The sequence below is a fragment of the Agromyces allii genome (genome assembly GCF_009749385.1).
GTDB lineage: Bacteria > Actinomycetota > Actinomycetes > Actinomycetales > Microbacteriaceae > Agromyces > Agromyces allii.
Genome location: NZ_WBIN01000011.1, coordinates 1 through 111,138, shown reverse-complemented (window position 1 = coordinate 111,138; position 111,138 = coordinate 1). Strand labels below are relative to the sequence as shown.

The following is a 111,138-nucleotide window of genomic DNA, read 5'->3' as shown; positions in this document are numbered from 1 at the left end:
GTGCCGGCGTTGTTCACGAGCACGCCGATCTCGCGTTCGCGCAGTTCGGCGCCGAGGGCGACGACGGCGTCGCGGTCGGCGAAGTCGACGGTGCGCGCCTCGAAGCGTCGACCATGAGCCTCGACGGCGGCGGCGATCGCGCTGCCCTCGGCCTCGAGCGTGGCGCTCACGCCGATGATGTCGGCGCCCGCCTCGGCGAGGGCCTCGGCCATGGCGAAGCCGATGCCGCGCTTGGCGCCCGTGACGACGGCGGTGGTTCCGGTGAGGTCGAAGGAGACGCTCATACGCCGACCCCCTGCGCGTCGACGGCGACGGATGCCGCGGCATCCGCCACCCCGTCGGTGCCGGGCTGCCCGGCCTGCACGTCGACGAGCACCTTCATCGCACGGCCCGCCTCCAGGTCGTCGAAGGCCGCGCGCGTCTCGGCGAGCGGCACGATCTTCGTGATGAGCAGGTCGCTCGGGATCGTGCCGTCGGCGACGAGCTCGACGGCGCGTTCGAAGTCGGTGCGCTGGTAGACGCGTGCGCCGAGGATGCGCAGTTCGCGCCAGAACACGCGCTGCAGGTCGATCTCTCGCGGCGTCGGGTGGATCGCGACGACGACGAGCGTGCCGCGCACCTTGGCGAGGGCTGTCGCGCCGAGCACGGCGGCCGCAGCGCCCGAGACCTCGAACACGACATCGGCACCGGCGCCGCCGGTCCACTGCTCGACCCAGGCGACCTGGTCGACCTCGCGCGGGTCGATCGTCTCGAAGCCGAGCCCCTCGATCTGCGCGCGCCGGTTGGCGTCGAGCTCGATCACGGCGACCTGGGCGCCGAACGCGCGGGCGACGGTGGCGATGAGCACGCCGATGGGGCCGCCGCCGATGACGACGGCGCGCTCGCCCCCGTGGATCTCGGCCCGGCGCACGTCGTGCACGGCGACCGCGACGGGTTCGACGAGCGCGGCAGCGTCGAGCGCCACGCCGTCGGGCAGGGCGACGAGCACATCGGCGGGCACGTTCCAGAACGCCTGCAGCGCGCCGGGGGAGTCGATGCCGATGAAGTCGAGGTTCTGGCAGATGTGCTCGTTGCCCGCGAGGCAGGCCGGGCAGGTGCCGTCCCAGGCGAGGGGCATGACCGTGACCGGCTGCCCGACGGCCCAGCCGTCGACGCCCTCGCCGATCGCGTCGATCGTGCCGCTCATCTCGTGGCCGAAGACGAGCGGCGTCTCGACCCTGGCGTCCATGCTGCCGTGGAGGATGTGCAGGTCGGTGCCGCAGAGGCCGACGTAGGCGACCCGGATGCGCACCTGCGCCGGCCCGGGCGCTTGGGGCTCGGTCTCGGCGATGGTGATGGTTCGGTCGCCCGTGTACGCGGCGGTCAGCATTGATCCTCCAGGGGGATGTCGGCGAATTGAGGAGACCAATCGCCTCGAATGCTCTCGATTATGGCAGAAGAATGGCGAAGCTCGATGGAATCATCTAACCTTTCACCAAACGCTTTCACGCCTGGAGGAACTCGATGTCGAGTCGCGCACTGCCCCGTCGCACCCTGCGATCCGGTCTGTCGATCACCGAACTCGGCTTCGGCGCCGCGCAACTCGGCAACCTCGCCCGCGCGACGACCGACGACGAGGCCGCAGCGGCCGTCGCCACGGCGTTCGACCGCGGCATCCGCTACTTCGACACCGCCCCGCACTACGGGCTCGGCCTCTCCGAGCGTCGGTTGGGCGCCGCGCTGGCGGCGTACCCGCGCGACGAGTACGTGCTCTCGACGAAGGTCGGCCGGCTCATCGTGCCGAACGACCGGTACGACGGCGTCGCCCGCGACGACCAGGGCTTCGACGTGCCCGCGACCTCGATCCGGCGGTTCGACCTCAGTCGCGACGGCATCCGGCGGTCGATCGACGAGAGCCTCGAGCGCCTCGGAGTCGATCGCATCGACGTCGCGTATCTGCACGACCCCGACGCCCACGGGCCCGAGGCGCACGCCGAGGCGATCCCGGCGCTCATCGAGCTCCGCGACGAGGGCGTGGTCTCGGCCGTCGGCACGGGCATGAACCAGTCCGCGATGCCGACCGAGTTCGTGCTGCGGCACGACATCGACGTCGTCATGCTCGCCGGGCGCTACACGCTGCTCGAGCAGGGCGCCCTCGACGACCTGCTGCCCGCCGTCGTCGAGCGAGGGGTCGCCATCGTCGCCGCGGGCGTCTACAACTCGGGCCTGCTCTCGCGCCCCCGACCCCCGGCCGACGCGCGCTACGACTACGCGCAGGCCCCCGACGCGGTCATCGCCCGGGCGAACGAGATCGCCGACGTCTGCGAGGCGTTCGGCGTGACCCTGCCCGAGGCCGCACTCGCGTTCGCGCTGCGGCATCCGGCCGTCGCCTCGGTCGTGGTCGGCATGCGCACCGCCGAGCAGGTCGAGCAGACGCTCGAGCGTGCCGCGGTGACCGTGCCCGACGAGCTCTGGTCGACCCTCGTCGAACGCGGGCTGCTGCGCGATGCCTGATCGGTCAGTCGGACTGCGTGGCGACGGATGCCGCGGCATCCGCCTCGTCGGAGGCACCCTCGAGGTGCCCCGCCGTGACCTCGGTCGCGGTGAACTCCTCGACGCCCAGCACGTGCACCTGCATGCGGATGCGCGCGCGGTCGGGATCGTGCGCGACGAGCGCCGCGAGGATCGCCCGGTGCTCCTGCTGGGTCGCGTGCACGGCGCCCTGCTGATGGATCGCGCGCCAGAGCCTCGCGCGGGCCGTTCGGCTCACGAGCGCGTCGATGATGGCGGCGAACGCCGGATTCCCGCTCGCATTGGCGATGAGCCGGTGGAACGCCGTGTCGACGTCGATGGTGGCCTCGAGGTCGATCTCGTCGCCCTCGAGCAGCGCCTCGCCGCGATCGAGGATGCGCGCCGCCTCGGCGAGGTCGTCGTCGCCGATGCGCAGCGCGGCGTGCGCGGCCGCCTCGGGTTCGAGCACGCGGCGCACGCCGAGCAGGTGCACGCTGTTCTCGGGGCTCTGCAGTTCGGCGAGCATGCCGAGCGGCTCGAACAGCCGGCCCGGTTCGAGCGAGGTCACGTAGGTGCCGTCGCCCTGCCTCGTCTCGAGGATGCCCAGGATCACGAGGGCGCGCACGCCCTCGCGCAGCGGGCCCCGCGAGACGCCGAGCCGCAGGCCGAGCTCCCGCTCGACGGGCAGCCGAGACCCGGCGACGAGCTCGCCGCTCGTGATCATCTGACGGATGCCGTCGATCACGACCTGCGCGCGCGAGCGTGCCGGGGCGTCGTCGGGGGCGGTCGGGCTCGTCATGGGCACAGCCTAGGCGACCGCGCACCCATCAGCCGTGAATTCATCAGATCTTTCACCCGAGAGGAGTTCGCATGACCGAGGTCATCGATGCCCACCAGCACGTCTGGGATCTCGAACGGGCCGAGTACGCCTGGCTCACGCCCGAGGCGGGCGTGCTCCACCGCACGATCGAGCTCGACGAGGTGCTGCCGGAGTTCGCCGTCGCGGGCGTCACGGGCACGGTGCTCGTGCAGTCGGCCGACGACGACGCCGACACCGACCACATGTTCGAGGTCGCGGCCCGTGCGCCCGTCGTGCGCGGCGTCGTCGGCTACGTGCCGCTGCACGAGCCCGGGCGTGCCGCCGAGCGTCTCGCCGAACTGCAGCGGCGACCGGGCTTCTGCGGCGTGCGCAACCTCATCCACGACCGCCCCGATCCGCACTGGCTGCGGCGACCCGACGTCGACGAGAGCCTCGGCCTGCTCGCCGCGGCGGGCGTGCCGTTCGACGTGGTCGGCGTGCTGCCCGAGCACCTCGAGGCCGTGCTGGCGATCTCTGAGCGGCATCCGGAGCTCGACCTCGTGCTCGACCACCTGAACAAGCCGCCGATCGGCGCGGGCGCGACCTCGAGCGAGGCGTGGCAGCCGTGGGCATCGCTCCTGGCCAGCGTCGCCGAGAACCCGCGCGTGCACGGCAAGGTCTCGGGCCTCTACGCCTCGACCGGCGACCCCGCCTCGTGGACGGTCGACTCGATCCGCCCCGTGTTCGACCACGCCCTCGACGTCTTCGGCGCCGACCGCCTCATGTACGGCGGCGACTGGCCCGTCTCGCTCATCGCGGGCGGCTACACGAGGGTCTGGCAGGGCATCGCCGAACTCGTCGCCGACCTGACCGACCCCGAACGCACCGACATCCTCGCGGGAACCGCCCGCAGGTTCTACTCCCTTCCCGACCTGGAGGTCCTCGATGACTGACCGTTTCACCCTCGCCCGCCTCGGAGACGAGGGCCGCGAGGTTCCCGTCGTGCGCGTCGGCGACCGCACGCTCGACGCCCGCTCGCTCACAGCCGACTTCGACGGCGCGTTCTTCGCCGCCGACGGCGTGGCCCGCATCGCGGCCGCCCTGGGCGATCTGCCCGAGCTCGACGCCGCCGAGGTCGCCGGACTGCGCGTCGGCGCGCCCGTCGCCCGCCCCGGCAAGGTCGTCTGCATTGGCCTGAACTACCGCGACCACGCCGAGGAGACGGGCGCCGCGCTGCCCGCCGAGCCGGTCATCTTCATGAAGGACCCGTCGACGGTCGTCGGCCCGTTCGACGACGTGCTCATCCCGCGCAACTCGACCAAGACCGACTGGGAGGTCGAGCTCGGCGTCGTCATCGGCACCACGGCCCGCTACCTCGACTCGCCCGACGAGGCCCTCGCGCACGTCGCCGGCTACGCGGTCTCGCACGACGTGTCGGAGCGCGAGTTCCAGCTCGAACGCGGCGGCCAGTGGGACAAGGGCAAGAGCTGCGAGACGTTCAACCCGCTCGGCCCGGTGCTCGTTCCCGCCGCCGACGTCGCCGACCCGCAGGCGCTCGGCCTGCGCCTCTGGGTCAACGGCACGCCGCGGCAGGACGGCAGCACCGCGAACATGCTCTTCTCGGTCGCGCACGTGATCTGGTACCTCAGCCAGTTCATGGTGCTGCGCCCCGGCGACCTCATCAACACGGGCACGCCGGCGGGCGTCGCGCTCGGCATCGCCGGCAACCCGTACCTGCGGGCCGGCGACACCGTCGAGCTCGAGATCGACGGCCTCGGCCGCGCGAGCCAGAAGCTGGTGCAGGCGTGAGCGGCGAGTTCGACGGACTCGTCGCGATCGTCACCGGCGGCGCATCCGGCATCGGCCTCGCCACGGCGCAGACGCTCACCGCGCGCGGCGCGACCGTGGCCGTGCTCGACCGCTCGCTCGACGGCCTGCCAGACGACCTCATCGGGTTCACGGCGGATGTCACCGACCGCCCTTCGATCGAGGCGGCCGTCGCCCAGGTCGCCGACCGGCTCGGCGGCATCGACATCGTCGTGAACAACGCCGGCATCAGCGCCGTCGGCACGGTCGCCGAGAACGACGACGCCGAATGGGCCCGCGTGCTCGACGTCAACGTCATCGGCATGGCCCGGGTGACCGCCGCGGCGCTGCCCTGGCTGCGACGCTCGGCCGCGGCATCCGTCGTCAACGTGAGCTCGATCGCGGCCCTGAACGGCCTGCCGCAGCGCGCGCTCTACTCCGCGTCGAAGGGCGCCGTGCTCGCGCTCACCTACGCGATGGCCACCGACCACGTCGCCGAGGGCATCCGCGTGAACTGCGTGTGCCCCGGCACCGTGTTCACGCCGTTCGTCGAGCGGATGCTGCAGGGCTTCGCCGATCCCGTCGCCGAACGCGCCGCGCTCGACGCCCGTCAGGCGACCGGTCGCATGGTCGACCCCGCAGAGGTCGCCGCCGCGATCGCCTACCTCGCGAGCCCGCTCTCGGTCTCGACCACCGGAACCGCGCTCGACGTCGACGGCGGCGTCTCGCACCTGCGGCCGCGCCCCGCCGGAACCCGCTCGTGAAGCGCCTCGCCTCGGTCATCGGCCTGCCCGTCGAGCACCGCGAGGAGTACGAGCGCCTGCACGCCGAGGTGTGGCCGGCGGTGCTCGCCCGCCTCACCGCGAGCAACATCCGCAACTACTCGATCTATCGGCACGGCGAGGTGCTCTTCGCCTACATGGAGTACGTCGGCGACGACCTCGAGGCCGACATGGCCGCGATCGCCGCCGACCCCGAGACCCAGCGCTGGTGGTCGGTGTGCGAGCCGCTGCAGCGGCCCTTCGCCGAGCGCGCCGCGGGCGAGTGGTGGATGGAGCTGCCCGAGATCTTCCACCTCGACTGACCGGATGCCGCGGGGCGGCGCCCGTGCGCGTCGGATGCGCCAGCCGTCGCGACGTGAACGCTGAGTCGTCGCGTCGTGCAGCGCAACCCCGGCCCGCCGTGGCATCGGGCACGGCATGATGGCGGTATGGCCCCAGACATCCCCGGCATGACCGGCATGCCGGCACCGCAGTTCGTCATGAGCACCAACGGGCGCCGCATCGCGACCTACTCGTGGGGCGACGACGAGGCGACCACGGTGCTGCTCGTGCACGGATTCGCGTCGAGTGCGCGCGACAACTGGGTCAACACGGGTTGGGTGCGCGACCTGACCCGCGCCGGCTACCGCGTGCTCGCGATCGACCAGCGAGGGCACGGCGCGAGCGACAAGCCGTACCTCGACCGCGCCTACGTCATGGACCTCTTCGTCGAAGACGTCGTGACCGTGCTCGACGACCATCTGCTCGAGAGCGTGCACTACGTCGGCTACTCGCTCGGCGCCCGCGTCGGATGGCAGGTCGCCGTCGCCCACCCCGAGCGCGTCGATCGGGCGGTGCTCGGCGGCATCCCCGACGGGCGCCCGCTCGCGCGCCTCCAGATCGACCAGGCCCGCGCCTACCTCGAGCACGGAACCCCCGTCGAAGACCAGGTCACGCGCAACTACGTCACCCTGACCGAGCGCGTGCCCGGCAACGACCTCGGAGCCCTCATCGCGCTCGCCGAGGGCATGCGCCTGGGCGACGCCGACCCCGACGTCTCGAACCCGCCGCCGCAGCGCGTGCTCTTCGCGACCGGCAGCGAAGACGCCATTCTCGAGCGCTCGCGCCTGCTCGCGGCGGCGACGCCGGGCAGTACGTTCCTCGAGCTGCCGGGGCGCCATCACTTCAACGCGCCCGTGTCTCGGGAGTTCCGTCACGGAGCGGTGGCGTTCCTCGGCGAGGACTGACCTCGGCGAGGACTTACCTCGGCGAGGACTGACCTCGCCGAGGCCGAGGTGCCGCGCGGCGATGCCCGCGTCGCCCGGGCTCAGGCCGGCTCGAGCTCGAGCTGCAGCCAGTCGGCGAGCTCGCGGACCTCGGCCTCGACGGCGGCGCGGGTCGCACGATCGAACGCCTCGTCTTCGTGGATCGCGTGCACGGTGAACGTTCCGCGCTTGCGGTCGGCCCGGGCGTCGAGCTTGCCCACGAGCCGGTCGCCATGCAGGATCGGCAGCGCGAAGTAGCCCCAGCGTCGTTTCGCCTCGGGCTTGTACATCTCGAGCGTGTACTCGAAGTCGAAGAGCTGCTGCGCGCGCACCCGGTCGTAGACCAGGCGGTCGAACGGCGAGAGCAGCGCGGTGCGCCCGGCGAAGCCAGACCGGTCGGCGTCGAGCGCCGCGGGGTCGACACGCCATTCGCCGAGAACCCCCTCGACCTCGGCCGGCTCGCCGGCCGCGCCGACGTCGACGGGCTCGAGCGGCATCTTGGTCGACTTCGCCCTCGCGATGCCGAGCGCGGCCAGCCGCCGGACGTCGCGCTCGGCGGCCGCCTGCTCGAGCGAGAGCACCGGCGGCGCGTCGAACGACGGATGGACGCGCCCGGCGATCGTGAAGAGCCGTTCGCGCCCGCGCCGGCCGGCGATGGCGATCTCGCCCTGCATGGCGAGGCACTCGAGCATCCGGCCGACGTTGCGGTTGTGGGTCCACCCGGTCGACTGCCACGGCACCACACTCGTGTCGTTGAGCTCGCGGGAGGTGAGGGGCTCGGGGGAGGCCTCGAAGCGGTTCAGGATGTCGCGTCGGAACGTCGCGTTCTGCTCGAGCCACTCCCTGGCCCGCGGCCAGGTCGGCCACTCGGCCATCTCGGCTCGGAAGAGCGGGATGTCGTCGATCGGCCGCACGAGCGCATCGAACTCGAACAGCGTGCGGTCGCGCTCGACCGCCTGCACGAGGTCGGCCGGCCGGTGCGCCGAGCCGAGGCGGCTCCACGCGACCAGGTCGGCGTTCGGCGCGACGGCGGCGGTCGGGTCGATCTGCAGCAGCGTGAGATGGCGCACCGTCGCGAGCAGCTCGGTCGGCCGGTCAGCGGTGAGGAGCTGGGCCCGCACCGCCACGCGCCTCGCGGTCGCCCGGTCGAGACGGTGCACGCCGGTCAGCCCCGGATCGCGCGGTTGCTTCGGATCAGGCCCGTCGGGTCGACCCGCTGCTTCACGGCCGTGAGCCGATCGAGCACCGCGGGCGGGTAGACCAGCGAGAGCGGACCGGCGCCGAGCATCGTCGGCACGCCGCCCTGGGCCGCGTGGCGCGCGGCGAGGTCTCGCAGCGGCTGCAGGGCCGCATCGGGGTCGAGCGCGGGGTTCATGAGCAGCACGCCCGAGCTGAGCACCAACGGCGCGTGCACCGCGCCGACGGCCGACAGCTCTGCGCCGAGCTCTTCGGCCGTCGCGCCGCCCATGGCGCGGAAGCCGGCCCGCGTGAGCCCGTGCGCCGCGCCGGCGATGAACGCCTCGACGAACTCGGCCGCGAACGCGTCGTCGTCGCTGCCGATCGACGCGCCGAAGTCGGCGGTGGGCATGGGGTCGGTCGGCTCCGCGGCGACCGCGGCGAGCTGCCCGACGGTGAACACCGTGAGCGAGTTCGCGATGGGCTCGGCGACGGCGAGCAGCCGCTCGGCGTGGGCGCGCCCGGTCGCCTCGTCGCCGAGGTGCACGATGCCGACCGAGGCGACCACGCGGCCGCGCAGGTGCGGCGGCATCACGTCGAGGTCGGGGAACTGCATCATGCCGATGTCGAGGCCGAGCTCGGGCACGTCGCGAGCAAGCGCGAACGCGGCCGAGATCACGGGCACCGCGCTCTCGGACGGGAACACCAGCCCGCCGCCGAAGATCGCGTCGGCGGGGAAGAGCTCGAGCTCGATGGCCGTGACGACCCCGAACGCGCCGCCGCCGCCGCGCAGCGCCCAGATGAGCTCGGCGTCGTCGGCATCGGACACGCGTCGCACCTCGCCCGCGGCGTCGACGAGCTCGACGGCCGCGATCGACCTGGCCGTGAGCCCGAAGCTCCGACTGAACATCGAGTGTCCGCCGTTGAGCGCGAGGCCCACGACGTTGACCTCGGGGTTCGACCCGGCGAGGCCGACGAGTCCGGTGCCGTCGAGCGCCTGCAGCGCTGCGCCCCAGTTGACGCCCGCGCCGACGCGGAGCGTTCGGCCCTCGACGTCGACCGTGAGCTCGTCGAACGCGGATGGGCGGATCAGGATCACGCCGTCGAGGTCGTCGGTGGCCCCGTGCCCGTTCGGCTGGGTCGTCACGCCGAGCCCCGCCGAGGCCGCGGCGGCGAGGATCGCCTGCACGTCGGCGACGTCGGCCGGGGTGGCGACCGCCGCGGGGCGTTGGTCGACGCTGAGGTTCCACGGCGATCTCGCCGCGTCGTACTCGGCATCGGCCGGCAGCACGAGCGTGCCGGTGAGCGTGGTGCGGAGGTCTTCGAGCGCGGTCGCGCGGGCGTCGGTCATCGGTGGAGCCCCTCTCATCCGCCGCACACGTTACTCGCGGCATCCGACATCGTCACGGGGTCCGTCGGGCGGCGGAGGTCGCGTGGCCGCGCCCCGGGCGACGGATGCCGTGGGGCGGGCGCCCGGCCGGGCCACGTACGCTTGGGGCGCCAGAACTTCGCCGCGCGGCATCCGCCCGCCGTGTGCGCGTGGCATGCCCGAGCGAGCGTGCCGTCACCGAGAGGACCCCCGTGAGCCTGATCCGCCTGAACGACGTGAGCATCGAGTTCGACGGGCGACCCGTGCTGAAGGAGGCGTTCCTGAAGCTCAAGGCGGGCGACCGCGTGGGCCTCATCGGCAAGAACGGCACGGGCAAGACGAGCCTGCTCGAGGTCGTGCTCGGGCGCCGCGACCCGACCGCCGGCACGCGCGACGTGACGCTCGGCACGACGATCGGCTACTTCTCGCAGTTCTCGGAGCTCGACGGCGAGCAGTCGATCCAGCAGACACTGAGCGGGCACTTCGCCGACGTGCACGAGACCCAGGCGCGCCTCGACGAGATCGGCATGGCGCTCGCCGAGCCCATGGGCGGCGACGAGATGACCCGCCTGCTCACCGAGCAGGGCGAGCTCTTCGAGCGCATGGACCACATCGGCGGCTGGACCTACGAGACCACCATCGACACCGTGCTCACGCGCCTCGGCTTCGACGCCGAGCGCCGCGCCCTGCCGATCGACCGGCTCTCGGGCGGATGGCGCAACCGGGCCGCGCTCGCGCAGATCCTCGTGCAGTCGCCCGACGTGCTGCTGCTCGACGAGCCGACGAACTTCCTCGACCTCGACGGCGTGAAGTGGATCGAGAACTGGCTCTCGAGCTTCGCGGGCGCCGTGCTCGTCGTCTCGCACGACCGCCAGTTCCTCGACGGCGTCGTCGACCGCATCATCGAGCTCGAGAACTACCGCCTCCAGGAGTACGAGGGCGACTACTCCGCCTACGTGCACGCGAAGCAGTCGCGCCTGAAGATGCTCGAGAAGCAGTTCGCGCACGAGGAGGAGCTGCTGGCCTACGAGCAGGCCGCGTCGGCCGCACGCCGCGAGGCCGCGCGCAACCCCTCGAACGCGGTCGCGCGCCGCCTCGCCGACATCAAGAAGCGGCAGGCGCCCCGCCCGATCGACCAGATCATCACGGGCATCTACGAGGGCCTGCGGGTCAGCAACGACCTGCTCACCGTCACCGGCCTGTCGAAGGGCTTCAACGGCACGCCCCTGTTCGAGAACGTCTCGTTCGACCTGCACCGCGGCGACCGGGTCGCGGTGCTCGGCTCGAACGGCTCGGGCAAGTCGACCCTGCTCGACGTGCTCACGGGCGAGACCGAGGCGGATGCCGGCAGCGTGCGCTGGGCGAAGGGCGCCAGGTTCGTCTCGTACAACCGGGTCTACGCAGAGCTCGACCTCGAGGACACCGTCGGTCACGCCGTGAACGCCTACCCCGACTCCCTCGCGTTCACCGCGACGAAGAAGTCCGTGAACCGGTTCCTCGCGATGCTGCAGTTCTCGGAGGCCGACCTCAAGCAGAAGATCGGCACGCTCTCGGGCGGGCAGCGCGCCCGCGTCGCGATCGCGCAGTGCCTGCTCTCGGGGGCCGCCGTGATCGTGCTCGACGAGCCCACGAACCACCTCGACATCACCTCGACCCAGGTCATGGAGCGCGCGCTCACGCACTTCCCGGGCGCCGTGGTGGTCGTGAGCCACGACCGCTTCTTCGTCGACAAGCTCGCCGACCGCCTGCTCGTCTTCGAGGGCGGCGGGCGCGTGCGCGAGACGCCGGCGACCGGCGCGCTCTAGAGCGGCCGAGCTGGGCCGGCCCTCAGAACGGCCAATCTCCGTTCATCGGAACGGCCAATCTCCGTTCATCAGGACTCGCGATCTCGAAGGCGATCGCTTGCGGTGAAATGGTGCGCAGTGCCCGATCGGGAACAAGACTGCGGAACTGTTCAGGAGCCCGACGAGGCAGGCGAACTCGGCGACTTCGTCAGGGCCTGAGCCACCTTCTCGAGCCAGGCCGCGACGGTCATGGAGGTGGAACGGTTTGAAGGTGATCCGCCAATCGAGTAGCCCTTTTCGCTGAGTACCTCCGTCAATTCGAGGATGCTGAGATCTCCAGTCGATCCGCCGTTCGCGAGGAGGAGGAGGTCCATGACGGTCATCACGTCGTGGTCAAACAGCACTTCGAGTGCCGCCCACTCGAATCCGTCGAGCGGAGCATGGTCGAACTCGACGGCAAGCCTCGCCGCTCGTTGGAGCCGGAGTGCGGTCTGCTCATCCAGTCCGAGCTCGTTCAGGAGCGCCGGAGTGACGGTCGCATCCGCGAGTCGTTCGAGACTCGCCACTCCCTCGACCTTGCTGAGACGCATCGAGGAGAACAGGAAAGGCGGCCTGGAGAAGCGCGCGTCGCGTTCACGGGGGTACAGGCTCTGGAATGCCGGCAGGCGGCGGAGCGGGGCGATCTCGGGATCGTCGTGTTCAGCCCACGTCTTGAATGCGTCGATCGTGAACGCGAGAGGAAGGAGCTGGATCGAGCGGCTGAACTGCGGCACCTCGCTTCTCGGCGGCATCTGCGCGAAATGACAGGCGAGGGAGTACGCGACCTCGGGGCTGTAGGGCTTGATCTCGCTTTCGGTTACGGCTTCGCCGCCGAGTCTTGCGACGCTGATCCGTGCGAGCTTGAGTCTGACGTCTCCGGCCAGATCCTCGATCTGGAGGTCGTCGCGCCGTGCGATCATCGCGTGGAGGAACCGGGCGTACTCGAGGGCTGACACGGGATCTGATCTGTCCACCGTTGCAGACTCGGGCATTGCCTTGAGGTTTCGCTCGACCGCGCACAATGAGGTGAGCGCTCTGACGAGGAGATCGTCACCTGCCAGTGCGGGGTCGATACCGAGTGGCACGATTGGCGGTGTCTCCTCGGCGCCGAAGAAGGACTTGGTGCGCTCCCGGACGAACCCGACCAGAAGCCGTCGATACTCGAGCAGTCCGTTCGTACTCGCTTCGTACCGGAAGCGACGATTCCAGAGGGCGACGACGGCGGAGAGATTACGGCCGTCAGCGAGTAGTGCCTTGCCGAGGAGAGCAATCGAGGCATCACGATCGGCTCGAGACGCATACCCCTTCGTGGCGATGTACTGGAGTGCAATGCTCCGCCACCTCGACGCGCCTTGGAGACCGGGGACCATGTCCGGGTAGCGTTCGACCATTTTATCGACGAGGATCGCCGCGGCGAAGGCCGCGACTCGGCGTCCGTCGGTGAATGCACCCTCGTCGGTCTTCTCACCCACCCGTGCGTCCGCCGCAATAACCTGGCCGCTGAAGATCTGGCGGCCGTTCCGCTCGACCGACACGGATGCGATGCCGGCCGACGTGAGGGAGATCGCGAGCGTCCAAGGCCGAATGTTGGTGATGAACAACCAGACCTTCTGCAGGAGGGCGATCCACTTCTGATCTGAGAGTTCGGTGAGCGCGTTGCTCAGGTCGTCCAGGTCGGGGCCGACCGGGAGCTCGATGCCGCGTGCACTGGTTCCCATCATGTCGAGCAGCGCACCGGCGACGAGCGCCTGATCGACGGTCTTCTCGCCGTCACCCGAGACCGCGATGCTGAGGTGGGGCGCTGCAGCGATCACGCGACCGAGCGCCCCCGCGCCGACGAGCCCGAAGGCGATCAGGAACAGCGAGAATGCGGCGATCTGATCCCAGACGTCCGCTGAGTACATGACCGCCATGACCCACGCGATCGGAGGAGCGAGCACCAAGAAGATGATGCCGAGGACGAGCGACTCCCTCCGGAGCGCCTTCGTGGATTCGCGCTGATCGCGCAGGTGCGGCAGGAACGCGATCAGGCGCGCGAGCACGAGGAGGGCGGCCCATCCGCCCAGGAAGAACAGGCCGATCGAGGCCAGCGGGGTCACGATCTTGACGAAGTCATCCCAAGCGGTTCCGACGGACTTCGGGGTGGGCGTCGAGGCGGGCACCGCAGCTTCGACGTCCTCGAAGACACCGGAGCATGCCTGCATCGTCTTCGATGGTGAACGCGAACCCTCGAGAACCTTCTTCGCAGCATCCGGACGCCCGAACTCGATCAGTTTCGCTGCGGCGAAACACGCCCCATCGGCGGAGAGTTCGAGAGGCAAAGAGAGCGCCGACGAAGCGAGGGCCTGCTCCAACGCGTCTTCGCACGCCTGCCGACGGGCCGGTGACGCGGCAGGCGTGTCCGTCGCACGTGCGGTTTCGATCAGCTTGATCGCCGCAGCCGGGTCGGTCTTAGCGAGCTCCTCGGCGATGGGGCAGACCACGTCGTAGTCGACCGGGCTTGGCGAAGAGGCGACCGCGGACTCCGACGGGAGCGCGATGTTGACGAACGCGACGAGCAGCAGCACGAGCACCGTGGCCGCTCGAGCGAGTGACCGGATATCTCGTCTCGACATCAGGAACCCCCGCTTCCCGGTGACGCCCGGATTGCTGCGCATCCGGCCTCTGCGCGGGACAGTACGCCCGATGGGCGTCGGCCGGTCACCCCCAATCGGAGGGACCGCCATTTACCCGACGTGACGCGGCCGTGGATCGGCCATGGCGCTGCGTGAGAGCGCTCCACTACCGTGGTCAGCATCGACACGCCACCGTCTGCGCTCCTCGGCCGTGCCGGCGAGCGCGAGCGCCTCGCCGACCTGGTCGGCTCGGCGCGCAACGGGCGAGGGGCTGCGCTGCTGATCCGCGGCGAGCCGGGCATCGGCAAGACGGCGCTCCTCGACGAAGCCGTGCGCGAGGTCGCGGGCGTTCGCGTCGTGCGGGCCGACGGCTTCGAGGCCGAGCAGGCGATGCCGTACGCGGCACTGCAGCGGCTCGGCGCCCCGTTCACCGAACTCGTCGGCGTGCTGCCTCCACGCCAGGCGGCTGCTCTTCGCATCGCGGCCGGGGTCGACGACGGCCCGCCGCCCGACCGCTACCTGGTGGGGCTCGGCATGCTGTCGCTGCTCGCGGCGGCGGCCGAGCGGCATCCGCTCGTGTACGTGATCGACGACGCGCACCTGGTCGACCCCGAGTCGCTCGAGGTGCTCGCGTTCGTGGGGCGCCGGCTCGAGGCCGAGTCGGTCGCACTGCTGCTGGGCGCGAGGCCCGATGCGCGGGTCGACGTCGCGGCCGCGGGCGTCGCGGTGCTCGAACTCGGCGGGCTCGACGGGCCCACCTCGGTGCAGCTGCTGAACCGGTCGGCGGTCGAGCCGGTCGATCCCTTCCTCGCGACGCGCTTCGCCGAGGAGACCGGCGGCAACCCGCTCGCCCTCATCGACCTCGCACGCGAGTTCACGGCGCAGCAGCTCACCGACTCGTCGCTCGCGCTCGGGCCGGTGCCGATCGGTCTGCGTCTCGAGTCCACCTACCTTCGCGCGGTCGACGCGCTGCCCGCCGACACGCGCCGCTGGCTCGGCGTCGCGGCGGCCGAGTCCACGGGCCGTCCGGCGATCATCGACGAGGCGGCGCACCGGCTCGGGGTGGCGACGGATGCCGCGGGCGCGGCGGAGCGCGCCGGCCTCGCGTCGGTGCGCGAACGCGTGCGGTTCCGGCATCCGCTCGTTCGTGCCGCGGTCTACAACGCGATGCCCGTGGGCGAGCGGCGCGAGGTGCACGCGGTGCTGCGCGAGGTCGCCGACGAGCAGGGCCGTCCCGACCTCGCGGTCTGGCATGCGGCCGCCGCGACCTCCGGCGTCGACGATGCGGTCGCCGACCGCATGGAACGGGCAGCGGATGCCGCGGGCGGCCGAGGCGGCACCGCCTCGCGTGCGCGGCTGCTCGCCGGGGCCGCCGACCTCACGACGCCGGGGCCGGCACGCGACGCCCGACTCATCGCGGCAGCCGAGGCTGCGGCGGCGGCCGGTGCCGCCCAGCTCGCGCTCGAACTGCTCGACCGCATCGATGCCGGAGCCGCCGATCCGGTGACCGAGGGGCGACTGCTGATGCTGCGCGCCATGCTCGCGCTCTTCGTGGCCGACCCCGACGGCGTGCGCGGCGGACCGGCCACGCTGCTGCACGCCGCAGAGCTCTTCCACGGCCGGGCACCCGACCTCGAACAACGTGCACTGGTGCGGGCGTTCGAGGTCGAGCTCACGGCCGAGTGGGCGGTCACCGACGCGACGCTGCCAGAGCTCGGACGACGACTCGCCGCCGGGGTCGACGTGGCCGACGGCCCCAGGTCGGTCGCGTTGCGCGGCATCGCCGCGCACATCCTGCTGCCGTACGACCAGGCGGTGCCGCCCATGCGGGCCGCGGTCGAGATGCTGCGGCGTGCCGATGACGCGCAGCTGCTCGACCTCGGCTACTTCGGCGTCGCCCTCACGATGGGCCTTTGGGACGAGCGCACCTGCATCGAACTGCTCGAGCGCACGGCGTCGGTCGCCCGCGAGGCCGGGAACCTGCGCGTGCTCGACACGACGCTGTGGCTGCTCGGCGAGGTCGAACTCGTGCGCGGCGATGCGGCTGCCGCCGGGCGGCACATCGACGGGGTGCGCGAGCTCCGCCGGGCCATCGGGTACGACGCCGAACAGGTCGTGAACGCCTCCTACCTCGCATGGGCGGGGGCGCCGACCGAGGTCGTCGAGCAGCTCGCCGTCGGCATCCTCGCGAGCGGGTTCGTCGGCGCCCACACGATCGCGATGTCGGGGCTCTGCACCCGCGACCTCGCCGACGGGCGGTATGCCGCGGCGTACGAGCGCCTCCTGCCGATGGTCGCCCGCGACTTCCTGCAGGTGACCTACCAGCAGCTGCCCGACCTCGTCGAGGCGGGCGTTCGCAGCGGCCACGGCGGCGACCCGCCCGTGCGCTCCGCGGCCGCGCGCCTCGCCGAGTTCGCCGAGGTGAGCGGCACGCCGTGGATCCGCGGCGTCTCGGCCCGCGCCGCCGCCCTGCTCGCCTCCGACGACGACGCCGAGCCGCTCTACCGGGAGGCGATCGAGCACTACGTCGAGGCCGGCGCGGCAGCCGAGCTGGGGCGCGCGCACCTGGTCTACGGCGAGTGGCTGCGACGCCTGAAGCGCCGGCGCGACGCGCGCGACCAGCTGCGGCTCGCCCTCGAGAGCTTCGAGCGGGCGGGCGCGCCCGCGTTCGCCGCCCGCGCACGCCGCGAGCTCGAGGCCACGGGCGAGCACGTCGTCGCGCACGCGCCGGGCGAGGCCGCGGTCGACACCCTGACCCCGCAGGAGGCGACCGTCGCGCGGCTCGCGTCGTCGGGCCGCACGAACGCCGAGATCGGCGCCGAGCTGTTCATCAGCGCGAACACCGTCGACTACCACCTCCGCAAGGTGTTCCGGAAGCTCGGCATCACCTCGCGGCGCCAGCTCGCCGAGCGGTACCCGCTGCGCTGACCTCGCCCGCTCCGCTCGCGACTACGCACGCCACGTGGTTCGGTGCCGGACCCGTCCGCGCCAGCATCGAGGCATCCGCGAATCGCAGCCGAGCGAATCGCCCGCTCGAGGAGGCGCCCATGCCCTTCGTCACCGCCGATGACGGCGCGCAGATCTTCTACAAGGACTGGGGCGGAGGCGGCACGCCCGTGCTGCTGAGCCACGGCTGGCCGCTGAACGCCGACGCGTGGGAGGCCGCCGCGCTGTTCCTCGCCGAGCACGGGCACCGCGCGATCGCGCACGACCGGCGCGGGCACGGCCGGTCGAGCCAGACATGGAACGGCAACGAGATGGACACCTACGCCGACGACCTCGCCTGCCTCATCGACCACCTCGACCTGACCGACCTCACGCTCGTCGGGCACTCGACCGGCGGCGGCGAGATCGCGCACTACGTCGGTCGCCACGGCTCGTCGCGCGTCGCGAAGCTCGTGCTCGTCTCGGCCGTGCCGCCGCTCATGCTCGCGACCGACGACAACCCCGGCGGACTGCCGATCGCGGTGTTCGACGGCATCCGCGCGGGCGAGGCCGCCGATCGCTCGCAGCTCTACCGCGACCTCGCCGACGGCCCCTTCTTCGGCAACAACCGCGGCGGCGACGTGTCGCAGGGGGTGCGCGACGCGTTCTGGCTGCAGAGCATGGCATGCGGTCACCGCGGCGCCTACGAGTGCATCGCGGCGTTCTCGGCCACCGACTTCCGCCCCGACCTCGCGAAGATCGACGTGCCGACGCTCGTGATCCACGGCGACGACGACCAGATCGTGCCGTTCGAGGTGGGCGGTGCACGTTCGGCCGTGCTCATCGACGGCGCGACGCTGCTCGTCTACGAGGGCGGCGCGCACGGCCTGCCCGACACCGCCCGCGACCGGCTGCACGCCGACCTGCTCGCGTTCATCGACTCCTGAACCGTCGGCGGAACCCTCCCGACACGGTGGGCGGATGCCGCGGCGCCGGCTCGCGACATCCGCTCGCGTCCACCCTCATCACCCTCGAAAGGACAGCATCATGACCGACAGCACCCCTGAGCCCACCGCCCCCGACACCGTCGTGCTCGTGCACGGCCTCTGGATGACGCCACGCAGCTGGCGGGGCTGGAAGGACCACTTCGAGGCCAAGGGCCTCACCGTGCTCACGCCCGCCTACCCGGGCTTCGAGATCGAGGTCGAGGCCCTGCGCGAGCAGCCCGACCTCATCGCGAAGCTCACGGTGCCCGAGACCGTCGACCACCTCGCCGCGCAGATCGAGGCGCTGCCGAAGCCGCCGATCATCATCGGGCACTCGTTCGGCGGCACGCTGACCCAGCTGCTGCTGGCGCGCGGACTCGGCGCGGCCGGCGTCGTCGTCGACTCGGCGCCGACCGAGGGCGTGCGCATGACGCCGCTGTCGCAGGCGAAGTCGCTGTTCCCGGCGCTGAAGAACCCGGCGAACCTCCACCGTGCGGTCGCGTTCACGCCCGAGGAGTTCCACTACGCGTTCGCGAACACGCTCTCGCGCGAGGACTCCGACGCGGTCTGGGAGGAGTTCGCGATCCCCGCCCCGGGCAACTGGATCTGGGCCTACGGCCTCATCGCGAACTTCAAGCCCGGCCACCAGGAGACCTGGGTCGACTACGCCAAGGACCGGGCCCCGCTCCTGTTCATCGGCGGCGAGAAGGACCACATCATGCCGCCCTCGGTGAACACGTCGAACGCGAAGCACTACGCCAAGTCGCCCGCGCTCACCGAGTACGTGGAGTTCCCCGGCCGCTCGCACTGGATCTGCGCCGAGCCCGGCTGGGAAGAGGTGGCCGACCACGCCCTCGAGTGGGCGCTCGCGCACGCGAAGTCGCCGGCGACCGCCGACGCGTAGGCGGTGACGGCGTGCGAGTCGCTCAGGCCTCCGGGCGGCCCGCGCCGCCGGGCGCGCTGCCGTACCGGCCGCCCGCGCTGCCGGCCTCCCGGCACGCTCGACGACAGTCCGTCTGGCTGCCGGCCTGGACCTGCGCGCCCCGAGCTCGTCCGCGTAGCGCGCGAGGCGGCGCCCGAACTGGGCATCGACGCGGTCGCACGGTGTGCCCTATCCTCGCGGCATGAGGCTGACCCGCATCGGCGGACCCACCGTGCTCGTGGAACTCGACGGTTGGCGCCTGCTCGTCGACCCGACGTTCGATCCGGCCGGACGGTACTACGCGTTCGGGTGGGGCACGGGGTCGACGAAGACGGGAGATCCCGCGATCGACGTCGAGGATCTCGGCCCGATCGACGTCGCGCTCGTCAGCCACGACCACCACGCCGACAACCTCGACGATGCAGGCCGTGCGATGCTGCCGTCCGTCGGCGCCGTCGTGACGACCGCGAGCGGAGCGGTGCGGCTCGCGTCGGCACAGTCGGCGGCCCCGGTGGCCGCCGAACGACTCCACGGGCTCGAGACCGGCGCTTCGGTGACGCTGCCCGCCCCGAGGCCCGGCCTGCCGACGCTCGTGATCTCGGCGACGCCGTGCCGGCACGGGCCGCCGCTCACGCACGCGATCGTCGGCGACGTCATCGGGTTCGCGATCCGCAGGCAGGGCGAGGAGGAGGTGGCCCTCTGGATCACGGGCGACACCGTGCTCTTCGAGCCGCTCCGCCGCACGGCCGACGAGCTGTCGATCGACGTCATGCTCGCCAACGTCGGCGGGGTGCGGTTCGGCGTCACGGGCCCGCTGCGCTTCACCATGACCGGCCGCGACGCCGTCGAGCTCGTCGGCATCGCCGCGCCGCGCGTCGCGACGTTCGCGCACTACGACGGCTGGTCGCACTTCGTCGACGGCGAGGCGGGGCTTCGCGACGCGATCGACGCGTCCGCGGCATCCGTCCACGATCGTGCCGTGTGGCTCGTCGACGGGCGCGCCGTCGAGGTGTGAGGGGTGCGGGCGGCGCCCCGTTTCGCGACCCGCGCCGAGCCGTCGTGAAACCTCGCCGACTCACGCGGGTGTGAGAATCATCCGGTGCCCGAACTCGTGATCGCCCCCGGAGACCTCACCGACCCGCGCGTGCTGCGCCTGCTCGAGGACCACCTCGCCGACATGCACGCGACCTCGCCCGCCGAGAGCGTGCACGCGCTCGACGTGTCGGGCCTCTCCGACCCGGCGGTCACCTTCTGGGCGGTCTCCGACGGCGAGGCCGTGCTCGGCTGCGTCGCGTTGAAGCAGCTTTCGCCCGAGCACGGCGAGCTGAAGTCCATGCGAGCGGATGCCGCGGCGCGCGGCCAGGGCCTCGGTCGCCGCCTGCTCGAGCACGTGCTCGACGAGGCCCGCAGCCGTGGCTACGCCCGCATCAGCCTCGAGACGGGCACCGAGGACTTCTTCGCGCCGGCCCGGGCGCTCTACGAGAAGGCCGGATTCACGGTGTGCCCGCCGTTCGGCTCGTACGAGCTCGACCCGAACAGCGCCTTCTACACGCTCGAGCTCGCGCCGGGCGCCTGAGCAGGCCGCGCGGGCCGGTGCCCGGTCAGCGCGCTGCGAGGCCCTCGACGAGCACGTCGGCCAGCGCGTCGAGGCTGCCCGGTCGTGACGGCGTTCGGGTCAGCGCGGTGAAGAGCACGGCGCCGATCATGGCGTCGGCCGCGGCATCGAGATCGGCCCCGCGGCGGATTCCGCCCTGCTCGACGCCCGCGCGCAGCAGCGCCAGCAGGTGCGCGCGAGCGGGGGCCGTGAACGTCGCGTAGAGCCGGCCGTCGTCGTCGTTCTCGGCGGCGACCGAGGCGAGGGCGCGGATCACGGCGACCTGCGAGGCGTCGGTGACCTGCCGTGCGGCGGCGTGCAGCCACGCCCGGACGGCGTCGATCGCAGGGTCGGTGCCCGCGACATCCGTCGGCGCCTCGAACCCGACCGCGAGGTTGCCCGAGAGCATCATGTCGGCGACCAGGCGCGACTTCGAGGGCCAGCGGCGGTACACGGTCTGGCGGGCGACGCCGGCCCGGTCGGCGATGGCCTGCATCGTGAGCGCGTCGTACCCGTCGGCGACGAGCAGGTCGCGCGTCGCATCGAGGATCGCGAGGTCGGCCTCGGCGTTCCGGGGTCGGCCGCGACCGCGACCCGGCGATCGGCCCTGCGATGCGCCCTGCTCCTGTACCTGCTCCACGGGAACGAGTGTATTCTCGGCGTGCACGAATAACGCTACAGAGCGTCTCGTTAATGACATGGAGGTCAGCATGCAGAAGGACGTCGCCGTCGTCATCGGTGTCGGAGGAATGGGGCTCGCGATCGCGCGACGCGTCGCCAGTGGACGCCGGGTGGTGCTCGCCGACTTCAACGAGGCGACGCTCGAGGCCGCCGCCGCGCAGCTCACGGGCGACGGTCACGACGTGCTCACGCGCCGCGTCGACGTCTCCGACCGCACCTCGGTCGCCGAGCTCGCGGATGCCGCGGCAGCCGCCGGGCGTGTGACCCACGTCGCCCACACCGCCGGGCTCTCGCCCATGCAGGCGCCGACGCAGGCGATCCTCGCCGTCGACCTGCTCGGTGTCGCGCACGTGCTCGACGAGTTCCCGCGCGTGATCGCCCCGGGCGGATCCGGCGTCGTCATCTCGAGCATGTCGGCCTACTTCGCCGCGCCGACGCTGCCCGCCGAGCTCGGAGCCGCACTCGCGACCACGCCCACCGACGACCTGCTCGCCCTGCCGTTCCTCGCGGCGCTGCCGAATCCCGGTGCCGCGTACAGCATCGCCAAGCGGGCGAACCAGCTGCGCGTGGCCGCGGCATCCGTCGCCTGGGGCGAGGCCGGCGCCCGCATCAACTCGATCAGCCCCGGCGTGATCTCCACGCCCATGGGCCAGGAGGAGCTCGCGGGCGACTCGGGCGAGCAGATGCGCGGCATGGTCGCCGCCTCGGCCGCCAAGCGCCTCGGCACGCCAGACGACATCGCGGCGGCGGCGGCGTTCCTGCTCGACCCGCAGGTCGCGAGCTTCATCAGCGGCGTCGACCTGCTCGTCGACGGCGGCACGGTCGCCGGCGTGAACGCGCGCGGCCTGCTCGGCTGAGGCCGCGCGCGGCGCACGCCGCGCTTCCTGCACGCCGCACGCCGCACCCGCACGCCGCACGCACCCGCCCGAGGATGACCGGGGCGGGTGCGTGCAGGCGAGGTGCGAGGCGCGTCAGCGGCGCGACGCGAAGAACGCCGCGATGTCGTCGGCGAGCACCTCGGGCACCTCGAGCGACGCGTAGTGGCCGCCCTCGGGGAACCGGCTCCAGTGCACGATCGCGTCGTTGTCGCGCTCGGCGAAGACCTTGATCGTCTGGAAGTCGTCGGCGAACACGGCGACGCCCGTCGGGGCGTGGTTCACGGCGGGCTCGGCCTCGACCTGCGCGTTCTCGTAGTACGCGCGGCTCATGCCGGCCGCCGCGTTCGCGAACCAGGTGATGCTGACGGCCGTGAGCACGGCGTCGAGCGGCACCTTCGACGTTCCGTTGCCGAACGACTCGAACAGCTCGCTGTAGGCCAGCAGGCCCACGGGCGAGTCGCTGAGCCCTGCCGCGATCGTCTGCGGGCGCGACGCGTTCATCGTGTTGTACCCGCCGACCTTCTGGAACCACTGCATGTGCTCGAGGCCCGCGTAGTCGGCCGGCTCGAGGCGCTCGAACTCGCTCGGGTCGCCCGAGGGGAACGAGAAGAGCTGCAGCACGTGCAGGCCGAGGAAGCCCTCCGGCTCGAGCAGGCCGAGCTCGCGGGCGACGAGCGCGCCGTTGTCGGAGCCGTGCACGCCGTAGCGCTCGTACCCGAGGCGGCGCATGAGCGCGTCGTAGGCGCGGGCGACGCGGGCGATGGTCCAGCCCGACTCCCGCACCGGGTTGGAGAACCCGAAGCCCGGGGCATCCGGGATCACCACGCTGAAGGCGTCCTCGGCGCGGCCGCCGTGCGTCACCGGGTCGACGAGCCGGTCGATCAGGTCGAGGTAGTCGGCCGATGAGCCGGGGTAGGTGTGCGCGAGCAGCAGCGGCGTCGCGTCGGCGTGCGGCGAGACGACGTGGATGAAGTGGATCGGCTGCCCGTCGACCTCGGTGACGAAGTGCGGCACGGCGTTGATGCGCGCCTCGACGGCACGCCAGTCGAACGCCTTCCACTGCTCGACGGCGTCGCGCAGGTAGTGGTTCGGGGTGCCGGTGGTCCAGTCGTCGCCGGGCGCGGGCTGGGGGAGCCGGGTGCGCGCGAGGCGACCGGCGAGGTCGTCGAGGTCGGCCTGGGGCACGGCGACGACGAAGGGGCGGATGTCGGTGGCGGACGTGGATGCGGTGGTGTCGGCTGCGCTGTTCATGTCTTCGACGGTACGGTCGATAGCGGAAAGGATCGTTCCTGATGCCGCGAACTCGTCACCTGCTCGTCCGGATGCTGCCATGACCGACACCGCGGGCCGCCTGCTGGCCCTGCTCGGCCTGCTGCAGTCGCGTCCGTCGTGGTCGGGCCCCGAGCTGGCCGAGCGGCTGGGGGTCACGACGCGCACGATCCGCAACGACGTCGAGCGCCTGCGCGCGCTCGACTATCCGGTCGAGGCGACGCGCGGCTCGATCGGCGGCTACCGGCTCGGCGCGGGCGGGCGCCTGCCGCCGCTGCTGCTCGACGACGAGGAGGCGGTCGCCGTCGCCATCGGACTGCGCGGCGCCACGGGCGTCGCCGGGGTCGCCGAGGCGAGCCGGCGTGCGCTGGCCAAGCTCGAACAGGTGCTGCCCGCGCGGCTGCGCCCCACCGTCGAGGCCGTCGCGACGGTCGTCGACCACGCGCCGGGCAACATCGACACCGACGCCCCCGACCCCGAGGTCGACCCCGAGGTGCTGCGCGCGATCGCGACGGCGATCCGCTCGGCCGAGTGGCTGCGCTTCGACTACGGCGATCAGGGCGGCGGCGATCAGGGCGACGGCGATGAGGGCGACGGCGACCGCGACGACGCGCCGAGGCTCGTCGAGCCGTACCGGCTGCTCGCCTGGCTCCGCCGCTGGTACCTCGTCGCCCGCGATCCCGGGTCGGGGGAGTGGGACGTCTTCCGCGCCGACCGCATGCGCCCCCGCATGCCGACGCGACGCCGGTTCGAGCCGCGACTCGTTCCCGGCGGCGACTACACGGCGTTCACCATGCGGCAGGTCGCCGTGAGCGGCTGGATCGTGCACGCACGCCTGCGCATCGCGGCACCGGCGTCGGCGGTGCTCGACCGCATCCACTTCGCGGTCGGCATCGTCGAGGCGGTCGGGCCCGACGAGTCGGTGCTCCTGACCGGCGCCGACAGCCTCGACACGATCGCGGCGTACATCGGCATGCTCGGCATGGACTTCACGGTCGAGTCGCCGCCCGAGCTGCGCGACCTGCTGCGCGTCTACGCCGACCGCTACCGCAGGGCGGCCGACGCGGCATCCGTCACCTGATCGAGCGGATGCCGCGGGCGCGCCTGGTGCGAACGGCCGACCTGCGGCGGTCCGTCAGGGCAGCGCGGCGATGAGGCGCTCGGCCGTCGCGCGCGCCTCGGCGGTTCCGGTCGCGGCCGAGACGATGTCGCTGAGGAACACGTTGTGCAGCGCGATCGCCACGACGCCGTACGCCGTGCTCTCGCACTCCGCGGGGGTGGCCGAGGGGTGCTCGACCGCGATCAGGCGGGCGATGAGGTCGTGCGTGCCCCGATAGGCGTCGACGATGAGCTGCGCGAGCTCGGGGTCGGTGCGCGCCGCCTCGACGAAGCCGAGCACGACCGCGTTCTCGCGACCGGGGGCGGCGAACGCGTCGCCGAAGAGGTGGTCGAGGGCGGATGCCACGGTGTCGGTGCCCGCGGGCAGGATCGACGTTCCCTCGGTGCCGTCGTAGTAGAACCGGCGTGCGCTCACGCGGAGCAGCTGCTCGCGGTTGCCGACGAAGTGGCGCACGTGTCCGCGCGACATGCCGGCCTCTTCGGCGATGCGATCGAGGCTCGCCCCGGTGATGCCGTGGATGCCGATCGCCCGGATGGTCGCCTCGACGATCTGGGTCGTGCGTTCATCGGCAACTGATGGTCGCGCCATGTGTCTCCTCCTCATCGCACGATATCGGCCGTGCGGCCGTGGTGCGGGACGCCCGTCATTTATTTTCTAGTCGGACTTGACTAATAACCCTATCCGAATCTACCGTGGCATCCACCCGAACCACGAGAGAGGCGAACGAGGAACCATGCTGCAGATCGAGCACGTCGGCCCGGGGCCCGTGAGCCCGCTCGCCCGTGAGGAGTTCGTCCGCATGCGCGACGGCATCCGACTGGCCACCGACGTCTACCTGCCCGGTGCGCCGGTCGCGCCGGACGCCGCGCCGGGCGACACCGTGCTCATCCGCCTGCCCTACGACAAGAGCGGGGCGTACACGTACATCCCGCTCATCGCCGAGTACTTCACCGCTCGCGGCTACCGCGTGGTCGCGCAGGACGTGCGCGGCAAGTTCCGTTCGGAGGGCGAGGCGCTGCTCTTCGTGAACGAGGCCGACGACGGCTACGACACGATCGACTGGATCGTGAACCAGGCCTGGTCGAACGGGCGCGTGGCCATGTGGGGCGACAGCTACTACGGCTACACCCAGTGGGCGGCGGTCTCGTCGCAGCATCCGGCGCTCAAGGCGATCGCGCCGCGCGTGACCGGCACGCAGCTCGGCGAACCCGTGCGCGCGGCCGCCGGCGCTCGCACGCGCGGCGTCGAGTGGGGCATCACCTACCTCTACCCGCTCACGTACTTCCACTCGCAGGACGCGTACTTCTGGGACCTCGACCCCGCGCACCGCCCCTACAGCGCCCAGGTCGAGGCCGTGCTGGCGCAGCTCGGCTCGCGCTCGATCTCGTACGACCAGTGGTACCCGCGGCCCGTGCACCTGCCGCGCTTCCCGAACGGCGACCCGTTCGACGCGCGGCCCGTGCCGACCCTGCACACCATCGGCTGGTGGGACAACTGCGCGCCGCTCTCGTGGGCGGATGTCGCGCGCATCGAGCAGCGGCCGGCCTGGGCGTTGAACCACTTCCTCCGCATCGAGTCGATGGACCACGAGTCGTACTACGTCGACGACGCCGTCGAGGATCGCGTCGAGGAGCGGACGCACGAGCAGCTGCTCGCGGGCCTGCCGCGCATGCTCGAGCCGGCGCTCGCATTCTTCGAGGTCTTCGTGCGCGGCAACGGCGCACCCACCGACATCCCGCGCGTCGCGTGGAACCTCGCCGGCACGCCCGGCATGCGGGCGAGCGAGACCTGGCCGCCCCCGGATGCCGCAGCCCTCGAGCTCTTCGCCCACGCGGGCGGTGCGCTCTCACCCGAGCACCCCCCGGCCGAGCCGGCGCACGCGGACTGGCTGCACGACCCCGCCGACCCGGTGCCGTCGAGCGTGGCCAACGCGTTCGCGTTCCTGCTCGACGCGCCCGACGAGTCGGCGCTCGCCGACCGCGACGACGTCATCGCGTTCACGACCGACCCCGTGGCCGAGGACCTCGACCTCACCGGGCCGGTGCGCGCCGAGGCGGTGATCTCCTCCGACGGGCCGGTCATGGACCTCTTCGTGCGCCTGCTCGACGTCGACGAGGAGGGCCGGGCGTTCCGCATCGCCCGCGGTCAGGTGCACCTGCGCGACGCCACCGACGCCGCCCGCGTCGAGGTCGACCTCGGACAGCTCGGGTACCGGCTGCGCGCCGGGCACCGGCTGCGCTTGCACCTGTCGAGCAGCGACGCGCCCGAGTTCATCCCGCAGCCCGGCACCGGCGAGGACCCGTGGGGGGCGACCGAGCTCACGACCAACCGGCAGCGGCTCGAACTCGGCGGCGACCGGCCGTTCCGCCTCACCCTCACGATCGCATCGCCCGGCGCATGGCCTGCCGCATCGACCGAACCGAAAGGACCCACCCATGTCTGAGCCCGTGCTCGAGTTCGCCTTCGAACTCCGCGTCGACTGCGACCCGCATCTGCGCATCGGCCGCAGCGCCGACGAGGAGCTCACGTTCACCCCGATCACGGGCGGCACCGTCGCGGGCCCGCTGCTCGACGGCGTCGTGCTCGCCGGCGGCGGCGACTGGGCCGTCGAGCGCAGCGGCACGTCGCAGCTCGAGGCCCGCTACCTGCTGCGGGCCGACGACGGCGCCGTCATCGACATCCTCAACCGCGGGTACTTCCGCGCGACCGAGGAGGCCATCGCGCGGCACGAGGCCGGAGAGCACGTCGACGAGTCCGAGATCTACTTCCGCACGGCTCCCGTGTTCCAGACGGATGCCCCGGCGCACCGCTGGCTCGCCGAGCACCAGTTCGTCGGCCTCGCGCGCGACGAGGACGGCCAGGTCTGCGTGCGCGTCTTCGTCGTGCGCTGACCCGCGGCCCGCGACGCCCGACCGGCGACGCCCGCCACCGGCATCCGCTCGCCGGACCACGCCCACCCTCACCACTCCACCGATCGCATCACCTGACGTTCCACCGCCGAGGCCCACCGCCGACGCACTGCACCGCCACCCCCACAGCAGCACGAGAGGACCCGTCATGAGAACCACACGCATCACCGCGACCGTCGCAGGCGCCGTCGCAGCCCTGATGTTCCTGAGCGGATGCACGGCACGCGACGACGCGTCGCCGAACACGGCCGAACCCGTCGACTCGTCGAAGCTCGTCTCGTCGCTGCCGGCGGCCACGGGCGAGGTCGACGAGGTCACGTGGGCGCTCGTCGAGGGCGAGCCGTCGACGCTCGACCCGGCCGGCGACTACAGCCTCGCCATCCCGAACCTCTGCGAGAACCTGCTGCAGATCAGCCCCGACTTCACGGTCGAGCCTGGCGTCGCGACGAGCGCCGAGTGGGTCGATCCGGTCACCTTCGTCATCGACCTGCGCGACGACGTCGCCTTCTGGGACGGCACGCCGCTCACGGCCGACGACGTCGCCTTCAGCCTCGAGCGCAACCGCGTCGAGACCTCGGCCTGGTTTCCGGCGTTCGTGCTCGTCGACACCATCGAGGTGACCGGCGACCTGCAGGTGACCGTGCACTTCACGGCACCCGACTCGACCTTCCGCGACGCCATCGCGGGCGCGGCGGGCGCCGTGCTCAGCAAGGCGTTCGTCGAGCAGGCCGGCGACACGTTCGGCACCTCGACGGGCGGCGTCATGTGCACCGGCCCCTACGTCTTCGACGAGTGGACGCCGGGCACCGAGATCGTGACGAGCGCCAACCCCGACTACTGGGGCGGCGCGCCGCTCGTCGGCACCCTGACCTACACGTTCATCACCGACGGCGCGACGCTCGCCAACGCGCTGCTCGCGGGCGAGGTCGACGGCGCCTTCAACGTGCCGCCCGCCAGCCGCGACAACTTCGCCGGTTCCGACAGCGGACGCCTCGTGCTCGGCCCGTCGACCGCGTCGTACTCGTTCGGACCGACGAACTCGACCGGCGCAGGCGCCGACCCGAAGATCCGTCAGGCGCTCAGCCTCGCGATCGACCGAGAGCAGTTCATCGCCACGGTGCTGCACGGGCTCGGCGAGCCGCAGTCCACGTTCACGCCGCCGTTCGCGTGGGCCGGCATGGAGGCCGCCGACCAGTACACGGCCGCCTACGACGAACTGGCCGCGCCCGAGCTCGACCTCGAGCAGGCGAAGCAGCTCGTCGAGGAGTCGGGCGTCGACACCGCGACGCCGCTCGTCGTCGCCATTCCGGCCGGCGCGAAGGAGCTCTCGCAGACGGCCGCCATCATCCAGGCGGCCGGCGCCCAGATCGGACTCACGATCGAGATCGACGAGCGCCAGCCCACCGACTTCTCGCAGATCTTCTTCGACCCGGCCGCGCGCGAGTCCATCGACTTCGTCGCGACCGTCGGCTACCTCGACGCACCGGGCGTGCTCGGCTACGCCCAGCAGTTCCTGCTGCCCGCCGAGCTCGGCGGCTTCTTCAACTGGAGCGGCTACTCGAACGACGAGGTGACCGCCGACCTGCAGACCGCGCGCACGACGCTCGACCCCGCGGCATCCGCCGACGCCTTCATCGCCGCGCAGCAGATCTTCGCACCCGACCAGCTGCAGGTCACGCTCGCCTCGGCGTATCAGACGACGTTCCTGCAGAACGGGCTCACGGGCGTCACCACCTCGGTCGCCGTCTACAGCAGCCCCTGGGCGCTGCACCTCGGCAGCGAATGACCATGGCGACGCTGGACGGGAACGGAGGCACCACATGAACGCGGGAGTCGTGCGCACCCTCGCCGGCAAGCTCGGCGAGCTCGCGCTCACGCTGTTCCTGGCCAGCGTCGTCATCTTCTCGGCGGTGCTGCTCACCCCGGGCGACCCGGTCGCGGCGCTCGCCGGCGGCATCCGCCCCACCCCCGAGCTCATCGAGGCGATCCGGGCGCAGCACCACCTCGACGACCCGGTCTGGCAGCAGTACCTGCACTGGGTCGGCGGCGTGCTCACGGGCGACCTCGGCACCTCGTTCGTCTACAAGACGGATGTCGCCGCGCTCATCGCGCCCCGCATCGGCGTGACCGTGCTGCTCGTGCTCTACACCGCGGTGCTCATCGCGATCTTCGGCATCGGATCGGGCGTGGTCGCCGCGACCCGCGGACCGAGGGCCGACCGCGCCGTGCTCATCGGCACGTCGATCGGCATGGCCATGCCCACGTTCGTCGTCGCGATCCTGCTGATCTGGGTGTTCGCGAGGGTGCTCGGCTGGTTCCCGGTGTACGGCGCGGGCGAGGGATTCCTCGACAGCCTCTACCACCTGACGCTGCCGGCGATCTCGCTCGCGGTGCTCTACATCGCCTTCTTCAGCCGCATCACGCGCGGCGCGGTCGTCGGTCAGCTGCACGCCGAGCACGTCGACACGGCGCGGGTGCGCGGCATCCCGCGGTCGCAGATCTTCCGGCGGCACGTGTTCCTGAACGCCTCGCCGCAGATCCTCGCGGTCTCGGGGGTGACCGTCGCCGGGCTGTTCGCCACCTCGGCGATCGCCGAGCAGGCGTTCGGCATCGGCGGCCTCGGATCGCTGCTCACCGAGGCGGCGGCCCGCAAGGACCTGCCCGTCGTGCAGGTGATCTCGCTGCTGCTCGTCGTCGTCTTCGTCGTGCTGAACGCGGTCGCCGACATCGCGATCGCCGTGATCGACCCCGACAGCGCCAAGCCCAGGAGGAACGCATGAGCGTCGCACAACTCGCGGGCGGCCGGGTCGCCGCCGTCGTGCGCAAGGCGGCCACGCGCGACCCGCTCGTCATCGCCGCGGTCGTGGTGGTGGTCGGCGTCGCCGTCATGGCCGTGTTCGGGCAGGCGCTCGCGCCCTACGACCCGGATGCGATCTACGTCGGGCCGGTCTCGGCGCCGCCGAGCCTCGCGTACCCGTTCGGCACCGACGACCTCGGCCGCGACATCCTCTCCCGCGTGCTCGCGGGCACCGCGCCCAGCGTGATCGGGCCCGTCATCGTCGTGGTCGCCTCGAGCCTGCTCGGTGCGGCGCTGGGCATCACGGCCGCCTGGTTCGGCGGTGCGGTCGACGGCATCGCCTCGCGCGTCATCGAGCTGATCTTCGCGATCCCCGGCCTCGTGCTCGCGGTGCTCGCGGTCGCGATGTTCGGCAAGGGCCTGCTTGCCCCGACCCTCGCGCTCGCCATCGCCTACGTGCCGATCGTCGCCAGGCTCATCCGGGCCGGCGCCCGTCAGGAGCTCGGCAAGCCGTACATGGCGGCCCTGCACATCCAGGGCGTCGGATCGGCGGCGATCTGCTTCCGCCACCTCGTGCCCGCGCTGCTGCCCGCGCTCTTCGCGCAGACCACGATCGGGTTCGGCTACGCCATGCTCGACCTCGCCGCGATCTCGTTCCTCGGGCTCGGCGCCCAGCCGCCGGCATCCGACTGGGGCGTCATGATCGCGGGCGGCCAGCCGGCGCTCATCGCGGGGGCGCCCGAGCAGTCGATGTTCCCGGCGCTGTTCGTCGTGCTGACCGTGCTCGCGGTCAACGTGCTCGGCGCCCGCGTCACCACCTGGGCAGAGAGGGGCGAACGATGAGCGAGGTCGTGCTCGAACTGGATCGTGTCTCGATCGCGACGCCCGCCCCCGCCGGCGGCAGCGGCCGCACGCTCGTGCACGACTGCACGCTGCAGGTGCACGCCGGCGAGGCGCTCGGCCTCGTGGGGGAGTCGGGCTCGGGCAAGACGCTCTCGACCCGGGCGGTCGCGGGGCTGCTGCCCGAGGGCTTCACGGTCGGCGGCACGATCCGCATCGACGGCGACGACGTGTCGCTCCTGCCGCCCGCGCGACTGCGCGAGGTGAGGGCGCGTCGCCTCGGCATGGTGTTCCAGACACCGCGCGCCCACCTCAACCCGTTCCGCACGATCGGCGACTTCATGACCGAGGCGCTCGTCTCGGTCGCGGGCGAGCGGGCGGATGCCGCGGCGCGGCGTGCGATCGACCTGCTCGACGAGGTCGGGGTGCCCGACCCGTCCCGGCGCATGCGGCAGCGACCCGGCGACCTGTCGGGCGGACTGCTCCAGCGCGTGATGATCGCCGCGACCCTCGCGATGGACCCCCGCATCCTGCTGGCCGACGAGATCACCACGGCCCTCGACGTCACGACGCAGGAGGAGGTCATGGCCGTCATCGCCGACCTCCGTCGCCACCGCGAGCTCGCGATGCTCTTCATCACGCACGACCTGCCGCTCGCGGGCGCGGTCTGCGATCGCGTGGTCGTGATGAACCAGGGTCGCACCGTCGAGACGCTGCCCGCGGGGAGCATGCGGGCGGAGGCCCGAGATGCGTACACGATCCGGCTGCTGTCGGCGTCGTTGCCGGCGGCCGAGGCGGGAGCAGGGACGGTCGCATCCGACGCGGTCGCCGGGGTCCTTGCCCAGGTCGCACCCGCGCCGATCCTGCGCGTCGACGGCCTGCGCAAGGTGTTCCGGGTGCCCGCTGCCACGGGCTTCGGCCACGACGAGTTCGTCGCTGTGGACGACGTGGGCTTCGAGCTCCCCCAGGGCGGGTCGCTCGGCATCGTCGGCGAGAGCGGCTCGGGCAAGTCGACGACCGCGCGCATCGTCTGCGGCCTCGAGACGGCGGATGCCGGCACGGTCACCGTGAAGGGCGAGGACTGGACGCGGCCCGCGCGCGGCGCACGCGGCCGCCGCCGGCGCGCCCGCATCGCGCAGATGGTGTTCCAGGACCCGTACCAGTCGCTGGATCCGCGCCAGACCGTGCGCGAATGCCTCACCGAGGCCGTCGCCCTGCACCGGCCGAAGGCGTCGCGCCCCGAGGTGACGGCCCGGGTCGACGAGCTGCTCGCGAACGTCGCCCTCGACGCGACGCTCGCCGACCGGCATCCGCGAGCCCTCTCGGGCGGACAGCGCCAGCGCGTGACCATCGCCCGCTCGCTCGCGGCCGACCCCGAGATCCTCGTGCTCGACGAGGCGGTCTCGGCGCTCGACGTCACGACCCAGGTCGAGGTGCTGACGCTGCTCGACGGCATCCGTCGGTCGACCGGGGTCGCGCTGCTCATGATCTCGCACGACCTGAACACCGTGCGACGCTTGTGCGACGAGGTCGTCGTCATGCGGTCGGGCGGCATCGTCGAGCACGGGCCGATCGCCGACGTGCTCGACCGGCCCGCAGCCGACTACACCAAGATGCTGCTCGACTCGATTCCCCGTGAGGGGTGGGTGCCGCGTCGTCGGCGGCCCGCCCGGACCGGTGCACTGCCCAGCGTCGCCACGTCGGCGACCCCTGTTCCCCGAGGAGGAACCCCGTGACCGAAACGCCGACCGTGCAGCCCGAGGCGCAGACGCCGCAGGACCGGCACGCCGAGCCGTGGACGCTCGGCGCCCGCGAGATCGCCCGACGCGTGCGGGCCGGCGAGCTCAGCGCCGCCGCCGTGATCGAGGCGCACCTCGCGCGCATCGACGCCGTGAACCCCGCGGTCGGCGCGGCCACGGTCGTCTTCGCCGATCGGGCTCGCGAGCTCGCCGCCGCGATCGACGCCCGGATCGCCGCGGGCGACGAGGTCGGCCCGCTCGCAGGGGTGCCGTTCAGCGTGAAGGAGAACATCGACCTCACCTGGTCGGCGTCGACGCAGGGCTGGACCTTCCTCGCCGGCGCCGTGCCCGCCGAGAACGCGACCCTCGTCGACCGCCTGCTCGCGGCCGACGCGATCCCGATCGCACGCGGCAACATGCCCGACTTCGGCCTGCGCTGGGACACCGTCAACGACCTCTTCGGCCGCACGAACAACCCGTGGAACCCGTCGCGGGTGCCGGGCGGATCGAGCGGCGGCGACGCGGTCGCGGTCGCCACGGGCATGGCTGCGTTCGGGGTGGGCAACGACTACGGCGGATCGCTGCGCCTGCCCGCCTACGCCGCGGGCGTCTGCGCCCTGCGCCCCTCGGCCGGCCGGGTGCCCGCACCCACGGTCGTCGTCGAGCCGCTGCCGCTCTCGCTGCAGATGTTCGCCGTGAACGGGCCGATCGCCCGGCACGTCGACGACCTCGACCTCGCGTTCTCGCTCATGCACGGCGCCGACGGCCGCGACCCGCTCGTGGTCACCGTGCCGCATCCGTCGACCTACGAGGGCGTGCGTCGGGTCGCCGTCGTGCGCGACCCGCTCGGCTGGGGCGTCGAGCCGCAGGTCGCCGACGCGATCGAGCGTGCGGCGTCGGCGCTCGCCGCAGCCGGCTGGGAGGTCGTCGACGCCGAGCCGCCCATGCTCGAGGACGCCGCCGTCATGTGGCGCCGGCTCTCGGTGACCGAGATGGTCGGCGCGTTCCGGCCTGGCGGCCTGCCCGCACCGCTCAGCGACGGGGCGACGACGTACTTCCTCGACAACGCGTCCGAGACCCACGTGCTCGAGTCGGGCGACGAATACGGCGGCGCGTGGGCGCAGCGCGTGGTCGTCGCCGCGGCCTGGGCGAGGTTCCAGGCCGAGCACCCGATCGTGCTCGGTCCGGTCTCGACGAGGCGGATGCCGCACATCGGCGTCGATCTCTCGGGACCCGCCGCGACGACCGAGCTCTGGCGCGACCACCGCCTGCTCGTGGCCGTGAACTTCCTCGGCCTGCCGTCGGTCGCCGTGCCCACCGGACTCGACGACGAGGGCCTGCCGACGGGCGTGCAGCTCATCGGACCGACGAACGGCGACCACATCGCCCTCGCGGCGGCGCGCGACGTCGAGGCCGCGCTCGGCGCGCTCACGCCCGTCGACCCGCACTGACGCGCGCCCGCCCGCGCTGACGCGCGCCCGCCCGAGCTGGCCCCCGACTCGCTGCCGCAGTTCCCGCATGCGCGGACGCAGAGGTGTCAGCTGGGCAGGGGAGAGCGGGGCTGCCGCGGCAGGTCAGCGCCGCGGCGGCGCGGTGCTCTGGCGCACGACGAGCTCGACGTCGACGAGCGAGTTGCCGCGGCGCTCGCCGGCCTCGACCTCGTGCAGCAGCGCCTCGACCGAGCGGCGGCCGACCTCGCCGAAGTACTGGTGCACGGTCGTCAGCGGCGGCCAGAAGCTGCTCGACTCCGACATGTCGTCGAAGCCCACGACGCTCACGTCGCCGGGAACGGCGCGGCCCGACTCGTGCATGGCGCGCAGCACTCCGAGCGCCATCTGGTCGTTCGCGGCGAACACGGCCGTGACGGCGGGGTTCGCGGCGAGCTCGAGCCCGAGTTCGTAGCCGGCCTCGGTCGACCAGTCGCCCTCGAGCACCGGGGGAGCGGATGCCCCGTGCTCGGCGAGGGTCGCGGCCCAGGCGTCGCGGCGGCGCGTGGCCGAGTAGGAGCGCTCGGGGCCGGCGACGTGCCAGACGGTCTCGTGTCCGAGGTCGAGCAGGTGCTGCACGGCGAGCCGGGCGCCGTGCGCCTGGTCGGTGTCGACGCCGGGGAACCGCTCGTCGCCCGAGGCGTCGATGATCACGGCGGGCAGCCCGTCGGGCAGTTCGACGTCGGACTCGTCGAAGAGGTGCGCCTCGACCACGAGGATGACGCCGTCGACCGCGGCATCCGCGAGCCGGTCGAAGGCGACCGAGAGCTCGCCCTTGGTCGGGTGCGGCACGGGGATGAGCGTGAGCGAGTAGCCGGCGTCGCTCGCGGCGGTCGTGATGGCGTCGAGCGTGCGCATGTTGCCGAAGCTCGAGAGCGTGAACATGATGACGCCGATGCTGCGGAAGCGGCCGGTGCGCAGGGCGCGGGCGGCGCTGTTGGGTCGATAGCCGAGCTTGGTCATGGCGGCGAGCACCCGGTCGCGGGTCGCGGCGTCGACGTTGTCGCGGCCGTTCGAGACGCGGGAGACGGTCTGCCCCGAGACGTTCGCCTCGCGGGCGACGTCCGCCATCGACGGCGCACGGCGGCGGCCGGGGGCGGTCGCCTGGCCTGGTGTCGTCGTCATGTGTCTCTCCCTCGGTGCGCCCTCTGCTGAAGACTGGCGCATGTTCACGTCAACATGCTACGGTGTCGTCACGAGATGTTGACGTAAACATCTCGGCGATCAGAAAGAATCCGATGACAACGACGTCCACACCAGCGGCGACCGGCCGGCCTGCGAGTACCGCAGCGTCGTCACCGAAGTCGCCCGCCCGCGGCATCCGTCGCCCCCGTCAGCGCAGCGAATGGAAGGGCCTCGCGTTCGTCGCCCCCTTCCTCGTGGTGTTCCTGCTCGTCTTCATCGCGCCGGTCGTCTACTCGATCTACCTCAGCCTCTACCGCGAGCAGCTCGTGGGCGGCAACGCGTTCGTCGGCTTCGAGAACTACCTCGCGCTCTTCGGCGATGCGCAGTTCTGGGAGGGCTTCGGCCGGGTCACGCTGTTCCTGCTCGTGCAGGTGCCCGTCATGCTGGGGCTCGCACTCGTCGCGGCGCTCGCCATCGACAGTGCGCGACTGCATGCGACGGGCTTCTTCCGCATCGCGATCTTCCTGCCCTACGCGGTTCCGGCGGTCGTCGCGGTGCTCATGTGGGGCTTCATCTACGGCGACAACTTCGGCCTCGCAGCGAACATCAACGACTGGCTCGGCTCGACCATCATCACGCCGTTCGCCCGCGAGTGGATCCTCGTCTCGATCGGCAACATCGTGACCTGGGAGTTCGTCGGCTACAACATGCTGATCTTCTACTCGGCGCTCAAGGTCATCCCGACCGACCTCTACGAGGCCGCCGAGCTCGACGGCGCAGGCCCGATGCGCGTCGTCACCGGCATCAAGCTGCCGGCCCTGCGCGGCGCCATCGTGATCGCGACGATCTTCTCGATCATCGGCAGCTTCCAGCTGTTCAACGAGCCGAACATCCTGCGCACGCTCGCCCCGAACATCATCACCACGTACTTCACGCCGAACATGTACGCCTACAACCTCTCGTTCGCCGGTCAGCAGTACAACGCGTCGGCCACCGTCGCGATCGTCATGGGCGTGTTCACCGCCGTGATCGCCTACGTCGTGCAGCTGCGCGGCTCGCGGAAGGAAGAGCGATGAGCACCCTCACCGAGGTCATGACCACGACGGATGCCGCGGGCGGCCGCGGTGCGTCCGGCACCCGTTCCCGTCGGCGCGGCGCCTACCGCCCGAAGTACTCCTCCCCGCTGCGCCCGCGCAAGTCGGTCGCGTTCACGCTGCTCATGGGCATCTTCGTGATCTACAGCCTCGTGCCGCTCGTGTGGTTGCTCATCAACGCGACGAAGACGCAGGCCGGCCTGTTCTCGAGCTTCGGGCTCTGGTTCGACGACGACTTCGTGCTGTTCCAGAACATCTGGGAGACGCTGACCTACAAGGACGGCATCTTCCTCCGCTGGTTCGGCAACACGCTGCTCTACGTCGTGGTCGGCGCGGGCGGCGCGACGCTGCTGGCGACGCTCGCGGGCTACGGGCTGGCGAAGTTCCGGTTCACGGGCCGCAAGGCCGTGTTCGCCGTGGTGCTCGGCGCGATCGCGGTGCCCGGCACGGCCCTCGCGGTGCCGACGTTCCTCATGTTCAGCCAGCTCGGCCTCACGAACACGCCGTGGGCGATCATCATCCCGTCGCTCATCAGCCCGTTCGGCCTCTACCTGATCTGGGTCTACGCGGTCGACTCGGTGCCGACCGAGCTGCTCGAGGCGGCGCGCATGGACGGCGCCGGCGAGTTCCGCACGTTCTTCACGATCTCGATCCGCCTGCTCGCGCCCGGCATCGTGACGGTGCTGCTGTTCACGGTCGTCGCGACGTGGAACAACTACTTCCTGCCGCTGATCATGCTGAGCGACCCCACCTGGTACCCGCTCACGGTCGGCCTCAACCAGTGGAGCGCGCAGGCCACGGGCGTTGCCGCGCAGCCCATCTACAACCTGGTGATCACGGGTTCGCTCCTGACCATCGTCCCCATCGTCGTCGCGTTCCTCGGCCTGCAGCGGTTCTGGCAGTCGGGGCTCAGCGCCGGAAGCGTCAAGCAGTGACCGAGCGGCACTGCACGGCGTGCACGACAGCACCATCCGCTCACCGGAGCGTCCTGCCCCGGAACCGCACGGCACACCATGCATCACCAAGACACACCACACGACACAACACAACGAAGTGAAGGGAATCACCATGAGCATCGCTCGCTCCGCCGTCCGGCGGACCCTCTCGGTCGTCGCAGCCGCGGCCCTCATCGGCACGCTCGCCGCCTGCTCGTCGGGCACCGGCGGCGGCGGCTCCGACGCCGGCGGCTCGGCCTCCGACCTCGACGCCGCGCTCGAGAAGGGCGGCAAGCTCACGTACTGGAGCTGGACCCCCAGCGCCGAGGCGCAGGTCGCCGCGTTCGAGGACGCGTACCCGAACGTCGACGTCGAGCTCGTCAACGCGGGCACGAACACCGAGGAGTACACGAAGCTGCAGAACGCGATCAAGGCCGGCTCGGGCGCCCCCGACGTCGTGCAGATCGAGTACTACGCGATCCCGCAGTTCGCCCTCTCCGACTCGCTCGTCGACCTCGGCGCCTACGGCCTCGGCGACCTCGAGGACCAGTACAGCGCCTCGACGTGGGGTGCCGTGAACGTCGGCGGCAAGCTCGTCGGCCTGCCGCAGGACTCGGGCCCCATGGCGCTGTTCTACAACAAGACGGTCTTCGACCAGTACGGCATCGCCGTGCCGGCCACGTGGGACGAGTACGTGCAGGCCGCGAAGGACCTGCACGCCGCCGACCCGTCGAAGTACATCACCGCCGACACCGGCGACTCGGGCTTCGCGACGAGCATGATCTGGCAGGCCGGCGGCCGCCCGTTCGAGGCCGACGGCACGAACGTGACCATCGACCTCGCCGACGAGGGCACCCAGAAGTGGACCGGCGTCTGGAACCAGCTCGTCGAGGGCGACCTGCTCTCGAGCACCCCCGGCTGGAGCGACGAGTGGTACAAGGGCCTCGGCGACGGCTCGATCGCGACCCTCGTGATCGGCGCCTGGATGCCCGGCGTGCTCGAGTCGAGCGTTCCCGACGCCGCGGGCGACTGGCGCGTGGCCCCCATGCCCACGTACGACGGCACCCCCGTCGCGGCCGAGAACGGCGGCGGCGGCCAGTCGGTCACGAAGCAGTCCGAGAACCCGGCGCTCGCGGCGGCGTTCCTGCGCTGGCTGAACTCCGACCCGGCGTCGATCGAGGTCTTCCTCTCGAGCGGCGGATTCCCGGCGACCACGGCCGACCTGAACGACCCCGACTTCGTGAACCTCGAGTCGGAGTACTTCGGCGGCCAGAAGATCAACGAGGTGCTGACGCAGGCCTCGAAGGACGTCTCCTCGGGCTGGTCGTACCTGCCCTACCAGGTGTATGCGAACAGCATCTTCGGCGACACCGTCGGCCAGGCGTACGCCAACGGCACCGACCTGAACGACGGCCTCGCGACGTGGCAGGACCAGCTCGTCGACTACGGCAACGAGCAGGGCTTCAGCGTCAACAAGTGATCGGATGCGGCGGGGTCGGCCGGCAGTCGTCGGCCGGCCCCGCTGCACACCCGCCACACCCCGCCACACCCCGCCAGCACGACCAGCACGACCAGCACGACCTCTCCACCGCCACCGGCCCAGCCGGTCAGATCCCGATCGGACGCCCCGTGACCGCCCAGCACCCGCAGAGCCGCTTCGCCATCGGCGAGACCGACTTCGAGCTCGACGGAGCCCCGTTCCGCGTGCTCTCGGGCGCGCTGCACTACTTCCGCGTGCACCCCGACCTCTGGGCCGACCGCATCCGCAAGGCGCGGCTCATGGGCCTGAACACGATCGAGACCTACGTCGCGTGGAACCGGCACGCACCGCACGAGGGGAAGTGGGAGGCGTCGGGCGGGCTCGACCTCGGCCGCTTCCTCGACCTCGTCGCAGCCGAGGGCATGCACGCGATCGTGCGCCCCGGCCCGTACATCTGCGCCGAGTGGGACAACGGCGGCCTGCCCGCGTGGCTGTTCCGCGACCGCGAGGTCGGCATCCGCCGTTCCGAGCCGCGCTACCTCGCGGCCGTGAGCGAGTACCTCCGCAACGTCTCCGAGATCGTCGTGCCCCGCCAGATCGACACCGGGGGATCGGTGATCCTCGTGCAGATCGAGAACGAGTACGGCGCCTACGGTTCCGACAAGGGCTACCTCGAGCACCTCGTCGCGGTCACGCGGGACTCGGGCATCACGGTGCCGCTAACGACCATCGACCAGCCGACGCCTCAGATGCTCGCCGACGGCAGCCTGCCGGGCCTGCACCTCACGGGGTCGTTCGGCTCCCGTACGCTCGAGCGCCTCGAGACCCTGCGCGAGTTCCAGCCGACGGGTCCGCTCGTCTGCATGGAGTTCTGGTGCGGCTGGTTCGACGACTGGGGCTCGCACCACCACACGACGGATGCCGCGGCATCCGCCCATGAACTCGACCTGCTCCTCGCCGCCGGGGGGTCGGTGAACATCTACATGTTCCACGGGGGCACGAACTTCGGGCTCACGAACGGCGCCAACGACAAGGGACGCTACGCGCCGATCACGACGAGCTACGACTACGACGCCCCGCTCGATGAGGCCGGGCATCCGACCGAGAAGTTCTGGGCGTTCCGCGAGGTCATCTCGCGCTACGCGCCGGTTCCCGACGAGGTTCCGGATGCCGCAGGGCCGGCGCCCGTGATCCAGGCACCACTCGCGATCGGGCCGTCGCTGCTCGACGCGGCTGCGGCGGGTGCGCTCGGCGACGAGGCGCCGCACGAGCACGTGCCGACGTTCGACGAGCTCGGCCACTTCCGCGGGCTCGCGCTGTTCTCGACGACGCTGGGCGCCGGCGCGGTCGACGACGACGACGCCGCCGACCGACCCGGCGTGCTGACCGTCGGCGAGGAGGTGCGCGACCGCGCCTGGGTGCTGCTCGACGGCGTGCCCGTCGGCGTCATGTCGCGCGACGCGCACGAGCGCTCGATCGTGCTGCCGCGTACGCACGGCGAGCTCGTGATCCTCGTCGAGGACCAGGGACGCGTCGACTACGGCACGCGCCTCGGCGAGCACAAGGGCCTCATCGGCGGCGTCGCGCTCGACGGCGTGCCGCTGACCGGCTGGCGCGTTCGGCCGATCGACCTCGACCGCGCGGCCGCGGCGGCTGCAGCCCCCGGCGCGGTCGGGTCGGGCGGTGCAGCGCATGCGGATGCCGCTGCCCGCCCGGGGTCCGGCGACGGCAGGGGGGCCGTCGCCGGACCCGCGTTCGCGCACGCCGTGCTCGAGCTCGAGGCACCCGCCGATCTCTTCCTCGACACGCTGCACTGGGGCAAGGGCCTCGTCTGGGTCAACGGGTTCCTGCTCGGGCGCTACTGGCGGCGCGGGCCGCAGCGCACGCTCATCGTGCCCGCTCCCGTCACGCGCGCGGGCGCGAACGAGGTCGTCGTGCTCGAGTTCGAGGGCTTCGCCGACGCCGCGGTGCGCACGCTCGCGGCGCCCGAGCTCGGCCACACCGAGATCTGACCCGGCTCGGAATGCCCGCGGCATACGCCCGGTTGTCCCCGTCATGACGATCGAACTCGACGACCACGCCACTCGCATCCTCACCGCGCCCGTCTTCGGTCACCTCGCGACCGTGCGCCCCGGCGGCGGCGTGCAGCTGAACCCGATGTGGTTCGAGCACGACGCGGCATCCGGCACCATCCGGTTCACGCACACGACGAAGCGCGCGAAGTTCCGCAACCTGCAGGCCGACCCGAACATGACGCTCGAGGCCCTCGACCCCGAGAACCCGCTGCGCTACGTCGAGGTGCGCGGACGGCTCGCCGAGGTGATCCCCGACCCCGAGGGTGCGTTCTACGTGCGCCTCGGGCAGCGGTACGGCAACCCCGAGCAGGAGGCGCCGGCCGACAAGGCCGATCGCGTGATCCTGGTGATGGCGATCGAGAAGGTCAACGGGCGCTGACCGTCGACGGGCACTGACGGTCGACTGGCACTGACGATCGACAGGCGCTGACGCCCGCCGTGAACGAGCGGTGACGGATGCCGCGGGCGGCCGCCCGCGGCATCCGTCTCACGCGTTCTCGAGCTCGGCGATGACGATCTTCTTCTGCGCCATCATCACCTGGATCTGCTCGGGCCTCCGGGTGAGGTCGCCCATGTTCGCCGGGATGATCTGCCAGCTGATGCCGAAGCGGTCCTTGCACCACCCGCACTGCTCCGACTCGGGCACGTGCGAGAGCGCGCCCCAGTAGTGGTCGATCTCGGCCTGGTCGGCGCATGAGACGACGAACGAGATCGCCTCGTCGAACATGAAGAGCGGGCCGCCGTCGAGGCACGTGAAGTCGACGCCGTTCAGCGTGAACCGCCCGTTCAGCACCTTGTCGGCCATGCCCTCGAAGTGCGCATCGAGCGACTCGTCGGGGTACGGCTCGATCGACGTGATGCGCGAGTTCGGGAACACCTGCACGTAGTACTCCATCGCCTCGCGCGCCTGGTCGTCGAACCACAGGCACGGCTGGATGGGCGAGATTCCGGTCATCGTCGACCCCCTGGCGCGCCGGCACGGTCGGTCGGTTCGCGTCGCCGATCACGCTACGCCGCCGAGGTGCGGATGTCAGCAGGGGGCCGTGGCCGGAGCAGAATGGTCTGATGACGCGAAGCGAGCGCCCGATCAGCACCGTCGACTACCACACGGCAGGCGAGCCGTTCCGGATCGTCGCCGACCCGGGAGTGCCGATCGAGGGCGCGACGGTGGCCGACCGCCGTGCGTTCGCGATCGGAGACGCCGCCGTCGACGGGCTGCGCCGGCTGCTGTGCTTCGAGCCGCGCGGCCACGCCGACATGTACGGCGGGTTCATCACGCCGCCCGACGACGCGGGCGCGCATCTCGGCGTGCTGTTCTGGCACAAGGACGGCTTCTCGACGGCCTGCGGGCACGGCACGATCGCGCTCGGCGCGTGGGCGGTCGAGACCGGGCTCGTCGCCGTCGACCCGAGCGGCGTGACCGAGGTCGTCATCGACGTGCCGTCGGGCCGGGTCACGGCACGCGTCTCGACCGACGACTCGGGCACGGTCACGAGCGTCGACTTCGTCAACGTGCCGAGCCGGCTCGTGGCCGAGGGCCTGCGCGTGTCCACCGGCAGAGGCGAGCTGACGGTCGATGTCGCCTACGGCGGGGCGAACTACGCGATGCTCGACGTCGCCCAGGTGGGGCTGTCGATCGAGCCGGCCGACGTCGCCGAGATCATCGCGCTCGGACGCGAGGTCAAGTGGCTCCTCGACGACTCGGATGCCGCGCAGCACCCGACCGACCCGCGCCTGAGCGGCATCTACGGCACGATCCTGTTCGAGCGCCTCGGCCGTGACGCCGACGGGCGCCTGCACCAGCGCAACGCGACCGTCTTCGCCGACGGCGAGCTCGACCGGTCGCCCTGCGGGTCGGGCACGGCGGCGCGCGTCGCGGCCCTCACCGCGCAGGGCGAGCTCGAGTTCGGCGAGACGCTCGTGCACGACTCGATCGTCGGGTCGAGGTTCCACGCCCGGGCGATCGAGCGGGTCGGCGAGGGCGTCGTGCCCGTCGTCACCGGCATGGCCTACCGCACGGGCACCTCGACGTTCACGGTCGATCCGCGGGATCCGCTCGTGCCCGGGTTCGTGCTGCGATGAGCGCCCGCATCGAGGTGCTGGATGCCGCGGGCACGCGTTCGCGGCTGGGCTACCGTTCGGCCGTCGACGCGCTCGAGGCCGCACTGCTCGACGGGTTCGACCCGTCGACCGACGTGCCGCGCACCGCGTCGCCCCTCGGAACCGCGGAGGCGCTGCTCATGCCCTCGGCCGTCGGCGACGCCGTCGGGGTCAAGGTGCTCACCGTCGCACCCGGCAACCCCGCGCGCGGGCTGCCGCGCATCCAGGGCGTGCACCTCGTGTTCGACGCCGACACGATGGCGCCGGTGCTCGTGCTCGACGGCTCGGTGCTCACGGGCATCCGCACCCCCGCGGTGTCGATGGTCGGTGCGCGGCGGGCGCTCGTCGAACGGGCGGCCGCACGGGCTGCGGTCCCGACGGCGGCAGGGACCGCCGAGCCGCTCGACGTGGTCGTGTTCGGCACCGGGCCGCAGGCGATCGCGCACGTCGAGGCGCTGCGCGAGGTCTGCCCCGAGCTGACGCTCGGGCGCGTGACGCACGTCGCGCGCCGGGCGCCGGGCGACCCCGCCGTGCTGGACGGCGGCGAGTTCGTCGCGGCGGCCGACGCGGCATCCGTCGCCCTCGTGCTCGGGCGGGCCGGGCTCGTCGTCTGCGCGACGACCGCGCGCGAGCCGCTGTTCGACTCGACGCTGCTCGCCGACGACGTCGTGGTCGTCGCCGTCGGATCGCACGAGCCCGACGCCCGCGAGCTGGACTCGGCGCTCATGGCGCGCGCGGACGTCGTCGTCGAAGACGTGGTCACCGCGCTCCGCGAGGCCGGCGACGTCGTGCTCGCGGTGCACGAGGGCGTGCTCGCGCCGGCCGCGCTCGTGCCGCTCGCCGACGTCGTGACGGGGCGGTGGGCGGCCGCAGGCGCGGGCGTCGACGCCGACGCCGACGCCGTTCGACCGCTCGTCGTGAAGACCACGGGCATGTCGTGGGAGGACGCGGTCGTCGGGCGCACCGCGCTCGCGCGCTGACGGAGCGTGCGGCGCCGGACCGCGGCATCCGGACACGTCCTGTCCTCGGCCCGGCGTACGCTCGGCGGCATGACCGGACCCGCGAGTGAGAAGTACGACGTCAAGCGTGAGCACCGGGCGCTGTACGCGCCCTCGGCGAGGGAGTTCGTCGTCGTCGACGTGCCGCCGCTGCGCTACCTCGCGATCGACGGATACGGCGACCCGAACACGGCCGAGACGTACACGCGAGCGGTCGAGGCGCTGTTCGGCGTCGCGTACGCGGTGAAGTTCGCGAGCAAGCGCGAGCTGGGCCGGGACTTCGCGGTCGCACCGCTCGAGGGGCTGTGGTGGGCCGACGACCGGGCTGCGTTCGTCGCGCGCGACAAGGGCGCCTGGAGCTGGACGATGCTCGTGAACCAGCCCGACTGGATCGACGAGCCGGCGGTCGCCGCCGGTGTCGAGGCGGCCAGGGCGAAGGCGGTGAAGGCCGGGGTCGAACCGAATCCGGCCCTCGACCTGCTGCGCCTCGAGCACCTCGTCGAGGGGTCATCGGTGCAGATCCTGCACGTCGGGTCGTACGACGACGAGGCGCCGACCCTCGCGCGGCTGCACGACGAGTGGATGCCGCAGCACGGGTTCGCCTTCAACGGTCCGCATCACGAGGTCTACCTCGGCGACGCCCGGCGCACGGCGCCCGAGAAGCTGCGCACGGTGCTCCGGCAGCCGGTGCGTCCGGTCTGACGTGGGCGCGGTCCGATTCGCTTGATGCGAATGAAGTGCAACTGATGGGTTGCGCATCGGTCGACAACATGCAACTCTGGGGTTGCACTGATCGACCGAGAGGAACGAGAATCATGAGCATGACCGACAATCAGGCATCCGTCGTCGACGAGGCTGCCTACGCGGTGCGCCGCACCATCCGCATCGCCGCACCCGTCGAGAAGGTCTGGCAGGCCGTGACCGAACCCGCGCACATCTCGCGCTGGTTCGGCCGCACCGAGCTCGACGGCGCGGGCCCCGGCGCACGGGGCAGCATCACGTTCGAGGGCTACGGCCGGGTGCCGCTCGCCATCGAGGCCGTCGACGCGCCCCGCAGCATCTCCTACCGCTGGGGCAACGACGACGCGCTCGGGCACCTGCGCGACGAGCTCGACGACCACGCCACCGTCTTCACCTTCACGCTCGAGGCCGTCGAGGGCGGCACCGAGCTCACGGTGGTCGAGACCGGCTTCGACCGCACCTCCGACCCGGCGAAGAACATGGCCGAGCACGCCGAGGGCTGGGTCTCCGAGCTCGACAAGCTCGTCGCCCTGCTCGAGGGCGACGCGTGACATCCGAGACGCTGGTTCCGGTGTTCGCCGCCCTCGGCGACGAGACCCGGTGGTCGATCCTGGCCGCACTCGGCGAGGGCGACGCCTCGGCGTCCGCCCTCGCCGGGCGCCTGCCCGTGACGCGTCAGGCCATCGCCAAGCACCTCGCCGTGCTGCAGGAGGTCGGCCTCGTCGAGCCCGTGCGCGTCGGCCGCGAGGTGCGCTTCCGGGTGATCGGCGCGCAGCTCACCGAGACCGCGCGCGGCCTCGAGACCGTCGGCGCCCAGTGGGACCGTCGCCTCGCCGCGATCAGGGAGATCGCCGAGGGGCTCTGACGGCGCGACCCCCGCTCGCCGGATGTCGCGGGGTCTCTCGTCGCGGTCCAGCCGTGCGACTTCACGTGCGCGACTCAGGATGCCGCCGACGACACGCCGCGCCCCGGCACCTGTTCGTCCGCATGTCGTCGTCCGTGTCCGGAGTTGCGCCGCGTTGCGCATGCGCCGCAGCGGGGAACGTGCGTCCAGGGGATCCCGCTCGCCGGATACGGTGGACGGATGGACGCCTGCGCCGCCCTCGCGGACTCGATCGAGCAGCTCGCCCGGCGCGGGCACACCGACCGGCACTTCCTGAAGGAGCTCGGGCGCGTCGGCGGCGTGCGGCGCGGCGTGTTCTGGTTCACGGATGCCGCGTCGGGAGGCAGCAACCGGTTCAGGGGGCGCGGATTCCGTGCCGAGTTCGACGACGACACCAACGGGCAGGCGCGGCACTTCGCGGGCACCGTCGCGGTCGCGGCCCGCGTCGGCGGTCGGCTGGCGCAATGGCTCACCACGTACGTGCTGCGCGACGGGCCCGACACGGCCGACGGGCGGCTCAGCGCCGAGGCGATCGAGTTCGTGCGCGTGATCCGCACGGGCGAACTCGCGCAGTCAGAAGCCGCCGGCTGGGTGCGCTCGCGACTGTGCGCGGCCGGCGCGCTCGACGCCTGACGGCTGGCGTCTGACGGGCTGACGGACGCCGCCTCACCTCTGAGGCCCGCGACGGGCCGCGGCGCACCACCTCGACACGGCGGTGCCCCCGGCGGTTCACCGTGGCGAAACCCTCCGTTCAGCGCCGAACGGTCGAGTAGGCGGCGACCCCTCACATCTCGTCAGGAGCCCCTCCATGCCCTTCTCCCCATCCATCCGTCGTGCGTCCGCGATGGTCGCGGCGCTCGCCGTGACCTCCGGCGCGGCGCTGCTCGCGACGCCCGGCGCGGCGCTCGCCGCAGACGGTGCCGCACCCGGCGTCGTCGTCAACGAGATCGTCTACGACACCGTCACGCACGGCACCGTCGACTCGATCGAACTCTTCAACGCGTCATCCGCACCGGTGGATGTCTCGGGCTGGGCCGTCATGGACGACAAGCGCGTCGAACGCGGCACGATCCCGGCGGGCACGACGCTCGCGGCGGGCGGCTTCCTCGTGCTCCAGAAGGACGCCACGCCGCTCGGATTCCCGTTCGGGCTCGGCAAGGGCGACGAGGTCGTGCTCGTCGATGCGGCGAACGCCGTCGTCGACTCCTACGCCTACCTGGCGACCGCACCGCTCGCCGACTGGTCGCGCTGCGCCGACGGCGGCGCGTGGGCGCACGCCACGGCCGTGACACTCGGCTCTGCGAACGTCTGCGCCGCCCCTGAGGAGCCCGCGAAGCCCGGTTCGGTCGTGCTGAACGAGGTCGACTCGGGCCCCGCCGACTGGATCGAGCTCATCAATCCGGGCGAGAGCGCCGTCGACCTGAGCGGCTACGAGGTGCGCGACAACAGCGACGACCACCGCTGGTACTTCGCCTCGGGCGCCTCGATCGCCGCAGGCCAGCGTCTCGTCGTCGAGGCCTCGACCATAGGTGCGGATGCCGCGGGCGCGCCCCTCGAGTTCCAGGCCGCGATCGGCATCGGCGGGTCCGACTCGATCCGCATCTTCGACAAGGCCGGAACGCTGCTCGACAGCTACACCTGGAACGGCCACCCGGCCATCGACGGCAACGAGGCCGCGGCGAGCTACGCGCGCTGCCCCGACGCGACCGGCGACTTCGCGCTCGCACGCGTGACGCCCGGCGCGGCGAACGACTGCGTGCTGCCCGCGATCGCGATCAACGAGGTCGAGTCCAACGGCGACGCGACCGACTGGGTCGAGGTCATCAACACGGGCGCGACGCCCGTGGACCTGTCGGGCTGGACCCTCATGGACAACGACCCCGTGGGTCACGCCGCCGACGTCACGCCGGTGGCATCCGGAACCCTGCTCGCACCGGGTGCGCGTTTCGTGTTCGACGGCGCGACGCACTTCTCGTTCGGACTCGGAGCGGCGGATGTCGCGACGATCCGCAATGCGGTCGGCCTCACGGTCGTCGAGTACGCGTGGACCGCGCACGCCGCCGTCACCTGGGCGCGCTGCCCCGAGGGCACCGGCGCGTTCGTCGACGCCGCGACCTCGACCAAGGGTGCTGCGAACGCGTGCGGCACCGGCCCGACGGATCCGACCGACCCGACCGACCCGACCGATCCCGTCGTCGTGGCCTGGCCCGGTGCGGCCGACGTGACGGTCGTCGACGAGGCGGCCATGTTCCTCAGCGACTCGTCGGGCCTCGACACCCAGCAGACGGCCGACGGCGTCGTGCTCTGGGCCGTCGACAACGGCACGGGCACGTTCTGGAAGCTCGACGCGAAGGCCGACGGCGGCGTCTCGTTCGCCGACGGCTGGACCGAGGGCAAGCGCGTGCGGTTCCAGCGCGACGCCGGCAGCCCGGCCAAGGCCGGCCCCGACACCGAGGGCATCACGGTCGCGAACGACGGCCGCATCTACATCGCCTCCGAGCGCGACAACGCGAACAAGGGCGTGAACCAGAACACGATCCTCGCCGTCGACCCCGAGGCCGCAGGCCCCGACGTCGTCGCCGCACAGGAGTGGGACCTCACCGCCTCGCTGCCGCAGGTCGCCGCGAACACGGGCCTCGAGGCTGTCGAGTGGGTCGCCGACAGCGACCTGAAGGGCCTCGTCGACGCCAACACGGGTGCGATCTACGACCCCGCCGACTACCCCGGTCACGGCGACGGCCTGTTCTTCGTCGCGGTCGAGGACAACGGCGTGGTCTACGCGTATGCGCTGAACACCGATGGCTCGTTCGCCCAGGTCGCCTCGATCGACCCCGGTCTCGGTGGCGTCATGGCCCTCGACTACGACACCGTGCTCGACCAGCTCTGGGCCGTGTGCGACAACGGCTGCGAGGGCGAGGCCGCGCGCATCGCGTTCACGGGCGCCGAGCCCACGATCGTGCACGTCGCACGACCGGCCGGCATGCCGAACCTCAACAACGAGGGCTTCGCGACCGCTCCGGCGTCGCTGAGCTCGGCCGACCCCGCGCCGTCGCTCGTCACGACCCGCCCGGTGTGGTGGTTCGCCGACGGCGAGCGTCCGGGCGCACTGCGCACCGGCACGCTGCCCGGCGCGGTCGTCACCGACCCGACGGACCCGACCGACCCGACGGACCCGACGGATCCGACCGACCCGACCGACCCGACCGACCCGACCGACCCGACCGACCCGGGCACCGCGCCCGCGCCGATCGACGAGGCGCTGCTCACCGACGCGAACCGCGGCGGCGTCACGGCTCCCGCGACGGCCGTGCCCGGTGCGAAGCTGCCCGTGAACGTGGGCGTCGCGCACGCCGGCGAGACGGTCTGGGGCTGGGTGTACTCGACCCCGACCTCGCTCGGCTCGGCCGCAGTCGGCCTCGACGGCATCGTCACGGTGACCCTGCCCGACTCGCTTCCGGCGGGCGAGCACAAGGTCGCGATCCTGGCCGCCGACGGCACGCTCATCGGCTGGGCGCCGTTCACCGTGGCCGCTGCGACCGGCGACCCGGGCACCGGTGGCACCGACACCACGACGGCCGGCACGACGAACGGGCTCGCCCATACGGGCGCCGACCCGTGGGCCGCGCTCGGGGTCGCGGGTGCGCTGCTCGTCCTCGGCGCAGGCGCAGGCGTGATCGCGCTGCGTCGCCGCCGAGCACAGGCCGCCGCCGAGTAGCGACCTCGCACCACCACGACGGGCGGATGCCGCGCAGCCACGTGCTGCCGCGGCATCCGCCTCGTCGTTCGGCCGTTCACCGGCGTTCCGCGCCGGGCGCGGTCGCGAGCACGGGTGCGCCCGCGGGATGCCGTGACGCCGTGATGCTCCCGGAGGCGTCGATGCTCCCGGAGGCGCCGCGGCGTGGATTCCCGTGCGCCCTCGGGTTCGCCGGGGTGCTTGCGCGCCTCGATCCCGCGGTCTACAGTCTCCCTAACTAATGATCGTTAGGCAGGCAGATGACCAGAGCTGACATCCTCTCCGAGGCACGCACCGTGTTCGCGCGAAAGGGCTACGCCGAGGCCAGCCTGCGCGAGATCGCCGGGGCCGTCGGAATCAAGACGCCCTCGCTGTACGCGCACTTCCCCAGCAAGGAGGCGCTGTACGAGGCGGTCTACGCCGAGGTGTCCGTCGAGCACACCGCGTACTTCGACGAGCTCGCTCGGTCGGGCGGCGCGATGGCCCCGCTCGAACGACTCGGACACCTGCTCGGCGGCATCGAGGCGTACTACCGTGATTGCCCCGACCTCGCCGAGTTCAGCCTGCGCGCCGCCATCGCCGAATCCGGTGCGAGCGGTGCGGGCCTCCGCGAGATCTTCCTCGACTCCGAATCGACCCTCGCGAGTGCCGTCAGGCGCGCCCACGAAGAAGGGGTCGCGGCCGGCGAGTTCGCCCTCGACGACTCCGACGGGTTCACCGCCCTCTTCCTCGTGGTGATGGACGGGCTGTTCCTCCAGCTCACGCACTACTCACCCGACGTCTACCGAGTGCGCTTCGACCTGGCCTGGCGCCACCTCGCCGCGCTGCTCGCCTCTTCCCCCGAAGGAACAGCATGAACACCACCGACTACGAACACGGCGTCGTCCCCGCCGACCAGCGCAAGGGATGGTGGTCGATCGCCGCCGTCTGGATCGCGATCGGCATCGACCTCTCGGGCGCCTTCCTCGGCATCGAACTCGCCGCCGGCATGGACTTCGGAGCGGCGCTGCTCGCGACGTTCGTCGGCTCGACGCTGCTCGGCCTCATGGCCATGGCGTGCGCCTACGTCGGCGCGGTCTCGGGCCTGTCGACGGCGATGATCTCGCGCGTCGTGTTCGGCCGCATCGGCGGCGCCGTGCTCGCGCTCGCGCTCAGCCTCAGCCTGCTCGGCTGGTTCGCGGTGCAGGCGGGCTTCTTCGGCTCGAACGCGCAGATCGCGTTCGGCGAGCTCACCGGCCTTGACGTGCCCGTCTGGGTCTTCACGCTCGTGGGCGCCATCCTCATGGCCCTCACCGCGCTCTGGGGCTACCGGTCGATCTCGAAGCTCAGCTCGCTCGCGGTGCCCGCGCTGCTCGTGTTGCTCCTGGTCGGCATCATCGTGGGCCTCGCCTCGCAGGGCACCGACGGCCTCGCGACTCCCGTCGAGAACCTCTACACGTTCGGCGGCGCCGTCTCGCTCGTCATGGCGATCTTCATCCTCGGAGTGGTCACGGCGCCCGACATGGCGCGCTGGGCGAAGACCCCGAAGCAGGCCATGGCCGCGGGCTTCGTCGGCTTCTTCTTCGGCAACTCGATCATCGTCGTGGTCGCGCTCGTGCTCGCCCGCATCGTGGGGGAGACCGAGCTCATGACGATCTTCTTCCTGCTCGGCCTGGGCGGTGCCGCCGTCATCGTGCTGATCCTCGCGCAGTGGACGACGAACACCTCGAACCTCTACTCCTCGGCGCTGAGCTTCGCGTCGATCAACGGGCGGCTCAACCGACGCGTGCTCACGGTCATCGGGGGCGTCGTCGGCATCCTCATCGCCGTGCTCGGTGCCGCCGACGGCTTCATCCCGTTCATCTCGGCGATCGGCATCGTGATCGCCCCGTTCGGCGGCGTGTACGTCGCGGCCTTCGTCGTCGACCACCGCGCTGGTCGGTTCGCCGTCGCCGAGACGGAGCGCTCGGTGCATCCGCTCGCCATCGTGGCGTGGATCGCGGGCATCCTCGTGGCCTTCGCGGCGACGCGTCCGGCCGACGGCCTCGGCCTCGGCCTGTTCGACCTCACGACGATCCCCGCGCTCGACGGCCTGCTGGTCGGCTTCGTCGTCTTCCTCGTGCTCGGGCTCATCGCGCGTCGTGCCCGAACGGATGCCGCGGCCACCGCCGAGCGCGAGCTGCAGCCCGACGAGGTCGCCTCGTGACCGGCGACCTGCGGCTCATCACCGAGGCCGACATCGACGAGATCGCGCTCGGCGCCGCGGTGCTCGGCACCGGTGGAGGCGGCGATCCGCACGTCGGCTCGCTCATCGCGAAGCGGCTCATCCGCCTGCACGGCCCGGTGCGCGTGATCTCGGTCGACGAGCTCACCGAGCACGACCTGGTCGTGCCGATCGGCGGCATCGGCGCGCCGTCCGTCGACGTCGAACGCATCATGGCCGAGTCCGAGCTCGCCCACGCGCTCGAGGTCGTCGAACGCGCGATGCGTCGCGTGCCGACGGCGCTCATGCCGATCGAGATCGGCGGCGGCAACTCGATGATCCCGATCGCGGCGGCCGCCGTGAGCGGCCTCCCGATCGTCGACGCCGACGCGATGGGCCGGGCGTTCCCCGAGGCGCAGATGGTCACCTTCCACCTCGCCGGGTACGGGCCAGGCACGACCGTGCTCGTCGACCACCACGGCAACGAGGTCGTCAGCAGGCCGGTCGACGGCGCCTGGTCGGAGCGGCTCGCGCGCGCCGCCACGATCGAGATGGGCGGCGCCGCGACCATGATCGACTACGTCTACGACGGCGGGGTCGTCCAGGAGTGCGCGATCCCGGGCACGCTCGCGATCGCGCGCCGCATCGGGCAGATCCTGCTCGGGCAGGGCGAGACGGCACTCCGCGACGACGAGCGCATCGCGGCGCTCTGCGACGAGCTCGACGCCGTGCGGCTCTTCGACGGCAAGGTCGTCGACCTGCGGCGCCAGTTCGAGGGCGGCTTCACCAAGGGAGCGGCCGAGCTCGAGGGCACCGGAGACGATCGCGGACACGCGTTCCGGCTCGACTTCCAGAACGAGATGCTGCTGGCCCGCCGCGACGGCGAGCTCGCGGCCGTCACGCCCGACCTCATCGCCGTGCTCGACCAGGCGACCGGCCACCCGATCACCACGGAGGCGCTGCGCTACGGCGCCCGAGTGAGCGTGATCGCCATGCCGTGCAACGAGAAGTGGCGCACCGACGTCGGGCTCGCGAACGCCGGACCGGCGCACTTCGGGTACGACGTCGACTGGGCGCCCGTCGAGGCGCTCGCCGCCGCACGACACGACGCGGTGCGCGATGCGCGGCGCGACCCCCAGCCCGCCTCACCCGCCGAACGAGAGGAAGCCGCCTGATGGGACACCGCATCGGCATCGACGTGGGCGGCACGAACACCGACGCCGTCATCCTCGACGAGCAGCTCAGGGTCGTCGCCTCCGTCAAGTCGCCCACGACCGAGAACACGGGCGACGGGGTCGCCGCCGCGATCGACGCCGTCATCGCGGCATCCGGCGTCGACGTCTCGACGATCACGCACGCGATGCTCGGCACGACGCACTGCACGAACGCGATCGTCGAACGTCGCGGCCTCGGGCGGGTCGGCGTGCTCCGCCTCGGCGCCCCGGCGACGACGGCCGTGCCGCCCCTCGAGGGCTGGCCGTCCGACCTGCGCGCCGCGATCGGCGAGCACGCGTACCTCGTTGCGGGCGGCTACGAGGTCGACGGCCGGGTGCTGGCCCCGATCGACGAGCACGAGATCCGTACGGTCTGCGAGCGCATGCGCGGCGAGGTCGACGCGGTCGCCGTCGTCGGCGTGTTCTCGCCCATCGACGAGCGCCAGGAGGAACGCGTCGCCGAGCTCGTCGCCGACGTGCTCGGCGTGCCGGTGTCGCGCTCGGCCCGCATCGGCTCGCTCGGCCTGCTCGAGCGCGAGAACGCCACCGTGCTGAACGCCGCGCTCATGCGCACGCTGCGCTCGATGGCCGACGGGTTCGTCGCGGCGCTCGCCGCTCGCGGCATCCCGGCCGAACCGTTCTTCGGACAGAACGACGGCACGCTCATGCGCCTCGACTACGCGCTCGAGTTCCCCGTGCTCACGATCGGCTGCGGACCCACGAACTCGATCCGCGGGGCCGCACACCTCTCGGGGGCCCGCGACGCGCTCGTCGTCGACATCGGCGGCACGACGACCGACATCGGCGTGCTCGTCGGCGGGTTCCCGCGGCAGTCGGCGCACGCGGTCGACATCGGCGGCATCCGCACGAACTTCCGCATGCCCGACGTGCTCTCGGTAGGCCTGGGCGGCGGCACGATCGTGCGAGCGGATGCCGCGGCGTCCGTCACCGGCGACGACGCACCGGTCGTGGTGCTCGGCCCCGACAGCGTGGGCTACCGCCTGCCGACCGAGGCGATCGCGTTCGGCGGAGCGACGCTCACGGCGACGGATGTCGCGCTCGCCGTCGGCGGCGCCCGCATCGAAGGCGTCGGCGCACCGTCGATCGACGGGCGCGTCGGGGCATCCGCATGGCAGGCGATGCGCGAGCTCCTCGAGGAGTCGATCGATCGCATGAAGCCCAGTGCCGCCCCGGTGCCGGTGATCCTCGTCGGCGGCGGCAGCATCATCGCGCCCGACGAGCTCGACGGCGTCGGCGAGCTGATCCGCCCCGCCCACTTCGGGGCCGCGAACGCGGTGGGTGCGGCGCTCGGCGAGATCGCCGGGCAGGTCGAGCGGGTCTACCGCACCGACGGCGACCGCAGCGAGTCCGTCGCCGACGCCGGTCGCGAGGCCGCGGACCGCGCACGGCTCGCGGGCGCCGACCCCGACACGATCGAGATCGTGGCGATCGAGGAGCTGCCCGTGTCGTACATCGACGGGCAGGCGGTGCTCATCCGGGCGCGCGCGGTCGGCCGGCTGGCGGCCTGAACCCGGGTCGGGTGCCGGGGCCGTGCGTGCGGCCGCGGCATCCGCTCGCGTAGCGTGAACGCATGGCGACCCCTGAATTCGTGCTCGAGATGCGTCGACACCTCGGGCAGGTGCCGATCCCGCTGGTGGGGGTGACGGCCGTGGTCGTGCGCGGCGACGAGGTGCTGCTCGGGCGGCGTTCCGACAACGGCGCGCTCACGCCCATCACGGGCATCGTCGACCCCGGCGAGGAGCCGGCGGATGCCGCGGCGCGCGAGGCGCTCGAGGAGGCCGGTGTGCGGGTGCGCGTCGACCGGCTCGCGTGGGTGCACCAGATGCCGCGCGTCACCCACGTGAACGGCGACCAGGCCGACTACCTCGACCTCACGTTCCGGTGCGCGTGGATCGAGGGCGAGCCGTATCCGGCCGACGGCGAGATGACCGAGGTCGGCTGGCGGGGTCTCGACGACCTGAACGGCGTGTCGGAGCATCACGTCGAACGCATCCGGGTCGCGGTCGGCGGCGAGGGGGCGACCCGCTTCGAGGGCGGTCGCTGACCCGTTCCCGGTCGTCATCCGCCACCCGTCAGCCAGCACCTCAGGCGCGGACGCGAATGGTCGCCTCGATGCCTCTGAAGCGACTGTTCGCGTCCGCGCGATGAGGGAGCGGCGCTCAGATCGGCAGCGGCCGGTCGTCGACGATCGTCTTCATGACGAGGGTCGACTCGACCCGTCGAACCCCGGGCAGCGCCGAGAGGCGCTCGTCCCAGAGGCGCTGGTACGCGGGCAGGTCGGGCACCGCGACGCGCAGCAGGTAGTCGGGGTCGCCGAAGAGGCGCAGCGCCTGGATCACCTCCGGGATCTCGGCGACCGCCGCATCGAACGCGGGGATCGTCGCCTGGTTCGCCGACTCCATGGTCACGAACACGAGCGCGCCGAACCCGAGCCCGACGACCTCGGGGTCGATGACGGCCCGGTACCCGGTGATGGCTCCGGATGTCTCGAGCGCGCGCAGCCGGCGATGGGTCGGCGACATGCTCAGCTGCACGCGCTCGGCGAGCTCGGTGAGGCTCTGCCGGCCATCGAGTTGCAGTTCGGCAAGGATTCGTCGGTCGATGGCGTCCATGGAGTGGATTCTTCCACTGATCGCACGCTCCGAGGTGAAGTTCGGAAGCCTCTTCGGGCTGATCCTGCCTAGGTTCGTCGTATCGAACGAACGGAGGCGCCGATGAACCCCGAGCTGCTGCTCGCCTGCTGGGGCATGATGACGCTCATGGTCGTGCTGCCCGGCCCCGACTGGGCGTACATCATCGCCGCAGGACTGCGCGAGCGCTCGTTCGTGCCCTCGCTCGGCGGCATCCTCGTCGGCTATCTCGTCGTGGTCGCGGCGGTCGCGGTCGGCGTGGGCGCCGCGGTGGCGGCCGTGCCGGCCCTGCTCGTCGTGCTGACGCTCGCCGCCGCCGCCTACCTCGTGTGGCTCGGCGTCGGCGTGCTGCGCAACCCGCCCGTCGCGGTCGTGCCGACCGGTGCACCGGCGGAGCCGCCGGCATCCGCTCGCCCATGGCTGCGCGTCGCGCAGGGCGCGGGTGTCAGCGGACTGAACCCGAAGGGCCTGCTCGTGCTGGTCGTGCTGCTGCCGCAGTTCACCGACGCGTCGGGCGACTGGTCGCTGCCCGTGCAGCTCGCGGTGCTCGGCCTGATCTTCGTGGCGAGCTGCGCCATCGTCTACTCGATCGTCGGCTTCGGCGCGCGCACGGTGCTGCGGGCGAGGCCCACGGCGATGCGCCTCGTCTCGCGCGTCTCGGGAGCCGCGATGGTCGTGCTCGCGGTCGTGCTCGTCGTCGAGCAGGTGTCGCACCTCGCATCGGCGTGAACCGCAGCGCAGCGGCACACCGACAGGGGGATGTCACACGCGAGCGCCGGCCGGTGTCTTCATGCCGACGGGCCATCCGGATACCGAAGCCGGACCGTCGAGCAACGCAGGAGGACATGATGACCACCCAGACCCGCATCCCGCCGACCGAGCTCACCGGAGTGTTCGGCGGGGTGGTGAAGATCGCGGCACGCCGCATGCTCGGCACGGTGCCCGACTCGATGGGCGTGCTCGCGCACCACCCGGCCCTGATGCGGGCATCGATGGGCATCGGGCGCAAGGTCGAGGGCCTGCACGAGCTCGACCGCGACCTGGCGACCTTGGCGGTCATGGCGACGGCCGCACACATCGGCTGCAGCTGGTGCCTCGACTTCAACTACTACAAGTCGCGCAATGAGGGCCTCGACCTCGAGAAGGCGCGACAGGTGCCGAACTGGCGCGAGGCGACCGTCTTCACGCCCCTCGAGCGCAACGTCATGGAGTACGCCGAGGCGATGAGCCAGACGCCGCCGGCCGTCACCGACGAGCTTTCGGCCGCCCTGCTCGCCGAGCTCGGCCCGGCCGCCCTCGTCGAGCTGGCCGCGAAGATCGGGTTCATGAACATGTCGTCGCGCATGAACATCGCGCTGGGCATCCATTCCGACGGCTTCGCCGAGGCGTGCGAGATGCCGCCGCTCGTCGAGCGGGGAGCCGGCACGGCGGTCGCCGAGCCGACGGGCGCTCCCACGGCGGTCGTAGGCTCGACGGCATGAGCCGCAGCACCGGTGCCGACGCCGATGCGTTCGTCGTGCACCGCAACCTGCTCTTCACGGTCGCGTACGAGATGCTCGGGTCGGCCGTCGACGCCGAGGACGTGCTGCAGGAGTCGTGGCTGCGCTGGAACGAGGTCGACCACGCGCAAGTGCGCGATCCGCGTGCGTACCTCGTGCGCATCGTCACGCGCCAGGCGCTGAACCAGATCCGCACTCAGGCGCGGCGCCGTGAGCAGTACGTCGGCGAGTGGCTGCCCGAGCCGCTGTTCACGGGGCCGGATGTCGCGGCCGACGTCGAGCTCGCCGAGAGCGTGTCGATCGCGATGCTGACGGTGCTCGAGACGCTGGGGCCGGCCGAGCGGGCCGTGTTCGTACTGCGCGAGGTGTTCGACGTGCCCTACGACGAGATCGCGGATGCCGTGGGCAAGACCCCTGCTGCGGTGCGCCAGATCGCGCATCGCGCCAAGGAGCACGTGGCGGCGCGGCGTCCGCGCGTGATCGTCGACCGGGCCGAGCAGGAGGAGGTCGTGGCGAGGTTCGCCGCCGCGGTGAACTCGGGCGACGTGCAGGCGCTCATGGACGTGCTCGCGCCCGACGTGGTGTCGGTCGCCGACGGCGGCGGACAGGTCCGCGGTGCCGCGGTGCGACCCATCGTCGGCGCAGACAAGATCGCGCGCTACCTCGTCGGCGGCATCGCGAAGCTCGGGCTCCCGTTCGTCGTGCGGGTCGTCGACGTGAACGGCGAGCCCGGCATCCGTGCCGAGATCGACGGGCAGCTCGCGGGCGCCGTGAGCGTGGTCGTCGAGGGCGGGCGCATCACGCGCATCTTCTCGTTCGCGAACCCGAGCAAGCTCGAATGGCTCGACGCGGGGCCCGTGCTCGAGCGGTAGCTCGGCGACTCGGCGACTCAGCGACTCGGCGACTCAGCCGAGGGCGCGGTTCATCTGCTCGAGCACGCGCAGTGCCGCGTGCACGTCGTCGGCGTCGCCCGTCGGCAGGGTCGTGGTGCGGGCCTCGGCGTAGAGGGCATCGCCGCGTCGCACGAGGTCGGTGCCCGCTGCCGTGAGCCCGAGCGCCTTCTCTCGGCGGTTGTGCGCGCTGGTCTCGGCGGTCATGAGGCCGGCCGCGACCGCCTGCTCGATCTGACGGCTGACGGTGCCCTTCGTGAGGCCGAGGCGGTCGGCGATGGCCTGCTGGTTCAGGGGGCCGGGGTGTGCGTCGACGACGCTCAGCACGAGGAACTGCGCGAGCGAGATGTCGAGCTCCCGGCGGAACAGGGCGTCGCCCGTGCGGTCGAGCAGCCCGGCCACGCGTCGGATGAGGTACCAGAGCTGCGCCTGCTCATCGGGGAGGTCGACTGCGTCCATGCCGTGAGTCTACCCGTTTCGTTTGACAGGCTACTGTTGCGCATGCAACCGTTGAATACGCAACCAACGATCACCCAACACGGGAGCCATCATGCGCATCATGTTCGTCCTCGACCACCCCTACACGCTCGATGCGGCCGACAACGTGCCGCACCGACGCAGCTTCACGGCCGCCGTCGCCGATGCCGCGATCCGCGGTGCCCGTCTTGCCGGCCACGAGATCGACCTCGTCGACCTCGCCGCCGACGGCTTCGACCCGGTCATGAGCCGCGAAGACCTCGTCGCCTGGCGCCTGAAGTCCGTGGTCGACCCCGTGGTCGCCGACTACCAGCGCAGACTGCTTGCGGCAGATCACGTGGTGTTCGCCTTCCCGGTCTGGTGGGAGGCCATGCCCGCCGCGACGAAGGGGTTCCTCGACCGGGTGCTCACCAAGGGCGTCGTCTTCGAGGAGGTCGCCGGCGCGAAGGGCAACCCGTTCCGCAACCTCATGCCGCGGCTCGGGGGCGTCACCGTGCTGTCGATCATGACCACCCCAGACGCGGCCTACCGCTGGTGGTTCCGCGACCCGCTCACGAAGATCATGTTCAAGGGCACCTTCGGCAAGATCGGCGTGAAGAACCTCCGGTGGGTCAACTACGCGGCCATCACCGAGAAGACCCCTGAACAGCGCGAGCGGATGCTGCGCGAGACCGAAGCGCGCTTCGCCGCCCTCCGTCCGGTCGGCCGTCAGGAACGTCAGCCTGCACGCGTGTGAGCAGGCGGAGCGGGGCGATCACGGCACCGACGACGCGGTGACCGCGGCGATCGCGGTGAGTTCGACGAGCATGCCGGGGCGGGCGAGCGCTGCGACCCCGACGGCGCACCGCACGGGCACGCGATCGGAGGGGAACCACTCGCGGTAGACGGCGTTGAAGCCCGCCCGGTCGCGCGCGATGTCGGTCAGGTGGATCGTGAGATGCGCGACCGACGCGAGGTCGGAGCCCGCCGATCGGAGCACCTCGTCGAGGTTCGCGATCGCCTGCTCGGCCTGCGCCGCGATCGAGGAGCCGGCGAGCTCGTCGCGCTCGTCGGTCGGGATGACCGTCGCGTACACCGTGCCGCCCACGACGACCGCGTCGGCGGAGAGCGCGTCGTCGTCGGCGTCGGCGGGGATCCGCCGGAGGCCGACGTCGGGCAGGCCGCTCCCGCCGTTCATGCCGCCCTGCTCACGAGCGAGGGGACGGCGCCCAGCAGTTCGCGGGTGTACGGCTGGCGCGCGTGCGTCCAGAGTTGCTCGGCCGTGCCCTTCTCGACGAACTCGCCCGCACGCATCACCGCCATGGTGTCGGCGATGGACGCGACGACTGCGAGATCGTGCGAGATGATCGCCATGCCGATGCCCATGGTGTCGACGAGGTCGCGCAGCAGGGCGCCGACGCGCTTCTGCGACGACGCGTCGAGCGACGCGATCGGCTCGTCGGCGATGATCACCTTCGTGTCGACGGCGAGCACCTTCGCGATCGCGACGCGCTGCCGTTGACCGCCCGACAGCGCGTGCGGGTAGCGCCGCCGCAGCGCCGGGTCGAGGCCGACCCGGTCGAGGGCGTCCGCCACGAGCGCGTCGACCTCGGCCTTCGACCGTGCCGGGTCGTGCATGGCCCTGCGGCTGCCCCGGATCACCTCGCCGATCTGCTCGTCGACCCGTCGGCGCGGGTTGAGCGACGCGTTCGGATCTTGGAAGACCATCTGCAGGGGGATCATCGAGGCGGCACGGCGTCGGATGGGCAACGGCCGCACCCGCTCGCCGAGGAACTCGATGCTGCCGCCCGAGGTCGCCTGCAGCCCGACCATGGCGCGCGCCAGCGACGACTTGCCGCATCCGGATTCGCCGACGATGCCGACGATCTCGCCGGGGTGCACATCGAGGCTCACACCGCGAACGGCGGGCTTCGACGAGCGCCCGCGTCCCTTGTACGTCACCTCGGCGTCGCGGACGCGCAGCAGTGGAGTGGACTCAGTCATCGTCGAGGGTCCCTTCGCCGGGGGAGCCGACCGGCTCCAGATCGACCATCTTCCAGGGGATGCTCGGCACGGCGTCGAGCAGTTCGTGCGTGTACGGATGCTGCGGGTCCGCGAACAACTCGTTCGCCGCGGCCTGTTCGACGATCTCGCCCCGACGGAACACGCTGACGCGGTCGGCGAATGACGAGAGCATGGCGAGGTCGTGCGTGATGAACATGATGCCCATGCCGGTCGTACGCCGCAGCTCGTCGAGCAGTCGCAGGATGCCGACGCGGATGTTCGCATCGAGCGCCGTCGTCACCTCGTCGGCCACGAGCACCGACGGTTCGCATGCGAGGGCGATCGCGATCGCGACGCGCTGCTTCATGCCGCCCGAGAGCTGATGCGGGAATCGGCGGAGGATGTCCTCGCCGTCGGGCAGGTGCACCTGTTCGAGGAGTTCGAGGGCTCGGGCCCTCGCCGCCTTCGGGCGCATGCCGAGATGGCTGCGCAGGTGGTCGGTGAGTTGCTCGCCGAGCTTCAGCATCGGATGCAGGGCCGACGAGGGGTCTTGCAGGACCATCGCGATCTCGCGCCCGCGGGTCTGCTGCCACTGCCGCTGGGACTGCGTCACGAGTTCGCGGCCGTTCAGCCGGATCGATCCGCCGACCGCGAGCGGTTCGGGCACGAGTCCGAGCAGGGCCATGCCGGTCATGGTCTTGCCCGAACCCGACTCGCCGACGATGCCGACGACCTCGGCGCGGTCGACGTCGAACGTGACCTCGTCGACGAGCCGGACGCCGTCGGGGCGGGTGACCGTGAGGCCGGTGACCTCGAGGATGCTCACAGCTGTTCTCCCGTCATCTCCTGCAGTCGCGGCTCGAGCTGGTCGCGCAGCGCGTCGCCGATGAGGTTGAAGGCGAGCACGACCGACACGATCGCGAGGCCGGGTGCGACCGCGAGCCACCATTCGTCGAAGTACTGCACGGCGCCGGAGATCATCGATCCCCACTCGGGCGTCGGCGGCACCGATCCGAGCCCGAGGAACGACAGGCCGGCGAGGAAGAGGATCGCCGCGCCGACGTCGAGCATCGCGAGCACGAGCACCGAACCGAGCACGGCGGGCAGCATGTCGACGACGATCGAACGGAACGTGCCGACACCCGACAGGCGGTTCGACAGCACGAACTCGGACTCGCGCATGGCCAGGACGATCGAGCGCACGGCTCGCGCATAGGCGGGCCACCAGCTGATGGCCGCGGCGATCACCGCGTTCTGCACGCTCGGCCCGAGGGCTGCGGCGATCGCCATGGCGAGGATGATGCTGGGGAACGCGAACACGAGGTCGGCGACGCGCATGAGCACCTCGTCGACCCATCCGCCGAAGAATCCGGCGACGAGGCCGATCGTGGTGCCGATCGCGGCGGCGGCGAGCACGATGGCGATGCCGTTCGGGATCGACACGGTCGCGCCCGAGAGCGTGCGGCTGAGGTTGTCGCGGCCCAGGGCGTCGGTGCCGAGCAGGAAATCGGGCGACGGCGGATCGAGCGCGGGCCCGACCGTCGCCAGCGGGTCGTACGGCCGCAGGAACGGGAGCGCGATGACGACGAGCCACATGAAGAGCACGACGAAGGCGAAGATCGTGCCGGGCCGGCGCATCCAGGCCGGCACGCGTCGGGAACGGCGGTGGAGTTCGGAGGTGGTCGCCTGCCGCACGGCGGCGACGACATCGGTCTTGGTCATTGCAGTCGGATCCTCGGGTCGAACGCCGACGCGAGCAGGTCGGCGAGGAAGTTGACGAGGAGGAAGATCACCGCGACGACGACCGAGATGCCGGTGATCGCCGAGAGATCGAGGTTCGTCGAGGCTCGGTAGGCGTACTGGCCCATGCCGCCCCACGAGAAGATCTGCTCCACGTAGACGGTCGCGGCCAGCAGGAAGCCGAACGACAGGGCCGCGACGGTGATGATCGGGCTCGAGGCCATGCGGACGCCGTAGCGCATGAGCACCCGGTGCGTGGGAAGTCCCTTGACCTTCGCCGCCTTCACGGCGTCGGTGCCGAGGCCGTCGAGCACTGAGCTCCGCGTGAAGCGCAGGATCATGCCGAGCGTCGAGATCGCGAGGATCGAGGCGGGGAGCACGAGGTGGGCGACGGCCGACTGGAAGACGTCGAACTGGCCGGCGAGCAGCGAGTCGACCGTGTAGAACCCGGTCACGCGGGGCGGGGGCATCATGGTGGCATCGAGCCGACCGCTGCCGGGCAGCCAGCCGAGCTGGCGGAAGAACAGGGTGGATCCGACCAGCGCGAGCCAGTACGTCGGCAGGCTCACGCCGACGAGCGAGACGATGCGGGCGAGGTGATCGGGCCAGCGGTTGCGCATCGCGGCGGCGATGATGCCGAAGACCACACCGGCCACGAGCGACATCAGCGTCGCGTAGACGACGAGTTCGAGGGTTGCGGGCGCGTAGTTCGCGAGGTCGGTCGAGACCGGGTTGCCGGTCTGCTGCGAGAGGCCGAGGTCGCCGTGCAGGAGCCCGCCGAGATAGCGCAGGTACTGCTCCCAGATGGGCAGATCGAGCCCGAACTTCGCTCGGAAGGCGGCGACCACCTCCGGGTTCGCGAGCGCCTGCTGGCTCAGATTGACCGTTTCGGCTCGGACCGGCACCAGCACGCTGATGCCGAACGAGACGATCGTGATCCCGAACAGGGTGATGACGGATGCCACGAGCCGGCGCAGGACGAACCGCGCATAGCCCGAGCCGCCATTGCCGGCCGGGGGCCCGGTCGGGGTGTCCGCGGACACCCCGACCGAGTCGACGGAGGGAGCTGACATCATCTGCCTAGTTCGCCGCGATCTGCGACAGGTTGAGGTTCGCCATGGGGTCGAGCTTCGCGCCGACGGCGCTCGACGAGACGAGGGTGAAGGTGGGTTCGAGCAGGTACGCGTACGGTGCCTGTTCGACGAGCGCCTCGTTCCACGCCAGGTAGGCGGGTTCGCGGTCGTCGCCGAGCGCCGTGCGGGCGGTGTCGCCGAGGGCGACCACATCGGGGGCGTCGTCGGCGGTCCACTGCACGCGTTCGCCGATCAGGGCGCCGGGGCCGAAGACGAGCAGGTTGTCGGGGTCGCCGTAGTCCGGCGGCCACGACCACAGCGCGAGCTGGGTCTCGCCGTCGATGTAGCGCTGGAGCGAGGTCGAGGTCGGCGTGGGGTTCAGTTCGACGGTGAGGCCGATGGCGGCGAGCTGGGTCTGCACGGCCTGCGCGATGATGTTGTAGTCGATGCCCGCGAGCCTCGTGTAGTCGTTCGCGTAGTCGAAGGTGATCTTCGAGCCGGTGGCGCCGGCGTCCTCGATCATCTGCTTCGCGGCCTCGACGTCGGTCTGGATCGCGTCGTCTGCGGGGATCGACCCGATCAGGTTCGACGGGATGATGCCGGCGGCCCGCAGCGTTCCGGGGCCGGCGAGCTGCACGAGGGCGTCGTAGTCGAGGCCGAGCCGGATGGCGTCCCGCACGGCGGGATCCGACGTCGGAGACGAGGCGTCCATGGTCATCGCGAGGTAGAGCACCTCGGGCGAGGGATATGCGTTCACGTCGAGCGCCTCGGTCGAGATGCCCTCGGCGACGCGACCGGGGATGTCGAGCGCGATCTGGCTCTCACCCGACTCGACGTTCGACTTCTGCTGCTGCGGGTTCTTCACGTTGCGGATCACGATGCGCTCGTAGGCGGCGTCGCCGCCCCACCACTCCGGGTTGCTCACGAGGGTGATCTGCGAGTTGGTGTCGTACGACTCGAGTTGGTACGGACCGCTGCCGACGCCGTTCTCGGCCGACGTGAACAGTGCCGCGGCGCCGTCGGTCTCGGCTGCGTCGTCTGCGTCGCTGCCGCCCGCCGCGCGGACCGCATCGGCTTCGACGATCGAGGTCGCGGTCGAGGTGAGCAGGCTCGGGATGTACGAGGCGGGATTCTCGGATGCCACGACCACCGTGTGCTCGTCGGGCGCGGTGACGGTCAGCCCGTCCATGAGGTACGACGGGCTCGACTTGAGGTTGCGGAGGCGCTCGAGCGAGAAGACGACGTCGTCGCCGGTCACCGGCTTGCCGTTGGCGAACGTCGCGGATTCGTCGAGCGTGAACGTGACTGACCTGCCGTCCTCGCTCACGTCGTACGCCGAGGCGAGCAGCGGCTGGGGGGTGGGGTCGTCGCCCTGGTAAGAGACGAGCGTCTGGTAGATGCCGGTCGCGACGATCGCGTCGGTCACCTGGAAGATGGTCGCGGGGTCGATCGACTGCGCGGTGAACGACTGGTCGATCACGAGCACTTCGGGGTTCGACGAAGCCGCGGGAGCGGCGTCGCCGGACGAGCAGGCCGTGACGAGCAGGAGTCCGGAGGCCGCGACTGCGAGCGCGGCCACAGCCCTCCGGGGGTGCTTGGTGTTCATTCCGGTCCCTTCGACAGGATGGCGCGGCCTGGGGCCTCGCCGATTCTGGGCGACGTCGTCGTCGCTGCGTTCGTGGTTCGAGGCGTCGGATCTCAACGCTTCGGAGGGGATTGTCACCGTATAGATGACGGATGTCACTTTTCGAGCAGGGTGCTGGCGATATTACACACGACCCCGCCGATTGGGAACAGTGCGAAACCGACTTGCAACATTCCGCCCGGAATCCGCGCAAGTCCCGGAGACTCGCCCCACACGAGCCGGTGATTGACACTCGTCTCGGCGGCGGATACATTGCTCGCGTCACCTATGACGATTACTTGTCACGAAATGAATGACGGAGCAAGATGACCAACAGCACCGAGGCGAAGGCCGGCACCGCGCCGCTCTCGTCGAACCTGAAGATGTTGCAGCTGCTCGACGTGCTCGCCGACAGTTCCGGCCCAGTCGGGGTATCGCAGCTCGCCAGACAGGTCGGCGCCTCCCGTTCGATCGTGCACCGGCAGCTCGTGACCCTCGTCGCCGCGGGCTGGCTCGAGAACCTCGACAACGGCACGTACGCGCTCACCCTCAGGGCGATCCGCATCGGGCAGGCGGCGCTCAGGCACGCCGGGCTCAACGCCCGGATCGCGGAGCGCATCGCCGCCGCCGCCGAGGCGCTCGGCGAGGTGATCTCGCTGGCCGCCGTCGACGGCGACGAGATCATGGTGATCGAGCGCGGTGTGCCCACCCGCGGAGTTCGCGTCACCGTGAGCCACGGCCATCGGTTCCCCATCATCGACAGCGCGCTCGGCCTCGTGCTGACCGCGTACGCGACGCCTGACGAGTACCAGCGCCTGGTCGGCACGGGCATCGAGCTCGCCGGCCCGACCGAACTCGAGTCGGTGCGATCCCACGGGTACGCCACGGTGCTCGACGACGAGTTCGATCCGATCGAGGTCGTCGCGGTGCCCGTCGGACGAGCGGTCGGCGGCGTGCGCTACGCGCTCTCGGCCCACTGGCCCCAGGGGCGCACGAAGGTGCGCGACGCCCTGTCGGTGCTCGAACCGGCCGCCCGCGACCTCGACGACCTCATCTCGGCCACCACCGGCCTCGCCTCAGCCTGATCCGCCTCCGCCTGATCCGAAGGAGTCACCACCCACATGACCACCATGACCGAGGTCTCGGTCGAGCAGCGCCTCACCGACCCCGAACTGCTCATGCGTCCCGAACGGCTGCAGGCCCTCGCGCCCAGCCGTGTCTCGGCCGCCCGTGCGGTCCTCGAACGCGTCGTCCGCGAGGGCTGGCGCATCGAACGCGTCGCCTTCGACATCGACGAGAACTCCAGCGGCGAGGCGCTCTACCGTGTGCACGCGCGCGATCGCGTCTTCGACTTCGTCGTCTACGGGTTCGAGCCCGATCTGTCGAGCCGCACCGGCCGCATCACCGAGAAGAACTGGGACATGATGGCCGCCCTCATCGAGGGCGAGACCACCCCCGAGAGCCGGGCCGTCACGCGCGAGGAGCTGCCGAAGCTCTACGTCGGCCGCGCCGTGCCCGGCACGCTGACCTGGGCGAGGTCGAACCGGAGCTTCCGCGCCTTCGACCACGTCGTCGACGCCCTCGCAGACGGCCGGCAGCCCGACACCCGGTTCCTCTGGGAGATCGGGTACCTCATGCGCAACACCGGCCTCGACGGCAACGGCACCTTCAACACGCGATCCTTCCTCGCGCTCGACGACGAGCACCCCCTCCGCGACCCGCTGCACGCCCAGCTCTTCACCGCGTACCTCATGCGCGAGTACGCGGCCGACCTCGTGAACACCCTCGCCGCCCACCGCAGCGACTCAGCCGTCGAGCTCTCGCCCGAGTTGCGCCGCATGATCGGCATCGGCAACGGCTCCGCGCTCGGCCTGCTGTTCTTCGTGAACACCCATCCGATGCTCGTCGGGCAGTGGATGCGGGCCCGCCAGATCCTCATCGTCGAGGCCTCGAAGCTGACCCTCGCACCAGGGTCCGACGGCGCAGCACGGATCGCGGAGCTGCTCGACCAGGCATCGGCCTACTACGCCGCCGACCCGTACCTCTACCAGCACTTCCAGGAGCCGCACCTGGTCGGCGCCGACCTCGCCGTGGCCGCCGCGGTGTTCCGCGACCTGATCGCCGAAGGTCCGACGACCGGTGAGCGGCTGCTCGGCGAACTCGTCGGCCGCATCGACGACGAGGCGTGGGAGGTCGTCGCCGCGAACCTCCTCGAACTGCTGCCGGCCGTCTCCATCGAGCAGGCGCTCGCCGGAGGCATCCGCAGCGAACTCATGCGATCGCAGGCGACGATGCGGGTCGACGAGCTCCGCGACCTCATCGAGCGCGAGTATGCCTGGGCGCTCGCGATCGACATGGATGCCGCGGGCGCGCGCGACTACGTCTGGTACAAGTCCGCCGACGCCGAGGAGCCCCGCCGTGGTCCGGCGGGCGAGGTCGCCGGGGGCCGCAACTGGGCGCTCGACCTGCCGGGAGACATCCAGTCGCTCGTCGCGACGCTCGACGCCTTCGCCGCCGACGAGCGCGTGGGTCGCGTGCTCGCCGCCCGGCCCGACCTGCGCGGCGTGATCGAACGCGTGCAGTCGCTCGCCGGGCTCGCCTATCACTCGCCGCACATGAACATGCTCGATCGCGAGTTCGTGCCGGTCTCGATCGTGCGCTTCATGAACGCCGCGATCCACGGGCTGCACCGCACCGTCGACACCGAGGACCTCCGCAACGTCCTCGGCCTCATCTACATCGGAGCCCCGACCGCGGCGGACATCGCCGACGGCACGGCACGGATCGACCCGTACCCGGCCATCCCGGGCGCACAGGCGCAGGAGGCGCAGCGATGACCGACCAGATCAACTACTCGGTGCGGGAGTTCCGCCACATCGTGAACCGCCTGCTGCACGCCCTCGGCGCCCGACGGCACATGGTGAACCCGGTGCGCGACGTGCTGCTGTTCGCCGAGGCATCCGGATTCGCCGCCTTCGACGAACTCGAGCGCACGCGCGACCGTGTCGCCGGGTTCGACGGCCTGCTCGTCGAGACGCCCGAGGGCTGGTCGGCGGGCGGACAGGCCGGCTACTTCGTCGCACCGACGGTCGTCGACCTGCTCGAGGTCGCGGCCATCGACGCGCCTGCCGAGATGACGCTCGTCGAGGTCGACGGCTCCGACGTGTTCGTCGCGCTCCGCGGGTACGCCGCCGTGCGCGGCGTCGACCTCGAGGTCGTGCCCGACGCCGACGACGCGCGCCGTGTCGTGCTGCGGGCGACCTCGATCCCGACGCCGGCCCCGAGGCATCCGATCGACGCCGAAGGGCCGCAGATGCGTCGCGCGCTGCTCGAGGGGTTCGATGCCGACCGGGCGCAGTTCTGGCGGCTCTTCCACGCCTCCGACCAGGCGCTCACGCCCGACTCCGAGCTCTCGCGACGACACGCCGGATCGCAGCTCTACGACGGCGACGGCAACCTCCTCGGCGAGGTCGACGAGGAGTCCTACGAGTACATCCGCTCGTTCGCGACGGAACCGGCGCGATGAGCCGGCCGATGCTCATCGACGGACTGCAGTGCGGGCGGTACGACCGCGAATCCCTGGCTGACCTGCGTGATGCGGGCGTCGGCGCCGTGACGATCACCGCCTCCTTCTGGGAGAGCTCGCTCGAGACCATGGACGCGCTCGCGACGTGGAACGACCTGGTGCGCGACAACGACGACGTGGCCGTGCTCGTGCGCACGGCCGACGACATCGAGGCCGCGCACGCCTCGAACCGGGTCGGCGTCGTGCTCGGCACGCAGAACTCGTCGCTCTTCGACGACCGGCTCGGCTTCGTCGAGCACTTCTGGAACATGGGCGTGCGCATCGTGCAGCTCACGTACAACACCCAGAACGCCATCGGCGGCTCCTGCTACGAGCCCGTCGACAGCGGCTTGTCCCGCTTCGGGCGGGAGATCGTGACCGAGATGAACCGACTCGGCATGGTCGTCGACCTGTCGCACGTGGGCGACACCACGGGCGTGGATGCGATCGAGCATTCGACCCGGCCGGTCGCGATCAACCACGCGAACGCGGCATCGCTCTACGCACACCCCCGCAACAAGGGCGATCGCGTGCTCGACGCGCTCGTCGCGCACGGCGGCGTGCTCGGCGTGTGCACGTACAACAACATCGCGGGCGCCTACGCCCGCGATGTGCGGGGGGCCGCCGAACTCGTCGTGCGTCATGTCGAGAAGCTCGGCGTCGAGCACGTCGCCTTCGGCTCGGACATGTCGCCCGGCGCCCCCGACGACGACGTGCAGTGGATGCGCAAGGGGCGGTGGACCCGCTCGGAGCAGCAGGGCGCCGTGCTCGCCGACGCACCGCCGCCGCCGGAGGAGTGGATGGACTCGCCCACCAAGATCGGCGAACTCGCGTCGTACCTCGTCGAGTCGGGCCTGCTCGGCGCCGCCGAGACCGAGGCGGTCTTCTCGGGCAACTGGCTGCGGCTCTACCGCGAGGGCTTCGCCGCCGCCTGACGTGCCAGAACCAGGCTGGGCCGGGCCGGGCCGGGCCGGGCCTCCTCCCGCAGGAGCGCCCGGCCGCGCGCCCCGGTAGTCTCGCCCCATGAGCGCGACGGATGTCGAGACACCCACCGGACTCACCAGCGCCGAGGTGGCGCAGCGCGTCGCCGACGGGCGCACGAACGCGTTCACGCAGCAGTCGAGCCGCAGCGTCGCGAGCATCATCCGGGCCAACGTGCTCACGCTGTTCAACGGCATCATCGCGGCGTGCTTCCTCGTGCTGCTGCTGCTCGGGCGCTGGCAGGACGCGCTGTTCGGCATCAGCGCCATCGCGAACACCGTCATCGGCTCGGTGCAGGAGTTCCGCGCGAAGGCCGCGCTCGACAAGCTCGCCCTCATGCACGCGCCGCGGGCGCGGGTGCGCCGCGACGCCGAGGTCTCCGAGGTCGCGGTCGCCGACGTGGTGCTCGACGACGTGCTCGTGCTGCGCGCGGGCGACCAGGTGCCGGCGGACGCCCGCGTCGCGGCATCCGCCCACCTGCAGCTCGACGAGTCGATGCTCACGGGCGAGTCCGACGCGGTCGACAAGGTGCCGGGCGACGAGGTGCTCTCGGGGTCGGTGGTCATCGCCGGCGAGGGCGAGGCGGTCGTCGTGCGCGTCGGCGCCGACTCGTTCGCGAACAAGCTCGCCGCCGAGGCGAAGAAGTTCTCGCTCGTCGCGAGCGAGCTGCGCTCGTCGATCGACAAGGTGCTGCGCGTCGTCAGCTGGATCGTCGGGCCGATCGCGCTGCTCGTCTTCAACGCCCAGATCTTCGTGTTCGGCGGCTGGGAGAAGGCCTTCGAATCGGGTGACTGGCGGCAGGCCGCCGTGAACACGATCGCGGCGCTCGTCGCGATGATCCCGCTCGGCCTCGTGCTCATGACGAGCATCGCGTTCGCCGTCGGCGCCGTGAAGCTCGCGAGGCAGCAGGTGCTCGTGCAGGAGCTCGCCGCAGTCGAGGGCCTCGCGCGCGTCGACCTCATCTGCCTCGACAAGACGGGCACGCTGACCGAGGGCAGCATCGTCTTCGACGCCGAGCACCCGCTCGCTCCGGATGCCGCGCCGGCCGGCTGGCGGTCGGCGCTCGCGTGGTACGGCAGCGAGCCCGACGCGAACGCCACGGCGCGCTGCCTCGCCGAGCCCTACGACGCCGCGCCGTCGACCCCGCCGGTCTCGCGCATCCCGTTCTCGTCGGCGCGCAAGTGGAGCGCGGTCGCGTTCGCCGAGGGAACGGATGCCGCGGGCAGCTGGGTGCTCGGCGGACCCGAGATGGTCTTCCCCGACGACCGGCTCGCCGGCGAGTCGCGGGCGCTCGCGGCATCCGGACTCCGAACGCTCGTGCTCGCGCACAGCGCGGCGCCGCTCGACGAGGAGTCCGAATCGCTGCCGGCCGCTCTCGAGCCGGTCGCGCTGCTGACGTTCCGCGAGCGCATCCGCTCCGACGCCGCCGAGACGCTCGCGTACTTCGCCGAGCAGGGCGTGGAGGTGCGCATCATCTCGGGCGACAACCCCGACACCGTCGCGGCGATCGCCCGCACGGTCGGACTCGATGCGACCACGGGCTTCGACGCCCGACAGCTGCCGGAGGACCCGGCCGAGCTCGCCGAGGTGCTGTCGCAGCACCTCGTGTTCGGGCGCGTGACGCCGCAGCAGAAGAAGGCGATCGTCGTCGCGTTGAAGCAGGCCGGGCACACGGTCGCGATGACCGGCGACGGCGTCAACGACGCGCTCGCGATCAAGGAGGCCGACATCGGCATCGCCATGGAGTCGGGCGCCGCCGCGACCAAGGCGGTCGCGCGCATCGTGCTGCTCGACGGCCGGTTCTCGCACCTGCCTCGGGTCGTCGCCGAGGGGCGTCAGGTGATCGCGAACATCGAGCGCGTCTCGATGCTCTTCCTCACGAAGACGGTCTACGCGACCGGCCTCGCGGTGCTCTTCGGCGCGTTCGTGCTGGAGTTCCCGTTCCTGCCCCGTCAGCTCTCGGTCATCGACGGGCTCACGATCGGCATTCCGGCGTTCTTCCTCGCGCTCATGCCGAATGCCCGACGCTATGTGCCGGGCTTCCTCCGTCGGTCGCTGAGCTTCGCGATCCCGACCGGCGCCGTCGTCGCGATCGCGCTCTTCGTCTACAGCTGGCTGGCGACGCAGGCCGGCATCGGTCAAGACGAGTTGCGCACCGGCTCGACGCTCCTGCTGACGATCATCGGATTGTGGGTGCTCACGGTGCTCTCGCGACCGATCGACGGCTGGAAGATCCTCATCATCGGCTCGATGATGCTCGGGCTCATCGTCGTCTACTCGGTGCCGCTCGTGACGGAGTTCCTCGTCTTCGTCGACCCGTCGATCGTCACCGCGGCCCTGGTGCTGGTGGTCTCGGTCGTGAGCATCGCCGCGATCGAGGTCATCCGGTTCTTCCACCTGCGCTATGTGCGAAGAACCGCGCGGTTCGACCCGTCCACAGAACCGTGATCGCCGCGGCGACGAGCACGAGGTCGACGAGCACGAACCACAGGTCCGGTGAGGCGATCAGGATGACGACGTCGAGCGCGATCGTGATGCCGAGCAGCACGGTGACGAGCACGCGCGCGTCGCGTCGCGCACGCGTCAGCCCCGCGGCGATGGTGATCACGAACAGCCCCAGCAGCACGACGCAGGCGCCCGTGATGGTCACGACGAGGCGCTCGGCCGCGCTCGTGTCGGGCAGGTAGCGGCCGAACATCACGGTGATGCCGGCCAGGATCTGCACGACGCCCGTGACGTAGCCGAGCACGACGGCGACGACGAGCTCGGGCGGCGGCCGCCGCGGTGCGCGTCGTGACGAACGCCGAGGCGCGGTGCCGGGTTCGCCGCTCGGCGAGGTGCTCTCGGTCGGGGCGCTCATACCGGCGACCCTAGCGCCGTGCGGCCGCCCGCGGCATCCGGAATCGCAGCGAGGCCTCCTTCGAGCGATCGATCGGGCCGGCCTGCGTCACCGGAACCGATTCCGCAAGCACTGGCCGGGTCGGCCCCCGGCGGCATAGCGTCGAGGCATGAGCATCGACAACGGACCCAAGCCGAACGTGTTCGACCTCGAGACGGCGACGAAGCAGAACGAGAACTACCGAACCGTCGCCTGGAGCGGAAAGTACCTCCAGGTGACGCTGATGTCGATTCCGGTGGGGGAGTCGATCGGACTCGAGGCCCACCCCGAGACCGACCAGTTCCTGCGCCTCGACGCGGGTCGCGGGCGCGTGAAGATGGGTCCGTCCGAGCACGATCTCCCGATCCAGGAGGAGGTCTCCGACGGCTGGAGCATCCAGGTTCCCGCGGGCACGTGGCATGACGTCGAGAACATCGGCGACGAGCCCATGCGCCTCTACGTCGTCTACGCGCCCGTGCATCACGCGGCGGGCATCGTGCAGGCTGCGAAGGCCGACGCCGACCGCGATGAAGAGGCCGGCGTCGACGAACCGCCGAGCTGGTCGGTGCAGCCCGGCAGGGGCGAGCCCGACGAGCACGCCTGACACCGCGGCAGCGACGGGCGCGGGCGGACGCCGGGAGGCGAGCCCTCTCGACGGACGGATGCCGCGACATCCGCCCGTCGAAGCCCGGCGCTACACGTGGCCGACGCCGAAGTTCCAGGGCGCGGTGATCCAGGCCGTCGCCCCTTCGAGCTCCCAGGTGTTGACCGTGACCGAGTAGGCGTTCTCATACGGGTTGCCCGGCTGCTGCTCGCCGATCGGCTCGCCGGTCTCGACGCGCACCTGGTCCTGTCCGTTGCCGTACCAGGGTTCTCCGAGCTCGGCCGCGAGGGTCTCGGCATCGCCGCCCGGCTGGAAGCCGCCGATCGTGCGCACGGCCACGCCGTCGCCGACCGCCGGCGCCGTGAAGACCACGCTCACGTTCAGCTCGTAGGATCCGTAGACGCCGCCGCCGTTGGTGGGCACCTGGTTCTCATGGTCGTCGTGCACCTCGAGACCGGTCCACGCGTACTGGGTCCAGGGGGCCGTTTCGAGGCCGCCCTCCCGTTCGGTCTGCTGGGGCTCCTCGCCGAGCGCGATCGACAGTGCGTCGACGAACGCGGTGGTCTCGTCGTCGAACGAGAGGGTCGTGACGAGCGCGCCGTCGACGTCGAGCAGATCCAGCTGCACGGGCCGCACGACGATCTCGGTCACCGTCGTCAGCGGGTCGACGGCCTCGGGACTCGGCGAGGGTGCGGGTGCCGTCGTCTCGGGCGCCTGCGCCTCGGCCGTCGGCCCGGGGCTCGAGCCGAGCGTGCACCCCGAGAGCAGGAGCACGGATGCGACGGCCACGAGTGCGGCGGAGCGGAGAGTGGCGAGGTTCACGGGGCTCCGATTTCGTGTGACGATGCTGGGGTTGAGCGGTTCGCCCACAATAGGGTGGCCGAGCACGGCGAGGATCAGTGCAGCCACTGATGTCGCCGGACCGTTATGAAGCGCGACCGGTCTGCGACGTGCGCCCGTCCGATGCCGCAGTCGCGGCGAGCCGCCGGAACGGAGCGCTCGATGCCGCGATGAGCACGAGCATCAGGGCGAGGTCGAAGACGGCGAGCCAGGCGCCACGGGGCGAGTCGAGTGCGAGCGCGGGCCCCCGCACGAGCGGGCCGGCGAACAGGGCGCCCGCCACGGAGACGCCGAGCGCGAGCACGCCGCAGATCACCCGGGCCCAGATCCGTCGCCCGCCGCCGAGCGCGTAGCCCCCGGCGATCGCGGTCAGCGCCACGAGCACGGCTCCGCCGCCGAGCCCCTGGGTCAGCAGGTCGACGAGGGCGCCCGGGCGCAGCACGGGTGCGATCGCGAAGGCCAGCGGGGCCGCGGCGCACCAGCGGAGCATCCGGCGTTCACGAGCGGACGCAGCGGGGCCGACGCTCGAGGCCCAGCCGAACGCGACTCCGACCACGAGCCCCGGCAGCAGCACGCCCTCGAACGTGCCCCACGTGAACGACGACATGCCGCCGCTGAGCTCGGCCATCCAGGCTCGCAGGGCGCCCGCCCAGGCGAGGCCGGCTGCGGCGCCGACGGCGACGTGCGCCCAGCGGGTTCGCCGCGTCATCCGCTTCGTGTCCATGTCGCCGGGCTCGGCGACGGTGCGCTCGCTCATGGCCCCTCCTCGGTGGAACGGCGACGACGGTACGCCGAGTCGGGCTCCGCCGCATCCGGGTGTTCACCGACGGCGGGGCGACCACGCGTCACCGATGCCCCCTTAGAATCCGGGCATGCGCATCGTCGTCTCGGGCACCCACGCCAGCGGAAAGACCACCCTCATCGACGACGTCCTCGGCGCGCACCCCGAGTTCGAACGGTTGGGCGACCCGTTCGAGCTCGTCGACGACGCGCTCGACGAGCCCGATGCGTCGACCTTCTTCGAGCAGCTCGTGTCGAGTGCCCGTCGGATCCCGACGACGGATGCCGCGGGCCGGTCGATCATCGCCGAGCGCGGCCCGATCGACTTCCTCGCCTACCTGTCGGCTCTCGACGCCCTGCGCCGCGCCGGGCGATCGTCGAGCCTGTTCGCTCGGGGCCTCGACTTGACCGCGGCCGCGATGCAGCACGTGGACCTGCTCGTGGTGCTGCCGCTGCACCACCGCGACGACCTGCCGGTCGGCGACGACGAGGATCTCGAACTGCGCGCGGCGATGGACGAAGCGCTGCTCGAACTCGTCGACGATCCCGATCTCGTGGGCGAGAGCACGGCGGTGATCGAGGTCAGCGGCGACCGCGCGGCGCGGCTCGCGGCGGTCGAGCGGGCGCTCGCCGACCTCGCCTAGCCGGGCTACGCCGTCGCGGGCTCGTACGCCCGGCCGCCGGCCGCGAACCAGTCCTCGTAGCGCGTCGGGGCGATCGTCGCGTCGGGGCCGGGCAGCAGTTCGCGTTCGGCGAGGTCGGTGCCGAAGTACCGCGCGAGCGGATCGGCGACCACGTCGCGCAGGTCGTTGCGGAGGCGCAACTGGCGGCGCACGAGCTCCTCGAGCCGGAACTGCTCGGGCCCCGCGAACTCCACCATGCGACCGAGCGGCGGGGCGACGGCGGTCGCGCCCACCGCGGCGGCGACGTCGTCGGCCGCCATCGGCTGGAAGAGCGCACGCGAGAGCTTCACGATGTCGCGGGTGGTGCCCGCATCCGCGATGTTCGCGATGAACTCGAAGAACTGGGTCGCGTGCACGATCGAGTACGGTCGGCCCGACTGCACGACGAGCCGCTCCTGCGCCGCCTTCGCGGCGAAGTAGCCGCCCTCGGTTCTGGCGAGCCGGTCGGTGCCGACGACCGAGAGCGTCACATGGTGGGCGACGCCCGCCGCCGCGCCGAACGTCAGCAGGTTGAGCGTCGAGCCGTAGAAGAACTCGTTCGCGGCGGCTTCGTCGAGGTAGTCGGAGTTCGAGACGTCGACGAGGGTCTCCGCCCCGGCGAGGGCCTCCGCGAGACCCTCGCCGGTGTAGGAGTTCACGCCGGTCGCCCGTGATGCGACGACCACGTCGTGGCCGTCGGACGTCAGGCGCGAGACGAGTCGCGTGCCGATGAGGCCGGTGCCGCCGATGACCGCGATGCGCATGGCGGGCTACCTCACCGGTGCGGCGCCGGGCGCCGGCACGGCCTGGGCCGCCTGGGCGGCGAGCCACTCCGCGAACGTGGTCGACGAGAGCTGCGCGTCGGCGCTCAGCGGCACGAGCTCGGTGCCCGTGAGCTCGGTGCCGAAGTACAGGGCCTCGGGGTCGCCGATCACGGTGCGCGAGTCGCCCTTGGCCGCGAGGCCGGCGCGGACGAACTCGTCCTGGCCGAGCCGCTCGGGCCCGCCGATCTCGACCGTGCCGTCGACAGGGTCGCCGGCCGCGATGCGCGCGACGGCGGCCGAGACGTCCGCCGCCGCGATCGGCTGCATGAGTCCGGTGCTCAGCCGTGCGATGCCGTCGACGGTGGCCTCGTCGGCGATGCGCCCGACGAACTCGTAGAACTGCGTCGCCCGCACGATCGAGTAGGGCCGGCCGGATGCCTCGATCAGCTGCTCCTGGGCGACCTTCGCGCGGAGGTACCCGCTGTTCGGCAGGCGCTCGGCTCCGACGATCGAGAGGGCCACGTGGTGGCCGACGCCGGCCTCGCGCTCGGCAGCGAGCAGCGTGTTCGTCGAGGTGGTGAAGAACGCGAGCACGTCGTCGTCGGCGAACGACGGCGAGTTCGAGACATCCACGACCACGTTCGCGCCGGCGAGCGCCTCGGCGACGCCCTCGCCCGTGATGGTGTTCACGCCCGAGTTCGGCGAGGCGGCGATCGCCTCGTGGCCGTGCTCGACGAGGTGCTCGACGACCTTCGAGCCGATGAGGCCCGTGCCTCCGATGACGACGATCTTCATGACTGGTGCCTTCCGTCGTGGCGGCGGTGGATCCGCTGCCGTCACGAGCTTCGACCGGATGGCTCCCGCATCTGTGACACGTCGACTGAGACGGGCGGCCCGTGACGTCAGTCGAGCCCGGGATCGGGCCGTCGTCGGTTCCAGCTCGCGAGCTTGCGGGGCACGGTCGAGAGCCACAGCAGGTGGATCGCGGGCTCGCCCTCGATGCCGAGCACCCCGACCACCTCGCCGTCGAACCGGCGCAGCGCGAGGCCGGCTGTGCCGTTCACGTGCACCGGCATCCACGCGGCATCCGGATGTCGCAGCACGAGGTCGTGCAGTTCGCGGGCGATCACGGCACGCCCGCGCAGCTCGCCGCCCCGCTCGTCGCCGGAGTCGACGACGAGGCGCACGTCGCGGCTCAGCACGCTCGCCAGCGCGACGTCGTTCGAGTGTTCGAGCGCGGCGAGCAGGCGGGCGGCCGGATCACGAGGCGGCACGGGAGGCCACGGCCCCGAGCTTGTGGGGGTTCATCATCCAGAGCAGCTGGTCGATGCCCTCGCGGCCGACGACGAGGGTGATCACGGCGAACGTCGTGCCGTCCTTCGAGAGCAGCACCGAGGGCTGGCCGTTCGTGTCGGCCTCGGTGATCGTCACGCCCTCCCAGAAGTGGGTGTGGAACGCGCGCACGAACTTCGCGACCCGCTCGCGCCCCACGACCGGGAACTTCGACGCGCGCACGACCCCGCCGCCGTCGGAATAGGACACGACGTCTTCGGCGAACAGCCGCTCGAGCTCGTCGAGGTCGCCCGTCTTCGCCGCCGTCAGGAACGCGGTGAGCAGCCGTCGCTGCTCGAACGCCGTCGCCTCGCGCCGGCGCTCGCCGGCCAGGTGCTTGCGGGCGCGGCTGACGAGCTGCCGGGCGGCGGGCTCGGAGACCTGCACGATCTCGCAGATCTGGTCGTAGGGGTAGGCGAACGCCTCGCGCAGCACGTAGGCGGCGCGCTCGGTCGGCGTGAGCTTCTCGAGCATCACGAGCACGGCGAAGCCCAGCGCCTCGGCCCGTTCGGCGCCGAGCGTCGGGTCGGCGCTCGTGTCGACCGGCTCCGGCAGCCACGGGCCGACGTAGGTCTCGCGGCGGGCGCGGGCCGACTGCAGAGCGTTGATCGCGAGCCGGGTCGTGGTCGTCGCCAGGAACGCCGGTGCGTTCTCGACGGCCGTGCGGTCGGTTCCCTGCCAGCGGATCCAGGCGTCCTGCACGATGTCCTCGGCCTCGCCGGCGCTGCCGAGCATGCGGTACGCGATGCCGAAGAGTCGCCCGCGCACCGCCTCGAAGCCGGCGAGTGCATCGTCGAGGTTCGCATCCATGTCGTGTCCCGTCGGTCGGCGGATGGGACCGCAGCCGTCCCCCTTGCAGCTACGACCGGGCAGCAGGCCGGGTTGTGACGACATCCGCGAACTCTCTCGCGAACCCTCGCATGCTATGCCGGATGCCGCGGGCAGGGCGAGCGGTTCGGGTCGGGCGTTCGCGTCGGGCAAGCGGATGCCGCGGGCGGGCGGGGCGCGATGCTCGCTTGCCCGCGGCATCCGATCGACGCCGATGCGACCGCTGCCTAGGCGGCCGCCCGGCGGCCGACGACGTGTGCGACGGCGTCGAGGATGGTGGAGGCGACGGCCTCGGGCTGCGAGACGCTCACGGCGTGCGAGGCGCCGGTGATCTCGTTGGTGCCGAGCGACGAGGCCCGCTCGGCGCCCGCTCGCAGCACCGCGGCGGGGATGTTGCGGTCCCCGGCGCCGAACACGTGCCAGGAGGGCCGATCGGTCCATCCGGGCGCCTCGGCCTGCACGGGGTCCTTCAGCGCGGCCTCGGTCACGGGGCGCTGGGTCGCGCCCATGAGGCCCGCGACCTGCACGGGCACGTCGGCGGCGAACTGGTCGCGGAACACGGAGCGGCGGATGACGAGCTCGACGCCGCCGGTCGAGATCGGGTGCGCGTCGAGCGCCTCGCCGAGCGTGGACCCGGGTGCGCTCGCCGAGAGGGAGAAGGCGCTGTCGCCCTGCTCGGGCACGAACGCGGAGGCGTAGACGAGTGCTGCGACCTGCTCGTTGCCGGCGGACGCCTCGCTGATCACGAGTCCGCCGTAGGAGTGGCCGACGAGCACGACCGGCCCCTCGATCGACGCGATGACGTCGCGGACGTAGGCGGCGTCGCCGGCGAGGCTCCGCAGCGGGTTCGCGACGGCGACCGAGGTGACGCCCTCGGCGTAGAGGCGTTCGATGACGCCGTTCCAGCTGGCGGATTCGGCGAACGCCCCGTGCACGAGCACGACGGTCGGCTTCTGATCTGACATGGCGGTTTCCCTTCTCGAATCGACGACCGCGGAATGCGGGGCGATGTCAGCTCTGACCGGGCGGGGGAGCCGGCTGTGACACGGCTCCGCATGCCGAGCCTTCGTCGACCCCGTTCGTCACACCCGGGCGTCGGGCCCGGTCGAAGCTCGTGACGGGCGCGCAACGCGCCCGCTTCGAGAGGAGCACCCCATGAACGCGATTCCGCGGCTGCAGCCGCTCCGTCACGTCGAGACGAGCCGTCTCGACGTCGCCTACTTCGAGGCCGGCCCGGCCGACGGGCAGCCCGTCGTGCTGCTGCACGGGTTCCCCTACGACATCCACAGCTACGTCGAGGTGGCGCCGATGCTGGCCTCGGCGGGCTTCCGGGTGATCGTGCCCTCGTTGCGCGGCCACGGAGCGACGAGATTCCTGCGTTCCTCGGAACCTCGCACCGGGCAGCAGGCCGCCCTCGGGCAGGACGTGGTCGAGCTCATGGACGCGCTCGCGATCCCGCGGGCGATCCTCGCGGGCTACGACTGGGGCGGCCGCGCGGCCTGCGTCGTCGCCGCCCTCGCGCCAGAGCGGGTCACGGCCCTGGTCGCCGTCAACGGGTACCTCATCCAGGACATCCGCGCGTCGATGCATCCGCTGGCGCCGGAGCTCGAGGCCGGGTTCTGGTACTTCTTCTACTTCCTCACCGAGCGCGGCCGGCTCGGGCTGACGCGGGATCCGCGCGGTGTCGCAGAGGTGATCTGGCGCCGCAACTCGCCCGACTGGGACTTCGGCGACGCGGAACTCCACCGGGCGGCGTCGGCATTCGACAACCCCGATTTCGTCGAGGTCGTGATCCACTCGTACCGGCACCGGCTCGCCCACGTCGACGGGGCACCCGAGTACTCGCGGATCGAGGCGCAGCTGGCGCAGCTGCCGTCGATCTCGGTTCCCACGGTGACGCTCGACGGACTCGCCGACGGCAACTTCCCCGCTCGGGACGCGGCATCGGCCGGTGTCCGATTCGTCGGACCGCACGAGCACCGGCGCGTGCCGCACGCCGGGCACAACCTCCCGCAGGAGGCGCCGCGGGCGTTCGCCGACGCGGTGCGACGGGCGGCGGACCTCGCGGTCGAGCCGTCGTCGCAGGAGCCGGATGTCACAGCTGCGGCATCCGCTCGGTCATGACTGTTGACAGGTTCGGTCGAGCCGTGAGAGAAGAGCGGGAGTACCGGGTTTCAGGCGGCCTCTCCCCGGGTTGCGCCAAGCAGACCACGGCTGGTCCCACCCGCCACCGAACCCGGCACACGATCGAAGGAGATGGACGATGAGTGCAGGAGACGGATTCACGCCGGTCGAGTACCCCGACGCGGCCGGATACCCCGACGGTGCGGGCTTCCTCGATGAGGGAACCGCGGCGCTCGTCGACGAGGTGACGGCCGCCGAGGTGCGCGAGGTCGACCGCCCATCGGCCGACTCCGACGTCGAGATCGCCGTGCACCGCCTGGCCGACGAGCAGAAGTACTCGGCCACGATCGGGGACGTCGAGGTGGCGAGCATCCGCTACGCCGAGACCGGCGACGAGGTCGACGTGCTCGCGACGAACGTCGCGCCCGAGTTCCGCGGCCGTGGCATCGCGGCCGACCTGATCGCCGACGCGCTCGACGACATCCGTGCACGCGACAAGAGCCTCGTCGTGCACTGCGCGGTGGTGGCCGCCTTCCTGCAGGGCAACCCGCAGTATGCGGACCTGCTCGAGCCGCGGCATCAGATCGACTGAGGTGCCCTGCGAGCAGACCGCCGCACGTGCCGCGCAACCCCGTGACGCGGCGCCCGCGCCCGGGCATCATGGTCGCATGCACGATCGGGCCGAGGTGACGGATGCCGCGTGGCGCGAGCTGCGCGTCGAGCGTCCCGACGGTGCCGTGCTTGCGGCGGAGGTCGCGGGCGACGCTCGGCAACCGCTCGTCCTGCTCGTCGCCGGGGCGGAATGCTCGATGGACTGGTGGCGCCCGGAGTTCTGCGCCGCGATCGTCGAGCGCGGATTCCGGGTGGCGCGGTACGACCAGCGGGGCACGGGCCGCACCACCCTCGGCCGCGCGGGCGAGCGGCGCGGCGGGCTCGGCACGGCGGTCGACGACGCGATCGCGGTGCTCGAGGCGGTCTCCGAGGCCGACGGATGCCGCGCGCAGGCGCACTGGCTCGGACTCTCGGCCGGCGGGTTCGCCGTGCAGGTCGTGGCGGTCGAGCATCCGGAGCTCGTGCTGTCGCTCACGCTCATCGCCACCCGGCCGGCGAGCCCCTACGACTCCGATGCCGACCTGCCGCCGGTCTCGGAGCGCATGATGCGCGCCTGGGCCGAGCCCGTGCCCGAGCCGGACTGGGCCGACGAGGCATCCGTCATCGAGTACCACGTCGACGTCGACCGCGCCTACGCAGGCATGGAGTTCGATGAGGCCCACGAACGCGCCATCTGGACCGCGACCGTGCGCCGGTCGCCCGATCGTCACCGCGACGAGCCCGAGCCCGACGTGGTCGACGAGCCGGCGCGGTGGCGCGAGCGGCTCGCGGAGATCCGGGTGCCGACGACGGTGCTGCACGGCACCGACGACCCGCTCTTCCCGATCGGCAACGGCGTGGCGCTCGCTGCGGACATCCCCGGTGCCGGCTTCGTCCCCCTTGACGGGGTCGGCCACGAGCTGCCGCCCAGGGCCTGGCCGCCGGTGATCGCGGCCGTCGCCGCGTCGGCGTGAGCTGCCGCGACTGCCCGTCGTGGCCCGCTGGGTACGGGCACCGACCCGTGACATCCGCCCGGCATCGGCGCATGCTGGAGGCCATGGGAACCGTGACGATCTCGTTCGAGATGACGCTCGACGGCGTGTTCGACCAGATGGACCAGTGGTTCGACCCCGACGACGCGGGCGTGCAACGCGCGTCGGACGCGCTGGTGTTCGGCGCCGACGCCGTGCTGCTGGGCCGGGAGAGCTACGAGTTCTTCCGCGAGTACTGGCCGGCGCAGACCGACGACCGCGGGTTCGCCGACCACTACAACGCCCTGCCGAAGTACGTGGCGTCGACGACGCTGACCGGACCGCTCGACTGGAACGCCACCCTCATCGAGGGCGACGTCGCCGAGGCGGTCCGCGGCCTCCGCGATCGGTACGGCTCGATCATCTCGCACGGGTACGGGCAGCTCGCCGCGACGCTCGTGGCTGCCGGGCTCGTGGACGAGGTGCATGTCGGCATCCACCCGTTCCTCGTCGGCGACGGCGAGATCCGCCTGCGGTCGCCGCAGCCGGTCGGGCTGCGACTGCTCGGCGTGCAGGCGTCCGAGTCGGGCATCATCGCGGCGAGGTACGCGCCGGCGTGACGCCGTTCGCGTGGAGCGCGTGGCCGCTGCGGGCGCGCTCCACCTGTTCCGGCGCGGTCGCCGACACACGCGACACGGATGCTGTTCGCGACCGCCCTAGGCTGCAGGCATGACCACCGATCGCGACCTCGCCCGCCGGCGTCTGCGTTCGCAGCACCTCTCCGATCCCGCGGCCGACGCCGAGGAGGTCGTGCGCTCGCTGCTGGGGGTGCAGGCCGAGAATCCGTCGCAGTCGGCGTGGGCCGTCGCGACGCGCACGGCGACGCCCGACGCCGGCGACCTCGAGTCCGCCCTCGCCGACGGGCGGGTCCTGCGCACCCACGTGCTGCGCCCGACCTGGCACTACGTGCACGCCGACGACGCGGCCTGGCTGATCGACCTCACGGCTCCGCGCGTGCTGCCCACGATCGACCAGCAGCTGCGGCCGATCGCCGACGTGCTGACGACGCTCGCCGATCTCGTCGTCGCGCTCCTCGCCGAGTCGCCCGACCGGACGCGTGCCGAGCTGTCGGCCGCGCTCTCCGATCGAGGTGCGGCACTCACGGGTCAGCAGCTCATGCTGCTGCTCGCGCACCTCGAACTCCACCTGCTCGTCTGCAGCGGTGCTCCTCGTGACGGCGAGCACACGTACGCGCTGTTCGCCGAGCGCGTGCGCGAGCCCCGCCGGCTCGAACGCGACGAGGCGCTCGCCGAGCTCGCCGTCCGATACCTGGCCTCGCACGGCCCGGCCACCGAACGCGACCTCGCGTACTGGGCGACGCTCACCCTCGGTGACGTGCGTCGCGGCATCGCGGCCGCCGGCGAAGGGCTCGCGTCGTTCGAGCACGACGGGCGCACGTTCCTCCACGCAGCGGATGCCGATGCGGCCGTCGAGGCATCCGCTGCCCGCGATGCACCCGCCGCGCACCTGCTGCAGGTGCTCGACGAGATGTACCGCGGCTACCAGGACTCGCGCTGGCTGCTCGACGCCGACGGCGTCGTGCCGCGCGAACGCGAGACGGCCATCGGCATGGCCCTCGTCGACGCGCAGCTCGTGGCCGGCATGCGCCGAACGCTCACCGCGAAGGCGGTCACGTTCGAACTCCGCCCGCACCGCGCGCTGACCGAGCCCGAGCTCGACGCGATCAACGATGCCGCGGCCCGCTATGCCGCGTTCCTCGGGCTCGAACCGCGCGTCGTCTTCGTAACCGCCGGGTAGTCCGCGACCTGTCTCAGCCTTTGCCGACGGTGCGGAATCGACCCGACCCGAAGGGCAACGCAGGCGCCCGGTACTCGAGCGATGGCGGATGCCCCGGCTGAAGCGCGAACTCCGCGCGGCCGTAGCGCCAGAGGCGGTTGAAGAGGAAGACCCCGACGACGACCGACTCGTCGGCCGGAACCTGCCAGGTCCCGCGTCCCCACTGCACCGGTTGGCCGCGGCCGCCGATCACCAGCGTGGGCTTCACGCCCCAGTGCAGCGCGAACCACGGCTTGCGCAGGTTCAGCTCGATGCGACGCGAAGCCCTCGCCGCGGCATCCGTCATCGGTTCGTGCCGGCCGGCATCGTCGAGACGTCGATGCGGATGTCGCCGAGCATGGCGTCGGGGTACGGGAACGGCCCGACGCCGTCCCAGGCCTGCAGGTCGATCGAGAGGAATGACACCAGGGTCAGCGCCCACCAGGCGACCGTCAGCCCGACGATGGCGACCGCCGCCAGATCGAGGGTGCGCATTGCGGCCGTCTCGGAGCGTGCACTGCGCAGAACCCGACTGATCGCGATGAGCACGATCGCGACGATGACGAGGAGCACGATCGGTGCGGGCCGGAGCGTGAGGGTCACGCACATGGGAACGACGCTGGTCGGGTCGCCGTTCGCATCGAGGTATCCGCCGTCGCCGGTGACCCCGCCCGGGCACCCGCCCTTGCTCGCGGTGCCCAGCACCCCGTAGAAGAGTCCCGTCGCGCCGGCCACGACCAGCAGGCGTCGGATGCGTCGGATGATCGGCGCACCCGGCAGGGACGTGATGGCATCGGAGGGCGGGCGTTCGAGGGTCTCGGGCATCGGGTCTCCGCTCGGGCGTCTGTCGCGTAGGGGGTTCCTGCATCGTGGCAGGCGCGTCACCGTACGGGCAAGGGGCGCGCGGGCGCCCCGGTCCTCAGCTTCACACTCCCGCTGTGCCGGCCGGCCCGCTCACCTGCCGTCGTCGAGCAGCTCGAGCAGCCGCGTCGCGGTCTTCCAGCTGCGCACGGTCATCTGCGTGAAGACGGGCATCGCCATCAGCTTCTGGATGCGGGTCTTCGTGGCCCTGGCCTTCACTCGCGAGAAGTAGAGCGCGCCGGGGCCGGGTGCGATCGCGTCGACGCCCTCGCGGAGCTCGGGCATCTCGGCGAGGACCTCTGCGGCGGTGAGCGGTGCCTTGAGGAAGAAGACGTCGCTGCGCAGCGACTCGGATCCGTGGTCGGCGGGCGCCTGCTGGATCGTGGCGGCGTACGCGTCGCGCGAGCGCACGATCGCCGGGATCTCGAATCCGAACCGCTGGTGCAGCGCAGTCTCGACCGCGGCCTCGAGCCTCGCCTCGCTCATGCGGTCGGCGCGCGCGGTGAACAGCACGTTGCCGCTGGCCAGGTGCGTGCGCACGTCGGCGAACCCGGCGGCTTCGAGACACTCCACGAGGTCGCGCATGGCGACCGGGTTGCGACCGCCGACGTTGATGCCCCGCAGGAGTGCGACGGATGCTCGAGACGTCATGCCGGTTCGGGGACGGGTGCGAGCCGGGTCACACGGCGCGGACGCGGTTGTTGCGCTTCTCGTGCGTGAGTTCGGCGAGCCCGAGCGACTCGAGCAGCGGAGGGAGGTACATGCCGAATCGGCCGCGGTACCCCTTGCGGAGTCCGTACCAGCCGCCGACCGGGTTCGCCTCGTCGCGGCCCCAGGCCTCGACCGTGCCGGGCTGTGCCGGCTTCTGCTCGTCGGCGGCGCCGAGGTCGACCCAGTCGCCCTGCTCGCGCAGCCACGCGGTCAGGTCGTCGATCGCGCTGAGGTGGTACTTCAACGTCGTCGACCCGACCTGGCACACGAGCACCGGCGGGTCGGCCGTCTCGTCGCGGTGCATCGTGTACGCGCTCGTGCCCGGCGCCGTGGTCAGCTGCCACGGATCGTCGACTGTTCCGCTGCCGCTCATGGCGTTCTCCGATCGTGACGACGTGTCGGGCCGATGCTACGCCGGCGCGTGCACGGCGGCCACAGCCTCCGCCCGGTCACCGTCGGCGAACGCCCGGCGCTCGTCGAGCACCTCGAGTTCGAGGTCCCAATCACTGAGCAGGTCATCGACATCTGAGGCGGCCATATGACGATTCTCCCGCCACCCACCGACACTCGTCCGGCCGCGCCGACGGCTCCTGGTGGCGCGAACCGACGGCGGAGCACGGCGGCCCGCCACCGGCATCCGCCCGCCCATCGCACCTAGCATGAGGGCGTGGACTTCTCCTTCGCCTTCACACCCGACCTGATCGCGGTGTTCGTGACGCTGTTCGTGCTCGAGATCGTGCTCGGCGTCGACAACGTGATCTTCATCTCGATCCTCGCGTCGAAGCTGCCGAAGGAGCAGCAGGCCAGGGCCCGCAACCTCGGGCTCACGCTGGCGATGCTGATCCGCGTGATCCTGGTGTTCTTCGCCGGGTGGATCATCACGCTGAAGGAGGACGTCGTCGAGCTCTGGGGCATGGGCTTCTCGGTGAAGGACTTCATCCTCATCGCGGGTGGCCTGTTCCTCGTCTACAAGGCAGTCACCGAGATCCACCACAAGCTCGAGGGCGCCGAAGAGGAGCACGGCGCGGCGCCGAAGCGCATCACGTTCGGCTCGGTGCTGCTGCAGATCCTCGCGCTCGACATCGTGTTCTCGCTCGACTCCGTGATCACGGCCGTCGGCATGACCGAGAACCTCGTCATCATCGTCACCGTCGTCGTGCTCTCGTTCGGCATCATGCTGTTCGCGTCGCGGTTCATCTTCACGTTCGTGAACAACCACCCGACCGTGAAGATGCTCGCGCTGTCGTTCCTGCTGCTCATCGGCGTGTTCCTCATCGCCGAGGGCTTCGGCGTGCACATCGACAAGGCCCTCATCTACGCGCCGATGGCGTTCGCCATCCTCGTCGAGGCGCTGAACCTGCTCGCCGCCTCGCGCAAGGCCAAGCGCGAACAGCGCCGTCGTCAGCCCGTGCAGTTGCGCCCGCAGTACCCCGACGTCGACGAGTCGGTCGCGGTCACGGCGGCGCTCTCGACGGGCGAGGGGCACGGCGCGGTCGGGCTGTCGAGCCGGCCCGTCGAGGGCGAGCCGGGGCAGTCTGGCCGGTCGGATGCCGCGGAGGGCCGCGCCGGGCTCGGTTGAGCATTCAGGGGGCGGATGTCACGCGCCCACCCAGCTCGGGTCGGCGACGAGCTCCTCGAGCTCGCGCACGAGCCGGGCCGTGTGGAACCCGTCGGCCGCCGCGTGGTGGATCTGCACGGCGAGCGGCAGCAGGGTGCGGCCGTCGCGATCGAGGTAGCGCCCGAGCGTGAAGATCGGCAGCAGGTGGTTCGTGCCGCCGTCGATGTTCAGGGTGAAGCCCGTGAAGCTCGTCCAGGGCAGGCTCGAGATGTCGAAGACGTCGGCCGACAGCTCGCCCTGCGGGAACATCGCGGTCGCGCTCGCCGCAGCGGCCAGCACCTCGGCGGCCGCATCGTGGAATCGTGCGAAATCGGCGTCGTAGGGTGTCCAGACTGCGGCGAACGTCTCGCGCTCGGCGTTGAAGACCGTGAACGCGGGGTGCACGACCGGCCAGACGGCGGGCGCACCGGCATCGGTCTCGGCCATGCGGAACTCGCGGTGGCGGTTCACGACCGTCGCGATCGCCCAGATCTGCGCGACGTAGGTCTTGCGCGACGACCGAGCCAAGGCCGCGGCGAACGCCGTCACGTCGATCTCGACCGTGATGGCGTACGTGCAGGGCACTGCTCGGCGATAGTGCTCGAACGTCTCCCGTCGGTTCCAGTCGGCGAGGTCGATGGGTTCTGGGCACGTCATCCGCCCATCGTGGCAGGTGCCTCCGACGCGGCCGGGAGTACGCTCCAACCGTGATGACTCCGTCGCCCGTGCCCGGTGCTGCCGTGACCCAGTTCGCGGTGCTCGACGCGCTGCTCGCCGGCGCGTACGAGTCGGGCATCCGGGTCTACGAGGCGCGGCGACTCGGGGATTTCGGGCTTGGCTGCGTCGACCATCTCGGCGGCGAGGTCGTCATCGTCGACGGCGCGGCGATCGAGTGCACGGTCGACGGGCCTCCGTCCGAGATGGGCGACGACGAGGTGCTGCCGTTCGCGATCGTGTGCCGGATGCCGCAGCTCGCCGGTCTCGAGGTGCACGACCTGGGCCTCGACGCGTTCGCGGCCTCGGTCGAATCGGAGCTCGTCAGCCGCAACCTGTTCCACGCCGTGCGGTTCGACGGCCGGCTGTCGGAGGTGCGGGTGCGCGCGACGCCGCGCCAGCGTCATCCGCTGCCGCGGCTCGCCGAGGTGACGAGCCATCAGGTCGAGACGACCGTGCGTGACATCCGCGGAACCCTCGTCGGGTTCTGGACCCCAGCGATCTACCAGGGCATCGCCGTCGCCGGGCTGCACCTGCACTTCCTGGCCGAGGATCGCAGCGTCGGCGGGCATGTGCTCGACCTCGCCGTCGAACACGGCGAACTCCGGGTGGCCGCCTACGCGCGCTTCGAGCTGCGCCTGCCCACCGACGACCTGTTCCTGCGCACCGAGCTCACGCACGCCGACGACCACCGCATCGTCGCCGTCGAGGGCGGCGGGGCGAGCGGGCGCTGAACGGGCGGGTCCGGGGCGCGGTCGGATGCCGCGGCATCCGTCATTCGTCTCAGTCGACGTCAGTCGGAGACGCGCGCACTGACGACGCGCATCGCCGCGCCGTCGCCGCGCACGACGCAGCGGAGCTCCGCGTAGTCGACGCGGCCCGACGCGCCGACGGAGGCCACCGAGCCCGAGACGCGCGTGGCGCCGTCGGCGTCGGTCACCGTGAACGACCGGCTCACGTCGACGTTCGTGTGCCCGCGGGCGATGAGCTTCGTCTCGATCGCCGAACTGCACAGCGATTCGGCGGATGCCACGGGCGGCGGCGTGACCGCGGCGACGATGCCGCCGAGGAGCGCGGCGCCGGCCGCGACGATGAGCACGGGAACGGCGACAGGCGCCCAACGGGGAGCGGGCTTGGAACGGTCGGACTGGGTTTCGGGCGCCTCGCGGACGCCGGTTTCTGAGGACATGACGAGCACGGTAGGGCAGGGGCGAGGCCGCGACATCCGTGCAGCGCACTGAGATCGCGTCGGTGCAGGCCCTCTCGCCCGATGCGAGACGCCGGCCGTCTCATCGCCTCAGCCGACCCGCTCGAGGAACCCGAGCACCCGCTCCATCAGCAGCCGGGTGGCCGCGGCGTCGTAACTCGGCAGGCTGGAATCCGCGAAGTAGTGCTGGTCGCCGGGGTAGAGGAAGAGCTCGGCATCGTCGGCCGTCGCGACCAGTTCGCGAGCCGCGTCGACGTCGCCCTCGTCCATGAAGAAGGGGTCGGCATCCGCGCCGTGGATCTGCACGGGCAGTGCGGTCGGCCATTCGCCGAACTCCTCGGGCGGCAGGCACGAGTAGAAGAAGAGCGCGCCCGTCGCGCCCGGGCGGGTCTGGGCGAGGAGTTGCGCCGGAACGACGCCGAGCGAGAACCCGGCGTAGACGAGTTCGTTCGGCAGGGCTTCGGCGGCACGCACGCCGCGGGCCATGATCTCGTCCCAGCCGACCTCCTTCGCGTACGCGACGCCCTCGGCGATCGAGCCGAACGTGCGCCCCTCGAAGAGGTCGGGCGTGTGCACGGTGTGGCCGGCGTCGCGCAGTTCGTCGGCGAACACCTCGAGCCCTTCGTTCGGGCCCAAGGCGTGGTGGAAGAGCAGTACGTCGGTCATCGAGATCCCATCCGTCGAACGATCCAGCGGTGAACGCACGGGACGTTACCCGGTCGGTGCGACGATGTCGACGGGTTGACGCCCTCCGCGCCTCAGGGTCGGATGCCGCGGGCGGGCGTCGCCGGCCACCTTCATTCGGCGGCGTGCGTGCGTCGCCGGTTGGCGACCTCCGACGTCGCGACGATGACGACGAGCACCACGACCGCGCAGCCGATCGCGACCGCCGCATCGACGAACGCCGCGGCGAACCCGAGCGCGATCGTGAGCAGCAGCGCCGGGATCGCCCATCCGAGCACTGCGCGCAGGGGTCGGCCGAACCGCAGCGAGATGATCGCGTTCGTGCCGTAGAACACGGCGATGCCACCGCAGAGGGCGATGGCCGAAGCCTGGGGGAGTGCGGCATCCGGATGCTGGATCGCGCTGTCGAGCGCACCCGAGATCGCGGTGACGCCGACGACGATGAGGAACGGCAGGAAGGCGACCGTGTCGCGGATCGCGCGGTAGTCGCCGGCCTCGCGCAGCTCGTCGAGCCCGACGCGCATCGCATCGGTGCCGTACATGAAGAACGACCAGGCGAGCAGCGAGATCACGGCGAGACCGAGCGCGCCGACGACGCCCGAGGCGAGGTTCCAGCTCTCGTTCAGTGCGCCGACCGTCGAGAGCACCGACTCGCCGAGCACGATGACGACGAGCAGCCCGAACCGTTCCGAGAGGTGCTCGGTGTTCATGCGAGGCAGCACGCGCGCAGCCCACGTGCTGCTGCTCGTCACCAGCAGCGTCACCTCGACGACGATGCTGACACCCCAGAGCACGAAGATCCACGGGCTCGGCAGCCAGATCGAGACGAACCAGAGCAACGCCGTGCCGCCGTTGTAGACGAGCAGGCGCACGCGCGAGGCCGTGCCGACGCCCCACGACTGGGCGACCCACAGCCCGAGCAGCACGAGCCGCAGGGCCGCATTGCCCGCCGCGAACAGCCACGCCCGCTCGCCGGTCGCCTCCGGTGCGGCGACCGCGATGGCCCCGACGGCGAACATCGCGGCGAGCATCACGAGCGCGAGCTGCCGTCGGGTGAGCCACGGCATCACGTTCACGGTGAAGGTCAGGTTGACCCACGACCACCACACCGACGCGAACAATGCGGTGAACAGCAGCAGTCCCTCGACCGACGGGTGCTCGTGCAGCCCGTGCGCGAGCTGCCCCACGAGCGCCACGAAGATGAGGTCGAAGAACAGCTCCATCCAGTGCGCGCGCGACGGGTCGCGATCCGACACGGGGTGCGCCTGCTGAGCGGATGTCTCGGCGCTCATCGCCGGCCTCGTCCCACGTGCATCGCCCGCCCGCCCATCGCGCCCTCCGTCGCTCGCTCGCCGTTCTCGCCGGCTCGCCGCACACGCTACGCCCGTCGAAGGGCGCCCGTCACGCGGCATCCGCCCACCGGATCGACCGAATCCCACGCGGGCGGCCTTCTCGATCGCCCCTTCCCGCAGTCGTGCATATCGACCGGGGGATGGCGGGCGAGCGCGTGACATCCGTAGTCTGGGCGACAGCGACGGGCGTGGTGCCGCCCGTTCTTCGCGGGGGCGGGGGTGCGAGCATGAACTGGTTCTACGACACGAGCGTGTGGATCTCGCTCCCGCTGTTCGTGGGCGGGTTCGTGGCGGTCTCGTGCCTGATCGTGGTCGGGCTGCGGCCGGTCGTGCAGCGGTACGTCACCGACTTCAAGGAATGGGATCGCGCGCTCGCGCATGTCATCGGCACGTTCGGGGTCTTCTTCGGCATCCTGCTCGCGCTCGTCGCGGTGTCGGTCTACGAGAACTTCGCCGACACGCGAAAGGCGACCATCGAGGAGGCCGCGGATGCCGGAGCGCTCTACCGCGCGACCACGGGCCTGCCCGACGGATTGGACGGGCCCATGCAACGCGTGCTCGACGAGTACATGCACACGGTCATCGAGGTCGACTTCCCCGACCAGGCGCGAGGGGTCCTGCCCGACGCCAGCGACGCGCAGATCGACGAGTTCGAGCGGCTCCTGCACACGGTCGAGGCCGATACCCGCGGCGATCAGGCGGAGTTCCAGCAGGCGCTCGCCACGTTCGACGACCTCATCGAGTCGCGGCGAGCCCGCATCGACGCCACCGCCCTCGCGCTTCCACCGCTCTTCTGGCTCGTCATCTGGGTCGGAGCGGCCGTCACCGCGGTGCTCATCGCGTTCATCCATTTCGGGAACCCTCGACTGCACCTGGTCATGGCGGGCCTGCTCGCGCTCTTCGTCGGCCTCGTCATCTTCGTCACGGCGGATATGGACCACCCGTACGCCGGGGCGATCTCGATCGGGCCGGGGGCGTACGAACGCGTGCTCGAGCAGATCATCGATCCACGGCAGTAGTCCGCGCTCGTGGCGAGAACGATCGAGTGCGGATGCCGCGTCGGGCCGTCGTCCGACGGTCGCTCGGACCAGTCGGACGGCTCGACCGGCCACGGTACTTGACGGGCCCGCCGCCTGCGGGCCAGCGTGGCAGCATGTCGAAGCGACCGACGGCGACGCAGCGCGTCGCGATCCGCCTGATCGGGTGGGTGCTCGGGCTCTTCAGCCTGCTGTTGTTCTTCGGGCTGGTCGACCTCAGCGTGCCGCTCTTCTACGGTTCGCGCCCGGAGTTCTACGCGAACTACCTCATCGAGACCGGATGGGGCGTGCTCTTCACGTTCTTCGTCGGGCTCCCGATGTGCGTGCTCGGCGCCAGGCCGACGTGGACCTCGGCAGCGCTCGTCGTCGCCGCGGCGGGGGTCGCCGTGGCGGTTGCCGGGCTTGCGGCGGGCCAGCCCGGTCAGTTGCTCATCAGCGCGGTCCTGCTCGTGGCGGCCGCCGCGGTGTCGATGCTCGATCGCGGGGCGCGAGTCGCGGAGTCCGCTCGGTCTGACGTCGCGAACGATGTCCCGGTCGTTCGCGACGGATTTCGAGAGCGGATGCCGCAGCTCGCCCTCGCGCTCATCGCGCTGCCGCCCGCGATCGTCTACGCCACGGGCATGATCCAGGCGGCGCGGAGCGGCATGCCGGCGCCCGACTACACGTGGGATTTCGACCACTACCCGGTGCAGGCGGCATCCGCCCTGGTGATTCCGCTGGCGACCGCGGCGCTGGCCGTGCGGCTGCCGGGGTGGCGCGCGATGACGCTGCTCGTGGCCTCCGGCACGGCCTGGTTCGGCGTCATCAGCATCGTGTTCCCGGATCACTTCGGCAGCTGGGGCGTGCTCTGGGGGTGGATCTCGGTCGCCTGGGCCGTGGCGCTCGGCGTTCTGGTGCTGTTTGCGCGCGGGCTGCCGCGCGGCCGCCCAGCGGGCGCAGAATGAACACATGGTCGAGATCTCCGACGACGACTTCGAGCGCATGGTCGCCGACGAGTTCGACGCGCTGCCCGACGACATGGTGCGCGGCGTCGAGAACGTCGCGATCCTCATCGCGAACCAGCCGGTCGGCGAGCGTCCGCGGCTCTTCGGCCTCTACAGCGGGCGGCCGCTGAAGACGCGCGGCGTGTACGGCTACGGCGAGCTGCCCGATCGCATCACGCTGTTCAAGAACAACATGCAGGAGCACAGCGCCGACCTCGACGCCCTCCGCACGCGCGTGCGCATCACCCTCGTGCACGAGATCGGCCACTACTTCGGCCTCGACGACGCGAAGCTCGGCGAGCTCGGCTGGGCGTAGCTCGGCCGGACCCGGGGGTGTGCTCGGCCCCGCGCGGGCAACCGCGGTCGACGCGTCCGGGAGGCGTCAGCCGAGTGCGACGAGCAGGCTCAGGAGCGCCAGCACCGCTGACAGCGGGGCCATCGTGTATCGCTCGGGCTTGCTGCGCGAGATGGCGTTCATGCCGATGCCGAGCACGAAATAGGCGAACACGATCCACATGCCGACGGTGGAGACGACGTCGGGAACGACATCGACGGCTCCTGCGCGGTCGAGGGCGAGCACGGCGATGACCGCGTAGATCGCGATGGAGACGAGGCTGCCGATGCGAAGCCGCGCGGGCAGTACTCGGTGGGTGCCGCCCCAGGCGAAGCGTCCCAAGGGCGCCCCGAGCGCGAGCGCGAGTTGGAATACGGCGAGGATTCCGAGGATCGCCGTGAGGGCGTAGGCGGCGAGCACGGCACGAGCCTAACCCTCCTCGACGCCGCGATCGTCGACGGGGGAGCCTCCCTACGTCGGTCGAACCCCGCGAACCACCGCAGATTCCTCCGGCGAGCCGCCGCGGTCCCGTCCATGGTCCGGCCGGATCGAGTCGGTTCGCCACTCGCACGGTCAGCCGACGGCGGGGAACCTCCGCGCCGCCGCACCGGCGTGTTCGCGACGAACACGCCCGCGACAAGCACAAGTCCGCCGAGCGTTTCCCACTGATTCGGCACCTGGCCGAGCAGCAGGGCGGCGGATGCCATGGCCACCACGGGGGCGAGCAGCACCCACGGCACGACCGACGCCGAGCGGTTGCGGGCGAGCAGGGCGTTGAAGATCGCGTAGCCGACGAGGGTGCAGAGGCCCGCGGTGTAGAGCGTGGAGACGATCGGTCGCCAGCCGAACGCCGCGACGCCGGCCGCGATGGCATCCGGTCCTTCGATGAGCGCCGACAGGCCGAGTGCCGGGATCGGCACCACGAGCGATGACCACACGGTGAGCGACAGCGCGCCGAGGCGCTTCGCAGGCGAGACCGGTCCTGCCTGGCGCGAGATGACGTTGCCGATCGCCCACGAGAGAGCGGCGAGCAGGCACAGCACGACCGCGAGAGCGGGTGCGTCGCCGCCGCGACCGAGGGCGACGACGCCGAGCCCGACCGTGCCGACGAGCACGCCGATCGTCTGCATGCGGTTCGGCCGCTCGCGCAGGGCGAGCGCCGCGACCACGATCGTCAGCACGACCTGCGCCTGCAGCAGCAGGGCGGCGATGCCGGGCTGCAGGCCGAGCGCGATCGACGTGTAGAGCAGCCCGAACTGTCCGAGGCTCATGAACAGCCCGACGCCGACGACGGTCTTCCAGCTCGCGAGCGGGCGGGGCACGATGACGGCCGCCAGGGCGACGACAGTGAAGCGCACGGCGACGAAGAACAGCGGCGGAATGCCCTCCATGCCCCAGTCGATCACGACGAAGTTGAAGCCCCACAGGGTTGCCACGGCAGCGGCCAGCAGCATGTCGCGTCTCGTCATGCCTCTACGTTCGCCCCCGGCATCCGGAAACACCAGCGATCATTTCGCTCGCTCATTCGGTAGCATCGCTGCATGATCGATCTCGAAGCCGTGGTCGCGCTGCGTGCGGTGGCCACGAACGGCAGCGTCGCGGCGGCGGCCGACTCGCTCGGCTTCACGCCGTCGGCGGTGTCGCAGCAGATCAAGCGCCTCGAGCGCGGAATCCGCGTCGCCCTGCTCGAGCGCGCGGGTCGGGGCGTCGTGCTGACGGACGCCGGTCGCCGGCTCGTCACCTCGTCGGCGACCGTGCTCGCCGACCTCGAGCGCATCGAGGCCGACCTGCACCTCGCGGGCGGCGCGACGGGTATCGATGGCGACGGCGACCGCGCCGCGCGTCGTCCCGTCACCGGCGAGGTGCGCCTCGGCGCGTTCTCGACGGCGGTGCGCGGCCTGCTCATCGACGTGCTGCCTGGGCTGCGCGCCGAGCATCCCGACCTGCGCGTGCCCCTGCGCGAGAGCGAGCCGTGGGAGACGGTCGCGCTCGTGGCATCCGGGCAGCGCGACCTCGGTATCGTGCACCGCTGGGGCGGCGTGGCCCTCGCCATGCCCGACCACCTGATCGAGACGCCCCTGTTCACGGATGTCGCCGACGTCGTCCTGCGCCGCGATCACCCGCTCGCGCTCGCCGGAGCCGAAGAGCTGACGCCTGCCGACCTCGCCGACGAGGAGTGGATCGCCACGTTCGACTCGACGATCTGCCGCCAGTGGCTTCGGCGCCTGTTCGACGGCGTCTCGAACGCGCCGCGCATCGTGCACGAGTCGATGGAGTTCGAGAACCACCTCGAGCTCGTGCGTGCGGGCCTCGGCGTCGCGCTCGTGCCGCGCATGGGCCGGCCGCCGCTGCACGCGGATCTCGTGGCTATCCCGACCGTGCGTCCGGCCTCGACCCGTGACATCTCGGCCGTGCACCGGCGCAGCCAGGCGGACTCGCCGGCACTGCAGGCCGTCCTCGACGCGGTGCGGGCAGCGGCGGCGGGCCGCGGCATCCGCTGACGCGCTGGAGCGGCGGAATCGGAATGCCAGTTCCGCCTCAGCGCTGAGGCGGAACTGGCATTCCACCTCAGCGCGCCGAAGGCCCCGCCATCAGCGCTGCGACGGTCGGACTCCCGGCTACGACGTGCAGGCGTCGCTCGACGTCGGGGCGATCGATGGCGGCAACGCCAGGACCAGCGCCTTCACGACCGCGAAGAACGCCTCGCCCGTGCCGCCGTCGCCGTTGCCGATGAGGGCGAACACGGCCTCGGAGCCTTCGAAGTACTGCACGTGCGCACCGTAGCCGGGCTCGGCGCCGCTGTGGTTGAGGTCGAGCAGGCATCCGGTCGCGGGATCGATGTGCACGCTCACGCCGAGCCCGTACCCGTAGCCGGCATCGGTCGTGCCCGGTGCCAGATCGTCGACGCGCGCGGCCCGCATCTCGGGGGTGAGCCCGTAGCCCTCGCCGAGCGCGAGCCCCCAGGTGTGCAGGTCGTCGATCGTCGAGAGCATGGCACCGGCCGCCCAGCCCTCGTGGTTGGTCCAGTCCGTGGTGTCGGTGGGCTGCGGCATCTGCGGGCAGAACTCGGAGTAGCCGTGGTTGAACGGCGCGGCGAGCACACCGTCCGGAGCGAAGCGGCTTCGCGTCATGCCGAGCGGCTCGAGCAGGTGCTCGTCGATCAGCGTGGCGAGATCGGTGCCCGTCGTCTGCTCGAGGATGCGCCCCAGGATGAAGGTGTTGTAGCCCGAGTAGGTGTTGCCCTCGCCCGGCGCGTACGGCTCGCGGGGCGTCGTCGCGCCGATGGCGATCATCTCGTCGGGCGTGATCGTCGAGTGCGGGTCGGCGCAGATCCGGTCGAGCTGCGCCTGGCCAGGCGGGCCGATTCCGCTGGACATGTTCATGAGCATGCGCACGGTGATGTCGGATGCGAGCGGGAACTCGGGGTACCAGCGGTCGATCGTGTCGTCGAGCGTGAGCCCCACTTCGCCGTCGCCGATGACCTGCAGGGCGACCGTGCCGACGACGGTCTTGGTGATGCTCCCGATCTTGGACTGGTTCGCCCGGTCCATCGGCAGGTTCGCGTCGAGGTCGGAGACGCCTCGCGTGGCGACCCATTCCTCCTGGCCCGGCACCCACAGCCCGACGGTCACTCCGGGCATTCCGGATGCCTCGAAGCTCTCGTCGAGGGCGGCCTCCAGCTGGTGCCGCAACTCCGGGTCGAGCGGCGTCGCGGTGGCCGTCGGCGGCGGCGAGGCGCCGTTCGGCGTCGTGCCGAGACATCCGCTCAGCAGGGCGACCATGAACGTCACGACCGCCCCGACCGCGACGACGGCCCGCTTCGAGTTCCGCACGATCGGCCTCCTCAACCCCAGGGCGCGGCGCACGCCTCGGTCGGCGTCGGGTACAGCACCGGGCCGAGCACCGGCGCCAGCGCCTTCGTGACCTCCGACGCCGCGTCGCCGGTGCCGCCGTCGCCATTGCCGAGCATCGCGAGCACCGCACCGGTCATCGGGTAGAACGCGAAGTTCGTGCCGTACCCGGGCTCGGCTCCGGCGTGGGAGACGATCAGCACGCAGTCGGTGGCGGCGTCGTACACGACGCCCGCCCCGAGGCCGTACGCGGATCCGGTCTCCTCGGAGATGATCGCGCGATCCGCATACCGGGCGGCCTGCAGCTCGGGGGTCACGCCGGCGCCGGCGCCGATGGCCTCGCCCCACGCGTGGAGGTCGTCGAGGGTCGAGACCATGGCGCCGCCCGCCCAGCTCTCGCCGTTCGACCACTCGACGGTGTCGACCGTCTCGCCGAGCTCCGGGCAGAACTCCGAGTAGCCGTGCGTCAGCGGGGCGGTGACCACGCCGTCGGGCGCGAACCGGCTGCGGTCCATGCCGAACGGCTCGGTGATGCGGTCGTGGATGAGCGTCGCCAGATCGCTGCCGGTGACCTGCTCGAGGATGCCGCCGAGGAGGAAGTAGTTGCCGTTGGCGTACTCGAACCCCTCACCGGGCGCGAAGTCGGCGCGTGGGGTCTCCGCGCTCACCGCGATGAGCTGATCGGGCGTCGGGACGGCGTACGGGGCGGCGCAGATGCGGTCGACCTGGGCCCGGCCGGCTTCGCCGATGCCGCTCGAGTGGTTCAGCAGCATCCGCACCGTGATGTTCGACGCCTCGGGGAAGTCGGGATACCAGCGGTCGAGGGTGTCGTCGAGGCCGACGTCGTACTCGCCCTCGCCGATGACCTGCAGCATCACGGTTCCGACGATCGTCTTGGTGATGCTGCCGATCTTCTGCTGGTTGTCGCGGCCGATCGGGTCGTCGGTGCCGACCTCGGCCACGCCCCGCGCCGACACCCATTCGTCCTCACCAGGGACCCACACTCCGACGATGACCCCCGGCATCCCGGATGCCGCGAATCCCTCGTCGAGCGCCGACTCGAGTTGCGTGCGCAGCTCGGCGTCGAGGAGCGGGGCGGATGTCGCGGGCGGGCTCGTGGCCGCATCCGAAGCCGTCGTGGCGGCGCACCCGCTGAGCGCGAGAGCCAGCGTGGACACGACGGCGGTGATGGCTGCGACCACCCGCGTGGAGTTGTGCATGATCGGCCTCTCGGCGTCGTCGCGCAAGATGCAGTTCGAGGGCCGTGCCCCCACCCGCGACCCTACGCCGCGAGCGTGCGCCGCAGACGGACGGCGAGCGCCCCACTTCAGGGGGCGGGCGGGCGCCCTACCCTCGGCGAGCGCCTGACGTCACGCCGACGCACGCGTGTGCAGCTTCGCTCCCTGCGCGTTGAACAGGCAGAGCACCTCGAGCACGTCGGGCCCGGGGTTGCCGAACCCGTGCGGCACGCGCGTGTCGAACTCGGCGGCCTCGCCCGCCTCGATGACGAGGTCGTCGTCGGCGAGGAGCAGCCGCATCCGTCCGGAGATCACGTAGATCCAGTCCCAGCCGGGGTGCACGAACTGGGTGATGGGCTTCTCGGGCGCCGGCGGATGCACCTGCTTGAAGGCCTCCCACGCGCCCGAACCGCCCGAGAGCGGCACGGTCACGACCCCGTTCCGAAGCCGCGGACGCGGGTGGATGCGGGGATCGCCGAGCGCGGGCGCGCCCACGAGGTCGTCGAGTGGAAGGCGATAGAGCCGCGCGAGCGGCATGAGCAGGTCGAGCTGCGCGCGCCGGGAGCCCGACTCGAGGCGCGACAGCGTGCTCGTCGAGATGCCGCTCGCCTCACTGACGGCCCGCAGGGTCAGGCCGCGGGACTCGCGGATCGCCCGCAGCCGCTCGCCGATGCCGGCCAGTTCGTCGTGCTTCTCCATGGTGCTCCTCGTTGCTGAACCAGCAACTTCGATTGCCGTCCTAGGTGCACGGTACCAGCATGAGGTGCATGGACACAGCACAGGAACGTACGGATGTCTCGGCTCACGAGGAAGGCGCGGCGCTCACGGATGTCGTGATCGTCGGCGGCGGCCCGGCCGGGCTGAGCGCCGCGCTCTCCCTCGGGCGGGCCCGCCGACGGGTCGTGGTCGTCGACTCTGGCGAACCCCGCAACAGGGTCGCCGCGCACATGCACGGTGTGCTCGGCCATGACGGACTGTCGCCGCTCGTGCTGCTCGAGCGCGGGCGCGCCGAGGCCGCCGGGTACGGCGTGCGGTTCGTCCACGGCGAAGCGGCAGCGGTGCGTGTCGCCGGGGACCTCATCGAGGTCGACACGGCGGAGGGCACCCTCCGAACCCGCCGATTCCTCGTCGCGACGGGACTCGAGGACGTGCTGCCCGACATCCCGGGATTCCGCGAGCAGTGGGGTCGAGGCGTCGTCGTCTGCCCGTACTGCGACGGATGGGAGCACCGCGACGACGTCATCGGCGTCGTGGCGACCTCGCCGCGCAGCGTCGAGCAGGCGCAGTTGCTGCGGCAGTGGTCGGATCGCGTCGTCTACTTCGAGAACGTCGTCGGCGCGACATCCGGAACCGACCTCGAGCGACTCGCGAGCCGTGGCATCCGGATCGAGTCGGGCGCCGTCACCGGCCTCCGCATCGAGGGCGAGCTGATGACGGGGGTCGAGGTCGACGGGCGCGTCGTCGACGTGGACGTCGTCTTCACGGGCCCGACCATGCGTCCGCGCGACGCGCTGCTTCGTGCGCTCGGGGCGACGACGACCACGAGCGAGCTCGGCGACTGGGTCGACGTCGACGCCGACGGCCGCACGTCGGTGCCGGGCGTCTGGGCTGTCGGCAACGTCGTGAACGTGCGTGCGAACGTCTCGGTCTCGCTCGGGCTCGGATCGCTCGTGGCCGGTGCGCTCAACGCCGACCTCGTCGCCGACGACGTGGCGGCGACTCTCCTGGCCGTCTAGTTGGCGTCGTCCATTCCGGTGTAGTGAACGGATGCCCCATGGCATCCGGCCTGCTTCCAGTCGTAGGCGTCGCCGAGCGGCTGGTCGGGTGAGCCCCACATGGCCTCCTGCCATTCGGGATTCCGGGACTCGTTGAACGTGTCGAGCGCACCGACCACCTCCATCGTGTCGCCCTGCTCCCAGGTCTCCCAGAGCAGGATGTACGCGGCCTTGAACCCCTTCTCGGCCATGCACACGGCGTCGAGGTGGCTCTGCATCAGGCTCACGTCGACCTGAATCGCCCACTTCTCGACGTACTCCGGCGACGGCCTGGGGATGAGCGCGAGGTCGGTGTTCTCGTCGTACACCGTGTGCCCGAGGATGGTGGCGATTCCACCGGGAGCGGGTTCGACCGAGGCTTCCGCGACGGTGGTCTGCTCGACGACGGTCTCCTGGACCGCGGCGGCCGCCGGAGCCTCTGACGCGACGGTTGTCGGTTCGGAGGTCGCGGGCGCGACCTCGGCGGACGGCTCCGGCACGGAAACCTGCTCCTCCGCGGCGGCGTTCAGCTCGTCGTACTCGGTGATCGAGGCGACCGCCGCCGCGGTCAACGCGGAACCGGTGCCGAGGACGATGGCCGCCCCGACCGCGCCGAGCAGGAGTGCGACGCGGTGTCGCGGCATCCGACGCTTTCGCTCGCTCCTTCGCTGACGTTCGTCATCGAGCAGGTGCTGCACGTTCATCGGGCTTCCTTTCGGGCCGTCGCGGCCGAGGTCAGGTGCACGGGCTTGGCCCACTGGGCGGCCGCCGCGAGGCAGACGATGGCGACGCCGAAGCCGATGGCGTAGGCGGCGGGTTCGAGCCAGGTCACGCCGTTGATCACGAGGAGCGCCGTCGCGCTGAGGTAGTACAGCGACTCGACGCTCTGCGCGAAGATCAGCACGCCGGTGACCGCGAGGAGCGCCGCGCCCCAGTGCCGAGTGCTCCGGTGCCAGAGCAGCGCGGTGGCGACGAGCGCGATGGAGCCGAGTGCGATCGTGATCTCCGCGGAGCTCGGAATGAAGGTGATGTCGCCGATCAGCAGCGCGCGCGTCTGCCGGGCCGCGATGAACGCGCCGACGGCGACCTGCGCGATGCCGATGAGCATCACGGCGGCGAGCAGCAGCCCGTCGACGCGCGGTGCGCTCCACATGGCACGCTCCTCACCCGTGAGCTGCGTACGTCGCCAGCTGAGGTCGGCCGGGATGCCGCGGAGCATGCGCGCGCGGATCGACCTGGCGACGGCCCGCTCGCTGATGCCGGCCTCGCTCGCCCACGCCGCCTGCTCGTGCAGGTCGGAGAGGATCTCGTGCTGACGATCGGCGGCGACGACGGGATCGAGCCCGGTCGTGTACCGCAGCGACCAGTGCAGTGTCGCCCGGACGGCGCGTTCCACCGCGCGGTTCTCGGTGCTCGCGCCGGTCATGCGAGCGCCTCGCCGGTCGCGGTACGAAGTTGATCGGCGCGGACGGCGCTCTGGGCGGCGGCACGGAAGGCGGCCTCGCCCACTCCGGTCACCCGGTACAGGCGGCGGCGCGGACGCCCTTCGGCCTCGGCGAGCTCGGGTGCCTCCCACTCGGATTCGAGCAGTCCCGCGGCATCCATTCGATTCAGCGCACGGTAGAGCGTGCCGTGTGAGATCAACGCGGACCCGTCTTTCTCGGCGAGGGTGCGCGCGAGCGCGAAGCCGAAGAACGACCCCTCCTTCGGCTGGATGGTGAGCCCCGCATCGAGGATCGCGAGCTCGATCGGGAGGAGCACTCCTGGGCGTCGTCGTGGCATGGCAGCGACTATACGCACCTATGTGCGTATAAGTCCAGAGCGGGTTTCGCTCAGCCTGACGTGACCGCTTCGAAGAAGAGCGCCTTGAGCTCATCGGGCCAGTCGGCGGCCCTGCGCGTGGCACCGTCGACGTAGGCCACGACCATGACGCACGTCGAGAGCGTCGTGCCAGCGGCATCCGTCATCGTGCACTCGATGTGGGCGTCGCGCCCGCGGAACTCGCGCACGAACGAGGTGATGGTGACGGCCTGGTCGCCGTCGACCGGCCTGATGAAGTCGATCTCGATTCGGCGCACCCAGGTCATGAAGCCGAGGGTGCCGAGGTTGGCGAGCGTCCAGCCGACGTTCTTCGCAAGCGCCTCCATGCGGTGATCGGTGAAGTACCTGGCGTAGTTGCCGGTGCTCAGGTGTTGGAACGGGTCGAGCTCGGAGAATGCGACCCGATGCGTCGTCTCGTAGATGATCGGCGCCTGCGCCATGTCAACTCCTCCCTGACCTGTGCAGACGGTACTCCGCTCGGGGTGGCGCGGCATCCGTACCTGATCGTTGATTAACCGCTTGACCAACGCCGATCGGCCGGTTATGGTTCTGGATAACCGCTTAACCAACTGAGAGTGACGATGAACCAACGAGGGTTTTCCCAGCCGAACGGCGCCTGGATCGGCGACGTCATCCCGTGGCAGGAAGACGGGGTGTTCCACCTCTTCTACCTGCACGAGACTCGCCGCACTCCGAAGGAGGGCATGCCCTGGCGTCGCCTGACGACCGAGAACCTGGTCGACTTCACGGATGCCGGCATGGCCATCGCCTCGGGCGGCCCCGACGCCGACGACTTCAACATCTACACCGGCAGCATCGTGCTCGCGGCCGACGGCACCCACCACGCCTTCTACACCGGGCAGAACCCGACCAAGGTCGGCGACGACGGGCTCGCGCTGCAGCTCGTCATGCACGCGACCAGCGTCGACGGCATGGACTCGTGGCAGCGGCATCCGTCGCACACCTTCGGGGCGACCGCCGGCTACGAGACGGCCGACTGGCGCGACCCGTTCGTCTTCTGGGACGACGAGGCGCAGCTCTGGCGCATGCTCATCACCGCGCGCCACACCGACGGGCCCGCCCGGCGCCGCGGCGTCATCGCGCAGTGCACCTCGACCGACCTCTCGACCTGGGAGCCCGCGGCCCCGTTCTGGGACCCGCGCCGCTACATCGCGCACGAGTGCCCCGAGGTCTTCAAGATGGGCGACTGGTGGTACCTCGTCTCGTCGGAGTTCAGCGACGCCTTCACCACCAGGTACCGGATGTCGCGCAGCCTGCACGGCCCCTGGCTCACGCCCGAGCACGACACGATCGACGGTCGCGCGTTCTACGCGGCGAAGTCGGCTGAGCGCGATGGACGGCGATTCTTCTTCGGGTGGATCGCCTCCCGCGAGGGCGCCACCGACGACGGCGCCTGGCAGTGGGCCGGCACGATGTCGGTGCTCGAAGCCGAGCAGCGCGAAGACGGCACGCTCGCCTTCCACCCGCCCGAGGAGTTGCGCGAGACCTTCTCGGAAGCCGCCTTCGCGCAGCCCGGCGATGCGATCGCGAGCGGCACCCTGCTCTCCGCACCCGACGGATACCGCGACATCCTGACCGCCGACGACGCCCCGTCGTCCTTCCGGCTCCGTGCCCGCCTCGACATCGCCGAGGGCACGACCGAAGCCGGCGTGCTCCTTCGGGCGAGCGCCGACGGCGACGAGGGATACGTGCTCCGGCTCGAGCCCAAGCGCGGGCGCCTCGTCTTCGATCGCTGGCCGCGCCGGTCGACCGGCACCGAGCAGTGGCAGATCTCGGGCGACGTGCCCTTCGCCGTCGAGCTCGAGCGCCCGTGTCGGCTCGACGCCGGCGTGCACGAGCTCGATGTCATCGTCGACGGCGACCTCTGCGTCGCCACCGTCGACAACGCCACCGTGCTCAGCACCCGGCTCTACGACCGCCCGAGCGGCCGGGTCGGCGTCTTCGTCGGCGAGGGCACCGTCACGGTCGAGGAGTTCTCGGTGTTCGCACGCGAGTCGACCGAACCTGCCCAGCCCGCGGCATCCGTCACCGAAATCGACACCACCGACGCCGACCTCGTCGCCGCAACGACCTAGTCCTTCCATTCGCACCACAGCACGCAACACACCGCACCACCCCCTGCAGATCGATCAAAGGAGATTCCGACCATGTTCACCACGAAGCGCAGACGAGCGTTCCTCGCCGCTGCCGCCACCGCAGCCGCAGCAGCCCTCGTGCTCACCGGCTGCGCGGGCGGAGCGAGCAGCGCCGACCCGACCGACGTCGACCCCGAGGGAGAGATCGTGCCCCGCGAGATCTCCTGGCTGCTCTCGCGGCCGGCCGACGGCGGCGTGATCACGGCCATGGAGCAGATCGCCGACGAGTACGCCGAGGAGCACCCCGGCTTCGCGCTCAACCTCGTCACGACGCCCGACCGGCCCTCGTACATCCAGAAGTACGAGACGCTCGCGGCCGCGAACAAGCTGCCCGAGCTCTTCGACACGGATGCAACGCCCTTCGCGCAGAAGCTCGCGGGTCAGGGCCGCATGGTCGACGTCGACCTGCTGCTCGACGACCTCGGACTCGCCGACGAGTACCGCGAGGCCGCGCTGAACTACCAGCGCTTCGACGACGGCTCGCTCTACATGGTGCCGTTCGAGTTCCAGCTGGAGTTCTTCTGGTACAACAAGGCCCTGCTCGCCGACGCGGGCGTCGAGGTGCCGGCGACGCTCGACGACTTCCCGGCGATGTGCGAGGCGCTCCGGGCCAAGGGCATCACGCCCATCGCGCTCGACGGGCAGGACCAGTGGCCGCTCGAGCGGTACATGGCCTACTACCCGTTCCGGATGGCCGGCCCCGAGTACGTGCAGCAGCTGAAGAACGGCGACGCCTCGTTCGCCGACCCGGCAGGCAAAGCTGCCGCCGAGTGGCTGTACGAGCTCGGGCAGGCCGGATGCTTCCAAGAGGGCTTCTCGTCGACGGGGTACGCCGACGCGCAGGCGCTCTTCACCTCGGGCAAGGCCGCCGTCTACAACATCGGCACGTGGGAGCTCAGCAACCTGGCGACGGATGCCCTCGACCCCGCCGTGCGTGACGACGTCGACTACTTCACGCTGCCGACCATCGACGGCGCGGTCACGAACGACAATGAGTACGTGACGCCGTCGGGCATCGGCATGGCAGTGAACGCGCAGACGTACGACCCGCTCGTGCGCGACTTCCTCGCGTTCGCCCTCGAACGCTACCCCGAGGTCTACGCGGCCACGGGCGCGCTCTCGCCGACGACGAACGTCGAGACCACCATCCCCGACAACGCGACCGAGCTCTACACCCGCGCGGTCGAGCAGGCCAACGACGTCGGCCCGAAGATCGCGATGCCGTGGGACACGCAGCTCGACCCGGCGACCAACACGCGCCTCCAGCAGGAACTCACCCTCCTGGTGCAGGGCGACATCACGCCCGACGAGTTCATCGAGACGATGGATGCCGCCCTCGCGGAGAACGTCAATGGCTGACACGGTCACCACTGCCGGGGTGGGCGCGGCTGAGCCGCGCTCGCCCCGGCGGGCCCGCCCGATGTCGACGTCGATGCTGCCGCGTCGGTCGAAGCTCTCGGTGCTGGTCTTCCTCGTACCACCGCTGCTGCTCTACGGCGTGGCCGTGCTGCTGCCGATCCTGCAGTCGCTGTTCCTCAGCGTCTTCCGCTGGGACGGCATCACCGACATGGTCTTCGTCGGCTTCGACAACTACGTCAAGATGCTCACGCGCGACGACGTCTTCTGGACGGCGTTCGGCAACGCGCTCGGCTACCTCGCGATCTGCCTCGTGCTCCAGCTCGGCGGCGCGCTCATCGTTGCGAGCCTGCTCACCGCGCTGCCCAGGGCACGCGAGCTCGTGAAGACGGTCTACCTGCTGCCGGCGATCATCTCGACGGTCGCGATCGCCATCCTGTTCCAGCGCATCTACTCGCTCGAACCGGTCGGCCTGCTGAACCAGATCCTCGCGTGGGTCGGGCTCGAGAACCTGCAGAACGCCTGGCTCTCCGACGTGAACACCGTGCTGGCCGCCGTGTCGATCCCTGAGGGATGGCGCTTCACCGGCCTCTACATGCTCATCATCTACGCAGCCCTCATCGCCGTGCCGAAGGAGCTCGAAGAGGCGGCCCGCCTCGATGGCGCCTCGTGGTGGCAGGTGTTCTGGCGCATCCGCTTCCCGTACATCCGCCCGGTGTGGATCACGACCACGATCATGGCGACGACCTTCGCCCTGCGCGGCTTCGACATCCCATACCTGCTCACCAACGGCGGGCCAGGCCAGGCCTCCGAGTTGCTCACGACCTACATGTACAAGACCGCGTTCGTGCACACCGACTACGGCTACGCCAGCGCGATCTCCGTCTTCATCGTCGTCGAGTGCCTCGTCGCCGTCGGCATCATCTTCCTGCTCCTTCGCCGAAGGGATGACTCATGACCGCCCCCGTGCTCACGCCGGCCGTGTCGCCCGCCCAGTCCGAGCCGCCGCAGCCGCCCCGATCGGCCAGGCCCGCAGGGCGCCGCATCCGCTCGCTCTCGCCCAGGCTGCGCGTGCAGCGCACCATCTTGACGGTGACGATCGTGCTCATCGTGATCGTGCAGGTGTACCCGCTCGTGTGGCTGTTCCTCACGAGCTTCCGCACGGCGTCGGACTTCGCGGGCGGCAACGCCTTCGCCCTGCCGTCGGAGTGGACGCTCGACAACTACGCGCGGGCGTTCGCCACCGGCAACCTGTGGCTCAACATCGTGAACAGCCTCATCGTCACGCTCGGCGCGAGCGTCCTCATCGTCGTCGCGGGCATGATGGCCGCCTACGCGCTCGAGGTGCTCGGCTTCCGCTTCAGCGGGCTCGTGAAGGCGCTCTTTTTGCTCGGCATCATCGTGCCCGTGCAGATCGCGCTCGTGCCGCTCTTCATCGACTACTCGCAGATCGGGCTGCTCGACACCCACATGTCGATGATCATCCCGCTGGCCGCGTTCGCGCTACCGATGTCGATCTACCTGTTCTCGTCGTTCTACGAGTACATCCCGCGCGAGATGTACGAGGCCGCGTCGATCGACGGCGCCGGCCCGTACCGCATCTTCGGCCAGATCACGTTCCCGCTGTCGGCCAATACGATCATCACGGTCGTGCTGGTGAACAGTATCTTCATCTGGAACGACTTCATCTTCGCGAACACGTTCGTGCTCTCCGACGGACTGAAGACGATCCCGCTCGGCCTGCAAAACTACATCGGAGCGATGGGCAACACCGACTGGACCGCGACGTTCGCCGCCGTCTGCGTGACGGTGACGCCGCTGCTCCTGGTCTTCCTCGTCTTGAACAAGGCGATGATCAACGGTCTCGAGAGTGGAGCAACCAAGGGATGAGCACCTCGGAGCACGGCCGAAACGGGTCACCGGTCACGATGCGGGATGTCGCGAAGATCGCCGGAGTCTCGGTGGCCACGGTCTCGCACGTCGTGAACGACAAGGCCGGCGCCCGTATCGGCGACGACGCCCGGCGCCGGGTGCAGGAGGCCGTGGCCGAGCTCGGCTACCGGCCGAACGCGCTCGCGAAGACGCTGTCGCAGGGCACCTCCCGGTTCATCGGCCTCGTCGCAGACGCGATCGCGACGACCCCGTTCGCCGGCCAGATCATCCACGGCGCGCAAGACGAGGCGTGGAAGCACGGCTACGTGCTGCTCGTCGCCAACACCGACGGCAACGCGGCGGCCGAGAACGAGGCCATCGCGATGATGCTCGAGCACCAGGTGCACGGCATCCTCTACTCGACCTGGTACCACCGCGAGATCCAGGTGCCCGAGGCGTTGCACCAGACCGACACCGTGCTCGTCGACTGCTTCGCCGCGGGCAACGTGTTGCCCGCGGTCGTGCCCGACGAGGAGCAGGGCGGCCGCACCGCCACCGAAGAGCTGCTCGCCGCGAGCCACCGCCGCATCGCGTTCATCAACACGACGACGCCGTCGCCCGCGCAGACCGGGCGTCTCGCGGGGTACCGTGCCGCGCTCGCCGCGGCGGGCATCGAGTTCGACGAGTCGCTGGTGTTCCCGGCGGCGCCCGAGCAGGAGGGCGGCTACGCCGCGACATCCGCGATTCTCGATTCAAAGGCGACGGCCGTGTTCTGCCACAACGACCGCGTGGCGATGGGCCTCTACGACGGGCTGCGCGAGCACGGCTTGCGCATTCCCGAAGACATCGCGGTCATGGGCTTCGACAACCAAGACGTCATCGCCGCGCACCTGCGCCCGACGCTGTCGACCGTCGCGCTGCCGCACTACGAACTCGGCGCCGCGGGCGTGCGGCTGCTGCTCGGCCTCGAGCCCGCCCCCGAGTCGGGCCCGAAGCTTATCGCGTGCCCGCCGGTGCTGCGGCACTCCATCTGACGGCCCATTAGGAGCAACGACGTGCATGCCCCGAACGGCCACGTGCCGCGACCCCGATTCCACTTCACGCCGCAGCGCAACTGGATGAACGACCCCAACGGGCTCGTCTACGACCGCGGCCTCTGGCACCTCTACTTCCAGTACAATCCCGAGGGCGCAGACTGGGGCAACATGAGCTGGGGCCACGCGACGAGCCCCGACCTGCGGCACTGGACCGAGCACGAGGTGGCGCTGCGGTATCGCGACGGGGAGCAGGTATTTTCGGGGTCGATAGTGGCGACGGGTGCCGCTGCGGGCGCGGCTGACTCTGGCGCGGGCCATGACTCGGCCGACGGCGGCACGCTGCTCACCGCGTTCTACACGAGCGCCTACGACGACGACCACCAGGCGCAGTCGCGGGCGACGAGCCGCGACGGCGGCTACACCTGGCAGCCCGACCCGCAGAACCCGGTGCTCGATCGCGGCACGAGCGCGTTCCGCGACCCGAAGGTCGTCAGGGTCACGGATGCCGCCGGCGCCACCCGTTATGTCATGCTCACCGTCGAAGCCGACGACCGCCAGGTGCTGTTCTACGCCTCGCCCGACCTGCGCACGTGGGAGCACGTCAGCACGTTCGGCCCGCTCGGCGCCACGGGCGTCGTCTGGGAGTGCCCCGACCTCGTGCCCCTCGCAGTCGACGGCGACCCCGACGATATCCGCTGGGTGCTGCTGCTCAGCACGAACCCGGTCGGCGACGACCCGAACCCCGACGGCTCGTCGATGCACTACATCGTCGGCTCCTTCGACGGCGTCAGCTTCACGCCGGATGTCGCCGAGCTCACGCGCCTCGACCACGGCCGCGACTTCTACGCCGGCGTCACCTTCGACAGCGCCCCCGACGGCGAGGCCATCATGCTCGCCTGGATGAGCAACTGGCGCTACGCGGGTGCGTTCCCCTCGTCGCCCTGGCGAGGAGCGATGTCACTGCCGCGGCGGATGTCGCTGCGCACGGTTGCCGGGGTGGTGCGGCTCGTGCAGCAGCCGGTGGGGTTCGTGGGGGAGTTGCTCGCGGGTGCCGAGGCTTCGACCTTCGTTGGCGCGAGCCAGCCGGCTGACTTCACGCTGAGCGGGCACTCGTTGGTCGAGCTGGCGTGGGATCCGGCGTCGACCGGGGCGCTCCGGTTGCTGTTGCGCGGCGACGCCGATGCGCTCGTCGAACTGTCGCACGAGCCGTCGTCGAACGTGCTCATCGTCACCCGGGGCGGTGCCGCGATGGAGGCCGTGCACCCCAACTTTCCGTCGACGAGCACCGTCGTGCTGCCGGGTTCAGGTGACCAGCCACTGCGCCTGCTCGTGAGCCTCGACGGCCACCTGCTCGAGGTCTTCGCAAACGACGGCGAGGCGACGGTATCGAACCTCGTCCTGCTCGGCGCCGGCCCCATCCTGGCCACGCTCATCACCGAACTGCCCGGCCCGATCTCAGCGACTGTCGTTGACGTGACCGTTCCGGACGTCGCGACTCGCGAGCTCGAGTTGGACGGAGTGAACCGATGACGGCCCATAAATCGAAGCCCGACGTCCTCGTCGTTGGCGAGGCCCTCGTCGACATCGTGCACCGCGCCGACGGATCGATCGACGAGTCGCCGGGCGGTAGCCCGGCCAACGTCGCCCTGGCGCTCGGCCGCTTGGGCCGAAGCCCACGGCTGCTGACCGCGATCGGCGACGACCCACACGGCCAAGCGGTGCGCGCGTGGCTGGCGGCCTCGGATGTCTCGGTAGAGGGGCTACCCGCTGCTCGAACCTCGACGGCGCTGGCACGCCTGAACGCCGAAGGCGCCGCAACCTACGAGTTCGACCTCGACTGGCAGATCAAGGCCGACGATGTCGAGGTGGCGGATGCGCTCCACATCGGATCCATCGCCGCGACCCTCGAACCCGGTGCGACCGCCGTCGCCGCACTCCTCGATCGGCATCGACGCCGGGCGCTGATCACCTACGACCCGAACATCCGCCCGAGCCTCATCGACGACCGCGACGCTGTGCGGCTCCAGGCGCTGTCCCTCATCGGGCGCGCTGACGTCATCAAGGCAAGCGACGAGGACGTCGCGTGGCTCCACCCGGGCGAGGACATCGCCGAGGTTGCCCGCCGCTGGTCCCGTTCAGGCCCGGCGCTCGTGGTGGTGACCCTCGGTTCGGCCGGATGCCTCGCAGTCACGCCGAGCGTCGAGCTCAGGGTGCCCGCGATCACCGTGGACGTCGTCGACACGGTCGGCGCTGGCGACACCTTCATGGCGGGCCTCATCGATGGTCTACTCAGTGGGGGCGCGCTCGGCGCCGAAGCGCGGGCGGGGCTCGAGTCTCTGGGTGAGGACAGCGTCACCGCGCTGCTCGGCCGGAGCGCGCTTGCTGCTGCGATCACGGTCTCTCGGCCGGGCGCCGATCCGCCGAGGCGGGAGGATATGGACATGGTGGTTTTTTGAACCAAAGGCACAATTGAGGTCGCCTTCGCACACTTCGCGCTGGCAGCGAGCGGCCTCCATGAGACGTGCGACCCGAAGGCCAGTCGCGACGGCGACCGAGGTACGGGCCAGCAGCACGAGCGGGCAGGGCTTCCGCAATCAGCGTGTCGCGAAATACACGATCATTCCGAGTACGAACCCGAGAACCGGCGGAACGAGGATGAGTCCCACTCCAATACGGAGGCTTGTAAGTGAGGCGGATCGACCGAGGCCGTCAACTTCCTTCGACCTGCGTAGACCGATGCTCCCAAACACGATTGAGAGCGTGATCAGAACTAGAACCGGGAGAAAGCCCGTCCAGAAGACCAGGAGGGCAATTGCTTGAACTTGCGCGCTGGGAACGAACAGAAGGAGGACCGGTGCGATCCAGAACGGGATCCCGACTCCGAGCGCCCACAACGCAACAGATTTGGCCCGGTTTGCCCAAGGATTCTGGTGTGGAGCGGCTGAATCGGCCTGACTTTCGTTCCGTTCTTCAAGCAAGGATGGAACTCGATGAACAGGAAATACTCGCCGGAGATGCGTGAGCGGGCGTTGCGGATGCTCGCTGAGGCTCGACCTGAGCACCCGAACC

112 protein-coding genes (1 of these 112 only partly in view) are annotated in these 111,138 nt (G+C 71.2%); 68 read left to right on the top strand and 44 right to left on the bottom strand.

Going from position 1 to position 111,138, the window contains the following annotated elements; genetic code table 11:
- On the bottom strand, positions 1–284 hold the start of the coding sequence (locus GQR16_RS14320) for an SDR family oxidoreductase (RefSeq protein ID WP_157415836.1). The gene continues 475 nt to the left of window position 1, outside the view; 284 of the gene's 759 nt are visible here — the first part of the coding sequence; it begins with the start codon at positions 282–284; its stop codon lies off the left edge, out of view.
- Positions 281–1,369 carry a zinc-dependent alcohol dehydrogenase gene (locus GQR16_RS14315; protein WP_157415835.1) on the bottom strand — a complete coding sequence of 363 codons (1,089 nt, stop codon included), beginning with the start codon at positions 1,367–1,369 and terminating at the stop codon, positions 281–283. The genes GQR16_RS14320 and GQR16_RS14315 overlap by 4 nt, the downstream gene beginning before the upstream one ends.
- A 134-nt stretch (positions 1,370–1,503) precedes the next feature.
- Between GQR16_RS14315 and GQR16_RS14310 the strand changes: the two genes are divergently transcribed.
- Positions 1,504–2,493 (top strand): aldo/keto reductase, encoded by a 990-nt coding sequence (locus GQR16_RS14310; protein WP_157415834.1) that lies wholly within the window; start codon positions 1,504–1,506, stop codon positions 2,491–2,493.
- 4 nt (positions 2,494–2,497) lie between these two features.
- Here GQR16_RS14310 and GQR16_RS14305 read toward each other — a convergent pair whose 3' ends face one another.
- A complete protein-coding gene (locus tag GQR16_RS14305; protein ID WP_157415833.1) occupies positions 2,498–3,289 on the bottom strand; it encodes a FadR/GntR family transcriptional regulator in 792 nt (263 codons plus the stop codon).
- A 71-nt stretch (positions 3,290–3,360) separates the two neighbouring features.
- Between GQR16_RS14305 and GQR16_RS14300 the strand changes: the two genes are divergently transcribed.
- From GQR16_RS14300 to GQR16_RS14280, 5 genes are all read left to right on the top strand, one after another.
- Positions 3,361–4,242 (top strand): amidohydrolase family protein, encoded by an 882-nt coding sequence (locus GQR16_RS14300; RefSeq protein WP_157415832.1) that lies wholly within the window; start codon positions 3,361–3,363, stop codon positions 4,240–4,242.
- On the top strand, positions 4,235–5,098 hold the full coding sequence (locus tag GQR16_RS14295) for a fumarylacetoacetate hydrolase family protein (RefSeq protein WP_157415831.1): 864 nt from the start codon (positions 4,235–4,237) through the stop codon (positions 5,096–5,098). The genes GQR16_RS14300 and GQR16_RS14295 overlap by 8 nt, the downstream gene beginning before the upstream one ends.
- Positions 5,095–5,859: an SDR family NAD(P)-dependent oxidoreductase gene (locus GQR16_RS14290; RefSeq protein ID WP_157415830.1), complete on the top strand. Its 765-nt coding sequence runs from the start codon at positions 5,095–5,097 to the stop codon at positions 5,857–5,859. The genes GQR16_RS14295 and GQR16_RS14290 overlap by 4 nt, the downstream gene beginning before the upstream one ends.
- Positions 5,856–6,179: an L-rhamnose mutarotase gene (locus GQR16_RS14285; protein WP_157415829.1), complete on the top strand. Its 324-nt coding sequence runs from the start codon at positions 5,856–5,858 to the stop codon at positions 6,177–6,179. The genes GQR16_RS14290 and GQR16_RS14285 overlap by 4 nt, the downstream gene beginning before the upstream one ends.
- Before the next feature lie 126 nt (positions 6,180–6,305).
- Entirely contained in the window at positions 6,306–7,103 is a 798-nt protein-coding gene (locus GQR16_RS14280) for an alpha/beta fold hydrolase (protein WP_157415828.1), read from the top strand.
- A gap of 80 nt (positions 7,104–7,183) precedes the next feature.
- On the opposite strand, the gene GQR16_RS14275 is transcribed toward GQR16_RS14280, so the two are convergent.
- Complete coding sequence (locus GQR16_RS14275; RefSeq protein ID WP_246200857.1) at positions 7,184–8,242, bottom strand: DNA glycosylase AlkZ-like family protein; 1,059 nt, start codon at positions 8,240–8,242, stop codon at positions 7,184–7,186.
- A 44-nt stretch (positions 8,243–8,286) separates the two neighbouring features.
- Positions 8,287–9,648 carry an FAD-binding oxidoreductase gene (locus GQR16_RS14270; RefSeq protein ID WP_170298513.1) on the bottom strand — a complete coding sequence of 454 codons (1,362 nt, stop codon included), beginning with the start codon at positions 9,646–9,648 and terminating at the stop codon, positions 8,287–8,289.
- Between the two features lie 230 nt (positions 9,649–9,878).
- On the opposite strand from GQR16_RS14270, the gene GQR16_RS14265 reads away from it, so the two are divergent.
- A complete protein-coding gene (locus GQR16_RS14265) occupies positions 9,879–11,471 on the top strand; it encodes an ABC-F family ATP-binding cassette domain-containing protein (RefSeq protein ID WP_157415825.1) in 1,593 nt (530 codons plus the stop codon).
- Between the two features lie 149 nt (positions 11,472–11,620).
- Here GQR16_RS14265 and GQR16_RS14260 read toward each other — a convergent pair whose 3' ends face one another.
- The gene (locus GQR16_RS14260) at positions 11,621–14,062 is read right to left on the bottom strand and encodes a hypothetical protein (protein ID WP_157415824.1); all 2,442 of its coding nucleotides are present in this window, start codon (positions 14,060–14,062) and stop codon (positions 11,621–11,623) included.
- Between the two features lie 213 nt (positions 14,063–14,275).
- Between GQR16_RS14260 and GQR16_RS14255 the strand changes: the two genes are divergently transcribed.
- From GQR16_RS14255 to GQR16_RS14235, 5 genes are all read left to right on the top strand, one after another.
- On the top strand, positions 14,276–17,032 hold the full coding sequence (locus tag GQR16_RS14255) for an AAA family ATPase (protein ID WP_246200856.1): 2,757 nt from the start codon (positions 14,276–14,278) through the stop codon (positions 17,030–17,032).
- Positions 17,033–17,151: 119 nt separating this feature from the next.
- Positions 17,152–17,976, top strand: a complete 825-nt coding sequence (locus tag GQR16_RS14250) for an alpha/beta fold hydrolase (protein WP_157415823.1) — start codon at positions 17,152–17,154, stop codon at positions 17,974–17,976.
- Between the two features lie 100 nt (positions 17,977–18,076).
- Positions 18,077–18,919 carry an alpha/beta hydrolase gene (locus GQR16_RS14245; protein ID WP_157415822.1) on the top strand — a complete coding sequence of 281 codons (843 nt, stop codon included), beginning with the start codon at positions 18,077–18,079 and terminating at the stop codon, positions 18,917–18,919.
- Between the two features lie 220 nt (positions 18,920–19,139).
- Positions 19,140–19,952: an MBL fold metallo-hydrolase gene (locus tag GQR16_RS14240; protein WP_157415821.1), complete on the top strand. Its 813-nt coding sequence runs from the start codon at positions 19,140–19,142 to the stop codon at positions 19,950–19,952.
- A gap of 84 nt (positions 19,953–20,036) precedes the next feature.
- Complete coding sequence (locus GQR16_RS14235) at positions 20,037–20,513, top strand: GNAT family N-acetyltransferase (protein ID WP_246200855.1); 477 nt, start codon at positions 20,037–20,039, stop codon at positions 20,511–20,513.
- A 25-nt stretch (positions 20,514–20,538) separates the two neighbouring features.
- Here GQR16_RS14235 and GQR16_RS14230 read toward each other — a convergent pair whose 3' ends face one another.
- On the bottom strand, positions 20,539–21,171 hold the full coding sequence (locus GQR16_RS14230; RefSeq protein ID WP_170298512.1) for a TetR/AcrR family transcriptional regulator: 633 nt from the start codon (positions 21,169–21,171) through the stop codon (positions 20,539–20,541).
- 70 nt (positions 21,172–21,241) lie between these two features.
- On the opposite strand from GQR16_RS14230, the gene GQR16_RS14225 reads away from it, so the two are divergent.
- A complete protein-coding gene (locus GQR16_RS14225; protein ID WP_157415819.1) occupies positions 21,242–22,069 on the top strand; it encodes an SDR family oxidoreductase in 828 nt (275 codons plus the stop codon).
- A 114-nt stretch (positions 22,070–22,183) separates the two neighbouring features.
- On the opposite strand, the gene GQR16_RS14220 is transcribed toward GQR16_RS14225, so the two are convergent.
- Positions 22,184–23,341: an epoxide hydrolase family protein gene (locus tag GQR16_RS14220; protein WP_157415818.1), complete on the bottom strand. Its 1,158-nt coding sequence runs from the start codon at positions 23,339–23,341 to the stop codon at positions 22,184–22,186.
- Positions 23,342–23,420: 79 nt separating this feature from the next.
- On the opposite strand from GQR16_RS14220, the gene GQR16_RS14215 reads away from it, so the two are divergent.
- Positions 23,421–24,440, top strand: a complete 1,020-nt coding sequence (locus tag GQR16_RS14215) for a helix-turn-helix transcriptional regulator (RefSeq protein ID WP_157415817.1) — start codon at positions 23,421–23,423, stop codon at positions 24,438–24,440.
- A 54-nt stretch (positions 24,441–24,494) separates the two neighbouring features.
- On the opposite strand, the gene GQR16_RS14210 is transcribed toward GQR16_RS14215, so the two are convergent.
- A complete protein-coding gene (locus tag GQR16_RS14210; RefSeq protein WP_157415816.1) occupies positions 24,495–25,067 on the bottom strand; it encodes a TetR family transcriptional regulator in 573 nt (190 codons plus the stop codon).
- Positions 25,068–25,212: 145 nt separating this feature from the next.
- Here GQR16_RS14210 and GQR16_RS14205 point away from each other — a divergent pair, with 145 nt between their 5' ends.
- From GQR16_RS14205 to GQR16_RS14175, 7 genes are all read left to right on the top strand, one after another.
- Positions 25,213–26,922, top strand: coding sequence for a CocE/NonD family hydrolase (locus tag GQR16_RS14205; protein ID WP_157415815.1), 1,710 nt, complete (start codon positions 25,213–25,215; stop codon positions 26,920–26,922).
- A complete protein-coding gene (locus GQR16_RS14200) occupies positions 26,915–27,370 on the top strand; it encodes a DUF3237 domain-containing protein (protein WP_157415814.1) in 456 nt (151 codons plus the stop codon). Before GQR16_RS14205 ends, GQR16_RS14200 begins: the two co-directional genes overlap by 8 nt.
- A 166-nt stretch (positions 27,371–27,536) precedes the next feature.
- Positions 27,537–29,174 carry an ABC transporter substrate-binding protein gene (locus GQR16_RS14195; protein ID WP_157415813.1) on the top strand — a complete coding sequence of 546 codons (1,638 nt, stop codon included), beginning with the start codon at positions 27,537–27,539 and terminating at the stop codon, positions 29,172–29,174.
- Between the two features lie 34 nt (positions 29,175–29,208).
- On the top strand, positions 29,209–30,168 hold the full coding sequence (locus tag GQR16_RS14190) for an ABC transporter permease (protein WP_157415812.1): 960 nt from the start codon (positions 29,209–29,211) through the stop codon (positions 30,166–30,168).
- Positions 30,165–31,028 (top strand): ABC transporter permease, encoded by an 864-nt coding sequence (locus tag GQR16_RS14185; protein WP_157415811.1) that lies wholly within the window; start codon positions 30,165–30,167, stop codon positions 31,026–31,028. Before GQR16_RS14190 ends, GQR16_RS14185 begins: the two co-directional genes overlap by 4 nt.
- On the top strand, positions 31,025–32,761 hold the full coding sequence (locus GQR16_RS14180) for an ABC transporter ATP-binding protein (protein ID WP_157415810.1): 1,737 nt from the start codon (positions 31,025–31,027) through the stop codon (positions 32,759–32,761). The genes GQR16_RS14185 and GQR16_RS14180 overlap by 4 nt, the downstream gene beginning before the upstream one ends.
- Positions 32,758–34,215: an amidase gene (locus GQR16_RS14175; protein WP_211373525.1), complete on the top strand. Its 1,458-nt coding sequence runs from the start codon at positions 32,758–32,760 to the stop codon at positions 34,213–34,215. Before GQR16_RS14180 ends, GQR16_RS14175 begins: the two co-directional genes overlap by 4 nt.
- Positions 34,216–34,338: 123 nt before the next feature.
- Here the strand turns inward: GQR16_RS14175 and GQR16_RS14170 are convergent, their stop codons facing one another.
- Positions 34,339–35,376 (bottom strand): LacI family DNA-binding transcriptional regulator, encoded by a 1,038-nt coding sequence (locus tag GQR16_RS14170; RefSeq protein ID WP_246200854.1) that lies wholly within the window; start codon positions 35,374–35,376, stop codon positions 34,339–34,341.
- Positions 35,377–35,489: 113 nt separating this feature from the next.
- Between GQR16_RS14170 and GQR16_RS14165 the strand changes: the two genes are divergently transcribed.
- From GQR16_RS14165 to GQR16_RS14145, 5 genes are all read left to right on the top strand, one after another.
- Positions 35,490–36,452 (top strand): carbohydrate ABC transporter permease, encoded by a 963-nt coding sequence (locus tag GQR16_RS14165; protein ID WP_157415809.1) that lies wholly within the window; start codon positions 35,490–35,492, stop codon positions 36,450–36,452.
- Positions 36,449–37,405 (top strand): carbohydrate ABC transporter permease, encoded by a 957-nt coding sequence (locus tag GQR16_RS14160; protein WP_157415808.1) that lies wholly within the window; start codon positions 36,449–36,451, stop codon positions 37,403–37,405. The genes GQR16_RS14165 and GQR16_RS14160 overlap by 4 nt, the downstream gene beginning before the upstream one ends.
- A 133-nt stretch (positions 37,406–37,538) precedes the next feature.
- Positions 37,539–38,885 (top strand): ABC transporter substrate-binding protein, encoded by a 1,347-nt coding sequence (locus GQR16_RS14155; RefSeq protein ID WP_157415807.1) that lies wholly within the window; start codon positions 37,539–37,541, stop codon positions 38,883–38,885.
- 149 nt (positions 38,886–39,034) lie between these two features.
- Positions 39,035–40,897 carry a glycoside hydrolase family 35 protein gene (locus GQR16_RS14150; protein WP_157415806.1) on the top strand — a complete coding sequence of 621 codons (1,863 nt, stop codon included), beginning with the start codon at positions 39,035–39,037 and terminating at the stop codon, positions 40,895–40,897.
- A gap of 43 nt (positions 40,898–40,940) precedes the next feature.
- On the top strand, positions 40,941–41,339 hold the full coding sequence (locus tag GQR16_RS14145; protein WP_157415805.1) for a PPOX class F420-dependent oxidoreductase: 399 nt from the start codon (positions 40,941–40,943) through the stop codon (positions 41,337–41,339).
- A 108-nt stretch (positions 41,340–41,447) separates the two neighbouring features.
- Here the strand turns inward: GQR16_RS14145 and GQR16_RS14140 are convergent, their stop codons facing one another.
- A complete protein-coding gene (locus tag GQR16_RS14140) occupies positions 41,448–41,915 on the bottom strand; it encodes a VOC family protein (protein ID WP_157415804.1) in 468 nt (155 codons plus the stop codon).
- A 110-nt stretch (positions 41,916–42,025) separates the two neighbouring features.
- Between GQR16_RS14140 and GQR16_RS14135 the strand changes: the two genes are divergently transcribed.
- The 12 genes from GQR16_RS14135 (at position 42,026) to GQR16_RS14080 (ending at position 54,876) form a co-directional block, all read left to right on the top strand.
- Positions 42,026–43,042, top strand: coding sequence for a proline racemase family protein (locus tag GQR16_RS14135; protein WP_157415803.1), 1,017 nt, complete (start codon positions 42,026–42,028; stop codon positions 43,040–43,042).
- Complete coding sequence (locus GQR16_RS14130; protein WP_157415802.1) at positions 43,039–44,040, top strand: ornithine cyclodeaminase family protein; 1,002 nt, start codon at positions 43,039–43,041, stop codon at positions 44,038–44,040. Before GQR16_RS14135 ends, GQR16_RS14130 begins: the two co-directional genes overlap by 4 nt.
- Before the next feature lie 69 nt (positions 44,041–44,109).
- Positions 44,110–44,760, top strand: a complete 651-nt coding sequence (locus GQR16_RS14125) for a GyrI-like domain-containing protein (RefSeq protein ID WP_157415801.1) — start codon at positions 44,110–44,112, stop codon at positions 44,758–44,760.
- Between the two features lie 119 nt (positions 44,761–44,879).
- Complete coding sequence (locus GQR16_RS14120) at positions 44,880–45,350, top strand: SRPBCC domain-containing protein (protein WP_246200852.1); 471 nt, start codon at positions 44,880–44,882, stop codon at positions 45,348–45,350.
- Positions 45,347–45,664, top strand: a complete 318-nt coding sequence (locus GQR16_RS14115; protein ID WP_157415799.1) for an ArsR/SmtB family transcription factor — start codon at positions 45,347–45,349, stop codon at positions 45,662–45,664. The genes GQR16_RS14120 and GQR16_RS14115 overlap by 4 nt, the downstream gene beginning before the upstream one ends.
- 219 nt (positions 45,665–45,883) lie before the next feature.
- Positions 45,884–46,315: a hypothetical protein gene (locus GQR16_RS14110; RefSeq protein WP_157415798.1), complete on the top strand. Its 432-nt coding sequence runs from the start codon at positions 45,884–45,886 to the stop codon at positions 46,313–46,315.
- Between the two features lie 175 nt (positions 46,316–46,490).
- Positions 46,491–49,397, top strand: a complete 2,907-nt coding sequence (locus tag GQR16_RS14105; RefSeq protein WP_170298511.1) for a lamin tail domain-containing protein — start codon at positions 46,491–46,493, stop codon at positions 49,395–49,397.
- Positions 49,398–49,675: 278 nt separating this feature from the next.
- The gene (locus GQR16_RS14100) at positions 49,676–50,272 is read left to right on the top strand and encodes a TetR/AcrR family transcriptional regulator (protein ID WP_157415797.1); all 597 of its coding nucleotides are present in this window, start codon (positions 49,676–49,678) and stop codon (positions 50,270–50,272) included.
- Entirely contained in the window at positions 50,269–51,600 is a 1,332-nt protein-coding gene (locus tag GQR16_RS14095) for a cytosine permease (RefSeq protein ID WP_157415796.1), read from the top strand. Before GQR16_RS14100 ends, GQR16_RS14095 begins: the two co-directional genes overlap by 4 nt.
- Positions 51,597–52,772 carry an S-methyl thiohydantoin desulfurase family protein gene (locus GQR16_RS14090; RefSeq protein WP_211373524.1) on the top strand — a complete coding sequence of 392 codons (1,176 nt, stop codon included), beginning with the start codon at positions 51,597–51,599 and terminating at the stop codon, positions 52,770–52,772. The genes GQR16_RS14095 and GQR16_RS14090 overlap by 4 nt, the downstream gene beginning before the upstream one ends.
- Positions 52,772–54,340, top strand: coding sequence for a hydantoinase/oxoprolinase N-terminal domain-containing protein (locus GQR16_RS14085; RefSeq protein ID WP_157415795.1), 1,569 nt, complete (start codon positions 52,772–52,774; stop codon positions 54,338–54,340). The genes GQR16_RS14090 and GQR16_RS14085 overlap by 1 nt, the downstream gene beginning before the upstream one ends.
- A gap of 62 nt (positions 54,341–54,402) precedes the next feature.
- On the top strand, positions 54,403–54,876 hold the full coding sequence (locus GQR16_RS14080; RefSeq protein WP_157415794.1) for an NUDIX domain-containing protein: 474 nt from the start codon (positions 54,403–54,405) through the stop codon (positions 54,874–54,876).
- Positions 54,877–54,991: 115 nt separating this feature from the next.
- Here GQR16_RS14080 and GQR16_RS14075 read toward each other — a convergent pair whose 3' ends face one another.
- Positions 54,992–55,444: an Lrp/AsnC family transcriptional regulator gene (locus GQR16_RS14075; protein WP_157415793.1), complete on the bottom strand. Its 453-nt coding sequence runs from the start codon at positions 55,442–55,444 to the stop codon at positions 54,992–54,994.
- A 102-nt stretch (positions 55,445–55,546) separates the two neighbouring features.
- Here GQR16_RS14075 and GQR16_RS14070 point away from each other — a divergent pair, with 102 nt between their 5' ends.
- The 3 genes from GQR16_RS14070 (at position 55,547) to GQR16_RS14060 (ending at position 57,833) form a co-directional block, all read left to right on the top strand.
- Positions 55,547–56,191, top strand: a complete 645-nt coding sequence (locus GQR16_RS14070; RefSeq protein ID WP_157415792.1) for a LysE family translocator — start codon at positions 55,547–55,549, stop codon at positions 56,189–56,191.
- Positions 56,192–56,310: 119 nt separating this feature from the next.
- Positions 56,311–56,943: a carboxymuconolactone decarboxylase family protein gene (locus GQR16_RS14065; protein WP_157415791.1), complete on the top strand. Its 633-nt coding sequence runs from the start codon at positions 56,311–56,313 to the stop codon at positions 56,941–56,943.
- On the top strand, positions 56,940–57,833 hold the full coding sequence (locus tag GQR16_RS14060; protein WP_157415790.1) for an RNA polymerase sigma-70 factor: 894 nt from the start codon (positions 56,940–56,942) through the stop codon (positions 57,831–57,833). Before GQR16_RS14065 ends, GQR16_RS14060 begins: the two co-directional genes overlap by 4 nt.
- A gap of 33 nt (positions 57,834–57,866) precedes the next feature.
- On the opposite strand, the gene GQR16_RS14055 is transcribed toward GQR16_RS14060, so the two are convergent.
- Complete coding sequence (locus tag GQR16_RS14055; RefSeq protein ID WP_157415789.1) at positions 57,867–58,310, bottom strand: MarR family winged helix-turn-helix transcriptional regulator; 444 nt, start codon at positions 58,308–58,310, stop codon at positions 57,867–57,869.
- 100 nt (positions 58,311–58,410) lie between these two features.
- On the opposite strand from GQR16_RS14055, the gene GQR16_RS14050 reads away from it, so the two are divergent.
- Positions 58,411–59,064, top strand: coding sequence for an NAD(P)H-dependent oxidoreductase (locus GQR16_RS14050; RefSeq protein ID WP_211373522.1), 654 nt, complete (start codon positions 58,411–58,413; stop codon positions 59,062–59,064).
- Positions 59,065–59,082: 18 nt separating this feature from the next.
- Here the strand turns inward: GQR16_RS14050 and GQR16_RS14045 are convergent, their stop codons facing one another.
- Genes GQR16_RS14045 through GQR16_RS14020 form a run of 6 tightly spaced genes read right to left on the bottom strand, consistent with a single transcriptional unit; the run spans position 59,083 to position 64,730 of the window.
- The gene (locus GQR16_RS14045) at positions 59,083–59,505 is read right to left on the bottom strand and encodes a RidA family protein (protein ID WP_157415787.1); all 423 of its coding nucleotides are present in this window, start codon (positions 59,503–59,505) and stop codon (positions 59,083–59,085) included.
- Positions 59,502–60,311, bottom strand: coding sequence for an ABC transporter ATP-binding protein (locus tag GQR16_RS14040; protein WP_157415786.1), 810 nt, complete (start codon positions 60,309–60,311; stop codon positions 59,502–59,504). Before GQR16_RS14040 ends, GQR16_RS14045 begins: the two co-directional genes overlap by 4 nt.
- Positions 60,304–61,137, bottom strand: a complete 834-nt coding sequence (locus GQR16_RS14035) for an ABC transporter ATP-binding protein (protein WP_157415785.1) — start codon at positions 61,135–61,137, stop codon at positions 60,304–60,306. The genes GQR16_RS14040 and GQR16_RS14035 overlap by 8 nt, the downstream gene beginning before the upstream one ends.
- A complete protein-coding gene (locus GQR16_RS14030) occupies positions 61,134–62,033 on the bottom strand; it encodes an ABC transporter permease (protein WP_157415784.1) in 900 nt (299 codons plus the stop codon). The genes GQR16_RS14035 and GQR16_RS14030 overlap by 4 nt, the downstream gene beginning before the upstream one ends.
- Entirely contained in the window at positions 62,030–63,094 is a 1,065-nt protein-coding gene (locus GQR16_RS14025) for an ABC transporter permease (protein WP_246200850.1), read from the bottom strand. The genes GQR16_RS14030 and GQR16_RS14025 overlap by 4 nt, the downstream gene beginning before the upstream one ends.
- 37 nt (positions 63,095–63,131) lie before the next feature.
- Positions 63,132–64,730, bottom strand: coding sequence for an ABC transporter substrate-binding protein (locus GQR16_RS14020; protein WP_157415782.1), 1,599 nt, complete (start codon positions 64,728–64,730; stop codon positions 63,132–63,134).
- A gap of 344 nt (positions 64,731–65,074) precedes the next feature.
- Between GQR16_RS14020 and GQR16_RS14015 the strand changes: the two genes are divergently transcribed.
- The 5 genes from GQR16_RS14015 (at position 65,075) to GQR16_RS13995 (ending at position 71,742) form a co-directional block, all read left to right on the top strand.
- Entirely contained in the window at positions 65,075–65,833 is a 759-nt protein-coding gene (locus GQR16_RS14015) for an IclR family transcriptional regulator (RefSeq protein ID WP_157415781.1), read from the top strand.
- 36 nt (positions 65,834–65,869) lie between these two features.
- Positions 65,870–67,585 carry a NinB/YbcN family protein gene (locus GQR16_RS14010; protein ID WP_157415780.1) on the top strand — a complete coding sequence of 572 codons (1,716 nt, stop codon included), beginning with the start codon at positions 65,870–65,872 and terminating at the stop codon, positions 67,583–67,585.
- Positions 67,582–68,274 (top strand): hypothetical protein, encoded by a 693-nt coding sequence (locus GQR16_RS14005; RefSeq protein ID WP_157415779.1) that lies wholly within the window; start codon positions 67,582–67,584, stop codon positions 68,272–68,274. The genes GQR16_RS14010 and GQR16_RS14005 overlap by 4 nt, the downstream gene beginning before the upstream one ends.
- Positions 68,271–69,248: a dipeptidase gene (locus GQR16_RS14000; RefSeq protein ID WP_211373521.1), complete on the top strand. Its 978-nt coding sequence runs from the start codon at positions 68,271–68,273 to the stop codon at positions 69,246–69,248. The genes GQR16_RS14005 and GQR16_RS14000 overlap by 4 nt, the downstream gene beginning before the upstream one ends.
- A gap of 88 nt (positions 69,249–69,336) precedes the next feature.
- Entirely contained in the window at positions 69,337–71,742 is a 2,406-nt protein-coding gene (locus tag GQR16_RS13995) for an HAD-IC family P-type ATPase (RefSeq protein ID WP_157415778.1), read from the top strand.
- Here the strand turns inward: GQR16_RS13995 and GQR16_RS13990 are convergent.
- The gene (locus GQR16_RS13990) at positions 71,675–72,154 is read right to left on the bottom strand and encodes a hypothetical protein (protein WP_157415777.1); all 480 of its coding nucleotides are present in this window, start codon (positions 72,152–72,154) and stop codon (positions 71,675–71,677) included. The two genes, GQR16_RS13995 and GQR16_RS13990, sit on opposite strands and share 68 nt — an antisense overlap.
- 148 nt (positions 72,155–72,302) lie before the next feature.
- Here GQR16_RS13990 and GQR16_RS13985 point away from each other — a divergent pair, with 148 nt between their 5' ends.
- A complete protein-coding gene (locus GQR16_RS13985; protein ID WP_157415776.1) occupies positions 72,303–72,776 on the top strand; it encodes a cupin domain-containing protein in 474 nt (157 codons plus the stop codon).
- A 90-nt stretch (positions 72,777–72,866) separates the two neighbouring features.
- Here GQR16_RS13985 and GQR16_RS13980 read toward each other — a convergent pair whose 3' ends face one another.
- A complete protein-coding gene (locus tag GQR16_RS13980) occupies positions 72,867–73,598 on the bottom strand; it encodes a hypothetical protein (RefSeq protein WP_157415775.1) in 732 nt (243 codons plus the stop codon).
- 103 nt (positions 73,599–73,701) lie between these two features.
- A complete protein-coding gene (locus tag GQR16_RS13975) occupies positions 73,702–74,373 on the bottom strand; it encodes a hypothetical protein (protein ID WP_157415774.1) in 672 nt (223 codons plus the stop codon).
- Positions 74,374–74,488: 115 nt separating this feature from the next.
- On the opposite strand from GQR16_RS13975, the gene GQR16_RS13970 reads away from it, so the two are divergent.
- The gene (locus GQR16_RS13970; protein WP_157415773.1) at positions 74,489–75,040 is read left to right on the top strand and encodes a P-loop NTPase family protein; all 552 of its coding nucleotides are present in this window, start codon (positions 74,489–74,491) and stop codon (positions 75,038–75,040) included.
- 5 nt (positions 75,041–75,045) lie between these two features.
- Here GQR16_RS13970 and GQR16_RS13965 read toward each other — a convergent pair whose 3' ends face one another.
- The 5 genes from GQR16_RS13965 to GQR16_RS13945 all read right to left on the bottom strand — a co-directional run bounded on the left by GQR16_RS13965 (position 75,046) and on the right by GQR16_RS13945 (position 78,947).
- On the bottom strand, positions 75,046–75,822 hold the full coding sequence (locus GQR16_RS13965; protein ID WP_157415772.1) for an SDR family oxidoreductase: 777 nt from the start codon (positions 75,820–75,822) through the stop codon (positions 75,046–75,048).
- Between the two features lie 6 nt (positions 75,823–75,828).
- Positions 75,829–76,617 carry an SDR family oxidoreductase gene (locus GQR16_RS13960; RefSeq protein ID WP_157415771.1) on the bottom strand — a complete coding sequence of 263 codons (789 nt, stop codon included), beginning with the start codon at positions 76,615–76,617 and terminating at the stop codon, positions 75,829–75,831.
- Positions 76,618–76,724: 107 nt separating this feature from the next.
- A complete protein-coding gene (locus GQR16_RS13955; RefSeq protein WP_157415770.1) occupies positions 76,725–77,096 on the bottom strand; it encodes a hypothetical protein in 372 nt (123 codons plus the stop codon).
- Positions 77,083–77,964: an RNA polymerase sigma-70 factor gene (locus GQR16_RS13950; RefSeq protein ID WP_157415769.1), complete on the bottom strand. Its 882-nt coding sequence runs from the start codon at positions 77,962–77,964 to the stop codon at positions 77,083–77,085. Before GQR16_RS13950 ends, GQR16_RS13955 begins: the two co-directional genes overlap by 14 nt.
- 245 nt (positions 77,965–78,209) lie before the next feature.
- Positions 78,210–78,947 carry an alpha/beta fold hydrolase gene (locus GQR16_RS13945; protein WP_157415768.1) on the bottom strand — a complete coding sequence of 246 codons (738 nt, stop codon included), beginning with the start codon at positions 78,945–78,947 and terminating at the stop codon, positions 78,210–78,212.
- Positions 78,948–79,137: 190 nt separating this feature from the next.
- Between GQR16_RS13945 and GQR16_RS13940 the strand changes: the two genes are divergently transcribed.
- The 5 genes from GQR16_RS13940 to GQR16_RS13920 all read left to right on the top strand — a co-directional run bounded on the left by GQR16_RS13940 (position 79,138) and on the right by GQR16_RS13920 (position 83,486).
- Complete coding sequence (locus tag GQR16_RS13940) at positions 79,138–80,106, top strand: alpha/beta fold hydrolase (protein WP_246200849.1); 969 nt, start codon at positions 79,138–79,140, stop codon at positions 80,104–80,106.
- Positions 80,107–80,245: 139 nt separating this feature from the next.
- Entirely contained in the window at positions 80,246–80,698 is a 453-nt protein-coding gene (locus tag GQR16_RS13935) for a GNAT family N-acetyltransferase (protein WP_157415767.1), read from the top strand.
- A gap of 76 nt (positions 80,699–80,774) precedes the next feature.
- Positions 80,775–81,671, top strand: coding sequence for an alpha/beta fold hydrolase (locus GQR16_RS13930; RefSeq protein WP_170298510.1), 897 nt, complete (start codon positions 80,775–80,777; stop codon positions 81,669–81,671).
- An 83-nt stretch (positions 81,672–81,754) separates the two neighbouring features.
- Complete coding sequence (locus GQR16_RS13925) at positions 81,755–82,288, top strand: dihydrofolate reductase family protein (RefSeq protein WP_170298509.1); 534 nt, start codon at positions 81,755–81,757, stop codon at positions 82,286–82,288.
- Between the two features lie 109 nt (positions 82,289–82,397).
- Positions 82,398–83,486, top strand: coding sequence for a winged helix DNA-binding domain-containing protein (locus GQR16_RS13920; RefSeq protein WP_157415764.1), 1,089 nt, complete (start codon positions 82,398–82,400; stop codon positions 83,484–83,486).
- A 13-nt stretch (positions 83,487–83,499) separates the two neighbouring features.
- Here GQR16_RS13920 and GQR16_RS13915 read toward each other — a convergent pair whose 3' ends face one another.
- The 5 genes from GQR16_RS13915 to GQR16_RS20075 all read right to left on the bottom strand — a co-directional run bounded on the left by GQR16_RS13915 (position 83,500) and on the right by GQR16_RS20075 (position 85,614).
- Positions 83,500–83,811, bottom strand: coding sequence for a hypothetical protein (locus GQR16_RS13915; RefSeq protein WP_157415763.1), 312 nt, complete (start codon positions 83,809–83,811; stop codon positions 83,500–83,502).
- A complete protein-coding gene (locus GQR16_RS13910; protein ID WP_157415762.1) occupies positions 83,808–84,329 on the bottom strand; it encodes a hypothetical protein in 522 nt (173 codons plus the stop codon). Before GQR16_RS13910 ends, GQR16_RS13915 begins: the two co-directional genes overlap by 4 nt.
- Before the next feature lie 129 nt (positions 84,330–84,458).
- Positions 84,459–85,016, bottom strand: a complete 558-nt coding sequence (locus GQR16_RS13905) for a DUF1697 domain-containing protein (RefSeq protein ID WP_157415761.1) — start codon at positions 85,014–85,016, stop codon at positions 84,459–84,461.
- Positions 85,017–85,044: 28 nt separating this feature from the next.
- The gene (locus tag GQR16_RS13900; protein ID WP_157415760.1) at positions 85,045–85,449 is read right to left on the bottom strand and encodes a DUF6855 family protein; all 405 of its coding nucleotides are present in this window, start codon (positions 85,447–85,449) and stop codon (positions 85,045–85,047) included.
- Between the two features lie 36 nt (positions 85,450–85,485).
- The gene (locus GQR16_RS20075) at positions 85,486–85,614 is read right to left on the bottom strand and encodes a hypothetical protein (protein WP_281351389.1); all 129 of its coding nucleotides are present in this window, start codon (positions 85,612–85,614) and stop codon (positions 85,486–85,488) included.
- Positions 85,615–85,743: 129 nt separating this feature from the next.
- On the opposite strand from GQR16_RS20075, the gene GQR16_RS13895 reads away from it, so the two are divergent.
- Positions 85,744–86,655, top strand: a complete 912-nt coding sequence (locus GQR16_RS13895) for a TerC family protein (RefSeq protein WP_157415759.1) — start codon at positions 85,744–85,746, stop codon at positions 86,653–86,655.
- 18 nt (positions 86,656–86,673) lie between these two features.
- Here GQR16_RS13895 and GQR16_RS13890 read toward each other — a convergent pair whose 3' ends face one another.
- On the bottom strand, positions 86,674–87,330 hold the full coding sequence (locus GQR16_RS13890; RefSeq protein ID WP_157415758.1) for a CatA-like O-acetyltransferase: 657 nt from the start codon (positions 87,328–87,330) through the stop codon (positions 86,674–86,676).
- Positions 87,331–87,383: 53 nt separating this feature from the next.
- Between GQR16_RS13890 and budA the strand changes: the two genes are divergently transcribed.
- On the top strand, positions 87,384–88,121 hold the full coding sequence (gene budA / locus GQR16_RS13885; RefSeq protein ID WP_246200867.1) for an acetolactate decarboxylase: 738 nt from the start codon (positions 87,384–87,386) through the stop codon (positions 88,119–88,121).
- Positions 88,122–88,180: 59 nt separating this feature from the next.
- Here the strand turns inward: budA and GQR16_RS13880 are convergent, their stop codons facing one another.
- From GQR16_RS13880 to GQR16_RS13870, 3 genes are all read right to left on the bottom strand, one after another.
- Positions 88,181–88,576: a hypothetical protein gene (locus GQR16_RS13880; RefSeq protein ID WP_157415756.1), complete on the bottom strand. Its 396-nt coding sequence runs from the start codon at positions 88,574–88,576 to the stop codon at positions 88,181–88,183.
- 108 nt (positions 88,577–88,684) lie between these two features.
- On the bottom strand, positions 88,685–89,260 hold the full coding sequence (locus GQR16_RS13875; protein WP_157415755.1) for a dienelactone hydrolase family protein: 576 nt from the start codon (positions 89,258–89,260) through the stop codon (positions 88,685–88,687).
- 131 nt (positions 89,261–89,391) lie between these two features.
- Positions 89,392–90,570 carry a low temperature requirement protein A gene (locus GQR16_RS13870; protein ID WP_170298508.1) on the bottom strand — a complete coding sequence of 393 codons (1,179 nt, stop codon included), beginning with the start codon at positions 90,568–90,570 and terminating at the stop codon, positions 89,392–89,394.
- A 287-nt stretch (positions 90,571–90,857) separates the two neighbouring features.
- Between GQR16_RS13870 and GQR16_RS13865 the strand changes: the two genes are divergently transcribed.
- From GQR16_RS13865 to GQR16_RS13855, 3 genes are all read left to right on the top strand, one after another.
- On the top strand, positions 90,858–91,649 hold the full coding sequence (locus tag GQR16_RS13865) for a bestrophin-like domain (RefSeq protein ID WP_170298507.1): 792 nt from the start codon (positions 90,858–90,860) through the stop codon (positions 91,647–91,649).
- A gap of 134 nt (positions 91,650–91,783) precedes the next feature.
- On the top strand, positions 91,784–92,611 hold the full coding sequence (locus GQR16_RS13860; RefSeq protein WP_157415752.1) for a hypothetical protein: 828 nt from the start codon (positions 91,784–91,786) through the stop codon (positions 92,609–92,611).
- 4 nt (positions 92,612–92,615) lie between these two features.
- A complete protein-coding gene (locus tag GQR16_RS13855; RefSeq protein ID WP_157415751.1) occupies positions 92,616–92,966 on the top strand; it encodes a metallopeptidase family protein in 351 nt (116 codons plus the stop codon).
- Between the two features lie 158 nt (positions 92,967–93,124).
- On the opposite strand, the gene GQR16_RS20135 is transcribed toward GQR16_RS13855, so the two are convergent.
- Positions 93,125–94,453, bottom strand: coding sequence for an EamA family transporter (locus GQR16_RS20135; RefSeq protein WP_343032918.1), 1,329 nt, complete (start codon positions 94,451–94,453; stop codon positions 93,125–93,127).
- 72 nt (positions 94,454–94,525) lie between these two features.
- Between GQR16_RS20135 and GQR16_RS13840 the strand changes: the two genes are divergently transcribed.
- On the top strand, positions 94,526–95,485 hold the full coding sequence (locus GQR16_RS13840) for a LysR family transcriptional regulator (RefSeq protein WP_157415749.1): 960 nt from the start codon (positions 94,526–94,528) through the stop codon (positions 95,483–95,485).
- A gap of 117 nt (positions 95,486–95,602) precedes the next feature.
- On the opposite strand, the gene GQR16_RS13835 is transcribed toward GQR16_RS13840, so the two are convergent.
- The 3 genes from GQR16_RS13835 to GQR16_RS13825 all read right to left on the bottom strand — a co-directional run bounded on the left by GQR16_RS13835 (position 95,603) and on the right by GQR16_RS13825 (position 98,772).
- Complete coding sequence (locus tag GQR16_RS13835; protein WP_157415748.1) at positions 95,603–96,817, bottom strand: serine hydrolase domain-containing protein; 1,215 nt, start codon at positions 96,815–96,817, stop codon at positions 95,603–95,605.
- A gap of 11 nt (positions 96,818–96,828) precedes the next feature.
- Complete coding sequence (locus GQR16_RS13830) at positions 96,829–98,055, bottom strand: serine hydrolase domain-containing protein (RefSeq protein ID WP_157415747.1); 1,227 nt, start codon at positions 98,053–98,055, stop codon at positions 96,829–96,831.
- Between the two features lie 150 nt (positions 98,056–98,205).
- The gene (locus tag GQR16_RS13825) at positions 98,206–98,772 is read right to left on the bottom strand and encodes a helix-turn-helix domain-containing protein (protein ID WP_157415746.1); all 567 of its coding nucleotides are present in this window, start codon (positions 98,770–98,772) and stop codon (positions 98,206–98,208) included.
- A 68-nt stretch (positions 98,773–98,840) separates the two neighbouring features.
- On the opposite strand from GQR16_RS13825, the gene GQR16_RS13820 reads away from it, so the two are divergent.
- Positions 98,841–99,809, top strand: coding sequence for an NAD(P)/FAD-dependent oxidoreductase (locus tag GQR16_RS13820; protein ID WP_157415745.1), 969 nt, complete (start codon positions 98,841–98,843; stop codon positions 99,807–99,809).
- Here GQR16_RS13820 and GQR16_RS13815 read toward each other — a convergent pair.
- Genes GQR16_RS13815 through GQR16_RS13800 form a run of 4 tightly spaced genes read right to left on the bottom strand, consistent with a single transcriptional unit; the run spans position 99,806 to position 102,088 of the window.
- Positions 99,806–100,531, bottom strand: coding sequence for a hypothetical protein (locus GQR16_RS13815; protein ID WP_157415744.1), 726 nt, complete (start codon positions 100,529–100,531; stop codon positions 99,806–99,808). The two genes, GQR16_RS13820 and GQR16_RS13815, sit on opposite strands and share 4 nt — an antisense overlap.
- Positions 100,528–101,253, bottom strand: a complete 726-nt coding sequence (locus GQR16_RS13810; RefSeq protein WP_157415743.1) for a hypothetical protein — start codon at positions 101,251–101,253, stop codon at positions 100,528–100,530. The genes GQR16_RS13815 and GQR16_RS13810 overlap by 4 nt, the downstream gene beginning before the upstream one ends.
- Positions 101,250–101,609: a PadR family transcriptional regulator gene (locus GQR16_RS13805; RefSeq protein WP_157415742.1), complete on the bottom strand. Its 360-nt coding sequence runs from the start codon at positions 101,607–101,609 to the stop codon at positions 101,250–101,252. The genes GQR16_RS13810 and GQR16_RS13805 overlap by 4 nt, the downstream gene beginning before the upstream one ends.
- A 50-nt stretch (positions 101,610–101,659) precedes the next feature.
- Positions 101,660–102,088 carry an acyl-CoA thioesterase gene (locus GQR16_RS13800; protein WP_170298506.1) on the bottom strand — a complete coding sequence of 143 codons (429 nt, stop codon included), beginning with the start codon at positions 102,086–102,088 and terminating at the stop codon, positions 101,660–101,662.
- 141 nt (positions 102,089–102,229) lie between these two features.
- On the opposite strand from GQR16_RS13800, the gene GQR16_RS13795 reads away from it, so the two are divergent.
- The 7 genes from GQR16_RS13795 to GQR16_RS13765 all read left to right on the top strand — a co-directional run bounded on the left by GQR16_RS13795 (position 102,230) and on the right by GQR16_RS13765 (position 110,525).
- Positions 102,230–103,744, top strand: a complete 1,515-nt coding sequence (locus GQR16_RS13795) for a family 43 glycosylhydrolase (protein ID WP_157415740.1) — start codon at positions 102,230–102,232, stop codon at positions 103,742–103,744.
- A gap of 72 nt (positions 103,745–103,816) precedes the next feature.
- Positions 103,817–105,163: an ABC transporter substrate-binding protein gene (locus tag GQR16_RS13790; RefSeq protein ID WP_157415739.1), complete on the top strand. Its 1,347-nt coding sequence runs from the start codon at positions 103,817–103,819 to the stop codon at positions 105,161–105,163.
- A gap of 73 nt (positions 105,164–105,236) precedes the next feature.
- Complete coding sequence (locus GQR16_RS13785) at positions 105,237–106,118, top strand: carbohydrate ABC transporter permease (RefSeq protein ID WP_157415963.1); 882 nt, start codon at positions 105,237–105,239, stop codon at positions 106,116–106,118.
- Positions 106,115–107,050 (top strand): carbohydrate ABC transporter permease, encoded by a 936-nt coding sequence (locus GQR16_RS13780; protein ID WP_157415738.1) that lies wholly within the window; start codon positions 106,115–106,117, stop codon positions 107,048–107,050. Before GQR16_RS13785 ends, GQR16_RS13780 begins: the two co-directional genes overlap by 4 nt.
- Positions 107,047–108,066 carry a LacI family DNA-binding transcriptional regulator gene (locus GQR16_RS13775; RefSeq protein WP_157415737.1) on the top strand — a complete coding sequence of 340 codons (1,020 nt, stop codon included), beginning with the start codon at positions 107,047–107,049 and terminating at the stop codon, positions 108,064–108,066. Before GQR16_RS13780 ends, GQR16_RS13775 begins: the two co-directional genes overlap by 4 nt.
- 21 nt (positions 108,067–108,087) lie before the next feature.
- The gene (locus GQR16_RS13770) at positions 108,088–109,599 is read left to right on the top strand and encodes a glycoside hydrolase family 32 protein (RefSeq protein WP_157415736.1); all 1,512 of its coding nucleotides are present in this window, start codon (positions 108,088–108,090) and stop codon (positions 109,597–109,599) included.
- A complete protein-coding gene (locus GQR16_RS13765; RefSeq protein WP_157415735.1) occupies positions 109,596–110,525 on the top strand; it encodes a carbohydrate kinase family protein in 930 nt (309 codons plus the stop codon). The genes GQR16_RS13770 and GQR16_RS13765 overlap by 4 nt, the downstream gene beginning before the upstream one ends.
- Positions 110,526–111,138: the final 613 nt, after the last annotated feature.

Coding starts and splice junctions, on each gene's coding strand:
- GQR16_RS14315 (WP_157415835.1), bottom strand. CDS start 1,369: ATGCTGACCGCCGCGTACACGGGCGACCGAACCATCACCATCGCCGAG.
- GQR16_RS14310 (WP_157415834.1), top strand. CDS start 1,504: ATGTCGAGTCGCGCACTGCCCCGTCGCACCCTGCGATCCGGTCTGTCG.
- GQR16_RS14305 (WP_157415833.1), bottom strand. CDS start 3,289: ATGACGAGCCCGACCGCCCCCGACGACGCCCCGGCACGCTCGCGCGCG.
- GQR16_RS14300 (WP_157415832.1), top strand. CDS start 3,361: ATGACCGAGGTCATCGATGCCCACCAGCACGTCTGGGATCTCGAACGG.
- GQR16_RS14295 (WP_157415831.1), top strand. CDS start 4,235: ATGACTGACCGTTTCACCCTCGCCCGCCTCGGAGACGAGGGCCGCGAG.
- GQR16_RS14280 (WP_157415828.1), top strand. CDS start 6,306: ATGGCCCCAGACATCCCCGGCATGACCGGCATGCCGGCACCGCAGTTC.
- GQR16_RS14270 (WP_170298513.1), bottom strand. CDS start 9,648: ATGACCGACGCCCGCGCGACCGCGCTCGAAGACCTCCGCACCACGCTC.
- GQR16_RS14250 (WP_157415823.1), top strand. CDS start 17,152: ATGCCCTTCGTCACCGCCGATGACGGCGCGCAGATCTTCTACAAGGAC.
- GQR16_RS14245 (WP_157415822.1), top strand. CDS start 18,077: ATGACCGACAGCACCCCTGAGCCCACCGCCCCCGACACCGTCGTGCTC.
- GQR16_RS14240 (WP_157415821.1), top strand. CDS start 19,140: ATGAGGCTGACCCGCATCGGCGGACCCACCGTGCTCGTGGAACTCGAC.
- GQR16_RS14225 (WP_157415819.1), top strand. CDS start 21,242: ATGCAGAAGGACGTCGCCGTCGTCATCGGTGTCGGAGGAATGGGGCTC.
- GQR16_RS14220 (WP_157415818.1), bottom strand. CDS start 23,341: ATGAACAGCGCAGCCGACACCACCGCATCCACGTCCGCCACCGACATC.
- GQR16_RS14215 (WP_157415817.1), top strand. CDS start 23,421: ATGACCGACACCGCGGGCCGCCTGCTGGCCCTGCTCGGCCTGCTGCAG.
- GQR16_RS14210 (WP_157415816.1), bottom strand. CDS start 25,067: ATGGCGCGACCATCAGTTGCCGATGAACGCACGACCCAGATCGTCGAG.
- GQR16_RS14205 (WP_157415815.1), top strand. CDS start 25,213: ATGCTGCAGATCGAGCACGTCGGCCCGGGGCCCGTGAGCCCGCTCGCC.
- GQR16_RS14200 (WP_157415814.1), top strand. CDS start 26,915: ATGTCTGAGCCCGTGCTCGAGTTCGCCTTCGAACTCCGCGTCGACTGC.
- GQR16_RS14195 (WP_157415813.1), top strand. CDS start 27,537: ATGAGAACCACACGCATCACCGCGACCGTCGCAGGCGCCGTCGCAGCC.
- GQR16_RS14190 (WP_157415812.1), top strand. CDS start 29,209: ATGAACGCGGGAGTCGTGCGCACCCTCGCCGGCAAGCTCGGCGAGCTC.
- GQR16_RS14185 (WP_157415811.1), top strand. CDS start 30,165: ATGAGCGTCGCACAACTCGCGGGCGGCCGGGTCGCCGCCGTCGTGCGC.
- GQR16_RS14180 (WP_157415810.1), top strand. CDS start 31,025: ATGAGCGAGGTCGTGCTCGAACTGGATCGTGTCTCGATCGCGACGCCC.
- GQR16_RS14170 (WP_246200854.1), bottom strand. CDS start 35,376: ATGACGACGACACCAGGCCAGGCGACCGCCCCCGGCCGCCGCCGTGCG.
- GQR16_RS14165 (WP_157415809.1), top strand. CDS start 35,490: ATGACAACGACGTCCACACCAGCGGCGACCGGCCGGCCTGCGAGTACC.
- GQR16_RS14160 (WP_157415808.1), top strand. CDS start 36,449: ATGAGCACCCTCACCGAGGTCATGACCACGACGGATGCCGCGGGCGGC.
- GQR16_RS14155 (WP_157415807.1), top strand. CDS start 37,539: ATGAGCATCGCTCGCTCCGCCGTCCGGCGGACCCTCTCGGTCGTCGCA.
- GQR16_RS14145 (WP_157415805.1), top strand. CDS start 40,941: ATGACGATCGAACTCGACGACCACGCCACTCGCATCCTCACCGCGCCC.
- GQR16_RS14140 (WP_157415804.1), bottom strand. CDS start 41,915: ATGACCGGAATCTCGCCCATCCAGCCGTGCCTGTGGTTCGACGACCAG.
- GQR16_RS14135 (WP_157415803.1), top strand. CDS start 42,026: ATGACGCGAAGCGAGCGCCCGATCAGCACCGTCGACTACCACACGGCA.
- GQR16_RS14130 (WP_157415802.1), top strand. CDS start 43,039: ATGAGCGCCCGCATCGAGGTGCTGGATGCCGCGGGCACGCGTTCGCGG.
- GQR16_RS14125 (WP_157415801.1), top strand. CDS start 44,110: ATGACCGGACCCGCGAGTGAGAAGTACGACGTCAAGCGTGAGCACCGG.
- GQR16_RS14120 (WP_246200852.1), top strand. CDS start 44,880: ATGACCGACAATCAGGCATCCGTCGTCGACGAGGCTGCCTACGCGGTG.
- GQR16_RS14110 (WP_157415798.1), top strand. CDS start 45,884: ATGGACGCCTGCGCCGCCCTCGCGGACTCGATCGAGCAGCTCGCCCGG.
- GQR16_RS14105 (WP_170298511.1), top strand. CDS start 46,491: ATGCCCTTCTCCCCATCCATCCGTCGTGCGTCCGCGATGGTCGCGGCG.
- GQR16_RS14100 (WP_157415797.1), top strand. CDS start 49,676: ATGACCAGAGCTGACATCCTCTCCGAGGCACGCACCGTGTTCGCGCGA.
- GQR16_RS14095 (WP_157415796.1), top strand. CDS start 50,269: ATGAACACCACCGACTACGAACACGGCGTCGTCCCCGCCGACCAGCGC.
- GQR16_RS14085 (WP_157415795.1), top strand. CDS start 52,772: ATGGGACACCGCATCGGCATCGACGTGGGCGGCACGAACACCGACGCC.
- GQR16_RS14080 (WP_157415794.1), top strand. CDS start 54,403: ATGGCGACCCCTGAATTCGTGCTCGAGATGCGTCGACACCTCGGGCAG.
- GQR16_RS14075 (WP_157415793.1), bottom strand. CDS start 55,444: ATGGACGCCATCGACCGACGAATCCTTGCCGAACTGCAACTCGATGGC.
- GQR16_RS14070 (WP_157415792.1), top strand. CDS start 55,547: ATGAACCCCGAGCTGCTGCTCGCCTGCTGGGGCATGATGACGCTCATG.
- GQR16_RS14065 (WP_157415791.1), top strand. CDS start 56,311: ATGACCACCCAGACCCGCATCCCGCCGACCGAGCTCACCGGAGTGTTC.
- GQR16_RS14060 (WP_157415790.1), top strand. CDS start 56,940: ATGAGCCGCAGCACCGGTGCCGACGCCGATGCGTTCGTCGTGCACCGC.
- GQR16_RS14055 (WP_157415789.1), bottom strand. CDS start 58,310: ATGGACGCAGTCGACCTCCCCGATGAGCAGGCGCAGCTCTGGTACCTC.
- GQR16_RS14050 (WP_211373522.1), top strand. CDS start 58,411: ATGTTCGTCCTCGACCACCCCTACACGCTCGATGCGGCCGACAACGTG.
- GQR16_RS14045 (WP_157415787.1), bottom strand. CDS start 59,505: ATGAACGGCGGGAGCGGCCTGCCCGACGTCGGCCTCCGGCGGATCCCC.
- GQR16_RS14040 (WP_157415786.1), bottom strand. CDS start 60,311: ATGACTGAGTCCACTCCACTGCTGCGCGTCCGCGACGCCGAGGTGACG.
- GQR16_RS14030 (WP_157415784.1), bottom strand. CDS start 62,033: ATGACCAAGACCGATGTCGTCGCCGCCGTGCGGCAGGCGACCACCTCC.
- GQR16_RS14020 (WP_157415782.1), bottom strand. CDS start 64,730: ATGAACACCAAGCACCCCCGGAGGGCTGTGGCCGCGCTCGCAGTCGCG.
- GQR16_RS14015 (WP_157415781.1), top strand. CDS start 65,075: ATGACCAACAGCACCGAGGCGAAGGCCGGCACCGCGCCGCTCTCGTCG.
- GQR16_RS14010 (WP_157415780.1), top strand. CDS start 65,870: ATGACCACCATGACCGAGGTCTCGGTCGAGCAGCGCCTCACCGACCCC.
- GQR16_RS14005 (WP_157415779.1), top strand. CDS start 67,582: ATGACCGACCAGATCAACTACTCGGTGCGGGAGTTCCGCCACATCGTG.
- GQR16_RS14000 (WP_211373521.1), top strand. CDS start 68,271: ATGAGCCGGCCGATGCTCATCGACGGACTGCAGTGCGGGCGGTACGAC.
- GQR16_RS13995 (WP_157415778.1), top strand. CDS start 69,337: ATGAGCGCGACGGATGTCGAGACACCCACCGGACTCACCAGCGCCGAG.
- GQR16_RS13990 (WP_157415777.1), bottom strand. CDS start 72,154: ATGAGCGCCCCGACCGAGAGCACCTCGCCGAGCGGCGAACCCGGCACC.
- GQR16_RS13985 (WP_157415776.1), top strand. CDS start 72,303: ATGAGCATCGACAACGGACCCAAGCCGAACGTGTTCGACCTCGAGACG.
- GQR16_RS13975 (WP_157415774.1), bottom strand. CDS start 74,373: ATGAGCGAGCGCACCGTCGCCGAGCCCGGCGACATGGACACGAAGCGG.
- GQR16_RS13970 (WP_157415773.1), top strand. CDS start 74,489: ATGCGCATCGTCGTCTCGGGCACCCACGCCAGCGGAAAGACCACCCTC.
- GQR16_RS13965 (WP_157415772.1), bottom strand. CDS start 75,822: ATGCGCATCGCGGTCATCGGCGGCACCGGCCTCATCGGCACGCGACTC.
- GQR16_RS13960 (WP_157415771.1), bottom strand. CDS start 76,617: ATGAAGATCGTCGTCATCGGAGGCACGGGCCTCATCGGCTCGAAGGTC.
- GQR16_RS13950 (WP_157415769.1), bottom strand. CDS start 77,964: ATGGATGCGAACCTCGACGATGCACTCGCCGGCTTCGAGGCGGTGCGC.
- GQR16_RS13945 (WP_157415768.1), bottom strand. CDS start 78,947: ATGTCAGATCAGAAGCCGACCGTCGTGCTCGTGCACGGGGCGTTCGCC.
- GQR16_RS13940 (WP_246200849.1), top strand. CDS start 79,138: ATGAACGCGATTCCGCGGCTGCAGCCGCTCCGTCACGTCGAGACGAGC.
- GQR16_RS13935 (WP_157415767.1), top strand. CDS start 80,246: ATGAGTGCAGGAGACGGATTCACGCCGGTCGAGTACCCCGACGCGGCC.
- GQR16_RS13930 (WP_170298510.1), top strand. CDS start 80,775: ATGCACGATCGGGCCGAGGTGACGGATGCCGCGTGGCGCGAGCTGCGC.
- GQR16_RS13925 (WP_170298509.1), top strand. CDS start 81,755: ATGGGAACCGTGACGATCTCGTTCGAGATGACGCTCGACGGCGTGTTC.
- GQR16_RS13920 (WP_157415764.1), top strand. CDS start 82,398: ATGACCACCGATCGCGACCTCGCCCGCCGGCGTCTGCGTTCGCAGCAC.
- GQR16_RS13915 (WP_157415763.1), bottom strand. CDS start 83,811: ATGACGGATGCCGCGGCGAGGGCTTCGCGTCGCATCGAGCTGAACCTG.
- GQR16_RS13910 (WP_157415762.1), bottom strand. CDS start 84,329: ATGCCCGAGACCCTCGAACGCCCGCCCTCCGATGCCATCACGTCCCTG.
- GQR16_RS13905 (WP_157415761.1), bottom strand. CDS start 85,016: ATGACGTCTCGAGCATCCGTCGCACTCCTGCGGGGCATCAACGTCGGC.
- GQR16_RS13900 (WP_157415760.1), bottom strand. CDS start 85,449: ATGAGCGGCAGCGGAACAGTCGACGATCCGTGGCAGCTGACCACGGCG.
- GQR16_RS20075 (WP_281351389.1), bottom strand. CDS start 85,614: ATGGCCGCCTCAGATGTCGATGACCTGCTCAGTGATTGGGACCTCGAA.
- GQR16_RS13890 (WP_157415758.1), bottom strand. CDS start 87,330: ATGACGTGCCCAGAACCCATCGACCTCGCCGACTGGAACCGACGGGAG.
- budA (WP_246200867.1), top strand. CDS start 87,384: ATGACTCCGTCGCCCGTGCCCGGTGCTGCCGTGACCCAGTTCGCGGTG.
- GQR16_RS13880 (WP_157415756.1), bottom strand. CDS start 88,576: ATGTCCTCAGAAACCGGCGTCCGCGAGGCGCCCGAAACCCAGTCCGAC.
- GQR16_RS13875 (WP_157415755.1), bottom strand. CDS start 89,260: ATGACCGACGTACTGCTCTTCCACCACGCCTTGGGCCCGAACGAAGGG.
- GQR16_RS13870 (WP_170298508.1), bottom strand. CDS start 90,570: ATGAGCGCCGAGACATCCGCTCAGCAGGCGCACCCCGTGTCGGATCGC.
- GQR16_RS13865 (WP_170298507.1), top strand. CDS start 90,858: ATGAACTGGTTCTACGACACGAGCGTGTGGATCTCGCTCCCGCTGTTC.
- GQR16_RS13860 (WP_157415752.1), top strand. CDS start 91,784: ATGTCGAAGCGACCGACGGCGACGCAGCGCGTCGCGATCCGCCTGATC.
- GQR16_RS13855 (WP_157415751.1), top strand. CDS start 92,616: ATGGTCGAGATCTCCGACGACGACTTCGAGCGCATGGTCGCCGACGAG.
- GQR16_RS20135 (WP_343032918.1), bottom strand. CDS start 94,453: ATGACGAGACGCGACATGCTGCTGGCCGCTGCCGTGGCAACCCTGTGG.
- GQR16_RS13840 (WP_157415749.1), top strand. CDS start 94,526: ATGATCGATCTCGAAGCCGTGGTCGCGCTGCGTGCGGTGGCCACGAAC.
- GQR16_RS13830 (WP_157415747.1), bottom strand. CDS start 98,055: ATGCACAACTCCACGCGGGTGGTCGCAGCCATCACCGCCGTCGTGTCC.
- GQR16_RS13825 (WP_157415746.1), bottom strand. CDS start 98,772: ATGGAGAAGCACGACGAACTGGCCGGCATCGGCGAGCGGCTGCGGGCG.
- GQR16_RS13820 (WP_157415745.1), top strand. CDS start 98,841: ATGGACACAGCACAGGAACGTACGGATGTCTCGGCTCACGAGGAAGGC.
- GQR16_RS13815 (WP_157415744.1), bottom strand. CDS start 100,531: ATGAACGTGCAGCACCTGCTCGATGACGAACGTCAGCGAAGGAGCGAG.
- GQR16_RS13810 (WP_157415743.1), bottom strand. CDS start 101,253: ATGACCGGCGCGAGCACCGAGAACCGCGCGGTGGAACGCGCCGTCCGG.
- GQR16_RS13805 (WP_157415742.1), bottom strand. CDS start 101,609: ATGCCACGACGACGCCCAGGAGTGCTCCTCCCGATCGAGCTCGCGATC.
- GQR16_RS13800 (WP_170298506.1), bottom strand. CDS start 102,088: ATGGCGCAGGCGCCGATCATCTACGAGACGACGCATCGGGTCGCATTC.
- GQR16_RS13795 (WP_157415740.1), top strand. CDS start 102,230: ATGAACCAACGAGGGTTTTCCCAGCCGAACGGCGCCTGGATCGGCGAC.
- GQR16_RS13790 (WP_157415739.1), top strand. CDS start 103,817: ATGTTCACCACGAAGCGCAGACGAGCGTTCCTCGCCGCTGCCGCCACC.
- GQR16_RS13785 (WP_157415963.1), top strand. CDS start 105,237: ATGCTGCCGCGTCGGTCGAAGCTCTCGGTGCTGGTCTTCCTCGTACCA.
- GQR16_RS13780 (WP_157415738.1), top strand. CDS start 106,115: ATGACCGCCCCCGTGCTCACGCCGGCCGTGTCGCCCGCCCAGTCCGAG.
- GQR16_RS13775 (WP_157415737.1), top strand. CDS start 107,047: ATGAGCACCTCGGAGCACGGCCGAAACGGGTCACCGGTCACGATGCGG.
- GQR16_RS13765 (WP_157415735.1), top strand. CDS start 109,596: ATGACGGCCCATAAATCGAAGCCCGACGTCCTCGTCGTTGGCGAGGCC.